Raw genomic sequence first — 81,436 nt, 5'->3', positions numbered from 1 at the left:
CGTATGCCTCCTCATTTCCGGTGCGATCGTCGGCCGCAAGTCCCGCGCGTACGTCGCGCACTCCGACGGCCCCCGGCACGTGCCGGGGGCCTTCGGGGAGCGCGACTTACGCGCGGGACTTGCGGCCGACGATCGCGCCGTAGATGAGGAGGACGACGATCGCACCGACGACGGAGACGATGATGCTCACGATGTTGATGCCGTTGACGGCGTCCTGGATGCCGAACAGCGTGCTGAGGAAGCCGCCGAGCAGCGCGCCCACGATGCCGAGGACGATCGTGATGATCCATCCGCCGCCCTGCTTGCCCGGGAGGATGAGCTTGGCGAGCGCCCCGGCGATGAGGCCGAGGATGATCCAGCTGATGATGCCCATGATGTTTCTCCTTCAGTTCGTGCCCGATCGGCCGTTCCGATGCGAGCGGAGACACCGGCGGGCCGGTGTCCTGTGAGTCGTGGAAGCGGGGGTCAGCGGAGGCGGCGCTGCACCTTGTCGCGGGCCTTGCTCGCGATGGCGGTGAGCTGCTTGGCCTCGCGCTTGGAGGTCTTCTTGAGCTTCTTGCGGGTCTTCTTGGTGGCCGGGTCGTTCCACACGCCGAGTGCGAGGTGGCGCAGCTCTTCGTAGCGGCCACGACCGGCGCGGGAGCCGAACACGTAGGCGGTGAAGGCGACCAGTGCCAGCAGGACGAGGCGGGGGTTCATGCGGTGACCCTTCCATCGGAGAGCACCGGGTCGTGCTCGACACCCATTTGACTCTCCTGTGCGATCCGTGACAAACCGCGGCCCGACCATTGACAGGGACCCCTCGCATCGTGTTCCGCGTGCGCGTGTACCCGATTCAGCCGCAGGCCGGAGACGTCTCGGCCGGGAAGCGGTCGTGGAGGTAGCGGCCGTAGCCGCCCTCGACCCGGTTGTCGCGGCGGCCGGAGGTGACCACCTCGCCGTGGTCCGTCGCTCCGACCCGGGCGCCGCTCGCGCGCAGCCGCTCGACGAGCAGGACGTCCTCGTGCAGCGGCTCCTGCCCGAACCCGCCCGCGGCGAGGTACGCGCTCGCGCGGACGCCGAGGTTCGCGCCGTGGATGCTGCCGATCGACTCCTCCCGCGCGCGGACGTCGCGCCAGCGCGAGTAGGCGCCGGGGGAGAGGTCGGCCGGGTCGGGCCGGACCGTGCCGAGCAGCGCGTCGTGCCGTCGGGCGTGCTCGACGTGGGCGGCCAGCCAGTCGCGGGGGACCACGGTGTCGGCGTCGGTGTTGGCGATCCACACCTGCTCGAGCGGAGCGGTGACGGAGGAGAGGGCGTGCGCGATCCCGGCGGAGCGGGCGGCGCCGACTCCGCAGCGGGCGAGCTCCAGCACCTCGGCGCCGGCGGCACGGGCCCGCCCGACGGTCGCGTCGGAGCAGCCGTCCGCGGCGACCACGAGGCGCATCCCGATGCCGGGCGCCCGGTGGGCGAGGTGGGTCGCGCTCGCCTGAACGGAGGCGATCAGGCTGCCGATCCGCTCCTCCTCGTCGCGCGCGGGAACGACGACCAGCACCTGCGCGAGCCGGCTCACACCAGCCCCGTCCGGCGGGCGACCGAGCGGGAGTCGCGGGCGTGGACCTCGAGCAGGACGTCCTCCTCCTCGTGGCGGGCGAGGCGGTGCAGGCCCAGCTCCGCCACGGCGGACTGCACGGCGTCGCCGTCGAGAGCGAGACCCTCGATCGGGTGCCGCCAGTGCACGGTGACGAGCTCGCCCGCGGGCGCGAGGGCGTCGCGGATGCTGCGCAGCACGCCGGGGAGGGCGTCGCCGAGGTAGTAGCCGACCTCCGAGAGCACGACCAGGTCGAACGGACCTTCCGGCACGCCGCGGGTGATGTCGTGGTGCTCGACCCGCACGTGCTCGAGCGGAGCGAGGCGGCGGGCGGCGCGCTCGACGGCGGCGCTCGAGACGTCGATCGCCAGCAGTCGGTCGGCCCGGTCGGCCAGCGCCTCGGCGAGCACGCCGATCGAGGCGCCGATCTCCAGCACCGAGCCGTAGCGCTGCTCCGGCAGGCTCGCGAGGGTCAGGGCGCGCTTGCGCTGCTCGTACCAGCGGCTCGTGTACCCCCACGGGTCCTCGTGGCGGGCGTACAGCTCGTCGAAGTAGCTCATGCGATCCTCACCAGCCGGTCGTCCCCGGCGAAGGTGCGCAGGAAGAGCGGGTGGAGCACCGGGCCGGTCCCGTCGGGCCCGGGGCGGGTCTGGCTCGGATACCGGGAGCGGGCGCGGCGGGTGCGCTCGAGCAGCTCGTCGTCGAGCGGCAGGCGCATGAGGTCGCCCCACGGCACCTCGGGGTCCTCCGGGTCCGCCCAGTGCCACAGCCAGATCGGCGCGGCGAGCAGCGGCTGCCCGAGCTCGTGCGCGACCTCCGCGCAGACCTCGCCGACCACGCGGTGGTCGCGGTGCCCGTCCCCGGTCCAGGTGGAGAGGAGGAGGACGGTCCCGGAGGCGCCGGCCGCCCGCTCGCGCACCTCGTGCGCGATGCGCTCGCGGTGGTCCGGGGTCGCGGAGTCCGGCACGTCGAGGAAGGCGAGCCCGATCCCGGGGCCCAGCTCCGCCAGGGCGTCCGCGGCCTCCCGCCGGCGCTCGGCGGCCAGGTCCGCGTCCCGCTCGCCGTGGGCCGCGGCTCCGTCGGTCACGACGACGACGTCCACCGCGATCCCGCGCCGGCGCGCGAGTGCGATGGTGCCGCCGCAGCCGAGGGTTTCGTCGTCGGCGTGCGCGACGACGACCAGGACGCGCCGGATCTCCTCGGGCAGGGTCAGCTCCGGGAGGCGGTCGCGGCGGCCGTCCGCGCTCCAGCGCTCGAGAGGAGTGCCCTCGAGGCGCCCGTCGAAGGGCCGACTCACCAGGAGGCCGCCTCGCCCGAGGCGAGCACGGCGCGGCCGAGAGCGGCGTCGTCGCGCTCGGCGTGGTGCTGGCGGACGTAGAGCGCGAGGTCGGCGACCCGCTTGGCGTGCTCGGCGTCGAGGGCGAGCGGAGCCGGGCCGAGCGCGCGTCCGGCGCGGAGCAGGATCTCCTCCACCGCCCCGGCGACGCTCGCCCGCACGCGCTTGGCGAGCAGCGAGCCCCGGGGTCCGTCGGCCTCGCCCGCGTCGATCGCCGCGGCGGCCTCGTCCAGTGCCCGGCGCGACGCGGAGAGCGCCGTGTCGATCGCTCCGAGGTGGGCCAGGAGGTGCGGGTCCTCGCGCCGGGCGGCCGCAGCCGCGACGGCCGCCGCGACTCCGAGGGCTCCGCCGTGCCAGCAGGCGGCGACGCCGATGCCGCCCCAGGCGAAGCCGGGCCGGGAGAGGTACCAGCCGGAGTCGCCCACGGGAACGGCCCGGGCGTCGGAGAAGCGGACCGGTCCGCTGGGGACCTCCGTCAGCCCGCGCGCGTGCCAGGCGTTCTGCTCCGGCGTCGCCGTCCCGTCGCGCAGCGCCACGGCGAAGAGGCGGCGCTCGCCGGAGGCGTCCCCGACGTGCGCGGTGACGAGGGCGGCGTCGAGGCGGTCGGCCAGCGAGCACCAGGGCTTCACTCCGTCGAGCAGCCAGTCGCCGTCGCTCTCGCGGGCGACCAGAGGATCCCCGCCGCCCTCGGCCGCGAAGACCCCCCAGGCGGCGTAGGCGGAGACTCCGAGTCCGGACGGGTCCAGCTCCGCCTCGCCGAGGATCGCGAGAGCGTCGAGGTGCGGCTCCACCGCGCGCGCGACGCCGAGGTCGTGCCGGGCCAGGCGCTCGAGGAGTCCGTGCAGCTCGGCGGTGCGACCGGTGCCGGGCCGAGGCGCGTCGGTGCTCAGAGCGCGCGCGAAGGCGAGTGCGCCGTCGACGTCAGGGGGGAGGAGAGAGGAGGAGTGCTGGTCCATCGCCTCCGAAACTACGCAGTCGAGCGGGCGGCGTCCGGCGATTGTCCCCGAACGGAGGGGGTGCTAAGCGTCAGAGGTCCAGGTCGTTGATCCTGTGCAGGAGAGAGGCGAAGAGCTCGACGTCGGCGAGCGCCCAGCTGCGCAGCTCCTCGTGCATCAGCGCCTGGTTCGAGCTGCGGATCTCGCGCAGCCGCGCGGCGGTCGCTCGAGTCACCGAGAGGATCGTGGCGCGTCCGTCCTGGGGGTCGGGGGTGCGCTCGAGGAAGCCGAGGCGGTCGAGCGCCGTGATCTGGCGGCTGAGCGCCGACTTGTCCATCTCGAGAAGCTCGGCCAGCACGCCGGAGTGCACGGGCCCCCGGCGCTCGAGCGCCGAGATCGTCTTGTAGCCCAGCGGCGTCAGCTCCGGGTGGAGCCGCTCGGCGTAGGAGCGCATCGCCGCCCGCACGCGGTTGAAGAGGGTGCTGAGCTCGCCCTCCACCGAGGCGATCGCGGAGTCGACGTCGCGGGCGGAGTCGGGGGTCGGGCCGGTCATGCCTCCAGCATCCCGCGGGAGGGCCCTCCTCCTCGACTTGCGCCCGCGCGCCGCGATGACGTACGCTTCCCGAAGCCAAAGACCGCCGGTTTCCGGTGTGCGCACGAGCAGGGCCCCGGCCCCGCGGATCGCCACCGGACGAAGGATTCGCGAAGCGAATTGCCCGCGCAGGTGCACGAGTTCAGTTCCGCCTCACCGCGATCCCGAAGCTCCGCGCCCCTGTGCCGGAGCTTTTTTCTTTGCCTGCCTTCGGGCTACCGGCACGAGAATTCACAGGAGTAGCCATGGCGAACAAGGAAGCCTCGGTTGCCGAACTCACGGAGAAGTTCCAGAGCTCGACGGCCGTTCTGCTGACCGAGTACCGCGGTCTCACTGTTGCTCAGCTCAAGACGCTGCGCAAGGACATCAGTGAGCACGCAACCTACGCCGTGGTGAAGAACACGCTGACCAAGATCGCGGCGAACAACGCCGGTATCTCGTCCTTCGACGACGAGCTCGCTGGCCCCTCGGCCATCGCGTTCGTGCACGGCGACCCTGTCGCCGTCGCGAAGTCGCTGCGTGCCTTCGCCAAGGCAAACCCTCTCCTCGTGGTCAAGGGCGGTTACTTCGACGGTAACCCGCTGACCGCAGAAGAGGTGGGCAAGCTCGCCGACCTCGAGTCCCGCGAAGTTCTGCTCGGCAAGCTCGCCGGCGCCTTCAAGGCCTCGCTGTTCGGTGCCGCATATCTGTTCAACGCTCCGCTCTCGAAGGCCGTTCGCACGGTCGAGGCGCTGCGCGAGAAGCAGGAGTCCGCGAGCTGACGTCTTCCCCTCCCGGGAAGCAGTGCGCGCGCGGTTCGTAGACAAAGAAAAACAAGGAGAAAAATCATGGCAAAGCTCACGCAGGACGAGCTCATCGAGGCCTTCAAGGAGCTCACGCTCATCGAGCTCTCGGAGTTCGTCAAGAAGTTCGAAGAGGTCTTCGAGGTCACCGCTGCGGCGCCCGTCGCCGCCGCCGGTGTGGCCGGCCCGGCCGCCCCCGCCGAAGAGGTCGAGGAGCAGACCGAGTTCGACGTCGTGCTCGAGGCCGCCGGCGAGAAGAAGATCCAGGTCATCAAGGAGGTGCGCGCCCTCACCAGCCTCGGCCTCGGTGAGGCGAAGGCGCTCGTCGACGGTGCCCCCAAGGCGGTCCTCGAGGCCGTCAACAAGGAGACCGCCGAGAAGGCCAAGGCTCAGCTCGAGGGCGCCGGCGCGACCGTCACCGTCAAGTAGTCCCCCTCACCCGTCGCGGGTGCCGGCTCCGGCCGGTCGCTCGTCAGGGTGACGCAGGCACGCCTGCAGACGCAGGGCGTCGTCTCCTCGGAGGCGGCGCCCTTCGTCGTTCCCGCCCGACGGAGGCGCGCGCCCCTAGGATCGGAGCGTGACTGCTCACGATCTGCTCGCCGGGCTCCCCGCCCGCGACGTCCCGCCCAGCGAGGTCTCGCTCAGCGAGCTCCTGAGCGACTTCGTCTCGGTGACGCACCGGATCACCCGCCTCGCCGCCCAGGCGACCGGCAACCAGGAGTCGCAGGCCGTGTGGCGCACGCTCTCGGTGCTCCTCTCGATGGGACCGATGCGCCTGGGGGAGCTCGCCTCCCAGAGCCGCGTCTCGCAGCCCACGATGACCAAGATCGTGAAGAACCTCGTCGAGACCGGCTGGCTCGACCGCATCGCCGATCCCCTCGACGCGCGCGCCTGGCAGATCCGCCTCGCTCCTGCCGGCGCGGACGCGCTGCACGCCTGGCGGACGGACCTCGGCGACGCGCTGACGCCGATCTTCGCCGATCTGACCCCGGAGGACCGCCGCGTCCTCGAGCGGGCCGTCGAGATCATGCACGAGCGCCTCGTCGTCGGCCCGCGCGACTGACCCCCCTCCCGCACGGTTCTGCTGCGCGGCACACTGGTCGCGTGCAGATGCGACTCGAGCTCGTCCCCCTCCCCGTCAGCGACGTCGACCGCGCGGTCGCCTTCTACACGGAGGTGATGGGCTTCCACCTCGACCACGACGTGCGGCCCTCCGCGGTGATGCGCGTGGTCCAGCTCACCCCGCCCGGCTCGGCCTGCTCGATCGTGGTCGGCAGCGGGATGGGGCCCGGTCCGGAGGAGGGCGTCGTCCGCTCGCTCCACCTCGTCGTCGACGACATCGCCGCCGCTCGCGCGGAGCTCGTCGACCGCTCGCTCGAGATCAGCGAGGTCCAGGACCTGGGCGGCGTGCAGTACGCGTACTTCGCCGATCCGGACGGCAACACCTGGGCGCTCCAGGAGATCGGGAGCAGGACGCCCCCGGAGTGAGTCAGTCCTCGGGCCAGCGGACCCGGGCGTCGACGTCGGGGTGCTTGCGCAGCCAGGCCGCGACGAAGGGGCAGCGCGGGACGACCGTGCCGCCCGCCTCCGTGATCGCGGTGACCGCGGCCCGCGCGAGGATGCTCCCGAGGCCGTGGCCCTCCCAGCCGTCGTCGACGACGGTGTGGGTGAGCACCACCTCGTCGCCCTGACGGGTGTACGCGGCGAAGCCGGCCGGCGTGCCGCCGACCTCGATCACGAAGCGGGACCGCTCGGGGACGTCGCGGACAGTGGGGGTGTCGGAGTCGCTCATGCTCCGATTCTCGCCCCCCGCGGCGCCGAGGTGCTGGTGCGGATCACCAGCGAGGCGGGGATCAGCGTGTGGCGGGCCGGGGGAGGGGGCTCGCCGCGGCCGAGGGCGGCCAGCGCGTCCAGCACCAGCGCGACCGCGAGCTCGCCCTGCTGGCGCGGGTCCTGGCGGATCGAGCTGAGACCGAAGAGCTCGGCGAGGGGGTGGTCGTCGATCCCGATGACGGAGACGTCCTCGGGCACCGAGAGGCCGAGCTCGCGCGCCGCGAGGATGATCCCGATCGCGATCTCGTCAGAGGCGGCGAAGATGGCCGTCGGCCGGGTCCGCGGATCGCCGAGGACCTGCCGTCCGGCGCTGTGCCCGCCGGGGATGTCGAAGGTCGTGGGCACGATGTCCTGCGCGCCGGGCTCGACGCCGGCGGCCGCGAGCGCCTGACGGAAGCCGTCGCGGCGCTGCGTGTGGACGTGGAAGTCCATCTCCTCCTCCGCGAGCCCGCCGATGTGGACGACCCGCTCGTGGCCGAGGGAGAGGAGGTGCTCCGTGGCGAGGCGGGAGGCGGCGACGTCGTCGATGCTGAAGGTGGGGATGCCGGGGAGCTCGCCGCCGATGCCGACGATCGGCTTGCCCAGGGCGAGGAGCGCCTCCGTCTCGTGCGGCGAGATCTCGAGGGTGACGGCGACGATCGCGTCGACGCGCTTGCGGACGAGGTAGTACTCGAACACGCTCCGGCGGGCGTCGAGGTGCTTGTCGATGTTGTAGAGGAGCAGGTCGTACCCGGCGGCGAGCAGGGCGCGCTCGATGCCCTCGATGATCCCGGCGAAGAACCACTGGTTGATGATCGGGATGATCACGGCGATGTTGTTGCTGCGGCCGGTGACGAGGCTGGACGCGTTGGCGGAGACGACGTAGCCCAGGCTCGTCGCGGCGCGCTCGACGCGCTGCTTCGTCCCCGCCGAGACGTAGCCCCGACCGCTGAGCGCGCGCGAGACCGTCGCCTTCGACACTCCTGCGAGCTCGGCCACCTCTTCGATGCCTGGCACGGCGTTCCTCCCGACCGTCCGGCGTCGATGCTGGAAACGGTTCCAGGAAGTTATACCCCGCCCGGCGGCCGGACGTCGCGCCGAGATCGATCTCCATCCGGCCCCGCCGCCGCGATCGCTGTTCTGACGCCGAATCGTTATCTCAGAGAGCGCTCTATCACCGGCGTTGTGCTTTCATCGTTCTTGTGGAAAGGTTTCCCTCCGTGGGAGCCCACCCACACGAATCCGGTGATCCGCTCGGAGTTCCTCCTGGCATCGCCATCACCAGCATCCGAGTCGTCGCGGCACACGCTTCGAGCCGCCACAGCCTCCCGATCCCCGATCGGCGAGGAGCGGCCTGCTCAGCTGGTTCCACCACTCAATGAGGAGGAAGAATGCGGTCATCCCTGCACCGCCGTATCACCGTCCCGGTCGCCGTTCTGGCAGCGGCCGGCATCGCTCTCGCGGGCTGCTCCAGCAGCAGTGACCCCAACGACCCGAACGTCGGCGGCGGCAGCTCGGCCGGCACGGTCGGCACCGCCGACGGCGTCGTCAACATCTACGGCACCATCAACGGCGACGAGGCCACCCTTCTCGAGCAGTCCTGGGCGGACTGGGAGAAGGAGAACGACATCGAGATCAAGTACACGGGCGACAAGGAGTTCGAGAAGCAGATCGGCATCAAGGTCCAGGGTGGCGACACCCCCGACCTCGCGATCTTCCCGCAGCCGGGTCTGCTCGCCGACACCGTCGCCTCCGGCAAGGTGCAGGAGCTCCCGGAGGGCGCCCTCGCCAACGTCAAGCAGAACTGGTCCGAGGACTGGCAGAAGTACGGCCAGGTCGACGGCACCCAGTACGGCGCGCCGCTGATGGCGTCCGTCAAGGGCTACATCTGGTACTCGCCGGCCAAGTTCAAGGAGTGGGGCGTCTCCGTTCCCACGACGTGGGACGAGATGGAGGCGCTCGGCAAGACGATCGCCGAGAAGACCGGCGGACCGTCCTGGTGCGCGGGCTTCAACTCCGGTGAGGCCTCCGGCTGGCCCGGAACCGACTGGATCGAGGACGCCGTCCTCCGCGAGGCCGGCCCCGACGTCTACGACTCCTGGGTCGCAGGCGACACCCCCTTCACCGACCCGGCCATCAAGTCCGCGTTCGACTCCGTCGGATCGATCCTCCTCGACCCGACCCTCGTCAACGCCGGCTACGGCGACGTGAAGTCGATCAACTCCACCGCCTTCGGCGACGTCGCCCAGAACATGGCGAACGGCACCTGCGCGCTGACCCACCAGGCCTCGTTCTTCGAGGGCTTCCTGACCTCGGCCGGCGCCAACGTGGCCGAGGACGGCGACGTGTGGGCCTTCCTCACCCCGCCGGTCAAGGCCGACGACGCCCAGGCCGTCACGGGTGGTGGCGAGATGGTCGCCGCCTTCTCGAACGACGCCGACACCGCGAAGGTCCAGGAGTACCTGGCCAGCGCCGACTGGGCCAACAGCCGCGTCTCCCTCGGAGGCGTCATCTCCGCCAACACCGGTCTCGACCCGGCCAACGCGGGCAGCGACGTCCTGAAGGACTCCATCGCGATCCTCCAGAACCCGGACACCACGTTCCGCTTCGACGCGTCCGACCTCATGCCGAAGGCAGTGGGCTCGGACAGCTTCTTCAAGGGCATGGTCGACTGGATCGACGGCACGAGCACCGACCAGGCGCTCGAGGAGATCCAGGCCGGCTACACCTCCTAACAGCGGAGCAGAGCCGCCGCTCCCGAGTGGCGGCTCAGCTGTGACGGCCCGGTCCCCGGATCCACGGATCCCGGGGCCGGGCCCCTCCTGAGTCCAGAGTCGCACTCGAAAGGGCGTCCATGTCCCCCATCACCATCTCGGGGTTCTTCCAGTGGCTGGCGGGAATCCCGCCGCTCGCGCAGATCCCGCTCATCCTCCTGGCCTTCGCGGCCGTGGTGGCACTCATCCTCTTCTTCGTCGAGATCGCGCCCCGCCGCGGCACCGGCTACACGATCCTCCGGCTCGCGGTCACGGTCGTCCTGCCGGTCGTCCTCCTGCTGGTCTTCGGCCTCTACAACTCGGTCCTCTGGGTCGCGGTGGTGGCCGCCGTCATCGGCGGTGCGCTGTTCCTGCTCGACTTCCGATCCCGCAAAGGCGCGGGCTACGGACTCCAGCTCATCGCTTTCATGGCACCGGCCGCGTTCTTCATCCTGATCGGCCTGATCTACCCGACGATCACGACCGCCTTCAACGCGTTCATGAAGAACGACGGCTCCGGATTCGCCGGCATCGACAACTTCGTCTGGGTCTTCACCAGCCCCGACGGCATCACCGCCTTCCTCAACACGGTGGTCTGGGTGCTCCTGGCCCCCATCACGGCGACCGCCATCGGCCTCGCCTACGCGGTCTTCATCGACAAGAGCCGCGGCGAGAAGTTCTTCAAGCTGCTGGTCTTCATGCCGATGGCGATCTCGTTCGTCGGCGCGTCGATCATCTTCAAGTTCTTCTACGACGTCCGCCAGGGCGAGCAGATCGGCCTCCTCAACGGGATCCTCACCGCCTTCGGCGCCCCGCCGGTCGACTGGCTGGGACTCGAGCCGTGGAACACGCTGTTCCTCGTCGTCGTCCTCATCTGGACCCAGGCCGGATTCGCCATGACGGTGCTCTCCGCCGCGATCAAGGGCGTCCCCTCCGAGCAGCTCGAAGCGGCCTCGCTCGACGGCACCAGCGCGTGGCAGTCCTTCTGGAACGTCACCGTGCCCGGCATCCGCTCCTCGATCGTGGTCGTCCTCACGACGATCTCGATCGCGTCGCTGAAGGTCTTCGACATCGTCTCGGCGATGACCGGCGGCCGCTCCGACACCACGGTCCTCGCGTTCGAGATGGTCCGCCAGTTCCAGCTCGGCGCCCGCAGCGGCTACAGCGCGGCCCTCGCGGTCATCCTGTTCCTGCTCGTGCTCCCGATCGTCGTCTACAACGCCCGCCAGCTCGCCAAGCAGAGGGAGATCCGATGAGCGTCACGCCCACTCCGATCCAGGTTCCGGTCGACCGCAGCACCGAGCGCGCGCTCGCCCGCGGCGAGTCGAGGATCGAGGCGGCCAGCGGCAAGGTCAAGAAGGCGACGACGTCGCGCGGTGCCACGCTCGCCGCGCTGATCATCGCCGTCATCTGGACCGTCCCGACCCTCGGGCTGTTCATCTCGTCGTTCCGCCCCGCCAACGACATCAAGACGACCGGCTGGTGGACGATCTTCGCCAACCCCGGCTTCACCCTCGACAACTACGCGAACGCGCTCGACTCGGGCGACAGCCTGACGCTGGGCAAGGCGTTCGTGAACTCGCTGGTCATCACGCTGCCCGCGGCGCTGATCCCGATCACGATCGCCAGCCTCGCGGCCTACGCGTTCGCCTGGATCGACTTCAAGGGCCGCAACACGCTCTTCGTCCTCGTGTTCTCGCTCCAGATCGTCCCCATCCAGATGGCGCTCGTGCCGCTGCTGCAGCTGTTCTCGGACGGCCTGCGCATCGGAGGGCTCTACATCCTCCCCGGCCTCGGGGTGAACGGATTGGACGGCTCGTACGCGAAGGTGTGGATCGCGCACACGATCTTCGCGCTCCCACTCGCGATCTTCATGCTGCACAACTTCATCTCGGAGATCCCCGGCGAGGTCATCGAAGCGGCCCGCGTGGACGGAGCCGGCCACGGCCAGATCTTCTTCCGCATCGTCCTCCCGCTCTCGGTCCCGGCGATCGCCTCCTTCGGCATCTTCCAGTTCCTCTGGGTCTGGAACGACCTGCTCGTCGCGACGGTCTTCACCTCCGGACAGGGGCTCCCGATCACGAAGGCACTGCAGGACCTCACCGGCTCCTACGGCCAGTCGTGGGAGCTGCTCACGGCCGGCGCGTTCATCTCGATCATCGTGCCGCTCATCGTGTTCTTCTCCCTCCAGAGGTTCTTCGTCCGCGGCCTCCTCGCCGGCGCCACCAAGGGCTGACGACCCGCGGGGGTGCCGTGGGCGGCGTTGTCGTCGTCGGCGGTAGCTCCGCTACAGCTCTCCTCCTCCGCCTTGCCCACGACACCCCCGCGGGCCGTCAGCACTGCTCGTCGGGGGAAGGGGGGGCACGAACGAAGGCCCGGGTCCTGCTGTGCAGGACCCGGGCCTTCGTCGTGCGGTGGCGCCTGCGGCGGCCACCAAGGGCACAGCGCCTGCGGCGGCCGCCTTGCACGAGGGCCGGACAGTCGCGCGGCGACGCATCGAGATCGGGCGGATTCCGTGGTGGTCGAGTGGCCGCGCAGCGGAGAGGTGACCGGCGCGGTCGATCGGCTGGGGACGGCGCGGGGGACGCGGGGCGGGTTTGCACGACTTCGCCGTGGGCGGAAGGACGAGAGCGGGACGGCGGGCGGGGCTAGGGTCGAGCCGTGAGCAGGATGGGTGATGTCGCGGCAGGCGGCGGGATGCGCGGAGGGGCGCGCGGCGGGAGGATCTCGAGCAGCGATCCGGACAGCCAGCGGGAGATCAACGCGGCGGCTCCGAAGGTCGACGACCTGCTCCGGCGCATCGCGGGGCTCTTCCGCGACCACCGCCCCAAGCTCACGCTCACCGTGATCCTCGTGCTCGTCGGCGCCGCCCTCACGGTGGTGCCCCCGCTCCTCACCCAGCTGGCCTTCGACCGCGGGCTCTTCCCGCCCGGCGGACGCCCGAACCTCCCGGTACTGCTCGAGCTGGTCGGCGTCATGGTGCTGGTCTGGGCGTTCTCGGCGATCCTCGGCGTCTGGCAGACCTACCTCACCGCGACCGTCGGCAACACGGTCATGGGAGAGCTGCGCATCCGCCTCTTCCGCCACCTGCAGGCGATGGAGCTCGGCTTCTTCACCCGCACCCGCACCGGCGTCATCCAGTCCCGCCTCGCCAACGACGTCGGCGGCGTGGCCAACGTGCTCACGAACACCGTCTCGAGCGTGCTCGGCAACACCGTCACCGTGATCGCGGCCGTCGTCGCGATGCTCCTGCTCTCGTGGCAGATGACGATCGTCGCCCTCGTCCTCACACCGGTGCTCGTCGTGGCCCAGCGCCGCGTCGGCCAGGTGAGGGCGCGCATCGCGACGAAGACGCAGGAGTCGCTGTCCGAGATGACCGCGATCACCCAGGAGACCCTCAGCGTCTCGGGCATCCTCCTGGCCAAGAGCTTCGGCCGCCAGGAGTCGGAGGTGACGCGCTACGCCGACGAGAACGGCCGGCAGATCGAGCTCCAGGTGCGGCAGCAGATGTCCGGCCAGTGGTTCTTCGCGATGGTGCAGATCTTCCTCTCCGTCATCCCCGTGATCGTGTACCTCGTGGCCGCCTGGCTGATCCTCGGCGGCACCACCGTGACCGCCGGGACCGTCGTGGCCTTCACCACCGTGCAGGCGCGCCTGATGTGGCCGCTCCTGGGCCTGATGCGCGTCGCGCTCGACCTGCAGACGGCCGGAGCGCTGTTCGCCCGCATCTTCGAGTACCTCGACCTGCGCCCGGCGATCACCGACCGGGCGGATGCACGCGAGGTCTCGGGCGAGCTCGGCCGGGTCGAGCTCGACGACGTGGTGTTCCGCTACCCCGACCAGGCGGAGGACGCGCGCCCGACGCTCGACCACGTCTCGGTCGCGATCGAGCCGGGCCAGTTCGTCGCCTTCGTCGGTCCCTCGGGCGCGGGCAAGACCACCATCTCCTACCTCGTCCCGCGCCTGTACGACGTGGCCGGGGGAGCGGTGCGCTTCGCCGGCACCGACGTGCGCGAGCTGCGGCAGGAGTCGCTCGTCTCGCACATCGGCATCGTCAGTCAGGAGACCTACCTCTTCCACGCCACCATCGGCGACAACCTCCGCTACGCCCGCCCCGACGCGACACAGGAGGAGCTCGAGGCGGCCGCCCGCGCCGCGAACATCCACGCGACGATCACGTCGTTCCCCGACGGCTACGACACCCTGGTCGGCGAGCGAGGCTACCGGCTCTCCGGAGGCGAGAAGCAGCGGCTCGCGATCGCCCGCGTCCTGCTGAAGGACCCGGCGGTGCTCATCCTCGACGAGGCGACCAGCGCCCTCGACACCGTCTCGGAGCGGATCGTGCAGACCGCACTCGACGACGCCGCCCGCGGCCGCACCACCATCGCCATCGCCCACCGGCTCTCGACCATCGTGTCGGCCGACGTCATCCACGTGGTGGAGGGCGGCCGGATCGTCGAGTCGGGCACCCATCGCGAGCTGCTCGGCCTCGGCGGCCTCTACGCCTCGCTCTACGCGCAGCAGACGGAGTCGGCCCTCCAGGGCTGAGTCGCGGCTGCGGCCGCGCGGCCGACCGCAGCCGACACGGAGTCGGCGCAGAACGTCAGCGGAGAGCACCCGCCCTTTCTCGACGGCGGAGGGGCACGGCTCTCAGCTGACCATGTGCGCGGCGCGCGCGCTCAGGCGGCGGGACGGTCCGCGAGCATCTGCTCCATCAGCGAGATCTCGGCCTCCTGGGCCTTCACGACGGAGGAGGCGAAGTCGGTGGCGACCGTCACGCGGCTCCGGGCGAGCAGCGCCTCGGCCATGTCGATCGCACCGCGGTGGTGGGCGATCATCAGCTCGAGGAACATCCGGTCGAAGTCGCGGCCGGACGCGCTGCTGAGGGCGGTGATCTGGTCCGGTGTCGCGAGACCGGGCATGCTCGCGGGCACGACGCCGTCCTCGGTCCCCATCCCCATCGACGAGTGCTCGTCGGCGGCTCCGGCCAGGGTCGGCCGGCCCATCCAGGTCATCGACGGCTCCGGAGCGGCCTGCGGCAGGCCCCACGAGTTCAGCCAGCCGAAGAGCTGCCCGGCCTGCTGCTGCTGGGTCAGCAGGATGTCCTTCGAGACGGTGAGGACCTCGTCGTCGGCACTGCGCTCGCGGGCGATCATCGCCAGCTCGGCGCCCTGCAGGTGGTGCACCTGCATGTCGCGCGCGAAGCCCGCCTCGGCGCTGGCGCTCGAGGGCGTCGCGGCGGAGGCGAACGGGGCGAGCGCGCCGAAGAGGTAGCCGCCGGCCGCCCCGAGGAGGAGCGCGACCACGGCGACCGCGGCGACGAGGATCCGGCCCCTACTGCTTGCCGGGCGCATCGATCCCTCCGGTGCAGGGGGCGCCGGGCTCCGGAGCGCTCGAGGACTGCCAGAAGCGCTCGACGAAGGCGTCGATGCGCGGGTCCTCGGGCGAGTCGATCGCGACCTGGGCGTCCCAGGCGCTCAGCACGATGGGCGACTCGAGACCCTCGTAGGGCGAGACGACGGAGTAGGTGTCGGGCATCGCGGCGATCAGCGCGTCGACCTCGCTCTGCGGGAGCGCGGGGTCGTACGTGGCCCAGACGGCGCCGTGCTCGAGGTCGTGCACCGCGTTCTCGTTCGGGACGGGCTCGTCGTAGACGCCGCAGTTCATCCACACGGCGTTGTGCGGGCCGCCCGCCGGCGGGGTCTGCGGGTAGTCGACGGCGCCGGCGACGTGGGTGGCGTCGTTGTCGAAGGTCTGCAGGCCGTCGATCTGGCGGGCCTCGACGATCTGCTGGTTGCCGAAGACGGTGACCGCGACGATCCCGCCGACCGCGAGCACGGCCAGGGCCGACAGCGACCAGATCCAGATGCGGGAGCCGCGCTTGCGGCGGTCCTGCTCGCGCTTGTAGGTCTCGAGCTTCTCCTGTCGGGCGCGGTTCTTGGCGGACAGCGTGTCTTTGGGCACGGCGGCGTCTCTCGTTCTGAGGGCGGAAGGCGCCTGTAGCGGGCGCAGGCGCCTGAGAGGCGCTCTCAGAGGATAACGAGCGAGGCTTCGGATCGGATCAATGCGCGGTCAGGGGATCTCGATGCGCCCGCGGGGCGGGCTGCTCGATCAGCGGAGGGCGGGGCGGGCTGCTCCTGCGGAGGAGGAAGGCCGCGGAGGAGTGGGATCCCGCGCCGCCGCTCCGACGCTCGGCCGCGCAGCCGCTGCTCAGGGGGCGAAGGTGAGCCAGAGCAGCAGGCCGTTCAGGACGATGAGGAAGACGGCGGCCAGCGCGGCGGCGAGGGTGGTGAACCAGCGGTTCGTCTGGTCGCCCATCAGGCGGCGGTCGCGGGTCAGGATCACGAGCGGCACGAGCGCGAAGGGGATGCCGAACGACAGGACCACCTGGCTGAGCACCAGCGCTCGCGTCGGGTCGAAGCCGATCGCGAGCACCAGGAGGGCCGGGATCAGCGTGACCAGACGACGGGCGACGAGCGGCACCCGCACCTGGAGCAGGCCGTGCATGATCTCGGCCCCCGCGTACGCGCCGACGGAGGTCGAGGCGAGGCCGGAGGCGAGCAGGCCGACGGCGAACAGGGTCGCGACCACCGGCCCGAGCGCCGCCCCGATGGCCGCGTGGGCGCCCTCGAGGCTGTCCGTCCCGGCGACTCCGGCCAGGGAGTGCGCGGCGAGGAGCAGGATCGCGAGGTTCACGGTGCCGGCGATGGCGAGCGCGATCGTCACGTCGATGCGGGTGGCGACCAGGATCCGCCGCCGCGCGCCGACGCCCTCGACGTGGCCGAAGCGGTCGCGCGCGAGCGCGGAGTGGGCGTAGATCGCGTGGGGCATGACGGTCGCGCCGAGGATCGAGGCGGCGAGCAGCACCGACTCCGAGCCCTCGAATCGCGGCACGAGACCGGCGACGGTCGCGCCCGCGTCCGGCGGATCGACGACCACGCCGACCGTGAAGCCGACGGCGATCAGCACCATCAGCGCCGTGATCACCCGCTCGAACGGCTGCGCCCCGCCCCGCGTCTGCACGAGCAGCAGCACCAGCGAGACCGCGCCGGTGACCACGCCGCCGACCAGCAGCGGCAGTCCGAAGAGCAGGTTCAGCGCGATCGCGCCGCCGATCACCTCGGCCAGGTCGGTCGCCATCGCGACCGTCTCGGCCTGCAGCCAGTAGGCCCGGCGGCCCCAACGGCCGCGCAGGCGGTCGCCGAGCAGCTCCGGGAGGCTGCGGCCGGTCATCAGGCCGAGCTTCGCCGAGAGGTACTGGATGAGCCAGGCCATCAGGTTGCCGAGCACCACCACCCAGACCAGGAGGTAGCCGAACCGGGCTCCGGCCGTCATATTGCTGGCGACGTTGCCCGGGTCGAGGTAGGCGACTCCGGCGACCAGCGCCGGGCCGAGCAGGCGGAGGAGGTGGATGTCGGCCGGACGCCGCGGCGGTGCGGCGATCGGTGAGGTCATTCGGGGTCCGTTCCGGGTCGACGGCGGCGCTCGCGGACCCCCACGATAGGGCACCGGCGCGACCGGCGGCACTCCCCTCCCGGGAGAGGTCCCTGTGCCTCCGCTCACCCCCGTCACACGCCCGGAGCCGGTTGCTACGCTGGCGGGATGAGCCTGGATCGCGCACTTCCCGCACGCCCGGAGACCGGGATGGCGTACGCCGATTCGGTCCTCGACCTCATCGGCGACACCCCGCTGGTGAAGCTGGGCCCCGTCGCGGCGGACGTGCAGGCGACCGTGCTGGTGAAGGTCGAGTACCTGAACCCCGGCGGCTCGTCGAAGGACCGCATCGCGACTCGCATCATCGACGCCGCCGAGCGCGACGGGCTGCTGAAGCCCGGCGGCACCATCGTGGAGCCGACCAGCGGCAACACCGGCATCGGCCTCGCCCTCGTCGCGCAGCAGCGCGGCTACCGCTGCGTGTTCGTGCTGCCGGACAAGGTCGGCGAGGACAAGCGCAACGTCCTCACCGCCTACGGGGCCGAGATCGTCGTGACGCCGACGGCCGTCGCTCCGGAGGACCCCGCCTCCTACTACTCCGTCTCGGACCGGCTCGCCCGCGAGATCCCCGGCGCCTTCAAGCCCAACCAGTACGCGAACCTCAACGGCCCGCTCAGCCACTACGAGACCACGGGCCCGGAGATCTGGCGCGACACCGCCGGCCGGCTCACCCACTTCGTCGCGGGAGTCGGCACGGGAGGCACCATCAGCGGAGTCGGCCGCTACCTCAAGGAGGTGTCGGAGGGCCGCGTGCAGATCGTCGGCGCCGACCCCGAGGGCTCCGTCTACTCCGGCGGCGGCGGTCGCCCGTACCTCACCGAGGGCGTCGGCGAGGACTTCTGGCCGAGCGCGTACGACCCGAGCGTGGTCGACCGGATCATCGCCTCCAGCGACGCCGAGTCGTTCGCGATGACCCGCCGCCTCGCCCGCGAGGAGGGACTGCTCGTCGGCGGATCGAGCGGGCTCGCCGTCTCCGTCGCGCTCAAGGCCGCGGCCGGTCTCGGGCCGGACGACGTGGTCGTCGTGCTGCTGCCGGACGGCGGGCGCGGCTACCTCGGCAAGATCTTCAACGACCGCTGGATGCGCTCCTACGGCTTCCTCGAGATGCGCGACGAGGGCACCGTCCGCGACGTGCTCCGCGCCCGGGCGGCGAGCGGGCAGGCGGACCTCCCGGCGCTCGTGCACGCTCACCCGACCGACACGATCCGCGACGCGATCGGCATCATGACCGAGTACGGCGTCTCGCAGCTGCCGGTGCTGACCGCCGAGCCGCCCGTCGTGATGGGCGAGGTCGTCGGAGCCGTCGACGAGCGCGAGCTGCTCGACCGCGTCTTCGCGGGATCCGCCTCGATGAACGACCCGCTCGGCGACTGCGTGGGCGACGCGCTCGCGCTGATCGGGCTCGGCGAGAGCATCACCGCCGCCCGCGCCGCGCTCACCGAGCACAGCGCCCTCCTCGTCACCGACGAGGGCAAGCCCGTCGCGGTGATCACCCGACAGGACCTCCTCACCTACGCCACGGCCTGACGGCCGCCGCCTCCGCACCTCCGACCCAGGGAGCCCGCACCATGCCCAAGAAGCAGCACTTCGACACCCGCGCCATCCACGCCGGCCAGGAGTTCGATCCGACCACCGGCGCGGTCGTGCCGCCCGTCTACATGACCTCCACGTTCGTCCAGGACGGCATCGGCGGGCTCCGGGGCGGCTACGAGTACGCCCGTTCCGCGAACCCGACGCGCGACTCGCTCCAGGAGCTCATCGCGTCGCTCGAGGGTGCCGACGTCGCCTACTCCTTCTCCTCCGGCCTCGCCGCCGAGGACACCCTGCTGCGCGCCGCTCTCGCGCCCGGCGACCACGTCGTCCTGGGCAACGACGCGTACGGCGGCAGCCACCGCCTGATCGACCGGGTGCACAGCGCCTGGGGCGTGCGCAACACGGCCGTCGACATGTCGAACCTCCGCGAGGTGCAGCGGGCGATCGTCCCCGGCGAGACGAAGATGCTCTGGGTCGAGACCCCGTCCAACCCGCTGATGACCATCAGCGACATCGCCGAGCTCGCCGACCTGGCCCACGCGCACGACCTGATCGTCGTCGTCGACAACACCTTCGCCTCCTCCGCCCTGCAGCAGCCGCTGGCCCTCGGTGCCGACGTGGTCGTGCACTCGACCACGAAGTACCTCGGGGGCCACTCGGACGTCGTCGGCGGCGCACTCGCCCTGCGCTCGGGTCCGCTGGCCGAGAAGATCGCGTTCCTGCAGTTCGCGGTCGGTGCGATCTCGGGCCCGATGGACGCGTGGCTCACGGTCCGCGGCATCAAGACCCTCGGGGTGCGGATGGAGCGCCACTCCATCAACGCGCAGGCGGTCGCCGAGTTCCTCGTCGAGCACCCGGCGGTGACGGCGGTGCACTACCCGGGCCTGCCCTCGCACCCCGGCCACGAGCTGGCGAAGCGCCAGATGTCGCGGTTCGGCGGGATGCTCTCGCTCGAGCTCGCGACGCCGCGCGCGGCCCGGAAGTTCGCCGAGTCGACCGAGCTGTTCCAGCTCGCGGAGTCGCTGGGCGGTGTCGAGTCGCTGATCGGCTATCCGAGCGAGATGACGCACGCGTCGGTCAAGGGCACGCCGCTCGAGGTCTCGGAGTCGCTGGTGCGGCTCTCGGTGGGTCTCGAGGACTCGTCCGACCTGATCGCGGACCTGTCGGCGGCGCTGCCGAAGAAGTAGGGCGCGAACGCCGCCCCGCGGGGCGGTATCTCGATGGTGCGCCTGATCCTGCCACTGCGAGGATCGGGCGCATGACCTCTCCGCGCCGCTTCGTCGACCTCAGCCACACCGTCTCCGACGGGCTGGTGACCTACCCGGGCCTGCCCTCGCCGCGCATCCGGCCGCATCTCACCCGGGAGGCGTCCCGCGCGTCCTACGCGCCCGGCACCGAGTTCGCGATGGACGTCATCGAGATGATCGGCAACACGGGCACCTACCTCGACAGCCCGTTCCACCGCTACGAGGGCGGAGCCGACCTCGCCGCGCTCCGCCTCGAGACCCTGGTCGATCTGCCGGCGGTCGTGATCGACGCGTCCGGCGCCTCCGAACGGGGCATCGGGGCGGACGCGGTCGCGGGGCTCGACGTCCGCGGCGCCGCCGTCCTACTCCGCACCGGCTGGGACGTGCACTTCGCCACGCCCGGGTACGGCACCGGCGCCCCCTTCCTCAGCGGCGCGGCGGCGGAGGCGCTCGTCGCCGGCGGCGCGGCGCTGGTCGGCATCGACTCGGTCAACATCGACGACACGGAGTCGGCCGGATCGCGGCCCGCGCACTCGGCCCTCCTCGCCGCGGGAGTGCACGTCGTCGAGCACCTCACCGGCCTGGACGGTCTGCCCGCGACAGGGGCGCGCTTCACCGCCGTGCCGCCGAAGGTGCGGAGCTTCGGGACCTTCCCGGTGCGGGCCTTCGCGGTCGTCGACGAGCCCTGACCGGCGCAGGGCGCCCGGGAGCGTCCGGCTAACCTGGACCGATGCATCCCGCTCTCGCCGCCGTCGGCCGGCGCGTCCGGCCCCGTACGCGCCTCGCGGCGCTGGGCCGCCGCGTCCGCCCCCGCACGCGGCTGCGCTCCGCGGCCCGGGTCGTCCGCACCGCCCCGCAACGCCTCTCGGAGCGCCGCGCCGCCGTGATCGCCGCCCGGCCGATCGACCACCCCTCGCCCGCGCTCCGGCGCGAGCTGCTGCTGCTCGCGCTGGCCAACCGCTTCTCCCGCCGCTCCGCGGTCGATCCGGCGGGCGAGGTCGTGGTGACGATGACCACGCACGGCGAGCGGCTGCAGCGGGTCCACGTGGCGCTCGAGTCGATCGCCCGCGGCGACGCCCGGCCCGCGCGCCTGGTGCTCTGGCTCGACGACCCGGCCCTGCACGCCGACCTGCCCGCGCCGCTGCGCCGCCTCCGCCGCCGCGGCGTCGAGATCCGCCTGGTCGACGGCTACCGCGTGCACACGAAGTACTACCCGCACCTGCTCTCGGGCCGGGCGGGGGAGCGCGACCTCGTCACCTCGGACGACGACATCGTGTACCCGCGCACCTGGCTGAAGGGCCTGCTCGGCGCCCGCTCGCGCTATCCCCGCGAGACCGTGCTCTGCTACCGCGCCCACCGGGTGGGGATCGTCGACGGCGCGGTCGCTCCGTACACGAGCTGGACCCCGGTCGCGGACACGCGCGCATCGTCCGACGTCTTCGGCACCTCCGTCTCCGGGCAGCTGCTGCCCGCCCCGCTCCTCGGCGAGATCGCCGCTCACGGGGACGCGTTCCGCGAGATCGCCCCGGACGCCGACGACATCTGGCTGCACGTGCGAGCCGTCGACGCCGGCTACCGGATCGCGCAGATCGAGCCCCGCGCCCAGCTGTTCCCGTTCGTGCCGCGCACCCAGCAGTCCGGGCTCTACCTCGTCAACTACTGGGACGGCGGCAACGACCGCCAGGCCCGCGCGGCCTACACGCCCGAGGTGACGGCGCGGATCGCGGCCGACGCCTCCGCGCGAGGGGAGATGCCCTGATGCGCCTGCTGTTCGTGAGCAACCTCTACCCGCCGCAGGTGCTCGGCGGGTACGAGATGACCTGTGCACGCGTCGCGGAGGCGATGGCCGCCCGCGGCCACACCGTGCGGGTGCTGACCACGCCGACGTACCTGCCGCCGGAGCCCTCCGGCGTCGAGGTGCACCGCACGCTGAGCCTGCGCACCTACTTCCCGCTGCCGCAGACGGGCGGCGAGATCGCTCAGCTGATGCACTACGAGAGCGCCGTCTCGCGATTCGAGAACACCCGCATCCTGCTCGAGGAGCTGCGGGACTTCGCACCGACCCACGTGGTGGCCTTCAACCTGCTCGGGATCGGCGGCCTCGCGCTGATCGACCTCCTGCGAGCGGTGGAGGCCCCGTGGATGTGGAACCTCGGCGACCGCATCCCGAACGCCCTGGTCGACGGGCTGCCGGAGCGCGTGCTCCGCGTCTACGGCGCCCAGGCCCCCGACCACTTCGACCGCGGCGAGATCGTCGCTGTCAGCCGCTCGCTCGTCGACGCGATCGAGGCCGGCGGGCTGAGCCTGGGCGAGGTCGAGGTGATCGGACGCGGAGTGTCCGTTCCCCCCGACACCGCCGAGCCGCGGCGCTACCGCGAGGGCGGGACGACCCGGTTCACCTTCGCCGCGTCGCTCGGCGAGCACAAGGGCGTCGGGCTGGTACTGGAGGCGGCGGCGTCTCTCGCGGAGGAGACCCGCGACTTCCGCGTGGACCTCTACGGCGACGGAGACGTGGACGGCTGGCGTGCGCGGGCGCACGAGGCGGGCCTGGCCGGCCTCGTCGAGTTCCACGGAGCGACTCCGCACGCCGAGGTGCTCGCGGCGCACGGCCGGGCCGACGCGTTCCTCTTCCCGACCTGGGCCGGAGAGGCGTTCGGCGTCGCGCCGGTCGAGGCCGCCGCGGCGGGCGCCGTGCCGATCGTGACGGCGGCCAGCGGAGTCGCGGAGTTCCTCATCGACGGGGTCGACTGCATCAAGATCACCCGCTCCGCCCCGGCGCTCCTCGAGGCGATGCGGGACGTGGTCAGCGGGGCGGTGGACCTCGAGGCGCTCGGCCGCCGCGGTCGGGAGGCGGCACGCGGCCCGCTCTCCTTCGAGCGCTCTGTCGAGCTGATCGAGGCCTCGCTCGAGCGCCGCTCCCGGCCGGGCCTCGCCGACCGCCTCGCCGACACCACCCTCGAGGCCGACATCATGGACAAGGATCTGCGAGCGATGGACGTGCTCCACCGCCGCTTCTCCGGACGGGACCACGACGATGACCAGTGACCACGACTTCCTCCAGGACCCGGGCTCCGCGCCCACCCGGTTCGGCCGCGGCGGCGCCGTGCTCCGCGACGCGGTGCACCGTCTGGTCGCCCCCTGGTTCGAGCAGGCGCGGCTGCGCACGGAGGAGCTGCGCGCCGAGACGGCGGCCCTGCGCGACGAGGTGGCCGGGCTCCGCGGCGAGCTGAGCGCGGTGCAGGGCGACGTCTCCGTGCTGCGGGACGAGTCGGCGGGCCTCCGGGCGGCGCTGGACGAGCTCAGCGCGTCGGTCGCGGCCGAGCGCGTCTCGTCCGAGGCGGCGGGTGCGGCGGCCGCCGAGCAGGCCGCGGACGCGGCAGCGGCTCTCGACGAACGTGTCCGCGGGACCGAGCTCGAGCTGCGCGCGGTCACCCGGCGCGTCGCGGAGGCGCTCGACCGCTGAGGCGGCGAGGCCCGGTACCGGCGGCGATCAGGCGGGGACCGCCGTCCGCGCGAGCAGCTCGGCGATGCGCCCGGTGCAGCCGCCGCAGCCCGTGCCGGCGCGGGTCGCCCGCCCGACGCAGGCGACCGTCCCGTGCCCCGCGGCAGCCGCATCCGTGATCACCGCCGCCGTCACACCGTTGCACCAGCAGACCGTGGCATCGGGGGCGAACGGATCGCCGGTCGCGGCGGCACCCGCATCGGGGGCGTCCAGACGCAGCAGGCTCGTCCGGTCCGCCGGCAGCTCCGAGCCCCGCTCGAAGAGGAGGCTGAGCTCGGCGCCGACCCGGGGCAGACCCACCGAGACGAACCCGCGCAGCACTCCTCCTGCGGTCACGAGCTTGGCGTAGCCGCCGCGGGCGGGGTCAGCCCACAGGGTCACCTCGAGGTGCTCCTCGCCAGGGCGGTGCGGGTCCCACGGCTCCGGGGCCACGTCGCCTCCTGCCACGAGGTCGACGCCCTCGGCCTTCAGCATCACGACCGCCGGTCGGGCGTCGGAGACGCGCTCCTCGGCGCAGCGGCCCTCCGCCTCCGCCCGGATCCGTGCCGCGAGCCGATCCGCCTGCTCCCATCCCGGACCGATCAGTCCGCTCGGTCCGCCGGGCACGCGGCCGTCGGGCAGGGCCGAGCCGCGGGGGGCGACGTGCGCGCAGTCTCCGATCGCGAAGACGTCCGGGTCGCTCCAGCTGCGCAGCTGCTCATCGACCAGGATCCCCGTCGAGACGGCGAGCTCCGCGCCCGCAGCCAGCTCGACCCGCGCACCGACACCGCACGAGAGCACCAGCAGATCCCCCTCGATCTGCTTGCCGTCAGCGCAGACGAGCGCCTGGAAGTGCGCACGGCCGCGGTCGTCGTGCGCGAGCAGGACGCTCTCGGACCGGGCGTGCGCCACCATCTCGACGCCGGCCGCGCGGGCGGCCGCGGCGAGCATCCGGCCCCCGCCCGTGTCGAGATTGCGGGCCATCGGGATGTCCCCGTGGAAGACGACCACCACCTCCGCGCCCTGCTCCGCGGCGGCGAGGGCGAACTCGATCCCGAGCACTCCCGCCCCGAGCACGACGAGGCGAGCGCCGGAGCGCACGGCCTCGCGGACCACCCGGGCGTCGGCCAGGTCGCGCAGCGCCACCACCTGCTCCGGGAGGGGCCGGGAGCCCGTGTCGAGCGAGCCCGGATCGGCGGCGCGCACCGTCCGTTCGCGTCGGGCCCGTTCCATCCCGGCGAGGGTCGGCACGTTCGCGCGGGCACCGGTCGCCAGGACGAGGCGATCGTAAGGCAGCCGCTCACCGTCGTGCAGCCGCACGACGTTCCGCGCGCGATCGATCCCCACGACGGCCGCTCCCAGGCGCAGGACGACGCCCGCCGCCTCCGCCGCCGTCCGGTCGCCGAGGTCGAGGCGCTCGCGCGTCGCCCGGCCGACGGCGTACTCCGCGAGCAGGACGCGGTTGTAGGGGTCGTCGCTCTCGGCGCCGACGACCGTTAGAGCGACCAGACCGGTCCGCACGGCCGGCAGCAGCTCCTCGACGAAGCGCGAGCCGACGGGTCCGTAGCCGATCAGGACGATCCGCTCGGGAGGTGTCTCAGGCATGTGCCGTCCCTTCCGCGCGGACCCAGACCCGCGTGCGCTTGAACTCGGGCATCGACGACACCGGGTCCACGACGGCCTCGGTGAGGAGGTTCGCGCACTGCTCACCCGCGTAGTGGAAGGGCAGGAACACCGTGTCGTGCCGGATGTCCGCGGTGACGCTCGCGCGGGCGCGGACCACGCCGCGCTCGTTCCCGATCGCCACAGGTGCTCCGTCGCGGACGCCGAGCCGGGAGGCGGTCGCCGGGTGGATCTCGAGCCGCGCCTCGGGGCGGGCCGCATCGAGCTCCGCGACCCGCCGGGTCTGGGTGCCCGACTGGTACTGCTGGAGGTAGCGGCCGGTCACCAGGGTCAGCTCCTCGCCGCGGTCCACGACGACGGGGACGGCGGGGATGACGGCGACCAGGCGCGCCCGGCCGTCGGGGTGCCCGAAGCGCTCCGCGAAGAGGCGCGGCGTCCCCGTGCCGCCCGCGGGGTAAGGCCAGTGGGCGGCGATCCCGGTGTCGAGCAGGGCGTGCGAGAGGCCGGAGTAGTCGGCCACGCCTCCCGCGGACGCGCGGGCCAGCTCGTCGAACACCTCCGAGGGGACCGTCGACCAGCGCGAGGGGGCGTCGAGACGGCGCGCCAGCTCGCTCATGATCCAGAGCTCGCTGCGCACTCCTGCCGGCGGGTCGATCGCCCGGCGGCGGCGGAGCACCCGGCCCTCGAGCGAGGTCATCGTGCCCTCCTCCTCCGCCCACTGCGGCACCGGGAGCACCACATCGGCCAGCGCGGCGGTCTCGGAGAGGAAGAAGTCGCAGACGACCAGCGTGTCCAGGGCCTCGAGCCCGGCGCGGACGGCGTCGGCGTCCGGGGCCGAGACGACCACGTTGGAGCCGTGCACCAGCAGGCAGTGCACGGAGCGTCCGAGTTCGGCGAGCAGGGCGGTGGCGGGCAGCCCCGGGCCCGGGATCGATTCGGGCGTCACGTCCCAGACGGCGGCGACGTGGCGCCGCGCCTCCGGATCGCGGATGGAGCGGTACCCCGGGAGCTGATCGGCCTTCTGGCCGTGCTCGCGTCCGCCCTGGCCGTTGCCCTGACCGGTGAGCGTGCCGTACCCCGACCCCTCGCGGCCCACCAGGCCGAGCACGAGAGCGAGGTTGATCGCGGCGGTCGCGGTGTCGGTGCCGTCGATGTGCTGCTCGACCCCGCGGCCGGTCAGCACGAACGACCGCCCCTCGGCGAGCCGGCGCGCGAGGGAGCGGAGGAGCGAGGTCGGCACGCCCGTGACCGCGGAGGTGCGCTCCGGCCACCACGCCGAGACGCTGCGGCGCACCGCCTCGGCGCCGGTCGTGCGCGCGGCGAGGTAGGCGGTGTCGGCGAGGCCCTCGGCGAAGACCAGGTGGGTCAGCCCGAGCAGGAGCGGCAGATCCGTCCCGGGGGCGGGCTGCAGATGCGTGCCGGCGCCGTCCTCTGTCAGCCGGGCGGTGGCCGAGCGGCGCGGGTCGACGACCACCAGGCCGCCCCGCGAGCGGGCACCGGCGAAGTGGGCGAGCAGCGGCGGCATCGTCGCCGCGACGTTCGAGCCCAGGAGCAGGATCGTGTCGGCGTCGTCGAGGTCGGACACCGGGAACGGCAGTCCGCGATCGACGCCGAAGGCGCGGTTGCCGGCCGCCGCGGCTGAGGACATGCAGAAGCGGCCGTTGTAGTCGATCCGGGAGGTGCCGAGAGCGATCCGAGCGAACTTCCCGAGCTGGTAGGCCTTCTCATTGGTGAGGCCCCCGCCGCCGAAGACGGCCACCGCGTCGGCGCCGTGCCGCGCCCGGACGCCGCGCACCGCTCCGGCGACCGCGTCGAGCGCCTCCTCCCACGACGCCTCCGCGAGGACGCCGTCGGCACCGCGCAGCAGCGGGGAGACCAGGCGCTGTCCGCTCGCCAGCAGCTCGGCGGAGGTCCAGCCCTTCGCGCAGAGCCCGCCCCGGTTCGTCGGGAACTCCCTCCCCTCGACCGCAACGGGTACGGGGCCCGTCGCGGGTGTCAGCGTCATCGCGCACTGCAGGGCGCAGTAGGGGCAGTGGGAATCGATCGGGGCGGGGGCGCTCATCGTCAGATCCGGGTCCCCGTCTTCGCGGCGAGGCGGAGGTAGACGCCGGCGGTGATCGCGAGCATCACCGCGTAGGCGCCGACGAACCAGCCCAGCGCCGTCGTGTAGTCGCCGAACTCGGTCTTGGAGAAGCCGAGCAGCTGGGGGATCACGAAGCCGCCGTAGGCGCCGATCGCCGAGATCAGGCCGAGCGCCGCGGCGGACGTGCGCTGGGCGCCGATGCCGTCGTCACCGCGCTGGCGGGCGCGGAGGGCGAACACCGTGGGGATCATGCGGTAGGTCGCGCCGTTGCCGATGCCGGCCGCCGAGAAGAGCACGAGGAAGCAGGCGAGGAAGAGCCAGAAGCTGCCGAGCGGCAGCGTCGCGATCACGCCGAGGATCCCGGCGCCCATGGCGACGAAGGCGAGGACCGTGACAGGCGCTCCGCCGAAGCGGTCGGCCAGACGGCCGCCGGAGGGGCGGGACAGCGAGCCCACCAGGGAGCCGAGGAACGCGAGGCCGACCGTCGCCGAGCCGACGGCGAAGCCGGAGAACTCGGGGAAGGTGTCGGCGATGAGCTTCGGGAACACGCCGGCGAATCCGATGAAGGACCCGAAGGTGCCGATGTAGAGCACGGCCAGCAGCCAGAGGTGCGGCTCGCGGAGCGCGGCGAGGGAGGCGGCGACGTCGGACTTCGCGGTCGAGAGGTTGTCCATGCGCTTGGCGGCGCCGATCATCGCCACGACGATCAGGGGGACCCAGAGGAAGCCGGCGATCGGCAGGTTCAGCGTGGCCGCGGCGCCGACGGTGATCGCGATCGGCACGACGAGCTGCGCGACGGAGGCGCCCAGGTTGCCGCCCGCGGCGTTGAGCCCCAGAGCCCAGCCCTTCTGCGCATGCGGGTAGAAGAAGGTGATGTTCGCCATCGAACTGGCGAAGTTGCCGCCACCGAAGCCGGCGAGCGCGGCCACCAGGAGCATGACGCCGAACGGGGTCTCCGGATTCGAGACCGCGATGCCGAGTCCGACGCTGGGGATCAGCAGGAGGCCCGCCGACACGATCGTCCAGTTGCGGCCGCCGAAGCGGGGGACCATGAACGTGTACGGGATCCGCAGGGTGGCGCCGACGAGGCTCGGCATCGAGATGAGCCAGAAGATCTGCCCGGTGTCGAAGGCGAATCCGGCCGCCGGCAGCGAGACGACCACGACCGACCAGAGCTGCCAGACGACGAAGCCGAGGAACTCGGCGAAGATCGACCACCTCAGGTTGCGGGCGGCGACGGAGCGTCCCTCCGCCTCCCACTGGGCGGGGTCGTCGGGGTTCCAGCCGTCGATCCAGCGGCCAGGCCGTCGGATGATGCCGGTGGAAGCGGCGGCGGTCGTGGGGGCGGTGGTCGGGGGTGCAGCAGTCATCGTGGTCCTCCGGAGGGTGGGTGGCGCGCGCGAGGGCGCGCTCGGGACGGGGAGGTGGAGCGGTGGTGGTGCGGGGAGGAGGCGTCAGGCGTTGCGCCCGAACAGCTCCGAGACGATGTCGACCAGCTCGCGGGCGGGCGGATCGACGGCGGTGAGGAGGGGGGCGGAGGCGAGGTCGGCCCCCGCGGAGGCGGCCAGGCCGGCGAAGTAGCCGGGCGCGAGCAGGTAGGTGGCTACCACGACGCGCGCGCCGGGGTGGGCGGTGCGCTCGGCGGCGACCGTCTCCGCGACCCGCGGCTCAGCGGCCGAGATGAACGAGGTGCTCACCTCGCGGCCGAGCTCGGCGGCGAGGAGGCGGCCGGTGGTCCAGCAGTCCGCGACGGCGCCGGCGTCGCTCGAGCCGGCGGCGGCGAGCACGACGCGGTCGCCGTCGTCGAGCCCCGCCTCGTGGAGCCGGCGGGCGAGCACGCGCGCCAGGCGGGGATCGGGTCCGAGCGCGCCCGACACCCGCACCGGCCGCTCCGCCTCCGCCGCGGCCTCGGCGAGGTCGACGTGCACGTGGTAGCCGGCCGAGAGCAGCAGCGGCACGACCACCACCGGCCGGCCCGGCTCGAGAGCGCCCAGGGTCGCGGGGACGTCGGGCTGCTGCACGTCGACGAAGGAGTCGAGCACGTCCAGCGCCGGGTTGGCCCGGCGGACCGCATCGACCAGTGCGGCGACGGCACGCCTCCCGTCGTCATCGGAGGTTCCGTGGGACGCGGCGACCAGAGCGGTCCGCTGGGCGACCTCGATCCTCCCCTCCCTCTGGCGCACCTGCCAGGTGGCGAGGTGCAGCTCCGCTCGTGTGAAGCAGGCGCCGGTCTCGAGGTCGAAGACGTCCTTGTGCAGGGGCGAGGCGATCGTGGGCCGCTGCACGCCGTCGACCAGACGCGAGCCGACGATGCCGCGCGAGAGCACGGCCGCGCCGGTCGCGGGGTCGAGGTTCGAGACGGCCCGCACCCGCCCGTCGGGCAGGAGGAACAGGGCGAGCTGCACACCGCCGACCAGGGCGGCCTCGCCCCAGAGCGGCTCGAGGTCGCCGACGGCGCAGACCGGCACCCAGGTGGTGGCGGTCGTGGGGGCGAGCCGATCGAGGAGGGTCATCGCTGCGCCTTCTTCCTGCACGTGGGCCACCGCGTCCGGTCGGTCGCGATGAGGCAACGGTAGGGATCGCGCGTTTCGTGCGAGCACGCCTCCGGTGTCACGGGCGTAACGAAGCCCTCACGGCCGGCGGCGCTCGCCGAGAGGCGCGCGTCACACGCTGTTACACCGGGGCAACGACGGGGAAACGGACCGTCCCTACGGTGGACGTCATGACTCCTGGAGCGAACACCGCCGCCCGGCCCCGACGCGTGCTCGTCGTCGGAGCGGGACCCGCCGCGCACCGCCTGGTCGACGCGCTCGTCACCCGGGCCGGCGACGAGGCGCTGGAGATCACCGTCCTCGGCGAGGAGGTGCACCGTCCCTACGACCGCGTCGCACTCTCGAAGCGCCTCGACGGCGAGCACGACCTGACTCTGGGCGACGGCGCTCTGTGGGAGTCGGCGCGGCTGATCACCTCCTCCCGCGTCGTCGCGATCGATCCCGACCGCCTGCGCGTCGAGCTCGCGGACGGCCGCTCCCTCGAGGGCGACGAGATCGTCCTCGCGACCGGCTCCTCCGCCACGGTCCCGCCGATCGAGGGCGCTGAGCACGGCCGCGTCTACCGCACGCTCGAGGACGTGGACGGGCTCGTCGCCGAGCTCGCCGCGTTCCGCGCCCGGCGCGGCCGCCCCGCGATCGTGGCCGTGGTCGGCGGCGGTCTGCTCGGCCTCGAGGCGGCGGGAGGCGCGCACCGGCTCGGTGCGCGCACCTCCCTCGTCCACTCCGGCCGCTGGCTGATGAGCGCGCAGCTCGACGAGGGCGCCGGGCAGGCCCTCGGCCGCATCATCTCGGCGCAGGGGATCGCGCTGCACCTCCGCAACCGGCCCACCGCGATCCTCACCTCGCCGACCGGGACGGTGCTCGGCGTCGCGCTGACCGACGGCAGCAGCATCAGCGCCGATCTCGTGGTCTTCTCCATCGGGATCACGGCGCGCGACGAGCTCGCCCGAGCGGTCGGGATCGAGGTCGCACCGCGCGGAGGCGTGGTCGTCGACGAGGCGTGCCGCACCAGCAGGGCGGGAGTCTGGGCCATCGGCGAGGTCGCCGCGATCGACGGCCGCACCGTCGGGCTCGTCGCACCCGCCAACGCGATGGCGGAGGTGGTCGCCGACCGGATCCTCGGCGGCGACGCGACCTTCCCGGGCGTCGACGACGCCACCAAGCTCAAGCTCTCGGGCGTGGAGGTCGCCAGCTTCGGCGACGCCCTCGGCACCACGGAGGGAGCGCTCGAGGTCGTCTACGCCGATCCGGCCCGCGGTCTCTACCAGAAGGTCGTCGTCTCGGACGATGCGCGCACGCTGCTCGGCGGGATGTTCGTCGGCGACGCGGGCCCCTACTCCTCCCTCCGCCCGCTGCTGGGGCGCGAGCTGCCGGCCGAGCCCGGCGCCTACCTCGCGGCGGCGGGGGCGGAGGCGCCCTCGGGCGATCTTCCGGACGACGCCCAGGTCTGCTCGTGCAACAACGTCTCGGTCGGCGAGGTCCGCCACGCGATCGGCGAGGGGTGCACCGAGCTCGGGCCGCTCAAGGCCTGCACCCGCGCGGGCACCCAGTGCGGATCGTGCGTGCCCCTGGTGAAGAAGCTGCTCGACACGGAGCTGATCCGTGCGGGCGTCGAGGTCTCCCGCGCCCTCTGCGAGCACGTGGCGCTCAGCCGCAGCGAGCTGTTCGAGTCGGTCCGCATCCTCGGGCTGCACTCGGCCGAGCAGGTGATGGAGCGCTTCGGCTCCGGGCTGGGCTGCGACGTCTGCAAGCCGGTGATCGCCTCCGTCCTCGCCACCCAGACGAACGCCTACATCCTCGACGGCGGCCAGGCGCCGCTGCAGGACACCAACGACCGCGCCCTGGCCAACATGCAGAAGGACGGCACCTACTCCGTCGTCCCGCGGATCCCCGGGGGCGAGATCACGCCGGCGAAGCTCAAGGTGATCGCCGAGGTCGCCGAGCAGTACGGCCTCTACACGAAGATCACCGGCGGGCAGCGGATCGACATGTTCGGCGCCCGCCTCGAGCAGCTGCCCGAGATCTGGCGCCTCCTCGTCGACGCGGGCTTCGAGTCGGGTCAGGCGTACGGCAAGTCGCTGCGCACGGTCAAGTCGTGCGTCGGATCGACCTGGTGCCGCTTCGGAGTCCAGGACGCGGTCGGGATGGCGGTCTTCCTCGAGGAGCGGTACCGGGGTCTTCGCTCGCCGCACAAGTTCAAGCTCGGGGTCAGCGGCTGCGCCCGCGAGTGCGCCGAGGCGCGGGGGAAGGACATCGGCGTCATCGCGAGCGACCTCGGCTGGAACCTCTACGTCGGCGGCAACGGCGGCTACCAGCCGGCGCACGCCCAGCTGCTGGCACAGGATCTCGACGACGAGACCCTGGTGCGCTACATCGACCGCTACGTCATGTACTACGTGCGCACGGCCGAGCGGCTCCAGCGGACCGCCCGCTGGCAGGAGGAGCTCCCCGGCGGACTCGAGCACGTTCGCGAGGTGGTCTGCGAGGACTCGCTCGGCATCGCCGCCGAGCTGGAGGCCGCCATGGCCACGCACGTCGACACCTACGTCGACGAGTGGGCGGCGACGCTCGCCGATCCGGACCGGCTCCGCCGGTTCCGCTCCTTCGTGAACGCCCCGGACACCGCGGATCCGCGCGTCGCGACCGTGCGCGAGCGCGGGCAGGTCCGGCCCGCAGGCCGGGACGAGAGACCGGACGGACCCGTGCTGGTCGCGGGGCCGAGGATCCCCGTCGGTCCGGCCGGGATCGGATCGGACTCGTGATGCAGCTCTCCCTCGACCTCGCCGGACGCCGCGTGCTCGTGATCGGCACCGCCTCCGGGACCCGCCGCGTGGTCGCCCGCTACCGTGCCGCCGGCGCACTCGTCCAGCGGCACGAGGCGGAGGACGCGCTCACCCAGGCGCCCCCGGCCCTGATCGTGTGGGTGGAGGGGCCGGCACCGCTCCGAGCGGCGGCGGCCGACCTCTGCCCCTGGATCGTCGACGAGGCCCCCGCGCCGACCCGGCCGGTCGGGCACGTCAGCATCGTCGGCGGCGGCCCCGGCGATCCGGATCTGATGACCCTCGCCGCCCGCCGCGCCCTCCGCGACGCGGACGTGGTGCTCTACGACCGGCTCGGTCCGCACGAGGGCCTGGCCGAGTGGGCGCCCGGCGCCGAGCTGATCGACGTCGGCAAGACGCCCGGGCATCACGCGGTGCCGCAGCACGAGATCGAGCGGCTGATGATCGTGCGGGCCCTCGCGGGCCTGGACGTCGTGCGCCTGAAGGGCGGCGATCCGTTCGTGTTCGGACGCGGGTCGGAGGAGGTGCGCGCGTGCCGGCTCGCCGGCGTCGGCTCCACGGTCGTCCCCGGAGTGACCAGCGCGATCTCGGTGCCCGCCGCCGCCGGAATCCCGGTCACCCACCGCGAGGTCAGCAGGGCCTTCACCGTGGTCTCGGGCCACGCGCCGTTCAGCGAGGAGGAGCTCGGCCATCTGGCCGGGCTGGGCGGGACGATCGTGGTGCTGATGGGAGTGAACACGCTGCCGCACCTCGTCGCCGGGCTGCAGCGCGCGGGGATGCGCGCCGACATGCCCCTCGCGATCGTCGAGCGGGGCTGGTCGCGCGACCAGCGCACGACGGTCTCCTCGGTCGGCGCAGTGCTCGGCCTGCTCGCCGAGCTGGCACCGCGCTCGCCCGCCGTGATCGTCATCGGCGAGGTGGTCCGGCAGGCCGCGTGCCATGATGCGGGGGACCCCGAGAGCATCGCCCGAGCGGTCGATGCACTGACCGCGTGAGACCCCGAGGGGGCCGAGCATGACCGGCACCGATCCCGACGCCGCCGTGGGGTTCCGACCCGACCAGCTGGACGGCTTCCGCATCGGGGTCACCTCCGACCGCCGCTCCGAGGACCTGATCGCCGCGTTCGAGCGCCGCGGTGCCGCCGTCACACACGCCCCCACCATCCGCATGCGCGGCGTCGACACTGAGGGCGCGCTCGAGGAGGAGACCCGCGCCATCGTCGCCGCCCGCCCCGACGTGCTCCTCGCCACCACCTCCTACGGCCTCCGGCGCTGGCTCGAGGCCGCGGACGCCGCGGGTATCGAGCTGGCCGACGCGCTGTCCTCCGCGCGGATCCTCGTCCGCGGACCCAAGGCGCGCGGAGCGATCCGCGCGGCGGGTCTCGACGACCACGGGATGAGCGAGCGCGAGACGACCACCTCCCTCGTCGACCTGGCCCTGCGCGAGGGCGTCGCCGGCCGCACGATCGCGGTGCAGCTGCACGGATTCACCGATCCGGCTCAGCTGCAGCGTCTCCGCGACGCCGGCGCCCGGGTGCTCACGGCCGCGCCCTACCGCTGGAGCGTGCACGAGGACTCGGCCCGGGTGCTGCGGCTGATCGACGCGGTCTGCGGAGGGGGCATCGACGCCGTCACCTTCACCAGCGCGCCGGCGGTGGAGGCGCTCTTCACGGTCGCGGAGGCCGCGGGCCGCCTCGACGACCTCCAGGCGGCGTTCCGCGAGACGGTGGTCGCCGCCGCCGTCGGCCCCGTGACCGCGGCACCCCTGGTCGAGGCAGGGATCCTCCCGGTCGTGCCGGACCGGTTCCGGATGGGCGCGCTCATCCGCCTGACCTGCGAGCACCTCGAGCAGGCGTCGCCCCGCATCGAGACGGCCTTCGGCACTCTCGAGCTCCGCGGCCGGCACGCCGTCCTGGGCGGGATCCGGGTGGCGCTGACCCCGGTCGCGCTCGCACTGTTCCGGACTCTCGTCGCCGCCGAGGGCGCGACCGTCGCGCGTCACGTCCTCGCGGCCTCCGCGCCGGAGGCTCTGGACGACCACGCGGTCGACGTCGCCGTCAGCCGCCTCCGTCAGGCCCTCCCCGAACCGCGGCTCGTGGCGACGGTGATCAAGCGCGGCTACCGGCTGGCGACTCCGCTCTGAGCGGCGGCGCGGTGCGGCTGCGGCCCTCTCCGCGCCGTCGCGGACGGGCGACCGCTCGAGGCCGCGCCGGGCGCGGTGCCACACTGAGCGCGTGAGCAGGCTGAGGGTCGTCGTCGCGCCCGACTCCTTCAAGGGGTCGGCGAGCGCGGTCGAGGTCGCGCGCGCGATCGCCGAGGGCTGGAGCGCTGCGCGCTCGGGGGACGAGGTCGTCCTCGCACCGATGGCCGACGGGGGAGAGGGCACGGTCGACGCCTTCGCGCTCGCGGTCCCGGGGTCGCTTCGGCTGCCGGTCGTCGTGCCCGGCCCGGACGACCGGCCGGTCCGCGCCTGGTGGCTGCTGCTCCCCGACGGGACCGCCGTCGTCGAGCTCGCCTCCACGAGCGGCATCACGCTGCTCGACCCGCTCCGCCCGCTCACCGCGCACACCCGCGGCTTCGGCCGTGCGATCTCCGCCGCCCTCGACGCGGGGGCGCACGCCCTGCTGCTGGCGATCGGCGGCAGCGCCTCGACCGACGGCGGAGTCGGGGCGCTCCGCGAGCTCGGCGCCCGCTTCACCACCGCCTCCGGCCGCGACCTCGGCGACGGAGGCGGTGCGCTGCCCGCGCTCGCCGCCGCCGACCTCCGCGGGCTCCGTCCTCCGCCGCCCGGAGGCGCGGTCGTGCTCAGCGACGTCACGACCCCGCTGCTCGGCGACTCCGGGGCGGCCCGCGTCTTCGGGCCGCAGAAGGGGGCCGGCCCGGAGGACGTCCTCCTCCTCGAGAGCGGCCTCCGCCGTCTGTCCGCGCATCTGGAGGCGGATCCCGAGGCGCCCGGCTCGGGGGCGGCGGGCGGGACGGGCTTCGGGCTGCTCGCCTGGGGCGCGCGCCCGACCTCCGGCGCCGGCGCCGTCGGACGGGCGATCGGGCTTCCGGCTCTCCTGGCGGGCGCGGACGTCGTGATCACGGGGGAGGGGCGCTTCGACGCGCAGTCCGCCTCGGGCAAGGTCCCTGTGCACGTCCTCGCACTCGCCGAGGCGGTCGGGGCGCGGACGCTCCTCGTCGCCGGGGCGATCGCGGCGCCGACCTCCGGCTTCTCCGCGGCGGCGTCGCTGACCGAGGCGGCGGGCTCCTCGTCCGCGGCCCTCGCGGACCCGCTCCCGCACCTGCGCGCCGTCGCCCGGGAGTGGGCCGCACGGCTGCTCTGACCACTCGCGGTGTCGGTGGTCGGGCGTACCGTCCGGGCATGCCCCGTGATGCGATCCGACCACCACATCGTGTGGTCGGGCCGCCGCGCGGACCCCACCGGTCGGGCATGCCGACACGCCGTGGCGCGTTGTACACAGTGAACGGGATCCTTCTGTCCACACCTGTGGACGGTTCGTCCGGATCCGCGTCCTTCCGCGGTTCCACGGGCTCCGGCCTGTGGATGAACGGGGGAGGAACCGGTGGATAACTACACGGCTGTAACTACTACGTCTAGTGGGCTGACACCGGCCCGCCCCCTATATGTAGTATTGCTGAGCAGGTCGGAGCGAGAGCCCCACCGGCACCCAGAACTCACCCGGACCATCCTCCGACCCCGCCCGCATCGCGAGCCGCCGGTCGGGGAGCGGCACCGGGACACCCCCTCCGAAAGGCGACACCCATGGCTGTGACGGTCTACACCAAGCCCTCCTGCGTCCAGTGCACCGCGACGTACCGCGCCCTCGACAGCAAGGGCATCGACTACGAGGTGTTCGACCTCTCCGTGGACGAGAAGGCCCTCGAGGCCGTCAAGGCCCTCGGCTACCTCCAGGCGCCGGTCGTCATCACGGACGACGATCACTGGTCCGGCTTCCGCCCCGACAAGATCGCGACCCTCTGAGGCGCACGAGCGGCGATCCGCGGCGTTGTCGGCGGGCGCCGTAGCGCCGCTACGGCTTCCTTCTCCGCCTTGCGGCTCACCACCCGTGCACCTCAGAGGCGGGACCGAGACAGCAGCTGACGAGGAGAGGGGCCGGAGGATGAGCGGGCTCGTGTACTTCTCCAGCAGCTCGGGGAACACGCACCGGTTCATCGAGAAGCTCGGACGGCCGGCGCAGCGCATCCCGCTCCACGCCCGCCGCGACGGAGCCGCCCTCGACACGCTCCACGTCCACGAGCCGTACGTGCTCGTCCTCCCCACCTACGGCGGGGGCAACGGCGGAGGGGCGGTCCCCAAGCAGGTCATCCGGTTCCTCAACGATCCGTGCAACCGCTCCCTGATCCGCGGCGTCATCGGCGCCGGCAACACGAACTTCGGCGAGGCGTACTGCCTCGCCGGCGACATCATCGCCCGCAAGTGCGAGGTGCCGCACCTCTATCGATTCGAAGTATTCGGAACACCCGACGACGTCCGCGCCGTCGACGAAGGATTGGACACGTTTTGGACGCAGCAGTGATCGACGCTCCCCGCGACGCCGCACAGATGGACTACCACTCGCTCAACGCGATGCTGAACCTCTACGGCCCGAACGGAGAGATCCAGTTCGACAAGGACCGCGAGGCCGCTCGCGAGTTCTTCCTGCAGCACGTCAACCAGAACACGGTGTTCTTCCACACGCTCAAGGAGCGCCTCGACTACCTGGTCGAGAAGGAGTACTACGAGCAGGCCGTGCTCGACCAGTACTCGTTCGAGTTCATCCAGCAGCTCAACGACCTGGCCTACTCGAAGAAGTTCCGCTTCGCGACCTTCCTCGGCGCGTTCAAGTACTACACCTCGTACACGCTCAAGACGTTCGACGGGAAGCGCTACCTCGAGCGCTTCGAGGACCGCGTCGTGATGACCGCCCTCGGCCTCGCCCAGGGCGACGAGACGCTCGCGACCGCCCTCGTCGAGGAGATCGTCGCCGGCCGCTTCCAGCCCGCGACCCCGACCTTCCTCAACACCGGCAAGGCCCAGCGCGGCGAGCTCGTCTCCTGCTTCCTGCTGCGCATCGAGGACAACATGGAGTCGATCGCCCGCGGCATCAACTCCGCGCTCCAGCTCTCCAAGCGCGGCGGCGGCGTCGCCCTCTCGCTCTCGAACATCCGCGAGGCCGGCGCCCCGATCAAGCAGATCGAGAACCAGTCCTCGGGCATCATCCCCGTGATGAAGCTTCTCGAGGACAGCTTCAGCTACGCCAACCAGCTCGGCGCGCGCCAGGGCGCGGGAGCGGTGTACCTCTCGGCGCACCACCCCGACATCCTCCGCTTCCTCGACACCAAGCGCGAGAACGCCGACGAGAAGATCCGCATCAAGACGCTCTCCCTCGGCGTCGTCGTGCCCGACATCACGTTCGAGCTCGCGAAGAACAACGAGGACATGTACCTCTTCTCGCCCTACGACGTCGAGCGCGTCTACGGCATCCCCTTCGGTGACATCTCCCTCTCGGAGAAGTACCGCGAGATGGTCGACGACCCGCGCATCAAGAAGACCAAGATCTCGGCGCGCGAGTTCTTCCAGACCATCGCCGAGATCCAGTTCGAGTCGGGCTACCCCTACATCGTGTTCGAGGACACGGTGAACCAGGCGAACCCGATCAAGGGCCGCATCAACATGTCCAACCTCTGCTCCGAGATCCTCCAGGTCAACACCCCGACGACCTACAACGAGGACCTCTCCTACGCGCAGATCGGCAAGGACATCTCCTGCAACCTCGGCTCGCTGAACATCGCGCTGACGATGGACTCGCCCGACTTCGGCCGCACCATCGAGACCGCGATCCGCGGCCTCACCTCGGTGTCCGACCAGTCGCACATCACCTCGGTCCGCTCGATCGAGGACGGCAACGACAAGTCGCACGCCATCGGCCTCGGCCAGATGAACCTGCACGGCTACCTCGCCCGCGAGCGGATCCACTACGGATCCGAGGAGGGCATCGACTTCACCAACATCTACTTCTACTCGGTGCTGTTCCACGCCCTGCGCGCCTCCAACAACCTCTCCATCGAGCGCGGCACCACCTTCGAGGGCTTCGCCGACTCGACGTACGCTTCGGGCGCGTTCTTCGACACCTACACGGAGAAGGAGTGGGCGCCGGCCACCGAGCGCGTCGCCCGCCTCTTCGCCGACTCGGGCATCGCGGTCCCCACCCAGGACGACTGGCGCGCGCTCAAGGCCTCGGTCATGGAGCACGGCATCTACAACCAGAACCTGCAGGCCGTCCCGCCGACCGGCTCGATCTCGTACATCAACAACTCGACGTCCTCGATCCACCCGATCGCGTCGAAGATCGAGATCCGCAAGGAGGGCAAGCTCGGCCGCGTCTACTACCCGGCGCCGTTCATGACGAACGACAACCTGGAGTACTACCAGGACGCGTACGAGATCGGCTACGAGAAGATCATCGACACCTACGCCGCGGCCACGCAGCACGTCGACCAGGGCCTCTCGCTCACGCTCTTCTTCAAGGACACCGCGACCACCCGCGACGTGAACCGCGCCCAGATCTACGCCTGGCGCAAGGGCATCAAGACGATCTACTACATCCGCATCCGTCAGCTGGCGCTCGAGGGCACCGAGCTCGACCAGTGCGTCTCGTGCATGCTCTAGAGCACGCCGCCCCACCCCCCTCCGCACGACCCATCCGCAGCAGCGAGAAGGAATCATGACTCCCCCCGAGAAGCTCAAGCTCGTCGACTCCGTCCAGGCGATCAACTGGAACCGGATCCAGGACGACAAGGACGTCGAGGTATGGAACCGCCTCACGAGCAACTTCTGGCTGCCCGAGAAGGTCCCGCTGTCGAACGACATCCAGTCGTGGAACACGCTCACGCACCAGGAGCAGCAGCTCACGATGCGCGTGTTCACCGGCCTCACCCTGCTCGACACCGTGCAGGGCACCGTCGGCGCCGTGTCGCTGATCCCGGACGCGATCACGCCTCACGAGGAGGCCGTCTACACGAACATCGCGTTCATGGAGTCGGTCCACGCCAAGTCGTACTCCTCGGTGTTCTCGACCCTGTCGAACACCCAGGACATCGACGAGGCCTTCCGCTGGTCGATGGAGAACCCGAACCTGCAGAAGAAGGCGTCCATCGTGATGGACTACTACCGCGGCGACGACCCGCTGAAGCGGAAGGTCGCCTCCACGCTGCTGGAGTCGTTCCTCTTCTACTCGGGCTTCTACCTGCCGATGTACTGGTCCTCGCGCGCCAAGCTCACCAACACGGCCGACCTCGTGCGCCTGATCATCCGCGACGAGGCCGTGCACGGCTACTACATCGGCTACAAGTTCCAGAAGGGACTCGAGCGGGTCGACCAGGCCAAGCGCGACGAGATCAAGGACTACACGTTCTCGCTGCTCTACGAGCTCTACGACAACGAGGCGCAGTACACGCAGGACCTCTACGACCAGCTCGGCCTGACCGAGGACGTCAAGAAGTTCCTGCACTACAACGCCAACAAGGCGCTGATGAACCTCGGCTACGAGCCGATGTTCCCCAAGCAGGTCACCGATGTGAACCCCGCGATCCTGTCGGCCCTCTCGCCCAACGCGGACGAGAACCACGACTTCTTCTCGGGCTCCGGCTCCTCCTACGTGATCGGCAAAGCCGTGAACACCGAGGACGAGGACTGGGACTTCTAGGCGTCGACACCACGTCCCGGCCTCCACGGCGAACGGCCCCTCCCCTCGCGGGTGAGGGGCCGTTCCTCGTCTCCGGGCGGCGGTCGGGCGCCGAGACGCCGCACCCGGCGAGACACCGCCCCGTCGGCGAGACGCCGTCCTGCCGGCGGCGCCTCGGGCGGCACGGCAGTGTCTCACCGAAGCTGAACCGGACGCAGGAGCTGGGCCGGAGCGGCTGTCGTGGGCGCTGTCAGAGGGCGAGCCGCATCAGCACGCGCGGGAAGCCGTTCAGCACCGAGGTCGTGTCCGCGGCCTTCTCGAAGCCCGCGCGCTCGAACAGCGAGCGCGTGCCGACGTACGCCATCGTCGGGTCGACCTCCGCGCCGGCGTTGTCGACCGGGTAGCCCTCGATCGCCGGGGCCCCGCGGGCTCGGGCGAACTCGACGGCGCCCTGGAGCAGCGGATGCGAGATGCCGCGCCCGCGGAAGCCGGGCCGCACGCGGAGGCACCACACGCTCCACACGTCGAGGCCGTCCACGTGCGGGATGCGCCGGTTCGTCGCGAAGCTCGTATCGGCCCGGGGGTGCACCGCCGCCCAGCCGACCACCTCGTCGCCGTCGTACGCGACGACGCCCGGAGGCGGATCCTCCGCCACGAGCTCGCGCACCCGGTCCCCGCGCGCCGGCCCCTTCAGCTCGCGGTTCTCCTTCGACGAGAGGAGGCGGTAGCTCAGGCACCAGCACACGTTCGAGTCGGGCTTCTTCGGGCCGACCATCGTCGCGACCTCGTCGAAGACGGTCGCGGGGCGCACCTCGATCGTCATGCCGGAAGCCTTCCACTGCGGGCTCGGGCCGACAAGGTACGCAACCGAGGATGAGAGACGGATCCGGGCGCTCAGCGCACCGCCAGGTCGTCCCGTCCTCGATCGCGCACGCGGACCAGTGACCACTCCGCCGGATGAATGCAACCCCGACCCCCTGTTGGACGGCGCCCAGGCGGGGCGCCTACCGTGGACGAGGTATCCAACGAAGGAGCACTCCCTTGAAGCACGTCCCCCTCGGCACCTCCGGTCTCGACTCCCCGAACGTCGTCCTCGGCCTCATGCGCATCCCCGACATGACCGACGAGGCGATCCGTGGTCTCGTCGGCGCCGCACGCGACTCCGGCATCGACTTCTTCGACCACGCCGACGTCTACGGCAAGATGCTGCACCAGTGCGAGGAGCGCTTCGCCGAGGCGATGGCGCTGACCTCCTCCGAGCGCGAGCAGATCGTGCTGCAGACCAAGGCGGGCATCGTCGGCGACGGCCCGTACTTCGACTTCTCCTACGAGCACCTGATCGCCTCGGTCGAGGGCTCGCTGAAGGCGCTGCGGACCGACTACATCGACGTCCTCCTCCTGCACCGGCCCGACGCGCTCGTCGAGCCCGACGAGGTGGCGCGGGCGTTCGACGAGCTGCACGCGTCCGGCAAGGTGAAGCACTTCGGCGTCTCCAACCAGACGCCGTACCAGATCGAGCTGCTGAAGAAGTCGCTGAACCAGCCGATCGTGGCGAACCAGCTGCAGCTCTCGATCACCCACGCGCCGCTGATCGCGCAGGGCGTCGCCTCGAACATGGTCGGCGAGGACCAGTCCGTCATGCGCGACGCCGGCATCCTCGACTACTGCCGCCTGAACGACATCACCGTGCAGGCGTGGTCGCCCTTCCAGGCCGGGTTCTTCACGGGCGTGTTCCTCGACAACCCGGCGTACCCCGAGCTGAACGCCGCGATCGACCGGCTCGCCGCGAAGTACGACGTCCCGGCGATCGCGGTGGCCACCGCCTGGATCACCCGCCACCCGGCGGGCATGCAGGTCGTGCTCGGCACGACCACCGAGCAGCGCGTGCGCGATGCGGCCCTCGGCTCCGATCTGCCGCTCACGCGGCCGGAGTGGTACGAGCTGTTCCGCGCGGCGGGCTACCTCGTCCCCTAGAGCTCCCACCCCGGAGGAAATGCGCGTCGGCGCAGAGGAGGCACGCACCCGCGAGGGCGCGTGCCTCCTTCTCGCGCGCCCCGCGAGATGCCACCTGTACGGGCGACACGCCGTCCCGGAGCGCCACAGGTGGCATCTCGCGGACGTGAGCCTGGTCCGGGAATAGGAACGGCACCCCTGCGTTGAACTTGAGCGTAACCGACTCAACTTCCTCAGGAGGACAGGTGCCCGACAACTACAGCGAGGCCGGAGCGAGCTCGTTCGACGACTTCCTCGCCCGCTACCTCGACGGTGAGCGCGCCCGCGCGGCGCGGTCGATCGACCTCAGCCGATTCCTCACCGCCCGTACCCGCGACATCCTGCAGTCCGCAGGACGCTTCGCCCTCGAGCGCGGCCAGACCGAGCTCGACGCCCTGCACGTGCTCCGCGTGCTCATCGACGATGAGACCGTCTCGCAGGCCGTGCGCCGCATCGGCGTCGACCCCGCCGCCATCGCCACCGCCGCGGAGGCGCGCCTCCCGCAGGCCGACGAGGCCCACGCCTCGCAGAACGCGGCCACCATCACCCCCAGCGCGCAGCGCGCGCTGTTCCACGCCTACCAGGTCGCCCGCTCCAGCGGCTCGACCTACATCGAGCCCGAGCACCTCTTCTTCGCGCTCGTGCTCGGCCAGGACGCGCCCGCCGGGCAGGTCCTCGCCCGGGCCGGCGTCACCGCCGAGGCCCTCACCCAGGGCATGCGCGAGGCCGAGGCCCCGCAGCAGCAGGAGGCGGGGGAGCCCTCCTCCGACACCCCGATGCTCGACAGGTTCGGCACCGACCTCACTGCTCTCGCCCGCGAGGGCCGGCTCGACCCGGTCATCGGGCGCACCGACGAGATCGAGCAGACCGTCGAGATCCTCAGCCGCCGCACCAAGAACAACCCGGTGCTCGTCGGCGAGGCCGGCGTCGGCAAGACCGCGATCGTCGAGGGCCTGGCCCGCGCGATCGTCTCGGGAGAGGTCCCCGAGCAGCTGCGCGGCAAGCGCGTGATCTCGCTCGACCTCCCCGGCATGCTGGCCGGCACCCGCTACCGCGGCGACTTCGAGGAGCGCCTCACCGGCACCATGGACGAGATCGCGGCGCACGCCGGCGAGCTGATCGTCTTCATCGACGAGGTCCACACCGTCGTCGGTGCGGGCGGAGGCGGCGAGGGCGGCATGGACGCGGGCAACATCCTCAAGCCGCGTCTGGCCCGGGGCGAGCTGCACCTGGTCGGCGCCACCACGCTCAAGGAGTACCGCACCATCGAGAAGGACCCGGCACTGGAGCGGCGCTTCCAGCCGGTCCGCGTCGGGGAGCCCGGCATCGAGGACGCGGTCGCCATCCTGCACGGTCTGCGCCCCGCCTACGAGGAGCACCACCGCGTGCGCTTCACGGACGAGGCCCTGCGCGCCTCGGTCGAGCTCTCGGCCCGGTACCTCACCGACCGCGTGCTGCCGGACAAGGCGATCGACCTGATCGACCAGGCCGGCGCGCGCCTCCGCCTCCGCCTGGGAGCGGGCGTCGACACCGGCGCTCTGCTCGAGCGTCTGGCGACCCTGGAGGCCGACAAGAACGCGGCCGTCTCGGCCGAGCACTACGAGGAGGCGTCCCGCGTCCGCGACGAGATCACCGCCGTGCAGGCGGAGCTCGACGCGGCCACCGGCAGCGCCCCCGCGGAGGCGGTGGTCGGCGAGACCGAGATCGCGGCCGTCATCGCCCGCGCCACCGGCATCCCGGTGTCGCGGCTCACGGAGGGGGAGCGCGAGCGCCTCGCGCACCTCGAGACCGAGCTGCACCAGCGGGTCATCGGCCAGGACGACGCGGTCACCGCGGTCGCCCGGGCCGTCCGCCGCAGCCGCACCGGCCTCGGCGACTCCTCACGTCCCGTCGGCTCGTTCCTGTTCCTCGGCCCGACCGGTGTCGGCAAGACGGAGCTGGCGCGCACCCTCGCGGGCTCGCTCTTCGCCGATGAGCAGTCGGTGATCCGCTTCGACATGAGCGAGTTCGGCGAGCGTCACACGGTCTCGCGGCTGGTCGGCGCCCCTCCCGGGTACGTCGGCTACGACGAGGCCGGTCAGCTGACCGAGCGCGTGCGCCGGAACCCGTACTCGGTGGTCCTCTTCGACGAGATCGAGAAGGCGCACCCCGACGTGTTCAACCTGCTGCTGCAGGTGCTCGATGATGGACGCCTGACCGACGGCCAGGGCCGGACGGTCGATTTCCGCAACACGGTGATCATCATGACCTCGAACCTCGGGTCGGAGTTCCTGGCCTCGCGGTCGGGTGCGCTCGGCTTCGTCGCTCAAAGCGACGCGTCGGCCGAGGGCTTCGCCTCGGAGAAGGACCTGCGCGACCGCGTCATGGGCCGTCTCCGCGAGGCGATGCGGCCCGAGTTCCTCAACCGGATCGACGAGATCGTCCTGTTCCGCCGCCTCGGCCGCGAGCAGCTGCGGGAGATCGTCGGCATCGTCCTCGACACCACGCGCTCCCGCCTCGCCCCCCGCGAGGTGACGCTCGAGGTGACGGAGGCGGCCGTCGACTGGCTCGCCGAGAACGGCTACGAGCCGCAGTACGGTGCCCGGCCCCTGCGCCGGCTCGTGCAGCGCTCCATCGACGACCGGATCGCCGACCTGTTCGTCAGCGGCGAGGTCTCCGACGGAGGCGCGGTCCGCGTCGACGCCGTCGGCGGCGAGCTGCTGGTGACCTCGGCCGCCGCACTCCCGCTGGCCGCGTAGCCGGTCCCGCTCGGACCCCCGTCCCTCCTCCTCCCGCGAGCAGCGCCCGCGGCGGGGGAGGGACGGGGGTCTTCGCATCCCCACGGCTTGCCACAGCGGTCCGGGCGGGATAGACACGAGAGCACGAGAACCGGAGGCACGATGTCGAACCCGCGCTACTACGACCCCGTGGGCAAGGCGGTCCGGGCGCTGCTCGTGCTGAGCCTGGTCTGCTTCGCCCTGGCGGTGGGCATGTTCGCCCTCGACATCGTCATGCCCGGCACGATGACGGACGAGCGGCGGCCCTGGGCCGAGGCCAGCGGGGCGCTCGCCTCGTTCGGCGTGCTGGCCCTCATCGTCTACTTCGCGACCGTCGCGATCGTCGGCGCGATCCGGGGCCGCGGGCAGTAGCCCCCGGCTCCGACGCCGCCGTCCGACGAGAACGCGTCCGGCCCGCGGGATCCGAGGATCCTCGCGGGCCGGACGCGTTCTCGCGAGCCGTCAGGCGCCGGTCAGGGGCACTTCTTCGCGGTGATCGTCACCTTCAGCGTGGCGTCCGGAGCGACGGGGGAGCCGCCGGCCGGCTCCTGCCCGGTGACCTGGCCGGCGTCGGGCGCCTTCGGGTCCTCGGCGCAGGCGAGCGTGATCTTCGTGAAGCCGGCGGCGCCGAAGGCGTTCTTCGCGGCCTCCAGATCCTGGCCCGTCACGTTCGGCACGATCTTCTGGTCGCCGGAGCTGGTGAACACGGTGATCGCGGTGCCCCGGGGGGCCGAGCCCGACGGGTCGGCGCGGGTGACCGTCCCGACCGCTGCGTCGCTCGCCTCCGTGCCGCCCTGGACGACGCCGAAGCCGGCAGCCTCGAGCTTGGCCTCGGCGTCGGCGGAGGAGAGCCCGACGACGTCCGGGATGTCCACCTTCGGGACGACCTGCAGCGAGCCGTCGGCCTCCGGGAAGTCGGTGCCGCCGTACTTCGCGTCGGCGGCGCGCATCACGACCGGCCAGATGCGGTGGCGCGCGGTGGCGGCGGATCCGGAGTCGAAGGAGTAGCGGCCGAGGCGCAGGTTCGCGTCGCCCTTCACGTTGAACACGCCGACGGCGGTCGCGACGCGGGTGCTCGCTCCGGTCATCCAGGTGGCCTTCGCGTCGTCGGTGGTGCCGGTCTTGCCGATCAGCGGCACCCCGTCGCCGGTGCGGGAGGCCACGGCCGTCCCTCCGCCGGTGAAGGTCGCCTGCAGGGCGACGGCCGCGGTGGCGGCCACGTTGCGGTCGATCGACTGGCGGCAGTTCGCCGGGGGCACCGGCTGGTCGGCTCCGGCCGAGTCGGTGATGCGGTCGATCGCGACGGGGTCGCAGGTCGTGCCGCCGGAGGCGATGGTGGCGAAGGCGCCGGCCATCGAGAGGGGCGAGACGTAGTTGGTGCCGAGCACCGACGACGGGTTGTGCTCGAGCTCCTCGCCGCTGCCCTGCTTCACGCCCATGTCGACCGCGGTGTCGCGGATGCCGCACAGGTCGAGCTCACGGGCCATGCCGACGAAGCCGGTGTTGAGGGAGGTCTTGGTGAAGGACACCGGGGTGCCGACCTCGCCCGTGCCGCCCTCGTCGTTCTTGGCGCTCGTCTCGTTGCTCGTGTCGGTGCCGCCGGCGACGCAGGAGTCCGTGAAGGTGCCCCAGGTGGACTTGCGGGTGCCGTCGACCGACTCGTTGATGCTGTGGCCCTCCTTCAGCCACTCCACCAGGGTGAAGAGCTTGTAGGTCGAGCCCGGCTGGATCCCGGAGGATCCGCCGTTGGCCTGATCGGTGCTGTAGTTCACGGCGCTGTAGGACGGGTCGGTCGTGAGGACGTCCGGATCCTGCGAGTACTTCTTGTTCTGGGTCATCGCGAGCACGCGCCCGGATCCGACCTCGACGCTGACCGAGACGGCCCCGACGTCGAAGTTCCAGGTCTGCGGGACCTGCGCGTCGACGGCGGCGACGGCCGCGTCCTGCAGGCCGACGTCGAGCGTCGTGTAGACGTCGAGGCCGCCGCGGCGGAAGTTGGTCCAGCGGGTGTCCTCGTCGGCGCCGAAGATCTCGTTGTTCTTCAGGACGTTGGTGACGTAGTCGCAGAAGAAGCCGGCGTTGCCCGCGGTCGAGCAGCCGGTGCTGGGCTGGGTGATGCGGGGCTCGATCGGAGTGGCCACGGCGGCGTCGTGGTCCTCCTGCGAGATCTTCCCCTCCTCGAGCATCTTGCCGATGATGTAGTCGCGGCGGTCCTTGTTGCGGGCGTAGCCGTTCGCGGCGCCGTTGTCCGGATTGTCGGGCTGGTCGATCCGCAGGACGGCCGGGTTGTTGACGATCGCGATGAGGCTCGCGGCCTGAGCGATCGAGAGATCCGCGGCCGAGGTCGCATAGTAGTAGTTCGCGGCGGTCTCGAGGCCGTAGGTGGTGCCTCCGAAGAACGCGATGTTGAGGTAGCCCTGGAGGATCTGGTCCTTCGTGTACTGCTTCTCGAGGCCGATGGCGAGCTTCATCTCGCGGAGCTTGCGCTCGGGGGAGGTGCGGGTGGCCTCGTCGATCGCGGCCGCGCGCTCGGCGTCGTCCGAGATGTTGCGGACGGCCTTCTCGACGAGCACGTTCTTCACGTACTGCTGGGTGATCGAGGAACCGCCCTGCACGTCGTTGCCGAGCACGTAGGTCTGCGCGACGGCGCGGAGAGTGCCGGGGAGGTCGACTCCGCCGTGGTCGTAGAAGCGGGGGTCCTCGCCCGAGACGGCGGCGTCCTTGGCGGCCTGGGCGATGCGGTCGAGCGGCACCTCGACGCGGTTCTCGACGTAGAAGGAGGCGAGCAGCTGCGGGGATCCGTCGGAGCCGGTCGCGTAGATGTTGCTCTTCTCGGAGAGCTTGTCGACCTCGAGGTAGTCGGGCAGTCCGTCGAAGACGCCGATCGACTGGTTCGCGGCGACGCCGGCGAGCGCCACGGCGGGGGTGACGGTGACGGTCACGAGGACTCCGGCCACGACGCTCATGCCCAGGAAGCCCACGATCGCCTTGACCACACCACCGGTGATCCTTCTGTCGGACGCCAAACCTTCTCCTTCGCGAATCCCCCCGGATGCTGCGACGACCGCGGCCGACGCCCTGCACGCTCCGTGCGGCAGGTCAACCTCGACAGACTAACCCGAGAGCCCCCGAAGACGAAGGCCCGGCCAGAGGCCTGAAAAGACCCTGACCGCCACCCGGGCGACGGCGTTCCCTAGGCTGTCGGCATGGCGAGCCCCTCCTCCGACCCCCGACCGGCCGACGCGACGACCTCGGAGGCCGCTCCGGTCGCGCCCCCGCAGGTCGTCCCCGCACCGCCCACGGGCGCCCTCTCGTACGCTCTCGGCTTCCTCGCGTTCATCGGGATCCCGTTCCTCAGCCTGATCGTGGGCGGCATCGTCATGGCGTCCGTGTACCCCTCCGCCCGGAGGAAGGGCGGGCTCGCCGCGGAGAACGCGCGGAACGCGGCGAACTGGGGGCTGACCGTGATCCTGATCGGAGTCGTGACGCTCGGTGCGCACGTCGTGCTGCTCTTCGCCGCCTCCGACACCCCGCTCGCGAAGGACTTCTACCCGATCGGCATCCCGATCACGCTGTTCGCCGTGCTCTGGCTGGTGCACTTCGTGCTGATCATCTGCGGACTGGTGAAGGCGAACCAGCGCGAGGTGTTCCGGCCGCGCATCGCGATCCCGTTCCTGCGCCCACCCGCGGCCTGAGCTCAGGCGCCGACGGGCCAGAGGTAGTCGAGGCCCGGCGGCGTGCCGGGGAACAGCGGGCCGTAGTGGTCCTCGTCCTTGGTCACGAGTTTGGAGCGGTGCGAGAGGTGCAGCCGCTCGTCGCCGAACCACGGCGGGAGCGGGTGGTCGCCGGTCAGGTAGGCGGCGAGATCCTCCGGGGCGGCGGCGAGGGCCTCCTCGGTCTTCACGAGGCACGTGTCGGCGAAGCCGCGCTCCGTCCACTCCGCGCAGGTCTCGCGCTGGTAGGTCATCAGCGCCGGCCGGTAGCCCCGCCACATCCGCGTGACGGGGTGGTTCTGCCAGCCGTACCCCGGGACGGTCAGCGCCCGCATGACCTGCAGCGTCTCGACGCGCTGCTTGCCGAGCCGCTTGCTGTCGAGGGCGCGGACGCTGCGGTGGAAGTCGGGGTAGGGGAGGAAGGTCTGCACGCCTCCCAGTCAACAGCGGCCCGTCTCCCTCCGGCCACCCTCCCGTCACGCCGATGTCGCCTGGCGTGCGTAGCGTCCGGGGCATGACCGGACTCCCCCTCCTCGCCACCGACGACGTGCAGCTGCGCTGGGCGCGGCCCGAGGTCCTCGACTCCGCCCGCCACCGGATGCTGCGCCTGCTCACCCTCGCCGAGCGCCTCCGGTACGAGGCGACGGGGCGGCGTGAGGTCCGCGACAGCTTCCTCCTGGGCCGGGTGCTCGTGCGCGAGCTGGCCGCCGAGACGCTCGGGATCGACCCGCTCGAGGTCGCGGTGGACGCGCGCTGCGAGCGCTGCTCCGGTCCGCACGGCCGGCCGGCGCTCCGCGGCGAGCATCCGGCGCTGGAGCGGATGCGGATCAGCATCGCGCACTGCGACGGCGCAGTCGTCGCGGCGCTGGCGACCGGCCGCGACATCGGGATCGACGCGGTGCGCGCCCGCAGCGTCCGCGATCGGGTGGCCTCCGGGGTGACGACGGCGGAGCAGGTGCTCGCCGATCTGCGCTCGCAGGCGGTCGCGAAGGCCGACGGGCGCGGGACGTCCAGCGACGAGCCGATCCGCTTCCGCACCCGGGAGGGCGCGACGGAGGCGTGGATCGAGGGCTCGAGCCGGTACTTCGCCGTCTCGGAGCCCACGGTCCACTCGGCGCTCGTGGTGGCGGTCGCGGTCGCTCAGGAGTGACCGCGGAGCGTCGTCCCCGGGCGATGCGCCGGCCGGCGCCTAGGCGAACAGCGACAGCGTGATCGTCGAGTGGTAGGAGCCCGGCTCCACGTCGGGTTCGGCGAGCAGCCGCAGCTCGGCGTCGGCGCTCCAGGTGCCGGCTCCGCCGGCGGCTCCGAGCAGCAGCGCGTCGCGCAGGCCCGTGCCGCCCTCGAGTGCCGAGGCGACCGGCCCGCCGGCGGCGGCGCCGGTGCCGGTGAGGACCCGCGGGGTCCAGCCGAGGTGGTCGGCTCCGATCGACGCGCTCGCACTGGTGAGGGCGCTCGCCGAGGCGAGGACGTACCAGGCCGTCGGGGAGCCGCTCCGCGAGTCGGTGACGGTGACCTGGGGCAGCCCGCCGGTGAATCGGCGCTGCACAGCCGTGGATCCGGCCTCGACGAGGTCGACGGCGTCGGCGGCGACCGAGAGCGAGAGGGAGCCGGGCTGCGCGGGAGGGGTGATGTCGACGTCGACGTCCACGCCGTCGAGGTCGTGCAGCAGGGGTGCGGTGCGAGCCGGGTCCTCGCCGGTGAGCGGATCGGCGGCGTCGGGCGCGGTGGCGGAGGGGGAGTCGGCGGGCCGGTCTGCGGTGGGCCGGTCCGCGGGGGAGGAGCCTGTCGTCGGCTGCGCGGGCTCGACGGGGTCCGCGGAGGAGGGGCTCGAGGAGCGGCGGTCGGAGGCGCCGGATCCCGCGCCGGGAACGGAGGGGTCCGCAGTCGACCCCGTGTCGTCCGCGGGCGAGGTCGCGGTCGGGGTCGACGCCGCTTCCGGAGCGGTCATCGCCTCGGGCGCGAGTGCGGCGGAGGCGAACACCACGGAGAGCACGAGGGCCGTCGTCGGGACGAACGCGGCGAGAGCGCGGGTGGTGCGGGTCACGGACGGTCCAGTTCTGCGGGCTCTGCGATGCGCCCGCATGTGATTCCTACCAGGAGCGCGAAGAGCTCTGCACCCCCGCTTCCGGGTGGAGCGCCGCGGAGCGCGCCAGCGGGCCCGGCCATCCCCGTATGGGCGTAAGATCCGACACATCCTCAGCGCCTCCTGAAAAGAGTTCCATGGCCGTCGTCCGACCGTCATTCCGCGGGGCGGCCATCATCGCCGCGTGCGCGACCGCATTCCTCACCGCCGGGTGTGCTTCTCAGAGTGGACCTCCGCCGGCGCCCGATCTCGACCTCGGCCCCTACGCCGACGTCCACGCGGTCCTCGACCCTGCGACGGAGTCGATCAGGACGCCGATGGACGCGTACTTCCTCGACGAGAAGGCGCTGAACCGGATCGACCAGGCGAACAACCTCCTCTTCGGGGAGTGCCTCCGGGCGAGCGGCCGTTCCTTCCCGCCCGCGGAGGTCGACCTGACGGCGCTCCCACCCCGTCCCGACACGTCCTTCGGCATCTGGAGCCCCGAGCGGGCGGCCAGGCTGGGGTACGGCTTCGACGACTCTGGGGATGCACCGTTGGAAGCGGCGAACCAGGCGTCCATCGCTCGAGGAGACGCCGATCCGGGGTGGGGTGCGGCGACGGATGCCTGCGACGAGTCGATCGAGCGCCTGCCCCATCTCGGACGCTCTTCCGGGAGCGACGCCGCCCGAGCGGTCGCAGGGCCGGCCTACGACGTCCTTCACGACGCAGGAATGCTCTCCTCGGCCGACCCCCGATGGGAGGAGGCCCGCTCCGAATGGATCCGCTGCTCGGAAGAGCACGGACTCCGGTTCGATCCTGCGGAGCCGCACGCCTCGGGGCCCGAGATCCCGGATGATCCGGAGGCCGCGATCCGGACCGCCGTCGTCGACGTGCAATGCAAGGTGGACACGCGCCTCATCGAGAAGCTGACCTCGCTCCGGTCGCAGTACGAGGCCGCTCTGATCGACCGGCACCGGACCGAGCTGGACGAGGTGGCGGAGAAGGAGCGCGAGGTCCTCGAGCGCGCCGACGCCGTCATCGCCCGGCACGGAGCGGCGGCGTGACCGCCGAGCCGCGATCCGGCACCCGGGCTCGCGTCCGCCGTACGGGACTCCGCGCTGCTCCCGTGGCGCTCGCCGTGCTGCTGCCGATGGCCGGGTGCGCTCCCGCTGGGGCACCCGTCGACGAGCGTCTCGACATCAGCGACTACTCGGAGGTGCACGCCGTCCTCGATCGGACGAACGAGCTGATGACCTATCCGATCGACGCGTACTTCATCGACGCAGAGGGCCTCGGCCGGATCGTGCAGGCCAATGCCCTGCTGCGGGACGACTGCATGCGGGAGGGCGGCCGGACGGACCCGTCGGCGGCGTACGACCTCGCCCGGTCCGCCGTCGTCACGGAGACGACCTTCGGCATCTGGAGCCCCGAGCGCGCGGCCCGTTCCGGGTACGGCTTCGACACGCCTCCCGCGGCGGCCGTCGAGGCGGCGAGTGCGGCGGTCCTCGAGGCCGCCGCCGCCGCCGATCCGGGGTGGGAGGACGCGATGAGCGCGTGCGAGGACCGGGTCGAGACCCTGCCCGGCCTGGGACGCGACTACGCGGCCGACGAGGGGATGGAGATCACTCAGCTGCCGCAGGCGATCACGAACGACGCCGGGCGCCTCGCATCGGCGGATCCCCGGTGGGACCAGGCGCGCGCCCGATGGGGCGAGTGCCTGGTCGCGCACGGACTGCAGCTCCGCACCGACAGCGAGCAGCCCTGGTCGCCCCAGGTGCCCGATGACCCCGAGGCGGCGATCCGGACGGCGGTGCAGGACGTGCAGTGCAAAGTAGACACCCGGCTCGTCGAGACGCTGAGCTCGCTGCAGGCGCAGTACCAGGCGGCGCTGATCGACGGGCATCGCGCCGAGCTGGACGAGGTGGCGAAGAAGGAGCGCGCGGTCCTGGAGCGCGCCGACGCCGTCATCGCGCGGCACGGGCGCTGAGCCGTGGCCGACCATCACGGATCGGTGCGCCTGCCCGCCGTCGCCCGGCCGCGAGCGCTCGCGGCCTTCCTCGTGACCGTCCTCCTCGTCGGAGCCGTCGGAGTGGGAGTGGGAGCCTCGCTCCGATCCTCCGACGACCTCGACACCGCGGCCGAGCAGCCGCCGCCCCCGGTCGAGGTCGAGGTGGAGCGGCGCTCCATCGTGCCGCCGCGGACGGTGCAGGGCGTCGTCGACCCGGGTGACACCCGGACCGTCCCGTTCGCGGGCGTCAGCGCGCCCGCGGTGCTGCCCTACGTGACGGAGGTGGGGACCCCTCAGGGCGGAACCCTCGCCAGCGGCGGTCTGCTGCTGGCGGTCGCAGGCCGACCGCTCCTCGGCCTCCGGGTCGCGGCTCCGCTGTACCGCGATCTGCACGTCGGCGACTCGGGGGCGGACGCGGAGGCGTTCGAGGAGGCGCTCAGCACGCTCTCCGACGCGGACTTCGCTGTGGACGGCGCCGTGACCGAGGCGACCGTCGCTGCCGCCGACGAGCTGTGGCGCGAGCGCGGCTACCGGCTCCCGACCGAGAGCGTCGCGTCACCTGAGGGCGGATCGTCGGATCCGCGTGCGACGCCGGCTCCCACTGCCACGGCGCCCCCCGCCGCGCTCACGAGGCCTTTCGTCGACGTGACGCAGATCGTGCAGCTGGAGTCCGACTCGGTCTCCGTGCTCTCGGCGCTCGCCGTGGGAGCGACCGCGACCACTGCGGAACCGCTCGCGGTCCTGCAGACGAGCCCGCGGCGCATCGTCGCCCGGGCGACCGTGCTCGACGCCGAGGCGCTTCAGGCGGGGACGCCGGTCGTGCTCCACGCGGACGGCCGGCCCGAGCGATCGGGGACCGTCGCGCGACAGGGGGACTTCGTCGCCGCGGACGGTACCGCGGGGAGCGCCGCCGGCCGCGACCTGTTCCTCGACCTGCCCGCGGACTGGGCCGATCTGGGCGACAGGGCGTCCGTCGTCGTCGCCGCGGCGACGGCCGGAGACCCCGTCCTCGCCGTGCCCCTGACGGCGGTCCACCAGGCCTCCACCGCTCCGTTCGTCGTGATCGGCCGGTCCTCCCGGTACACGAGGGGCGAGGAGGTTCCGGTGACCGTGCTCGGAGTGGGCGACGGTTGGGCGAGGCTCGACGAGTCGACGGGACCCGCCGCGGGCGACACGCTCGTGGTGACTCCGTGACCGCGCCGCTGCTGTCGCTGCGCGGCGTCGCTCGCCGCTACGCCGGTGGAGGATCGGCGGGCGCGCTCACAGGGCTCGACCTCGATGTCCGCGCAGGCGAGTTCGTGGCGATCGTCGGACGCTCCGGCGCCGGCAAGTCGACGCTGCTGAACGTCCTCGGGCTCCTCGACTCGGCGGACGAGGGGGAGTACCGCGTCGCAGGCGTCGACGTGGCGTCGCTCCCGGAGCGGGAGCGCGACGCTCTGCGCTCCCGGACGTTCGGCTTCGTGTTCCAGGACTCCTTCGTCCTGCCCCAGGAGACGGTCGCCCGGAACACGGCGCTCCCGCTCCGGACGCGAGGCGAGCGGACGGGGGACCAGCGCGAACCGGTCGCGCAGGCGCTGGAGGGTGTCGAGCTCCTCCCGCTCGCGGATCAGCGCGCGGGCACGCTCTCCGGAGGCGAGCGGCAGCGCGTCGCGATCGCGCGCGCCGTCGTCGGCCGACCGGCTGTGATCCTGGCGGACGAGCCGACCGGGAACCTCGACTCCGCGACCGCCGACGCCGTCCTGGGGGTGCTGTCCGCGCTGCACCGCACGGGCGTGACGATCGTGCTCATCACGCACTCTCCGGAGGTGGCGGCGCACGCCCAGCGCCGGCTCCGCCTCGAGGACGGACGAGTGGTCGACGACTCGGGCGCGGCCGGGACCGGGGAGGACTCCTCCGGCGGGGATCCCGCCGACGCGGCTCCGTCGGCAGCGGCGCGCCGCCGACGCGCACCGCACCTCGCCGACGCGGTGTCGTCGCTGCTGCTCTCGCCCGGCCGGACCCTCGGGATCCTCGCCGCGTTCGTCCTCGCTGTCGCCGGGCTGGTGACCTCGGTCGGGATGAGCGCGACCGCGGCGCAGCAGATCTCGGCACGGCTGGACGCCGCGGCCCTCGACCAGATCACGGTGCGTCTGCCGGCCGAGACGACCCTGCCTCAGCTGCGGGAGGCGGCCACGGACATCGGCGGTCTCCGCGGAGTCGAGGCGGCGAGCGCCCGCCTGACCGTTCCGGCGGCGGTCGCGCACCCGGAGCGCTGGGTCGCCTCCTCCGTCGTCACCACCGACGCCGCGGTGATCGCCGTCGACCGGGCGTTCCTCGACGTCGAGCTCGTCACCACCCGTCCCTCGACCTCCTCCGACTGGCTCGACGCGGCCGACGGAAGTCCCGTCGCCCTGCTGGGCGCAGGAGCGGCGGCCGACCTCGGGATCCCCGTCGGCAGGACGGGCGACACCGTCCGGATCGCGGGAGCACCCGTGGTCGTGGCCGGCTTCATCGAGTCCTCGCAGCGCGATCCGGCGCTCTCGGAGTCGATCCTCGTCTCGCTGACCGATCTGGAGGTGCCGGACCGGGCCGAGCCCTCGGTGGTCGCCCGCACCGCACCCGGCCGGCCCGCGGCGATCGCCGAGTCCGTCCCTCTCGCCGTCGACGCCGCCCACCCCGAGCGCTCGGTCGTCCAGACGGTCGCCGACCTGCGGCTGCTCAGCCGGGGCGTGAGCAGCGACCTCGCCGCGAACCTCCTCCTCGTGTCGCTGCTCCTGCTCGTGCTGGTCTGCCTGACGAGTGCGACCTCGATGTTCCTCGCCGTCTCGGCGCGCACCCGCGAGATCGCGCTGCGGCGGGCCGTCGGAGCGACACGGTCCGACATCAGGGCGCTCTTCCTCGCCGAGGGGACGGTGATCGGAGCCGCGGGCGCCGTCTCGGGCCTGGCTCTGGGGGTCCTCGCGACCGCCGTGCTCAGCGCCGCGCAGGGCTGGGCGCCGGTGCTCGACCCGCTCAGCGCCGCGGCGGGAGTCGTGGCGGGGATCGGAGCGGGCGCGGTCTCGGCCGTCGCCCCCGCCCTCCGGGCCGCGCGCATCGAGCCCGCGCTCGCCCTGCGCGCCGGATGATGCGCCGCAGACGCAGAGGAGGGAGCGCCCGCGGGCACTCCCTCCTCCGTCACGACCGGTCGACCGGTCGCCGCGTGCTCAGCAGACGCGGGCCGGGTAGGCCACCGTCTGCGTGAGGGTCTCGGAGCCCGCCGTGGCGGTCATCGTCACCTGGCTGCCCGGCATGCTCGCCAGGCGGGTGGTGAACGCGGCCGATCCGCTCGCGCCCGCAGCCACCGCGGTGACCGTCTTCGAGCCGTAGGCCGAGGTCATCGCGACGTCGATCGGAGCGGTGCCGCCGTTCTTCGCGAGGACGGTCAGCACCGCCTTCCCGGCGACGCAGCGGGACGTCACGGTCACCGGCGCCGTCAGCGCCGGCGCGGCCGCCTCGGGGACGACGATCTCGCCGATCTTGAGGAACGAGCCCGGCGTGGAGAAGGTCAGCTTCAGGCCGGTGGCCGAGACCGCCGCGAACGGGATCGTGGTCAGCGAGCCGTTCGCCGCCGGAGCGATGTTCTGCGCGGTGGTCGGCTTCCACGTGCCGTCCTGGGCGCGGTAGGCGACGCTCACCGACGCCAGGGTGCCCTCGGCGTTGGTGAAGGTGAGCCCGGCGACGCGGTGCGCCTCGGTGTTCGTCAGCGTGAACTCGGCGCTGCCGGCGAAGGTGCCGTCGGTCCAGGTCGACCAGGGGGTGCCCACGTTGCCGTCGCAGGCGTTCTTCGCGGGAAGGGTCGCGTACTTCGTCTGGCTGAACGACGCCGAGACCGCGGCTCCGGGGACGCGGCAGACGTTCGTCGGCGGCGCAGTGCCCCAGATCTGCACCTCCGAGATCGACTGCCACGTGTTCGCCGCGCTGGTGAGGTGGAGGCGGAGGCCGGTGGTGTCGGGCAGGGAGGACAGGTCGAGGATCGCCGTCGGTGCGGATCCGGTCCCGACCTGGCTGAGGGTGGTGGCGACCGAGGAGGTCGTCCACGCGCCGTTCACCTGGTACTCGACCTCGATCCGCGAGGGCCAGGTGGCGGTCGCACCGTCCTTGTAGGTGGTGACCGTCACCGAGTCGAGGTTCTGCGCCGAGCCCCAGGAGAAGGAGAGGCGGCTGTCGCGCGGGTAGCCGGCCGAGGACCAGTCGTCCCAACCCTTGCCCGCCACGTCGCCGTCGATCAGCTCGCCGGCGAGGTCCGTGCGGCTCGAGACCGCGACGGACGCTCCGGGAGCGAGGTTCGCGATGCCCGGCTCGGCCACCTCGATCGTGCGGGTGAAGCGGCGGCCGGAGGAGAATCCGGCGTCGGCGGCGAGCGTGCCCGTCACCTGCACCGTGCCGAGCTCGGCGGGGCCGGGGGCGGCCCAGGTCACAGCGACGTCGCGGGTCGAGCCGTTGCTCGAGACCGAGACCGTCGAGGGGAGCGCGGCGGCGATGTCGGCACCGCGGCGGACCTGCTTCGGCAGTCGAGCGTCCACGACCGACCAGACGCCCTCGCCGACCCCCTTGTCGTCCCAGTAGGAGAGGTCCCAGCCGGATCCCCAGCGCGCCGGGTCCTCCTGAGCCGGGTTCCGCATCTCGAGGCGGCCGTTCTCGCCGACCGTCATCGGGAGCCAGACGTAGGTCGAGTCCGACTTCCCCTCGTTCCAGCGGTCGCCCATGTAGACGTACTTGCCGGGAGCGAGGGTGAGGACGTTCGTCGACTGCGAGCCGAAGGTCGTCTTGCGGGAGTCGCCGATCGAGAGCAGGCCGTCGCCGCCCTCCGGGATCGCGTTGTAGGCGACGTTCTCGTTCGCGTCGCCCTTCTCGACTCCGCGGGTCCACGCGCCGAGGATCGAGTCGGCGGTGTAGTAGGTCTGCGGGTTCGGCGCCCAGCCGGTCGCCCCGGAGGCGATCGTGTAGTACTTGCCGCCGTTGGCGAAGATCGCGGGCGCCTCGAGGTGTCCGCACTCCTTGACGATCTGGAAGTCGGTGCCGCGCACCGGTGCTCCGGCCGCACCGTCGGCGAAGACGTAGGGGTACGTCCCGTCCGCCGAGTACTGGTCCGCGTCGAGGGTGTCGGTCGTGGTGGTCCGCTCGACGTTGGTGTAGTCGGCGTCGAGCTTCGCCACGTAGAGCGAGTAGTTCTCCTCGGAGGAGTAGGAGATGTACGCGGTGCCGTCCTCGTCCTGGAAGACGGTCATGTCCCGCGCCTGCCCGGGCACGGCGGAGGTGGTGCAGGCCTTGTAGTCCGTGCGGTTGTAGAGGCGGTAGACGCCCTGGAGCGTGAAGGGCCCGGTCGGGCTGTCCGAGACGGCGACTCCCGCCATCGAGCGCGCGTAGGTGCTGCCGCCCGGGGTGGTGCGGCCGTCGGAGTGCCACCACATGACCCACTTGCCGGTCTTCTCGTTGAAGAGGACCTTGGGGCGCTCGAAGATGGCGGTGTTCGGCGAGGCCTGCGTCGTGTCGAGGTGGTGGTCGAGCTCCGTGATGCGGTCGGCGCGAGGGGCTCCGGAGTCGTCGACGGTGTCGTAGAGCGCGTCGAAGTAGGGGGCCTCGAGGTCGGCCGGAGCCGAGACACTGCGGAGCGCGGTGCCCTCGTTCTCCCAGTTGTGGCCGTCGGTGGAGCGGTAGACCGCGACTCCGGGGCTGTTCCAGTAGCCCTTCGTGCGGTCCTCGCCGTACCAGTACTGGACCTGCTGCCCGCCCTCCTCGACGGTGACGATCTGGCCGCCGTGCGCCTGGATGTGGCGGCCGTCGGTGTCGTACCAGGAGGGCTGGAAGTAGCCGGCCGCGGTGCTGCCCGGGTCCTGGACCGCCGGGTAGTCGGTGTAGGTCACGGGCGTCGAGGTGCGGGGCACTCCGTCGTTCGGATCCGTCGCCACGGCGGCCGAGGCCGACTGCGCTCCTGTTCCCAGGAGTGCTGCGACGAGCAGCGCGGCCACCGCTGCGGCGGCCGTTCGTGGTCGAGACGTCATGCTGTGCTCCTTTGCACCGGGGACTTCGCGTATGTTCACGCAAACATCAGGCTTCCACGCGCCTGTGTCGACGTCAACATCCCCGTGCTGCCGCCGCAGCGCTCCGTCGATCGGCCTCGACCTCGCCGCCGCCGGGTCCGCGGCCGCTCAGCCCTGCGCTGCGAACGCCCCGCCCTGCCCGAAGACGAGCTCCGCGAACCGGCGGCCGATCAGCTCGTGCGTCTCCGCGTCCGGGTGGAGACCGTCCGGGAGCGGAAGGCGCTCGGCGTCCTCGGCTCCGTAGAGCGCGAGTCCGTCGAGCGGTCGCAGCAGCGGGTCGTCGGAGCGCGCCGCGACGACCTCGGCCAGCACCTCGCGGACCACCCGCAGGGTGAGCCGTCCGGTCGCGGTGTCGCCGGGCTCTCCCGTCGCGGTGAAGCGCGGCGCCCCCGTCGCGAAGGAGGCGGGATCGACGGCACCCGGTCCGGGGGTGTCCTCGTGGATCCCGCAGAACACAGGAGTGATCAGGAGGAGCGGCGTGGCGGGGTGGCCCTCGCGGATCGTGTCGAGGAAGCCGTGCACCGCGGGCCCGAGGGTGCGGCGGCGCATGCCGTCGAGGTTCACGAGGTTGATGCCGAGTGCGACGCTGATCAGGTCGGCCGGGGTGTCCCGCATCAGGCGCGCGGTGAAGGGGTCGGCGAGGGCGCTCCCGCCGAAGCCGAGGTTCACCAGGCGGGCGCCGCTCGCCCGGGCGGCGACGGCCGGCCAGATCCCGGACGGCCGCGCCGCGTTCGAGCCCTGACTGATCGAGCTGCCGTGGTGCAGCCAGACCGGGCCGGTGAGCGGCGCCGGATCGAGCGGTGCGTCCGAGCGCAGAGCGACGAGGTCGACCGCCTCGTTGTGCGGGAGCAGCAGCTCCACGAGGGACGGCCCGTCGGGGAGCTCCAGCGCGACGGTGTCGAGGAGACCGGGGATCAGGTCCCGGCCGCCGGTCGCGAGGTCGAGCTCGATCGCGTCGCCTCCGGTCAGCTCCTGCGAGGCGGCCACCGTGCCGTCGACCAGTGCGTCGATCGCGCCGCGAGGCCGGGGCAGCCCGCGGTAGGCGACGCGCGTGGCGTGCACGTCGAGCTCGACCCGCCGGGCCCGGGTGAGGAAGGAGATCCGGACGCCCGAGGGCTGCGCCTCCATCAGAAGGAGCTGCGCGTCGGCGTCGCGCTCGCGGGCCCGGCGGGGGAGTCGGTGCGGCCGGACCCCTCGCGGCACGGCTTCCAGCTCGATCGCGCCGTGGACGAACCGCTCGGTGAGGGGGGTGCTGATCATGCGGGGGAGTCCTTCCGGCGGGTCCAGTGGCTGAGGAGGAAGTGCAGGGAGTCGAGGAGCTCGCCCCACGACTGCGCGGCGGGCGGGCTGCTGTGGGCGAAGCTCCCCAGGCGCTCGAGGGTGAGGAAGCCGTTCAGCGCGGCGCCCAGGACCCGGACGGCGTGCACCCGGTCCTCGGCGGGGATCGCGTAGCCGAGGAGGACCGCGTCGGTGAGCTGCACGACGCGACGGGCGGCCGGGGCGGCGACCGCGTCCGGGCCCGCAGTGCGCTGCAGCGACTCCCAGAGGCCCGGCCGTTCGCGGGCGAAGGAGCGGTGAGCGGTGGCGAACCCGTCGAGCGCCCCCCGGGCCGAGCGCCCGGCGATCGCAGCGGCGATGCGGTCGGAGAGCTCGCCGAGGGCGAGGACGGTGATGCCGTCGCGGAGGGCTGCGAGATCGCGGACGTGCGTGTAGAGGCTCGGCGTCTGCACGTCCAGTGAGCGGGCGACCGCGGCCAGGGTCACGGCCGTGAGGCCGTCGGCATCGGCGATCGCGGCGGCCCGGGCGATCACGGCGGAGGAGGTGAGGGAGCGGCGGGGCACGAGGTCATCCTACTAGCCGTAGGAAGTGACCTACAGGCCTGAGGTCACCAGCCCTCGAGGAGCTCGGCCAGGACTCCGTCGACGACGTCCAGGGGGGAGTAGCGGGCGATCGCCGCCGCCATCGCCTGAGCGCGCGAGCGGTAGGACGGTTCGCCCAGCACCCGGGCCACCGCCGCTCGCAGCGCCTCGGCGCTCGGACGACCGGTGCGGAGGTCGATGCCGGCGCCGACGTAGGCCACGCGCGCCGCGACCTCGGGCTTGTCCTCCGCAGCGCCCGCCACGACGAGGGGCACACCGTGGCGGAGGGCCAGGAGGGTGCCGCCGAAGCCGCCGTTGGTGACCACGGCCGCCGTGAGCGGCAGCAGCCGGTCGTAGGGGAGGAACTCCGCCGCCCGCGCGTTCGCAGGGAGCGGCCCGAGCCCGGCGACCGGGGAGCGGCCGGTGCTGACGACGACGAGCACGTCCTCCTCCGCGAGCGCGTCGAGCGTCGGCCGGACGAGCTTGCCGAAGTCGTGGTTGTCCAGGGTGCCCTGCGTGACGTGCACGACCGGGCGGGAGCCGTCGAGGTCGCTCCACCAGGAGGGGAGGGCGGCGGCGGACGGAGCCGGCGGGACGGGACCGGCGAAGACGACGTCCGCGCTGAGATCCGACCGCGGGTACTCGAACTCCGCCGGCCCCAGCTGCACGAATCGGTCGAAGGCTGCGGTGAGGTCGAGGACGAAGGTGCGCAGAGTCCCGCCCGAGGCCTCGGCGACCATCGCGGCGGCGAGCCGCTGGGTTCTGGCGAAGAGGACCCGGGCGACGACCAGGTTCAGAGCCGTGTTGCGCAGGCGTCCGAGGGGTGTGGAGGAGGGCGGCAGCGCCGTGTTGAACGGAGCGACGTCGCGGCTGACCTGCACGAGCGGGCCGATCCCGATGCCCACGATCGGAGGTCGCGCGGAGCGCTCGCCCTCGAGGAGCGGGAGCACGCCGGCGAAGAGGGAGTCGACGACGATCACGTCGACGGGCTCGCGATCGAGGATCGCCCGCACCCCGCGGTACTGATCGGGGATCGTCGCGACGAAGGTCTGCTCCACCTGGTAGCGGGAGAGGGCGAGCCCGCGGTAGCGGTGCAGGTCGGGCAGGAGCCCCGCTTCGTCGCGCTCGTCGAAGTCGGCGCGTCCCGGCAGCGGCACGGACTCGAGGCCGGCGGACCGCGCCGCGTCCGCGAAGCCGGAGCCGGTGAGGGCGATCACCCGGTGTCCGGCGTCGGCCAGATGCCGCCCGATGGCCAGGAGCGGTCCGGCGTGTCCGTAGAGGGGGGTGCTGCACAGCAGGACGGTGGCCACGTCGGCTCCTCGCGTCAGGGGGTCGGGTCGGGATCGCTCGGGGGGAGGAGGAGGCGGGTGAGGGCGTCGCCGAGGAACTGCTCGAGCTCCTCCGCCGACCAGCCGCGCTCGAGGGCCAGGATGTTCCAGAGCTGAGGGCTCGCGAGGGCGTAGAGCACGTCGCCGGCCCGCTCGGTGCTCATGCCGTCGCGGAGGGGTCCGTGCAGCAGTCGCGCGAAGGCCTGCTGGTCGGCGAGGCGGCCGGAGCTCTGCCGGGTGAGGTCCTCCGCGAGTGCGGGATCGTCCTGCGCTGCGCCCGCCATGATGCTCCAGAGCGGCGCCGCCCGGTGCGCCAGGGCCACGGACTCGCGTGCGAGCCGCCGCAGCTGCCGCTCGGGGTCGGTCTCCGCGGCGATCTCGGCGACCCATGCCTGGTCGGTCACGGCCGCCTCCGAGTCCCCGCCCGTCGTCCTCGCGGCGGTCAGGGCCCGCAGGACGTCGGCCTTGGCTCCGACGGCGAGGTAGATGGTCTGCACCGAGACCCCGGCCGTGCGCGCGATCTGCGTGATCGTCGTCGCGGCGTAGCCGTGCTCCGAGAAGAGGGCTGCGGCCGCGTCGAGGATGCGTCCTCGAGTCCTGGCCCGGTCCGCCTCGCCCCTCTCCCGGCGCTTGCGGGAGTCGTAGGGGCGCGGGGTACTCGCCTTCTCGTCGCTGCCGTTCATGGCACCAGCGTAGGCGGGCGTCTCGGATCAGCGGTCGGCGGATGCCCGGCGCAGTGCCCGTCGGGGCGGTCGTGCCGGGGTGCGTGACGACGGAGGAGGGGCGCGGAGTCGGCGGCCGGCGCGGAGGCCGAGGTTCCCGCCGCGGGGTGCCGACGGCGAGCGCGGCGGCGAGGGCGAGGGTGAGCAGGTGCTTCGACAGGAGCTCCTCCGGGTCGCGATCCTCTCAGTGGCGGATCGTCTCCTTCAAACTGTAATGCAATTAGAGTGGAATTGCCATCTAGTCGAATGAGCCGGACCCGGAGACGACGACCGCCCCCGAGCCGGAGGGCTCGAGGGCGGTGGGTCGTGCGGTGCGGCCTAGCCGCCGACCGCCTGGCGAGCACTGTCGAGCCCGCTCGAGAAGGCGTCCGCGGAGGAGACGTTGCCCGCCTCCAGCTCGACCAGTGCGCCCGAGAGCGCGGCGCCGATCGCTCCGGTATCGGGGCCGTCGACGAACGAGGGGAAGTCCTCGACCGAGGTCGCGATGACCTCGCCGATCGCCGAGTCGCCGAAGAACGGATCGGTGTAGGCGCGGACGCTGTCGCTCTGGAGGGCGGCGGTGGCGGCGGGGAACGTGCCGGAGGTGGCGAAGTGGTCCTCCTGACCCTCCGCCGACATCATCGTCTGGATGTACTGCCACGCAGGGCGACGGCGGCCGCGGCGGAGACGGCGGTCAGGATTCTTCTTCTCACGGGAGTCCTCTTCATCGGGGAGTCGCCGCGGCGGTCCGCGGCCTGAGATCGATCTCTTCTCGACGCTAACCCGTGCTCTCGGAAGCATGCGAGCGCTCTGCAGTTCTTCCGGATATCGATCTCAGCGACGTGAGGATCTCGCGCGCTCGAGGACGGCCGCGATCACGGCGGACTTCGCCTCGGCGTAGTCGTTCCCGTCCTCCCAGCGCCGGAGGAGGAGAGACGCCTTCGTGCTGCGGTAGAGCTCGCGGTCGGCCGGATCGGCGCGGAGCCGGTCGCGCAGGAGCAGGTACGCGTCGATCGCGGGATGCCCCTCCTCGTAGACGTGCACGTGGGCGTCCCGTTCGGGGGTGCGGACGAGCCGGTGCCCGGGCTCACGGACGCGGAGGACGTAACCGGCCGCCAGCAGCGGTGCGACGTGGTCCTCCTCCGCCGTGATGTCGGGCACGACGACCAGCACGTCGACGATCGGCTTCGCCGGCAGGCCCGGGACGGAGGTCGAGCCGATGTGCTCGACCCGCACGCCCGGGACCGCGTCGAGGATGCGCCGCCGGTGCTCCTCGAACAGGGCGGACCACTCGGGGTCGTACTCGTGCAGGGCGAGCTCGAGCGGCTCCGGTCCTCCGACGAGCTCGACGGAGACGACGTCGGGGCGGCGGGGGGAGCGGTGCGGAGTCACCGGGTCATCCTGCCAGGGGTGCCGCAGGGCGGGTGCGGTTCACTGGAGCGGTGAGCACCCTCCTCGTCACCGCACACCCCGACCGCGACTCCCTCACAGCCGCCCTCGCCCGGCGGCTGTCGGAGGAGCTCGGCCCCGACGGTGTGGCGGCGGCCGACCTCGACGCCGAGGGCTTCGATCCGCGGTTCGGCGCGGCCGACCGGGACCGCTACCGCGGTGTCGGCCCGGTCCCCGACGACGTCCTCCGCGAGCAGCGACGGCTCGACGGCGTCGACCACCTCGTGCTCGTCTTCCCGGTCTACTGGTGGTCGATGCCCGCGCTGCTGAAGGGCTGGATCGACCGGGTGTTCATCGCCGGCTGGGCCTTCGACATCGACCCCGTCCACGGCACGCGGCGGAAGCTCGGCGGGCTCACCGTCCACCTGGTCCTCGTGGCGGGCGACTCCGCCGGCACGTACGAACGGCACGGCTACGAGCAGGCGCTGCTCACGCAGATCCAGCACGGGATCATCGACTACTGCGGCGCCCGTCGCGGCGGGGCGGTCTTCGTCCACGAGTCCGAGCGCGAGGACGAGGCGGGCCGGCGGGCGGCGGTCGAGGACGCGGTCGCACGGACCACGAGGGCCGTCCGCGGCTAGTCCGCCCGCAGCTCCCCGGTGACGAGGGCCCGGCGCCTCCGACCTGCTGACCCTCCACGGCGCGGAGCACTCGCTCGGCGGGATCGTCGGGGACTCGGTGGCGGAGACGACCGACGCGGACCCCGAGCGAGTCGCCGCGGTGTAGCGGCTCAGCACCGCGTACCTCCGCACGGCGCTCGGCGTCGATCCGCGGAGCCGGGGCGCCGCGCGGGACGCGTTCCGCGCGCACGGCATGGGCGTCGGCCGGATCGACGGGAAGGAGCGGCTGCAGTCGACCCCCGGTGATCACCGCCTCACATGCGCGGTCGGCTCCAACGAGTGCGGCCCTTCCGATCCATCACGAACGGCCCGTCGCCGAGGGGCGGACGGGCCGTTCGTGACGGATGAGCGGCGCGGGTCCTGCCGTCAGCGCGGGGCGCGCAGCCCGGCCAGCGGGCCGCCGTGCAGCGGCTCGGTCTCCCAGCGGGCCGTCGCGGTGCGGTCGGGGGCGAGCTCGACGTGCAGTCGGTGCGGGGTCTCGAGGAACACGATGTCGACCAGGACGCCGTCGCCCGAGGGTCCGGCGCTCGCCGCGAACGGCCCGTCGACGGTCCAGGCTCCCGCGCCGGGCGTCACCGCGAAGCGCTCGTCGCCCTCGGTCAGCGTGAGCGTCCAGCCGCCCTCATCGGCCGTCACCTCGACGGCGTCGGGCCACGATCCGGTCGGCGTGAAGCTCCCGGTCGCGGGGGAGGCGCCCTCGAGCGGAGGCAGGGCGAGCGCCGACAGCCGGTCGGCCAGCCGGGCGTCGGCTTCTGCGGAGGATCCGCGGCCGACCGCGGGGAGCAGGTGCTCCCAGGCGAGCGCGAGCAGCGTCTGCGTGTCCGAAGTCTGGCCCGTCAGCGCGATCACGAGCTCGTGCTCGGGCACGATGAGGCTGAACTGCCCGTACGCGCCGTCCGCGCGGTAGCCGTGCAGCGACCGCTAGAACTGGAAGCCGTAGCACTGCTGCCAGTCGGGTCCGCCGTCCTCGTGGGTCGGGACGTGCGCGCGGGTCGCCTCGGCGACCCACTCCGGCGACAGGATCCGCCGGTCGCCCCAGCGCCCCTCCTGCAGGTACAGCAGTCCGAGCGCGGCGGCCGCCTCGGTGGTGGCGTGCAGGCCGCTGTAGCCGAGCTCGCGCCCGGAGTCGTCGCGCTGCCAGGCGACGTCGCCGATGCCGAGCGGATCCAGCAGGCGCGGGCGGAGGTAGTCGGTCAGCGACTGCCCGCTCACACGCTGCACGATCGCGGCGGCGGCGAAGGTGCACGGCTGGTTGTAGGCGAAGACGCTGCCCGGCTCCTGCTCCGGCGGGAGGAGGAGGAAGCCGCGCACCAGGTCGACCGGGTCCAGCGCCTCGGCGCGGTCGATCGTCTCGGCGGAGTGGCCGCTGGCCATCGCGAGGACGTGACGGACGCGGATCGCACGCGAGCGCGGATCCGTCACCTCGGCGTCGAGCTCGGGGAAGTAGGAGAGGACGGTGGCGTCCAGGTCGACCAGGCCCTCGGCGACCGCGAGGCCGACGGCGGTCGAGGTGAAGCTCTTGCTCAGCGAGTAGAAGAGGTGCAGCCGCTCGGCCGAGTACGGCGCCCACCAGCCCTCGGCGACCACGTCGCCGCCCTGCACGATCATCAGCCCGTGCAGCTCGACGCCGGGTGCGGCCTCGACCGCCTCGACGAAGGCCAGCACTCCCTCGGCGTCGACGGAGCGGGCGGACGGGGTGCTTCTCGGCAGTGAGCGCAACATCCTCCGATGCTACGACCGCGGCGGCGCCGCCTCCGCCCGGGGGCAGGAGGCGGCGCGGCCTAGGCGCCCGGGTCGGCGGGGAAGGGCCCGAGGCCGAGCAGGAAGCGGAGGATCGCGTCGGCCGGCACGCGCAGGGCGGGGCCGGAGCCGAGCTCCCACTCCGCGTCGGTCGGAGCGAGGGTGCGGCCGCGGACGGCGGCGCGGATCGCGAGCGGCGCGCGCTGCAGGCGGTCCAGGGCCACGCCGCCGGTGATGCGGGAGGAGAGGGCGAGCGGGTCGGGGGAGAGCGCGAGCTCGACGCGGACGACCTCGACCAGCTCGGCGACCGAGCGGGGACCCTCGCCGGCGCGGCGAGCGGAGGCGAGAGCGGCCAGGGCCGAGGCGATCTCGGCGGGAGGGGGAGGGGAGGAGGCCTCGCGGGCGCCCATCCGCGTCGCGAGGCGCTGGCCGGTGCTGCTCGAGAGCCGCACGACGAGTTCTCCGAGCAGGGCGTCCCGGGAGACGGCACTGGCCGCCTCGCCCTCCTCGGTGGAGGGGGAGGCGGCCAGGACGGCGAGGCGGTCGAGCCTCTCGGCGACGAGGGGGCGCCAGTCGTTGCTGACGCCCGTCTCGTCGACCGAGGGCCCGGTGCTCAGCGGCAGGAACCGCGACCAGTCGGGCACGACCGCAGGGCCTAGCGTCCGCCCGAGCGGCGCTTGTTGTAGACGTCGAAGGCGACCGCGAGAAGGAGCACGAGGCCCTTGACCGCCTGCTGCCACTCGATGCCGATGCCCATGATCGACATGCCGTTGTTCAGGACGCCGATGATGAGGCCACCGATGATCGCGCCGCCGATGGTGCCGACGCCGCCCTGGACCGCCGCGCCGCCGATGAAGGCGGCCGAGATGGCCTCGAGCTCGAAGCCGTCGCCCGCCTTCGGGCCGGCGAGGTTGAGTCGCGCGGTGAAGACGAGGCCGGCCAGCGCCGCGAGGACGCCCATGTTGACGAACAGCCAGAAGGTGACGTTGCGGGTCTTGATGCCGGACAGCTCCGCGGCGTGCAGGTTGCCGCCGATCGCGTAGACGTGACGGCCGAAGACGGAGCGGTTCATGACCACGCCGTAGATCAGGACGAGCACGGCGAGCACGATCAGGGTGACCGGGATGCCCTTGAAGGTGGCCAGCGCGAAGGAGAAGGCCGCGATCACGACGGAGACGAGGACGAGCTTGGTGACGAACCAGGCGCCCGGCTCGACGCTCTGCGCGTACTTCTGGCGGCCGCGGCGGGTGCGCACGGACTGCACGGCGAAGGCGACGATCGCGAGCGCGCCGATGACGAGCGACAGCGGGTCGAGGTCGGTCTCGCCGAACAGGTCGGTGAGGAAGCCGTTGCCCAGCGCGCGGTACTCGGTCGGGAAGGAGCCGATGTTCGCGTTGCCGAGGACGACGAGCGCCAGGCCGCGGAAGATCAGCATGCCCGCCAGGGTCACGATGAACGCCGGGATCCCGACGTACGCGATCCAGAAGCCCTGCCACGCTCCGACGAGTGCGCCGATGAGGAGGGAGAGGACGATCGACAGCCACCACGGGAGGCCCATGTTGACCGCGAAGACGCCCGAGATCGCTCCGACGAACGCCGCGACCGAGCCGACCGAGAGGTCGATGTGCCCGGCCACGATGACCATCACCATGCCGATGGCGAGGATCAGGATGTAGCCGTTCTGGACGATCAGGTTCGAGATGTTCTGGGGGCGGAGGAGGATGCCGCCGGTCATCACCTCGAACAGCAGCACCACCACGATGAGGGCGATGAAGATGCCGTTCTTGCCGAGGTCGCCCAGCACGTGGCTGAGGCGCTTCGTGAAGGCGTTCTCGGTGGGCTTCACCTGCGCACCGGCCGCGGTGGACGGTTCGTTCTGCAGATCGGTCATCGTTGCTTCTCCTGGGTCATGAGGGTGAGGACCGCCTCGGGCGTCGCCTCGGCGATGGGCAGCTCGCCCGTGATCCGGCCCTCCGACAGCGCGTAGACGCGGTCGCAGATGCCGAGCAGCTCCGGCAGCTCGGAGGAGATGACGATGATCCCCTTACCCTGCGCCGCGAGCCGGTTGATGATGGTGTAGATCTCGTACTTCGCACCCACGTCGATGCCGCGGGTGGGCTCGTCGAGGATGAGGACGTCCGGGTCGGAGTAGATCCACTTCGACAGGACGACCTTCTGCTGGTTGCCGCCGGAGAGCTTCCCGGTCTTGGCGAGCACGGTCGGCGACTTGATGTTCATGCTGCCGCGGTACTCGTTGGCGACCTCGAACTCGCGGTTGTCGTCGACGAGTCCGCCGCGGGCGACCTTGTCGAGGGACGCGAGCGAAATGTTCCGCTTGATGTCGTCGATGAGGTTGAGGCCGTAGTGCTTGCGGTCCTCGGTCGCGTAGGCGAGCCCGTGGGCGATCGCCTCCGAGACGTTGCGGATCTTGATCTCCTTGCCGGCCTTGAAGACCTGGCCCGAGATGCGGCTGCCGTAGGAGCGGCCGAAGAGGCTCATCGCGAACTCGGTGCGCCCGGCGCCCATGAGTCCGGCGATGCCGACGATCTCGCCGCGGTGCACCGACAGGTTGACCTTGTCCACCATGACGCGCGTCGGATCCTGGGGGTGGTGGGCCGTCCAGTCGACCACGCGCAGGATCTCCTCGCCGATGTGCGGCGTGTGGTCCGGGTAGCGGTGGTCCAGGTCGCGGCCGACCATGTCCTTGATGATGCGGTCCTCGGTCACGTCGTCGTGCGCGATCGTCTCGATGGTCTTGCCGTCGCGGATGACCGTGACGGTGTCCGCGATCTTCTTGATCTCGTTCAGCTTGTGGCTGATGATGATCGACGTGATGCCCTGCTCCTTGAGGTGCAGGATCAGGTCGAGCAGGTGGTCCGAGTCCTCGTCGTTCAGGGCCGCGGTGGGCTCGTCGAGGATGAGCAGCTTGACCCGCTTGGAGAGCGCCTTCGCGATCTCGACGAGCTGCTGCTTGCCGACTCCGATCTCCATGATCTTGGTGGTCGGGTTCTCGCGCAGACCCACGCGGGCCAGCAGCGCCGCCGCCTCCTGGTTGGTCTTGTTCCAGTCGATCAGGCCGCCGAAGCCGCGCACCTCGTTGCCGAGGAAGATGTTCTCCGCGATGGAGAGGTAGGGGCTGAGGGCCAGCTCCTGGTGGATGATGACGATGCCCTTGGCCTCCGAGTCGCGGATGCTGGAGAACTGCATCACCTCGTCCTCGAAGACGATGTCGCCCTCGTAGGTGCCGTGCGGATAGACGCCCGACAGGACCTTCATCAGCGTCGACTTGCCGGCGCCGTTCTCCCCGCAGATCGCGTGGACTTCGCCGCGCTGTGCGTTGAGCGTGACGTCCTGGAGCGCCTTCACGCCCGGGAACGTCTTGGTGATGCCGCGCATCTCGAGGATGTTCGAGGTCACGCCGCCTCCCTTCCTTCGTAGTGGGGGAGGGCGCCCACTGGGCGCCCTCCCGGGGTGTTCCTTCTCGGGTGAGGAGAGAGGACTAGCCGTTCACTTCCGCATCCGTGTAGTACCCGCCGTCGACGAGGACGGACTGGATCTGGTCCTTGGTGACGATGACCGGCTCGAGCAGGAAGGACGGGACGACCTTCTTGCCGTTGTCGTAGGTGTCGGTGTCGTTGACCTCGGGCTCGGTGCCCTCGAGCACGGCCTGGGCCATCTTCACGGCCTCCTTGGCGAGCTCGCGGGTGTCCTTGTAGATGGTCGCGTACTGCTCGCCGGCGATGATCGCCTTGACGGAGTCGAGCTCGGCGTCCTGACCGGTGATGATCGGGAAGTCGGAGCCGACGGTGTACCCGGCGTCGGTCAGAGCGGAGATGATGCCGCGGCTGAGGCCGTCGTAGGGCGAGAGGACGCCCTGGACCTTGGAGCCGTCGGAGTACGTCTTGGTGAGGATGTCCTCCATGCGGCTCTGGGCGACCTCGCCGTCCCAGCGGAGCGTGGCGACGGTGTTGAAGTCGGTCTCGCCGGACTTCACGACGAGCGTCTTGTCGTCGATGTACGGCTGGAGGGTGTCCATCGCGCCGTTGAAGAAGAACGTGGCGTTGTTGTCGTCGGGGCTTCCGGCGAACAGCTCGACGTTGAAGGGGCCGGCGGGGGCGTCGGCGGCCTTCGCACCGGTGAGGTCGGTGAGACCGAGGCCCGCGAGGAGCGAGGTGGCCTGCTGGACGCCCACCTTGTAGTTGTCGAAGGTGGCGTAGTAGTCCACGTTCTCGGAGTCGCGGATGAGGCGGTCGTAGGCGATGACGGGGATGTCGTTGGCCTTGGCCTCCTCGAGCACGCTCGTGAGGGTGGTGCCGTCGATCGAGGCGACGATCAGGGCCTTGGCGCCCTTGGTGATCATGTTCTCGAGCTGCGAGACCTGGGTGGGGATGTCGTCCTCGGCGTACTGAAGGTCGACCTGGTAGCCGGCCTCCTCGAGCTGCGACTTGACGTTGTTGCCGTCAGCGATCCAGCGCTCGGACGACTTGGTCGGCATCGCGACGCCGACGAGGCCGCCGTCGCCGGATCCCGAGCCCGAGCCGCCACCGGTTCCGGAGGAGCAGGCGGCGAGGGAGAGGATCATCGCTCCGCCGGCGATGCCGGCGATGAGAGCGCGCTTCATTGTGGTCACTGTGATTCCTTCGTCATTGAATGCAGTGGATGCAGGGCCGCCCTCGGGATCGGGGCGGAGATGTGATGCCATGTGAGCGATCACATTGCGTCATGCTAGACCCGTCGGCGCCGTTCGTGTCAACGCGCACGTCTCGACTCGGTAACGGGACATCGACGGCGCGTCGTGCGCTCTCGGAGCGGTGCTGTCAAGGGTCCCCGGCCCCGGAAGGGAGCCGGAGCCGTCTGCGTTGCGTCCAGCACTGTCGAAAGGACGCACACCATGACGAAGACCTGGTTCATCACCGGCGCCTCGAAGGGCTTCGGCCGCGAGTGGGCCGAGGCGGCGCTCGAGCGCGGCGACTCGGTCGCCGGCACCGCCCGCCGGATCGAGACCCTCGACGCCCTCGTCGAGAAGTACCCCGGGACGTTCCTCCCGCTGACCCTCGACGTGACCGACCGCGCGGCGGACTTCGCCGCCGTGCAGGCCGCTGCCGAGCGCTTCGGGCGCCTGGACGTCGTGATCAACAACGCCGGCTACGGGCACTTCGGCATGATCGAGGAGCTCACCGAGGAGGAGGTCCGCGCGCAGCTCGAGACCAACGTCTTCGGCGCCCTCTGGGTCACGCAGGCCGCGCTGCCGATCCTCCGCGAGCAGGGCTCGGGGCACATCGTCCAGGTGTCGAGCATCGGCGGCATCAGCGCGTTCCCGTCGATCGGCGCCTACCACGCGTCGAAGTGGGCGCTCGAGGGCTTCACCCAGTCGCTGGCCGCCGAGGTCGCCGGCTTCGGGATCCACGTGACCCTCGTCGAGCCCGGCGGGTACTCGACCGACTGGTCCGGTCCCTCCGCGTCGCGCAGCGAGCCGATCGCCGCGTACGACGGGGTCCGCGAGGCCGCGAGCCGTCGCCCCTCCGCCGCTCAGCAGGGCGATCCGAGGGCCTCGCGCCTCGGGATCCTCGCGGTCGTGGACGCGGACGAGCCGCCGCTGCGCATCTTCTTCGGACGCGCGCCGCTGGGCATCGCGACGGCGGACTACGAGTCGCGCCTCGAGACCTGGAAGCGCTGGAACGACGTGTCGATCGCCGCTCACGGCGAGTGATCCCGGGCGGTCGCGGCGCGAGGGCGTCGCGGCCGCCGGTCAGCGCGAGGCGGTGACGCTCGCGCTCCGGGGGACGGCCGTGGATCCGCGGACGACCAGCTGCGGAGCGATCGGTGCCGCCTTCTCCGGCCGGTCGCCCTCGATCAGGCTGAGCAGCGTGGCCACGCACCGGCGTCCGAGCTCCACGAAGTCCTGGCGGACGCTGGTCAGCGGCGGCCAGTAGAACGCCGCCTCGGGGATGTCGTCGAAGCCGATGACGCTGACGTCCTCCGGCACGCGGACCCCGCGCTCGTGGAACGCGCTCATCAGTCCGAGCGCCATCTGGTCGTTCCCCGCGAACACCGCCGTGAAGTCGAGGAAACGCGAGAGCTCCAGGCCCACGCGGTGGCCGCGCTCAGCGCTCCAGTCGCCCAGCAGCGGCGGGCGCAGCGGGATCGAGCGGTGGTCGAGCTCGGCGAGATAGCCCCGCATCCGGGCCTCGGCCTCGATCCAGTCCTGCGGGCCGGCGAGGTGCACGATCTCGGTGTGCCCGAGGTCGATCAGATGCCCGGTGGCGATGCGGGCGCCGGCCATCTGGTCGACGTAGAGCGCGTCGTCGCGGTCGTCCTCGCTCGTCTGCAGCGTCACGTGCGGGATCCGCAGCGCGACTCCGGAGAGGATGTCGAAGACTCGGATCTGCGGCGCGACGACCACGAGGCCCTCGACCGCCTGGTTGAGCAGGTGCCGGATCCCGGCCTGGATCGACGCGCCGTCGGTGCCGTCGACGTTGGCCGTGACGACGAGGTAGCCCGCGTCGCGCGCCGCGACCTCGATGGCCTGGATGCTCGAGGCCGGGCCGTACTGGAGGCTCTGCGAGGACAGCACGCCGACGGTGCGGGTGCGGCTGGTGACGAGGGCCCGCGCGGCGAGGTTGGGGCGGTAGTCGAGCTCGGCCATCACCTCGAGCACGCGCTTCTTCGTCTCGGCGCGGAGGCTCGGGTGGTCGTTCAGGACCCGGGAGACGGTCTGGTGCGAGACGCCGGCCGCGCGGGCGACGTCGTAGATGCTCGGCGCCCGCGACGCGGGCTTGTCTTCCGGCATCGGGCACCGCGGCTCTCTGTGATCGGCGCCTCCGACGCAGGACCGGGGCGCCCTCACGGGCGGCTCGCCCGTCCGCGGGCGCGTGTGAGCACACTTTACGTCCCTCGGCGCGGGGGCCTGCACACCGACGGAACCTCGACGGCTCGGACGGGGCGCCGCCCCAGGATCGGCCGGAGGTTCCGGCGCCGCCGGTGCGGGCGTGCTGGATCGACGCGATCCGCATCTCCGCCCCGCGGTCGTCGCGCGGGTGGTCGCCGCGGTCGGGTCAGCCGTCGAAGACCTCGGCCGAGGCGAAGGCCGCGTCGGAGCGGAGCACGGAGACGAGTTCCGCGGGGCAGTCCTCGAAGACGGTCCTCTCCGGCTGGGGAGGCGTCTCCGCCTCGAAGTCGACGACGAGTCCGTAGCAGGTGTAGACCTCGCTGGGGCCGCTGAACCAGCCGCCCTCATCCGCCTCCCCAGGGATCGGACCGGATGCGAGGAAGAGCGAGAAGCGGGCTTCGCCGTCCGTGACGTCCTCGTCGTAGAGCACCACTCCGCCGTCCTCGAAGGTCGAGGGATCGACCGACTCGGCCTCTCCGTTCCAGCGGGGGACGTCGATTCCCGAGAGATAGGCGGACGGGTCCTCGAGAGGCGGTGGATAAGCCTCCGGATTCAAGCCGTGGAGGATGCCTATCGTCTCGTCGAGTGACCCGTAGACACTCGTGCTGAGCGGATCCTCGACCGCGGCCATCCGCCGCCACAGCCTGCCGTCCATCCCGCTGTCGTGGCCGTGGTACTCCGTCGCGCACGCCGAGAGCGCCGTGATCGACGCCACGATCGCCGCTGCTCTCCACGCCCTGCTGATCGACACCCGGCCCATCCTGCCCGACGCGCCTCGTCAGCGGGCGCGGAGGACCTGCGGGGCCCGGAGGAGGGCGACCGCCGAGAGGGGCCGCGCAGGCGAGTGCGGCGCGGGCGATCTCGACAGGATCGCCGAAGGAGCGCGCGAGCTCCGACTCGTCGCCCGCGACGTGCTCCGAGGCGTCCTCGAGCAGTTCGCGTCGCGACCGCCGAGCGAGGGTCCCTTCCGGAGGTTCGTGAGGATCTTCTCCGCGTCCGTCGCCGTGCGGACCACTACGCCGTGCCTCGCAGGGCCTGGCACTACCCAGCGTGCGGGTCGCGCGTCATCCGGAGCGTGACGATCGCACAGCGATCACAGGCGCCGCCCTGCGGTCCGGGATATTCTCCTTCGTGTGGACGACAGTGACGAGAAGTCCGGGAGAGGCTGGCACATCGATCTCGGCGAGCCGCCGGAGAGCGTGTCCAGCGATGTCGTCGACGCTCTCGATAGGGTCTCCGCGGAATTCGCGGCATTCCGGAACGGTGTTTCCTGGAAAGGCGGGGAGCGGGAATCGGCACTCCGTGGAGCCGCCCGACTCGGGGCCGGAGAGCACCGGCTCGCCGTCGCCTCGGGGCTGACCCGAGACGATGTCCGCTCCTTTCTCGCGGGGGAGCGATAAGCAGTCGGAGAGGTGGTTCCTCTGCGCTTCGACAAGCCGGATCCGAAGGTGGAGAAAGACCTCGAGAAGGCGTGAATCCACGAAGATCGGGGACGACGAGGAGTGGGCTCGGCTCGCGCCTCCCTCGGCGGAGGAGTGACGGGCGCCGTGTCCCGGTGGTGGACCGGCGGCGATCCCGGCGTCCCGAGTCGCGCCGCCTAGTCCCGTCCGCGGAAGAAGCGGATGAGCTCGCGCAGGGCCGGGAGCGTCGCGCTGTCGGCCTCGGTGTCGTCGAGGTCGTCGAAGGACGTGCGGAGCCCGGCGGCCTCGGCGTCGGCGGCGGACTCGAACGCCATCGACCACTCCGGGAACAGGCGCTCCTGGATCGGCTCCGCGAGGAGGGTGCGCAGCTGCGCGTGGCGCTCGTCGGCGGCGATGACGGCCATCCGCTCCCGCAGGACCTCGTCCGGCCCCTCGAGCACCTGGAGGAACCGGCCGTCGCGGTGCAGGAGCATGCCGGTCAGGCCGAGGCGCTCGTTGGTCGCGCGGCACTGGGCGAGCAGCGCGGGAAGGTCGGCGTCCGCGAAGCCGGCAGAGGTGCGGCTGGAGTAGACGAGGGAGAGCACGGCGTCCGTTCCTGGTGGGGGGAGGCGGGCGCCTCCGCTCCCAGTGGACCACCGACGGGGCCGCTCGCACGGCCACTTCCCCCGGCGGCGGCGGCCTGCTGGAGCTAGCCGACCGTGATCGGAGCGGCGGACGGACGGGTGCCCTGCCGCATCCAGACGAAGAAGCCGACCAGGGTGAACGCGCCGTAGAAGACGTACATCAGCCCCGACGCGTAGTAGCCGGCCGAGAACAGCAGCGGCACGCCGACCAGGTCGACGGCCACCCAGATGAGCCAGAACTCGGTCCAGCCCTTCGCCATGCCGTAGGTGGCGAGGACGGAGCCGACGAAGATCCACGCGTCGCTCCAGACCGGCTCGTAGGAGCCGAGCGCGCGGAACACGGGGGTCAGCACCGCGGTGCCGCCGACCATCCCGAGCACCAGCAGGCCGCGGGTGCGCCACGACGCCCAGCGCGGCTCGATCAGGGTCGTGGAGTCGTCGGGGCGGTGGGTCCACCGGTACCAGCCGTAGACGCTGACCAGGATGAACATCACCTGCCGCCCGGCCTGCCCGAGCAGGTTGACGGGGTTGGGAGTGCCGAACAGAGCACCCATGAAGACCGTGAACAGCAGCACATTGCCGATGAGGCCGACCGGCCAGGCCCAGACCTTCCGCCGCATCCCGCCGAGGGCGCTGAGGAGCCCGAAGACGTTGCCGATGACCTCCCGCCAGAGGACGGTCTGCTCGCCGATGACGATCTGCGCGTCGAACAGCCAGTGCACGAGGTCCACGAGGCCTTCTTCCTGAATCGGGATGCCGGGTGGTGCAACCCTGCCCCATCCCGGGCCATTCCCGTCGCGGGCGGATGCGCGCCGGCGACCGTAGGCTGGCGGGATGACGTCCCGGGTGCGACTCCTGCTGGCCTCGTCGCACCCCGGGCCGACCGTGACGGTCACCGTGCTGGCGACCGTGATCGCGGCGGCGTCCGGGCATCCGCTCGGGCAGGTCGTGCTGGTGGCGCTCGCCGTGCTCCTCGGGCAGCTCTCGATCGGGCTCGCGAACGACTGGATCGACGCCGACCGCGACCGCGCGGTGGGGCGCACCGACAAGCCGGTCGCGCAGGGGCTGATCGGCGTAGGCGCCGTCCGCGCGGCCGCACTGGGCACGGCCGCGGCCGCCGTGGTGCTCTCGCTGCTGCTCGGACCGGTCGCCGCGGTCGCGCATCTGATGCTGGTCGCCGCGGGCTGGGCCTACGACGCGGGGCTCAAGCGCACGGTCTGGTCGGTCGCTCCGTTCGTGGTCGCCTTCGGGCTGCTGCCGGTGGTGGCGGTGGCGGCGGGCGACGGCCGGCTCCCCGCCTGGTGGGCGATCGCGACCGGGGCCGTGTTCGGCGTCGCCATCCACTGCACGAACGTGCTCCCCGATCTGGTCGACGACGAGGCCACCGGGGTCCGCGGCTTCCCCCACCGCCTCGGCCTGCGGCTCTCCGGAGTCGTCGCCTTCGGATCGCTGGTGGTAGCCGCGCTGCTCGTGCTCGTCGGACAGCTCGTCGGCGACCAGCCGGTGCGCGGGACGGGCGTGGTGCTCGCGGTGATCGGGACCCTCGCGGTGGTCGTGCTCGCCGCCGCGGGCGTCCGCCTGGTGCTGAGCGGCCCGCCGACGCGCACCCTCTTCCGGCTCGTGATCGCGGCGTCGCTCGTGCTGGTGGTCGAGCTCGGGCTGGCGGGCGCGCGGCTGGTCGGCTGACCGGCCGCCCGCGACCTCAGGACCAGCGCATCGCGTAGACGCGGGCGAGCAGGTCCGAGGTCGGCAGGGTGAGGGCGGTGCGCAGGAACGCCTCGCGGCCGCGGTGCGCGAGCGTGCCGAGCGGTCGTCCGAGCGCCATGTTCGCCTCCGCCTGCCGCGCCGCGCGCCGGGCCGCGGTGGTGCGCCGCCGGGCGAAGCCGGGCCAGGGGCCGGCCTCGCCGCGGCGCACGGCACCGGCCAGGAGCGGAGCGAGCTCGGCGGCGTCGAGCCAGCCGAGGTTCATGCCCTGCCCGCCGATCGGACTGATCTCGTGCGCGGCGTCGCCGATGAGGACGACGCGGCCGACCCCCATCCGCTCGGCCTCGCGGCGCCGCACCTGGAAGCCGCTGAGCATCGTGCAGGTCTCCGGGTCGGCGTCGGCGCCCGTCCGATCGCGGACCGCGGCGGCCAGGGCGCGCGCGGCCTCCTGGTCGGGGGCCTCCTCGGGTCGCCAGGCGGGGGCGCCGAGGGAGCGGTCGGGCCCGCTCAGCGCGACGTAGCGGCGCCGTCCGCCCGGCAGCGGGAAGGACTCCACGACTCCCGCCGGGCCGACGTCGACGAGCGCGGTGCCGGTGAGGCCGCCGGGCTCGGGGTCGGCGAAGTCGCCCATCACATAGCGGTCCGGGTAGTCGCGGCCGGTGGTGCGGATCCCGAGCAGGTCGCGGACGGTGCTCCGGGCGCCGTCGGCTCCGACGACGAAGGCGGCGCGGACCGAGACGGGCTCACCGCCCGGTCCGGTGCCGGTCGCCTCGACGCCGGAGCCGCGGCGGAGCAGGCCGGTCAGCGCGATCCCGGGGCGCAGCGCCTCCGGGGCCAGTGCCTCGAGGCGCTGGCGGAGGATCGCCTCGGTGCGGTGCTGATCGAGGGTGACGACGTAGGGGTGCGTCGCGGACGCGCGCGCGAACGAGAGCGTGCCGAGGGTGCGGCCCCGGCTGCGCGCGACGCCCTCGCGGACGCGCGTGGCCTCGGCCAGCACGGGAGCATCGGCGCCGACCGCGGCGAACACGTCGAGCGACGGCGGGTGGATGCCGATCGCCCGCGAGCCGCGCGGCACCGAGGAGCGCCGCTCCCACACCTGCACACCCGCCCCGGCCTGCGCCAGGAGCGCGCCGAGCAGGAGTCCGACCGGACCGCCGCCGACCACGAGCACGTCCGTCTCCGCTGTCACGGGTCGAGCCTAGGGAGAGGCGGCGCGGCGGGCGAGGGGGTGCGCTCGACCGCCGCGCGTGCTCAGGGTGCCAGCGGAGGCGTCAGAGCGCGTCGACGGCGGCGAGCACGTCCTCGGTCTCGGTGCGCGTCGTGTAGTCGACGTGCACGTCGGCCGTGCGGACGATCCGGTCGGCGTCGACGACCAGGACGGTCGGGTACGGGACGGCCGGGGTGTCGTCGGCGTTGCTGTCCTTCACGGCGAAGCCGAGCGCGGTGTGCGCCTCCTGCGCCTCGCCGCTGGGGGCGGTGACGATGCCGAGAGCGCTCGCCAGCGCGTTGCCGGGGTCGGAGACGACGGTGAAGCCCAGGTCGCCGTTCGCGACGGCCGCGCGCGACCCGTCGGGGGTCTGCGGGCTGACCGCGACGAGAGCGACCCCGCGCGAGGCGAGCTCGGGGGCGAGGGTCTCGTTGTAGTGCTTGAGCGTGATGTTGCAGTACGGGCACCAGGCTCCGCGGTAGAAGACGAGGACGGCCGGGCCCGCGCCGAGGACGTCCGCGAGGTCGACGGTGTCGCCGTCGACGGTCACGACGGAGGCGGCGGGGAGCGCGGCGCCGGCGGTGACGGCTCCGCTCGGAGCGCCGGCGGCGACGAGGTCGTCGCGCTCGCCGGAGAAGACGGCGGCGAGCTCGGGGCCGACCGTGTCGTCGAAGCCGACGGTGAACTCGTCGAGCTGCGTGCGGACGGAGGTGCTGGTCATCGGAAGTCCTTCGGTCGTGACGGTCGGTGTCCCCCGTCCGGGAGCCTAGGCTCGCGACGAGCCGGGCGCCGCGTGCGCGTCATGCGGCGTCACACGACGGCCGACGCGTGTCGGCCGGCGCGCGGACAGGGGACCGACCCCGTCACTCCGGGGCGACGACCAGCGCGCCGCCGGCCGAGCGCGAGACGCACGGCATGATCCAGCGCTCGTGCTCCTCCGGGGTCAGCACCAGGTCGCGGTGCTCCGCCGTGCCGCCGACCAGGCGGAGGCGGCAGGTGCCGCAGGTGCCCGACTCGCAGGAGGAGTCGACGTCGATCCCGGAGGAGCGGAGCGCGGTGAGGAGCGAGCGGTCGGCCGCGACCTCGACGGCGGCTCCCGTCGGCTCCCACACGGCGGCGAAGGGGACGGCCCGGTCGCCGACGGCGTCGACGCCCGCGAAGTCCTCGACGTGGATCCGGCTCGGGCGCCAGTGCATCGTGAGGGCGAGGACCTCGTCGATCAGCGCGGACGGACCGCAGCAGTAGATCCGGGCGTCGTCGTCGGGCGCGGCGACGAGCGGCCAGAGGTCGAGCCGGCCGTGGATCGCACTGTGGTGCAGGAGGGAGCCGTCGGCGGAGAACTCGTCGAGCCACGCGGTGTCCTCGGGGGTGCGGCTGAGGTACACGACCTGCACGGCCGATCCCTGCGCCCGGAGCTCGGCGGCCATCGCGCGGATCGGAGTGACCCCGATCCCGCCCGCGATCAGGAGGTACCGGGCGGCGGGCTCGAGGGCGAAGGTGTTCGCGGGAGGCGCGGAGGCGAGGACGTCGCCGACGCGGACGTCGTCGTGGAGGCTCCGCGATCCGCCCCGCCCCTCGGGCTCCCGGCGCACCGCGATCGCGTAGTGCGACGGCTCCGGGGATCCCGGCTCGACGAGGCTGTAGCTGCGGCGCTCGCCGGAGGGGGTGGTGAGCGTGAGGTGCGCGCCGGCCGAGTAGCCGGGCAGCGGGGCGCCGTCCTCGCTCCGCAGCACGAAGCGGGTGACGGCCGGGGTGAGCGCCTCGCGCTCGGCCACCACGAGCAGCAGCTCAGCCACGGAGCACCAGCTCGTCGCCCACGCCGAGCGTGCCGCCGTCGAGGACCTCCGCGTAGACGCCGAGGAGCTCGTGGCCGTAGGTCTCGTGCAGCAGCCGGGGGACCGGCAGGTCGCGCCGACCGGTGCCCGGCTCGACCTCGGTCGCGGCGCACCGCTCGGTGGCCTTCGTGATCCGCAGCCGCAGCCCGCCCGCGGTGAGCTCGCGCCCGAGCAGCTCGAGCTCACTCCACGCGGGCAGCCCCTCGAGGTGGATGTTCCCGCGGAACCGCAGCGGATCGACGCTCCGGCCGCAGCGCTCGGCGAGGTCGCGGACGCTCGCCAGGTTGATCAGGGAGACGTACTCCATCTCGACGTCGGAGTTGTGCGCGGTGTCGGTGTAGCGGCGCCCCTCGTCCTGCGCGATCACCGGCTCGACGCCGGGCGGCAGGTCGAGCACGCGCGCGGCGAAGGAGCGCAGCGCGGCCCGTCCGTCCTCCGTGCCGAGGTCGGCGGAGAGGACCCGGTGGCCGCGGACGTCGACGGTGAGCACTCCGCTGCCGGGGTCGAGGTGCGTGGTCAGCCCGGCGAGGCGGGCCTCGGCGACGAGCACGAAGTACTCGCGCTTGGAGATGCCGTGCCGCAGGCCGGGCCGGTAGGCGCCGCCGGGGCGGGCGAGCGCGATCGTGCGGTCGAAGGGGACGCCGCGGCCGGCGGTGAGCTCGACGCGGGGGATCGGCTGCGGGGTCAGGCCCTTCACCGGGTAGACGAAGAGGCCGTCCACGCGTGTCGTCATGCCCCCATCCTGGCGCATCGCAGGGGGAGCCGCCGCGGCGCGGGAGACCCCGAGGAACGGGCGCGGCGCCGTGCGGATCCTGCGAGGGCGGAGGGACGGATCCGCTTCAGCGAGCCTCGTCAGTACTGGAGCGAGAGGCCGACCAGGGGCGGGACGACGAGCGCGCCCAGCTCGACGATCGCGACGCTCGCTCCGACGCCGAGCGTGACGGCCGAGAGCAGCCGGGCGCGGTCCTTCCGAGCGACGCCGATGACGCCGACGATCGCGGTCGCCGTCGCGAGCACGAGCATCGTGACCCCGAGGGCGGCGAAGAGCGCCCCGATCTGCGTGGTGTCGAATCCGCCCTGGAACGCGAGGACCGGGATGGCCGTGGTGAGCGCGGTCCGCCCGATCTGCGCGAGGACGAGGACGATCGCGAGGACGAGGCCGACGATGCCGACCACGTCGCGGGGGCGGGACTGAGGGGCGGCGCCGTGG

At 72.3% G+C, this 81,436-nt stretch carries 77 protein-coding genes; 35 read left to right on the top strand and 42 right to left on the bottom strand.

What is annotated here, in order from left to right:
- Positions 1–106: 106 nt before the first annotated feature.
- From C5D44_RS12120 to C5D44_RS12090, 7 genes are all read right to left on the bottom strand, one after another.
- Positions 107–373, bottom strand: coding sequence for a GlsB/YeaQ/YmgE family stress response membrane protein (locus tag C5D44_RS12120; protein ID WP_104224330.1), 267 nt, complete (start codon positions 371–373; stop codon positions 107–109).
- 92 nt (positions 374–465) lie between these two features.
- On the bottom strand, positions 466–699 hold the full coding sequence (locus C5D44_RS12115; protein WP_104227476.1) for a hypothetical protein: 234 nt from the start codon (positions 697–699) through the stop codon (positions 466–468).
- 136 nt (positions 700–835) lie between these two features.
- Positions 836–1,549, bottom strand: coding sequence for a glycosyltransferase family 2 protein (locus C5D44_RS12110; protein WP_104281773.1), 714 nt, complete (start codon positions 1,547–1,549; stop codon positions 836–838).
- On the bottom strand, positions 1,546–2,127 hold the full coding sequence (locus C5D44_RS12105) for a class I SAM-dependent methyltransferase (RefSeq protein WP_104276743.1): 582 nt from the start codon (positions 2,125–2,127) through the stop codon (positions 1,546–1,548). The genes C5D44_RS12110 and C5D44_RS12105 overlap by 4 nt, the downstream gene beginning before the upstream one ends.
- Positions 2,124–2,864, bottom strand: coding sequence for a PIG-L deacetylase family protein (locus C5D44_RS12100; protein WP_181118499.1), 741 nt, complete (start codon positions 2,862–2,864; stop codon positions 2,124–2,126). The genes C5D44_RS12105 and C5D44_RS12100 overlap by 4 nt, the downstream gene beginning before the upstream one ends.
- The gene (locus C5D44_RS12095) at positions 2,861–3,859 is read right to left on the bottom strand and encodes an acyl-CoA/acyl-ACP dehydrogenase (protein WP_104281772.1); all 999 of its coding nucleotides are present in this window, start codon (positions 3,857–3,859) and stop codon (positions 2,861–2,863) included. Before C5D44_RS12095 ends, C5D44_RS12100 begins: the two co-directional genes overlap by 4 nt.
- 70 nt (positions 3,860–3,929) lie before the next feature.
- Positions 3,930–4,391 (bottom strand): MarR family winged helix-turn-helix transcriptional regulator, encoded by a 462-nt coding sequence (locus tag C5D44_RS12090; RefSeq protein ID WP_104276741.1) that lies wholly within the window; start codon positions 4,389–4,391, stop codon positions 3,930–3,932.
- Between the two features lie 284 nt (positions 4,392–4,675).
- Between C5D44_RS12090 and rplJ the strand changes: the two genes are divergently transcribed.
- The 4 genes from rplJ (at position 4,676) to C5D44_RS12070 (ending at position 6,700) form a co-directional block, all read left to right on the top strand.
- Positions 4,676–5,191 (top strand): 50S ribosomal protein L10, encoded by a 516-nt coding sequence (gene rplJ, locus C5D44_RS12085; protein ID WP_055791018.1) that lies wholly within the window; start codon positions 4,676–4,678, stop codon positions 5,189–5,191.
- Between the two features lie 66 nt (positions 5,192–5,257).
- Positions 5,258–5,641: a 50S ribosomal protein L7/L12 gene (rplL, locus tag C5D44_RS12080; RefSeq protein ID WP_104224335.1), complete on the top strand. Its 384-nt coding sequence runs from the start codon at positions 5,258–5,260 to the stop codon at positions 5,639–5,641.
- A 148-nt stretch (positions 5,642–5,789) separates the two neighbouring features.
- Positions 5,790–6,275, top strand: a complete 486-nt coding sequence (locus C5D44_RS12075) for a MarR family winged helix-turn-helix transcriptional regulator (protein ID WP_258065065.1) — start codon at positions 5,790–5,792, stop codon at positions 6,273–6,275.
- A gap of 41 nt (positions 6,276–6,316) precedes the next feature.
- Positions 6,317–6,700 (top strand): VOC family protein, encoded by a 384-nt coding sequence (locus C5D44_RS12070; RefSeq protein ID WP_219812841.1) that lies wholly within the window; start codon positions 6,317–6,319, stop codon positions 6,698–6,700.
- A gap of 1 nt (position 6,701) precedes the next feature.
- Here the strand turns inward: C5D44_RS12070 and C5D44_RS12065 are convergent, their stop codons facing one another.
- The gene (locus C5D44_RS12065; RefSeq protein WP_104276740.1) at positions 6,702–7,004 is read right to left on the bottom strand and encodes a GNAT family N-acetyltransferase; all 303 of its coding nucleotides are present in this window, start codon (positions 7,002–7,004) and stop codon (positions 6,702–6,704) included.
- Positions 7,001–8,041 (bottom strand): LacI family DNA-binding transcriptional regulator, encoded by a 1,041-nt coding sequence (locus tag C5D44_RS12060; protein ID WP_104281771.1) that lies wholly within the window; start codon positions 8,039–8,041, stop codon positions 7,001–7,003. Before C5D44_RS12060 ends, C5D44_RS12065 begins: the two co-directional genes overlap by 4 nt.
- A 374-nt stretch (positions 8,042–8,415) precedes the next feature.
- Between C5D44_RS12060 and C5D44_RS12055 the strand changes: the two genes are divergently transcribed.
- The 4 genes from C5D44_RS12055 to C5D44_RS12040 all read left to right on the top strand — a co-directional run bounded on the left by C5D44_RS12055 (position 8,416) and on the right by C5D44_RS12040 (position 14,325).
- Complete coding sequence (locus C5D44_RS12055) at positions 8,416–9,759, top strand: ABC transporter substrate-binding protein (RefSeq protein ID WP_104281770.1); 1,344 nt, start codon at positions 8,416–8,418, stop codon at positions 9,757–9,759.
- A gap of 119 nt (positions 9,760–9,878) precedes the next feature.
- On the top strand, positions 9,879–11,033 hold the full coding sequence (locus C5D44_RS12050) for a carbohydrate ABC transporter permease (protein WP_181110114.1): 1,155 nt from the start codon (positions 9,879–9,881) through the stop codon (positions 11,031–11,033).
- Positions 11,030–12,013, top strand: coding sequence for a carbohydrate ABC transporter permease (locus C5D44_RS12045; protein ID WP_104276738.1), 984 nt, complete (start codon positions 11,030–11,032; stop codon positions 12,011–12,013). Before C5D44_RS12050 ends, C5D44_RS12045 begins: the two co-directional genes overlap by 4 nt.
- A 434-nt stretch (positions 12,014–12,447) precedes the next feature.
- Complete coding sequence (locus C5D44_RS12040; protein ID WP_104247708.1) at positions 12,448–14,325, top strand: ABC transporter ATP-binding protein; 1,878 nt, start codon at positions 12,448–12,450, stop codon at positions 14,323–14,325.
- Between the two features lie 131 nt (positions 14,326–14,456).
- On the opposite strand, the gene C5D44_RS12035 is transcribed toward C5D44_RS12040, so the two are convergent.
- The 3 genes from C5D44_RS12035 to C5D44_RS12025 all read right to left on the bottom strand — a co-directional run bounded on the left by C5D44_RS12035 (position 14,457) and on the right by C5D44_RS12025 (position 17,232).
- Positions 14,457–15,131, bottom strand: a complete 675-nt coding sequence (locus C5D44_RS12035; protein WP_104276737.1) for a DUF305 domain-containing protein — start codon at positions 15,129–15,131, stop codon at positions 14,457–14,459.
- Positions 15,112–15,741 (bottom strand): DUF3105 domain-containing protein, encoded by a 630-nt coding sequence (locus tag C5D44_RS12030; protein WP_258065064.1) that lies wholly within the window; start codon positions 15,739–15,741, stop codon positions 15,112–15,114. The genes C5D44_RS12035 and C5D44_RS12030 overlap by 20 nt, the downstream gene beginning before the upstream one ends.
- A 246-nt stretch (positions 15,742–15,987) precedes the next feature.
- Complete coding sequence (locus tag C5D44_RS12025; RefSeq protein ID WP_104276736.1) at positions 15,988–17,232, bottom strand: Nramp family divalent metal transporter; 1,245 nt, start codon at positions 17,230–17,232, stop codon at positions 15,988–15,990.
- A gap of 189 nt (positions 17,233–17,421) precedes the next feature.
- Between C5D44_RS12025 and C5D44_RS12020 the strand changes: the two genes are divergently transcribed.
- The 6 genes from C5D44_RS12020 (at position 17,422) to C5D44_RS11995 (ending at position 23,514) form a co-directional block, all read left to right on the top strand.
- Positions 17,422–18,798 carry a cystathionine beta-synthase gene (locus C5D44_RS12020; RefSeq protein ID WP_104276735.1) on the top strand — a complete coding sequence of 459 codons (1,377 nt, stop codon included), beginning with the start codon at positions 17,422–17,424 and terminating at the stop codon, positions 18,796–18,798.
- 41 nt (positions 18,799–18,839) lie between these two features.
- Entirely contained in the window at positions 18,840–19,991 is a 1,152-nt protein-coding gene (locus tag C5D44_RS12015; protein ID WP_104276734.1) for a cystathionine gamma-synthase, read from the top strand.
- A gap of 71 nt (positions 19,992–20,062) precedes the next feature.
- Positions 20,063–20,740: a cyclase family protein gene (locus C5D44_RS12010; protein ID WP_104281769.1), complete on the top strand. Its 678-nt coding sequence runs from the start codon at positions 20,063–20,065 to the stop codon at positions 20,738–20,740.
- 41 nt (positions 20,741–20,781) lie between these two features.
- On the top strand, positions 20,782–21,810 hold the full coding sequence (locus C5D44_RS12005; protein WP_104281768.1) for a glycosyltransferase: 1,029 nt from the start codon (positions 20,782–20,784) through the stop codon (positions 21,808–21,810).
- Positions 21,810–23,096 (top strand): glycosyltransferase, encoded by a 1,287-nt coding sequence (locus tag C5D44_RS12000; protein ID WP_104281767.1) that lies wholly within the window; start codon positions 21,810–21,812, stop codon positions 23,094–23,096. Before C5D44_RS12005 ends, C5D44_RS12000 begins: the two co-directional genes overlap by 1 nt.
- Positions 23,086–23,514 (top strand): hypothetical protein, encoded by a 429-nt coding sequence (locus tag C5D44_RS11995; protein ID WP_104281766.1) that lies wholly within the window; start codon positions 23,086–23,088, stop codon positions 23,512–23,514. Before C5D44_RS12000 ends, C5D44_RS11995 begins: the two co-directional genes overlap by 11 nt.
- 27 nt (positions 23,515–23,541) lie before the next feature.
- Here C5D44_RS11995 and C5D44_RS11990 read toward each other — a convergent pair whose 3' ends face one another.
- The 4 genes from C5D44_RS11990 to nirD all read right to left on the bottom strand — a co-directional run bounded on the left by C5D44_RS11990 (position 23,542) and on the right by nirD (position 29,751).
- Positions 23,542–25,137, bottom strand: a complete 1,596-nt coding sequence (locus tag C5D44_RS11990; protein WP_104281765.1) for an NAD(P)/FAD-dependent oxidoreductase — start codon at positions 25,135–25,137, stop codon at positions 23,542–23,544.
- Positions 25,130–27,217 carry a molybdopterin oxidoreductase family protein gene (locus C5D44_RS11985; protein WP_104281764.1) on the bottom strand — a complete coding sequence of 696 codons (2,088 nt, stop codon included), beginning with the start codon at positions 27,215–27,217 and terminating at the stop codon, positions 25,130–25,132. Before C5D44_RS11985 ends, C5D44_RS11990 begins: the two co-directional genes overlap by 8 nt.
- A 2-nt stretch (positions 27,218–27,219) precedes the next feature.
- Positions 27,220–28,608 carry an MFS transporter gene (locus tag C5D44_RS11980; protein ID WP_104281763.1) on the bottom strand — a complete coding sequence of 463 codons (1,389 nt, stop codon included), beginning with the start codon at positions 28,606–28,608 and terminating at the stop codon, positions 27,220–27,222.
- Positions 28,609–28,692: 84 nt separating this feature from the next.
- A complete protein-coding gene (gene nirD / locus C5D44_RS18655) occupies positions 28,693–29,751 on the bottom strand; it encodes a nitrite reductase small subunit NirD (protein ID WP_104281762.1) in 1,059 nt (352 codons plus the stop codon).
- A 209-nt stretch (positions 29,752–29,960) separates the two neighbouring features.
- Here nirD and nirB point away from each other — a divergent pair, with 209 nt between their 5' ends.
- From nirB to nrdF, 8 genes are all read left to right on the top strand, one after another.
- Positions 29,961–32,552 (top strand): nitrite reductase large subunit NirB, encoded by a 2,592-nt coding sequence (gene nirB / locus C5D44_RS11970; RefSeq protein ID WP_104281775.1) that lies wholly within the window; start codon positions 29,961–29,963, stop codon positions 32,550–32,552.
- Complete coding sequence (gene cobA / locus C5D44_RS11965) at positions 32,552–33,565, top strand: uroporphyrinogen-III C-methyltransferase (protein WP_104276753.1); 1,014 nt, start codon at positions 32,552–32,554, stop codon at positions 33,563–33,565. The genes nirB and cobA overlap by 1 nt, the downstream gene beginning before the upstream one ends.
- 19 nt (positions 33,566–33,584) lie before the next feature.
- Positions 33,585–34,712 (top strand): uroporphyrinogen-III synthase, encoded by a 1,128-nt coding sequence (locus C5D44_RS11960; protein ID WP_104276725.1) that lies wholly within the window; start codon positions 33,585–33,587, stop codon positions 34,710–34,712.
- A 100-nt stretch (positions 34,713–34,812) separates the two neighbouring features.
- On the top strand, positions 34,813–35,895 hold the full coding sequence (locus C5D44_RS11955; protein WP_104276752.1) for a glycerate kinase: 1,083 nt from the start codon (positions 34,813–34,815) through the stop codon (positions 35,893–35,895).
- A gap of 440 nt (positions 35,896–36,335) precedes the next feature.
- On the top strand, positions 36,336–36,554 hold the full coding sequence (gene nrdH, locus C5D44_RS11950; protein ID WP_068255139.1) for a glutaredoxin-like protein NrdH: 219 nt from the start codon (positions 36,336–36,338) through the stop codon (positions 36,552–36,554).
- Between the two features lie 139 nt (positions 36,555–36,693).
- Complete coding sequence (gene nrdI, locus C5D44_RS11945) at positions 36,694–37,110, top strand: class Ib ribonucleoside-diphosphate reductase assembly flavoprotein NrdI (protein WP_104224357.1); 417 nt, start codon at positions 36,694–36,696, stop codon at positions 37,108–37,110.
- Between the two features lie 26 nt (positions 37,111–37,136).
- The gene (gene nrdE / locus C5D44_RS11940) at positions 37,137–39,242 is read left to right on the top strand and encodes a class 1b ribonucleoside-diphosphate reductase subunit alpha (protein WP_104281774.1); all 2,106 of its coding nucleotides are present in this window, start codon (positions 37,137–37,139) and stop codon (positions 39,240–39,242) included.
- Positions 39,243–39,297: 55 nt separating this feature from the next.
- Positions 39,298–40,278 carry a class 1b ribonucleoside-diphosphate reductase subunit beta gene (nrdF, locus tag C5D44_RS11935; RefSeq protein ID WP_104224358.1) on the top strand — a complete coding sequence of 327 codons (981 nt, stop codon included), beginning with the start codon at positions 39,298–39,300 and terminating at the stop codon, positions 40,276–40,278.
- A 229-nt stretch (positions 40,279–40,507) separates the two neighbouring features.
- Here nrdF and C5D44_RS11930 read toward each other — a convergent pair whose 3' ends face one another.
- Entirely contained in the window at positions 40,508–41,080 is a 573-nt protein-coding gene (locus C5D44_RS11930; RefSeq protein ID WP_104281761.1) for a GNAT family N-acetyltransferase, read from the bottom strand.
- A 218-nt stretch (positions 41,081–41,298) separates the two neighbouring features.
- Here C5D44_RS11930 and C5D44_RS11925 point away from each other — a divergent pair, with 218 nt between their 5' ends.
- The 3 genes from C5D44_RS11925 (at position 41,299) to C5D44_RS11915 (ending at position 45,377) form a co-directional block, all read left to right on the top strand.
- Positions 41,299–42,231, top strand: coding sequence for an aldo/keto reductase family oxidoreductase (locus C5D44_RS11925; protein ID WP_258065063.1), 933 nt, complete (start codon positions 41,299–41,301; stop codon positions 42,229–42,231).
- Between the two features lie 224 nt (positions 42,232–42,455).
- Positions 42,456–44,987 (top strand): ATP-dependent Clp protease ATP-binding subunit, encoded by a 2,532-nt coding sequence (locus C5D44_RS11920; protein WP_104281759.1) that lies wholly within the window; start codon positions 42,456–42,458, stop codon positions 44,985–44,987.
- A gap of 141 nt (positions 44,988–45,128) precedes the next feature.
- Entirely contained in the window at positions 45,129–45,377 is a 249-nt protein-coding gene (locus tag C5D44_RS11915; protein ID WP_104224361.1) for a hypothetical protein, read from the top strand.
- 101 nt (positions 45,378–45,478) lie between these two features.
- Here C5D44_RS11915 and C5D44_RS11910 read toward each other — a convergent pair whose 3' ends face one another.
- Positions 45,479–48,031: a transglycosylase domain-containing protein gene (locus tag C5D44_RS11910; protein ID WP_258067962.1), complete on the bottom strand. Its 2,553-nt coding sequence runs from the start codon at positions 48,029–48,031 to the stop codon at positions 45,479–45,481.
- 180 nt (positions 48,032–48,211) lie between these two features.
- Here C5D44_RS11910 and C5D44_RS11905 point away from each other — a divergent pair, with 180 nt between their 5' ends.
- Positions 48,212–48,700, top strand: coding sequence for a DUF4870 domain-containing protein (locus C5D44_RS11905; RefSeq protein ID WP_104281758.1), 489 nt, complete (start codon positions 48,212–48,214; stop codon positions 48,698–48,700).
- Between the two features lie 2 nt (positions 48,701–48,702).
- Here C5D44_RS11905 and C5D44_RS11900 read toward each other — a convergent pair whose 3' ends face one another.
- Positions 48,703–49,149: an MSMEG_6728 family protein gene (locus tag C5D44_RS11900; protein WP_104281757.1), complete on the bottom strand. Its 447-nt coding sequence runs from the start codon at positions 49,147–49,149 to the stop codon at positions 48,703–48,705.
- Between the two features lie 83 nt (positions 49,150–49,232).
- Between C5D44_RS11900 and C5D44_RS11895 the strand changes: the two genes are divergently transcribed.
- The gene (locus tag C5D44_RS11895; protein WP_104281756.1) at positions 49,233–49,868 is read left to right on the top strand and encodes a 4'-phosphopantetheinyl transferase superfamily protein; all 636 of its coding nucleotides are present in this window, start codon (positions 49,233–49,235) and stop codon (positions 49,866–49,868) included.
- Between the two features lie 39 nt (positions 49,869–49,907).
- Here the strand turns inward: C5D44_RS11895 and C5D44_RS11890 are convergent, their stop codons facing one another.
- Positions 49,908–50,762, bottom strand: a complete 855-nt coding sequence (locus C5D44_RS11890) for a hypothetical protein (RefSeq protein ID WP_104281755.1) — start codon at positions 50,760–50,762, stop codon at positions 49,908–49,910.
- A 176-nt stretch (positions 50,763–50,938) separates the two neighbouring features.
- Here C5D44_RS11890 and C5D44_RS11885 point away from each other — a divergent pair, with 176 nt between their 5' ends.
- The 4 genes from C5D44_RS11885 to C5D44_RS11870 are packed head-to-tail and all read left to right on the top strand — an operon-like array spanning position 50,939 to position 55,895.
- Positions 50,939–51,847 carry a hypothetical protein gene (locus C5D44_RS11885; protein WP_146088040.1) on the top strand — a complete coding sequence of 303 codons (909 nt, stop codon included), beginning with the start codon at positions 50,939–50,941 and terminating at the stop codon, positions 51,845–51,847.
- Entirely contained in the window at positions 51,844–52,770 is a 927-nt protein-coding gene (locus tag C5D44_RS11880) for a hypothetical protein (protein WP_104281753.1), read from the top strand. The genes C5D44_RS11885 and C5D44_RS11880 overlap by 4 nt, the downstream gene beginning before the upstream one ends.
- 3 nt (positions 52,771–52,773) lie before the next feature.
- The gene (locus C5D44_RS11875) at positions 52,774–53,985 is read left to right on the top strand and encodes a hypothetical protein (RefSeq protein WP_104281752.1); all 1,212 of its coding nucleotides are present in this window, start codon (positions 52,774–52,776) and stop codon (positions 53,983–53,985) included.
- Entirely contained in the window at positions 53,982–55,895 is a 1,914-nt protein-coding gene (locus tag C5D44_RS11870) for an ABC transporter ATP-binding protein/permease (RefSeq protein ID WP_146088039.1), read from the top strand. The genes C5D44_RS11875 and C5D44_RS11870 overlap by 4 nt, the downstream gene beginning before the upstream one ends.
- Positions 55,896–55,973: 78 nt before the next feature.
- On the opposite strand, the gene C5D44_RS11865 is transcribed toward C5D44_RS11870, so the two are convergent.
- The 7 genes from C5D44_RS11865 to C5D44_RS11835 form a co-directional block, all read right to left on the bottom strand.
- Positions 55,974–58,811 carry a discoidin domain-containing protein gene (locus tag C5D44_RS11865; RefSeq protein ID WP_104281750.1) on the bottom strand — a complete coding sequence of 946 codons (2,838 nt, stop codon included), beginning with the start codon at positions 58,809–58,811 and terminating at the stop codon, positions 55,974–55,976.
- A gap of 147 nt (positions 58,812–58,958) precedes the next feature.
- On the bottom strand, positions 58,959–60,110 hold the full coding sequence (locus tag C5D44_RS11860) for a GDSL-type esterase/lipase family protein (RefSeq protein ID WP_104281749.1): 1,152 nt from the start codon (positions 60,108–60,110) through the stop codon (positions 58,959–58,961).
- Positions 60,107–60,691, bottom strand: coding sequence for a TetR-like C-terminal domain-containing protein (locus tag C5D44_RS11855; protein ID WP_104281748.1), 585 nt, complete (start codon positions 60,689–60,691; stop codon positions 60,107–60,109). Before C5D44_RS11855 ends, C5D44_RS11860 begins: the two co-directional genes overlap by 4 nt.
- A gap of 44 nt (positions 60,692–60,735) precedes the next feature.
- The gene (locus C5D44_RS11850) at positions 60,736–62,019 is read right to left on the bottom strand and encodes a glycosyltransferase (RefSeq protein ID WP_104281747.1); all 1,284 of its coding nucleotides are present in this window, start codon (positions 62,017–62,019) and stop codon (positions 60,736–60,738) included.
- 14 nt (positions 62,020–62,033) lie between these two features.
- Complete coding sequence (locus C5D44_RS11845) at positions 62,034–62,720, bottom strand: TetR/AcrR family transcriptional regulator (RefSeq protein ID WP_104276709.1); 687 nt, start codon at positions 62,718–62,720, stop codon at positions 62,034–62,036.
- Between the two features lie 357 nt (positions 62,721–63,077).
- Positions 63,078–63,380 carry a hypothetical protein gene (locus C5D44_RS11840; protein WP_146082536.1) on the bottom strand — a complete coding sequence of 101 codons (303 nt, stop codon included), beginning with the start codon at positions 63,378–63,380 and terminating at the stop codon, positions 63,078–63,080.
- A gap of 192 nt (positions 63,381–63,572) precedes the next feature.
- Positions 63,573–64,130: a GrpB family protein gene (locus C5D44_RS11835; RefSeq protein ID WP_104276707.1), complete on the bottom strand. Its 558-nt coding sequence runs from the start codon at positions 64,128–64,130 to the stop codon at positions 63,573–63,575.
- Between the two features lie 50 nt (positions 64,131–64,180).
- On the opposite strand from C5D44_RS11835, the gene C5D44_RS11830 reads away from it, so the two are divergent.
- Entirely contained in the window at positions 64,181–64,768 is a 588-nt protein-coding gene (locus C5D44_RS11830; protein ID WP_104281746.1) for an NAD(P)H-dependent oxidoreductase, read from the top strand.
- A 405-nt stretch (positions 64,769–65,173) separates the two neighbouring features.
- Here the strand turns inward: C5D44_RS11830 and C5D44_RS18325 are convergent, their stop codons facing one another.
- The 6 genes from C5D44_RS18325 to chvE all read right to left on the bottom strand — a co-directional run bounded on the left by C5D44_RS18325 (position 65,174) and on the right by chvE (position 71,168).
- Positions 65,174–65,674 (bottom strand): hypothetical protein, encoded by a 501-nt coding sequence (locus C5D44_RS18325; RefSeq protein WP_219815344.1) that lies wholly within the window; start codon positions 65,672–65,674, stop codon positions 65,174–65,176.
- Between the two features lie 54 nt (positions 65,675–65,728).
- Complete coding sequence (locus tag C5D44_RS18320) at positions 65,729–66,529, bottom strand: serine hydrolase (protein ID WP_219815343.1); 801 nt, start codon at positions 66,527–66,529, stop codon at positions 65,729–65,731.
- 59 nt (positions 66,530–66,588) lie between these two features.
- The gene (locus C5D44_RS11815) at positions 66,589–67,191 is read right to left on the bottom strand and encodes a hypothetical protein (RefSeq protein WP_104281745.1); all 603 of its coding nucleotides are present in this window, start codon (positions 67,189–67,191) and stop codon (positions 66,589–66,591) included.
- Positions 67,192–67,202: 11 nt separating this feature from the next.
- On the bottom strand, positions 67,203–68,438 hold the full coding sequence (mmsB, locus tag C5D44_RS11810; RefSeq protein WP_104224982.1) for a multiple monosaccharide ABC transporter permease: 1,236 nt from the start codon (positions 68,436–68,438) through the stop codon (positions 67,203–67,205).
- Positions 68,435–69,964: a multiple monosaccharide ABC transporter ATP-binding protein gene (gene mmsA / locus C5D44_RS11805; RefSeq protein ID WP_104256398.1), complete on the bottom strand. Its 1,530-nt coding sequence runs from the start codon at positions 69,962–69,964 to the stop codon at positions 68,435–68,437. Before mmsA ends, mmsB begins: the two co-directional genes overlap by 4 nt.
- An 82-nt stretch (positions 69,965–70,046) precedes the next feature.
- On the bottom strand, positions 70,047–71,168 hold the full coding sequence (chvE, locus tag C5D44_RS11800) for a multiple monosaccharide ABC transporter substrate-binding protein (RefSeq protein WP_104224984.1): 1,122 nt from the start codon (positions 71,166–71,168) through the stop codon (positions 70,047–70,049).
- A 270-nt stretch (positions 71,169–71,438) separates the two neighbouring features.
- On the opposite strand from chvE, the gene C5D44_RS11795 reads away from it, so the two are divergent.
- Positions 71,439–72,257 (top strand): SDR family oxidoreductase, encoded by an 819-nt coding sequence (locus C5D44_RS11795; RefSeq protein ID WP_104276702.1) that lies wholly within the window; start codon positions 71,439–71,441, stop codon positions 72,255–72,257.
- A 39-nt stretch (positions 72,258–72,296) separates the two neighbouring features.
- Here C5D44_RS11795 and C5D44_RS11790 read toward each other — a convergent pair whose 3' ends face one another.
- Both C5D44_RS11790 and C5D44_RS11785 read right to left on the bottom strand, forming a co-directional pair.
- Positions 72,297–73,337: a LacI family DNA-binding transcriptional regulator gene (locus tag C5D44_RS11790; RefSeq protein WP_104276701.1), complete on the bottom strand. Its 1,041-nt coding sequence runs from the start codon at positions 73,335–73,337 to the stop codon at positions 72,297–72,299.
- 265 nt (positions 73,338–73,602) lie between these two features.
- The gene (locus C5D44_RS11785) at positions 73,603–74,187 is read right to left on the bottom strand and encodes a hypothetical protein (RefSeq protein WP_146088038.1); all 585 of its coding nucleotides are present in this window, start codon (positions 74,185–74,187) and stop codon (positions 73,603–73,605) included.
- A gap of 382 nt (positions 74,188–74,569) precedes the next feature.
- Here C5D44_RS11785 and C5D44_RS11775 point away from each other — a divergent pair, with 382 nt between their 5' ends.
- Positions 74,570–74,836: a hypothetical protein gene (locus tag C5D44_RS11775; RefSeq protein ID WP_104281742.1), complete on the top strand. Its 267-nt coding sequence runs from the start codon at positions 74,570–74,572 to the stop codon at positions 74,834–74,836.
- 197 nt (positions 74,837–75,033) lie between these two features.
- Here the strand turns inward: C5D44_RS11775 and C5D44_RS11770 are convergent, their stop codons facing one another.
- Positions 75,034–75,441 (bottom strand): BLUF domain-containing protein, encoded by a 408-nt coding sequence (locus tag C5D44_RS11770; RefSeq protein ID WP_104281741.1) that lies wholly within the window; start codon positions 75,439–75,441, stop codon positions 75,034–75,036.
- 104 nt (positions 75,442–75,545) lie between these two features.
- The gene (gene pnuC, locus C5D44_RS11765) at positions 75,546–76,211 is read right to left on the bottom strand and encodes a nicotinamide riboside transporter PnuC (protein WP_104227403.1); all 666 of its coding nucleotides are present in this window, start codon (positions 76,209–76,211) and stop codon (positions 75,546–75,548) included.
- A gap of 103 nt (positions 76,212–76,314) precedes the next feature.
- On the opposite strand from pnuC, the gene C5D44_RS11760 reads away from it, so the two are divergent.
- Positions 76,315–77,166 (top strand): UbiA family prenyltransferase, encoded by an 852-nt coding sequence (locus tag C5D44_RS11760; RefSeq protein ID WP_104281740.1) that lies wholly within the window; start codon positions 76,315–76,317, stop codon positions 77,164–77,166.
- A 16-nt stretch (positions 77,167–77,182) separates the two neighbouring features.
- Here the strand turns inward: C5D44_RS11760 and C5D44_RS11755 are convergent, their stop codons facing one another.
- The 5 genes from C5D44_RS11755 to C5D44_RS18100 form a co-directional block, all read right to left on the bottom strand.
- A complete protein-coding gene (locus C5D44_RS11755) occupies positions 77,183–78,373 on the bottom strand; it encodes an NAD(P)/FAD-dependent oxidoreductase (protein WP_104281739.1) in 1,191 nt (396 codons plus the stop codon).
- An 82-nt stretch (positions 78,374–78,455) separates the two neighbouring features.
- Positions 78,456–79,112 carry a peroxiredoxin-like family protein gene (locus C5D44_RS11750; RefSeq protein WP_104276694.1) on the bottom strand — a complete coding sequence of 219 codons (657 nt, stop codon included), beginning with the start codon at positions 79,110–79,112 and terminating at the stop codon, positions 78,456–78,458.
- 142 nt (positions 79,113–79,254) lie between these two features.
- On the bottom strand, positions 79,255–80,187 hold the full coding sequence (locus C5D44_RS11745) for a PDR/VanB family oxidoreductase (RefSeq protein ID WP_104281738.1): 933 nt from the start codon (positions 80,185–80,187) through the stop codon (positions 79,255–79,257).
- The gene (locus C5D44_RS11740; protein WP_181110339.1) at positions 80,180–80,959 is read right to left on the bottom strand and encodes an MOSC domain-containing protein; all 780 of its coding nucleotides are present in this window, start codon (positions 80,957–80,959) and stop codon (positions 80,180–80,182) included. Before C5D44_RS11740 ends, C5D44_RS11745 begins: the two co-directional genes overlap by 8 nt.
- A gap of 119 nt (positions 80,960–81,078) precedes the next feature.
- Positions 81,079–81,436 (bottom strand): hypothetical protein (locus C5D44_RS18100; RefSeq protein ID WP_181118498.1); only part of this gene is annotated, 358 nt, incomplete at its 5' end.

The organism is Rathayibacter sp. AY1B5 (genome assembly GCF_002932795.1).
Taxonomy (GTDB): Bacteria; Actinomycetota; Actinomycetes; order Actinomycetales; family Microbacteriaceae; genus Rathayibacter.
This window is presented reverse-complemented; position numbering and strand designations above follow the sequence as displayed.

Bases quoted from the DNA above. Each gene is read 5' to 3' on its own strand.
- nrdI (WP_104224357.1), top strand. From the start codon at position 36,694: ATGAGCGGGCTCGTGTACTTCTCCAGCAGCTCGGGGAACACGCACCGG.
- C5D44_RS11750 (WP_104276694.1), bottom strand. From the start codon at position 79,112: ATGACCAGCACCTCCGTCCGCACGCAGCTCGACGAGTTCACCGTCGGC.
- C5D44_RS11760 (WP_104281740.1), top strand. From the start codon at position 76,315: ATGACGTCCCGGGTGCGACTCCTGCTGGCCTCGTCGCACCCCGGGCCG.
- C5D44_RS12025 (WP_104276736.1), bottom strand. From the start codon at position 17,232: ATGACCTCACCGATCGCCGCACCGCCGCGGCGTCCGGCCGACATCCAC.
- C5D44_RS11795 (WP_104276702.1), top strand. From the start codon at position 71,439: ATGACGAAGACCTGGTTCATCACCGGCGCCTCGAAGGGCTTCGGCCGC.
- nrdE (WP_104281774.1), top strand. From the start codon at position 37,137: ATGGACTACCACTCGCTCAACGCGATGCTGAACCTCTACGGCCCGAAC.
- C5D44_RS11960 (WP_104276725.1), top strand. From the start codon at position 33,585: ATGACCGGCACCGATCCCGACGCCGCCGTGGGGTTCCGACCCGACCAG.
- chvE (WP_104224984.1), bottom strand. From the start codon at position 71,168: ATGAAGCGCGCTCTCATCGCCGGCATCGCCGGCGGAGCGATGATCCTC.
- nirB (WP_104281775.1), top strand. From the start codon at position 29,961: ATGACTCCTGGAGCGAACACCGCCGCCCGGCCCCGACGCGTGCTCGTC.
- C5D44_RS12000 (WP_104281767.1), top strand. From the start codon at position 21,810: ATGCGCCTGCTGTTCGTGAGCAACCTCTACCCGCCGCAGGTGCTCGGC.
- C5D44_RS12020 (WP_104276735.1), top strand. From the start codon at position 17,422: ATGGCGTACGCCGATTCGGTCCTCGACCTCATCGGCGACACCCCGCTG.
- rplL (WP_104224335.1), top strand. From the start codon at position 5,258: ATGGCAAAGCTCACGCAGGACGAGCTCATCGAGGCCTTCAAGGAGCTC.
- mmsB (WP_104224982.1), bottom strand. From the start codon at position 68,438: ATGACCGATCTGCAGAACGAACCGTCCACCGCGGCCGGTGCGCAGGTG.
- C5D44_RS18320 (WP_219815343.1), bottom strand. From the start codon at position 66,529: ATGTTGCGCTCACTGCCGAGAAGCACCCCGTCCGCCCGCTCCGTCGAC.
- C5D44_RS11865 (WP_104281750.1), bottom strand. From the start codon at position 58,811: ATGACGTCTCGACCACGAACGGCCGCCGCAGCGGTGGCCGCGCTGCTC.
- C5D44_RS12010 (WP_104281769.1), top strand. From the start codon at position 20,063: ATGACCTCTCCGCGCCGCTTCGTCGACCTCAGCCACACCGTCTCCGAC.
- C5D44_RS12090 (WP_104276741.1), bottom strand. From the start codon at position 4,391: ATGACCGGCCCGACCCCCGACTCCGCCCGCGACGTCGACTCCGCGATC.
- C5D44_RS11895 (WP_104281756.1), top strand. From the start codon at position 49,233: ATGACCGGACTCCCCCTCCTCGCCACCGACGACGTGCAGCTGCGCTGG.
- C5D44_RS11995 (WP_104281766.1), top strand. From the start codon at position 23,086: ATGACCAGTGACCACGACTTCCTCCAGGACCCGGGCTCCGCGCCCACC.
- C5D44_RS12045 (WP_104276738.1), top strand. From the start codon at position 11,030: ATGAGCGTCACGCCCACTCCGATCCAGGTTCCGGTCGACCGCAGCACC.
- C5D44_RS11860 (WP_104281749.1), bottom strand. From the start codon at position 60,110: ATGATCAGCACCCCCCTCACCGAGCGGTTCGTCCACGGCGCGATCGAG.
- nrdH (WP_068255139.1), top strand. From the start codon at position 36,336: ATGGCTGTGACGGTCTACACCAAGCCCTCCTGCGTCCAGTGCACCGCG.
- rplJ (WP_055791018.1), top strand. From the start codon at position 4,676: ATGGCGAACAAGGAAGCCTCGGTTGCCGAACTCACGGAGAAGTTCCAG.
- C5D44_RS11905 (WP_104281758.1), top strand. From the start codon at position 48,212: ATGGCGAGCCCCTCCTCCGACCCCCGACCGGCCGACGCGACGACCTCG.
- C5D44_RS11980 (WP_104281763.1), bottom strand. From the start codon at position 28,608: ATGACTGCTGCACCCCCGACCACCGCCCCCACGACCGCCGCCGCTTCC.
- C5D44_RS11990 (WP_104281765.1), bottom strand. From the start codon at position 25,137: ATGCCTGAGACACCTCCCGAGCGGATCGTCCTGATCGGCTACGGACCC.
- C5D44_RS11885 (WP_146088040.1), top strand. From the start codon at position 50,939: ATGGCCGTCGTCCGACCGTCATTCCGCGGGGCGGCCATCATCGCCGCG.
- C5D44_RS12040 (WP_104247708.1), top strand. From the start codon at position 12,448: ATGGGTGATGTCGCGGCAGGCGGCGGGATGCGCGGAGGGGCGCGCGGC.
- C5D44_RS11845 (WP_104276709.1), bottom strand. From the start codon at position 62,720: ATGAACGGCAGCGACGAGAAGGCGAGTACCCCGCGCCCCTACGACTCC.
- C5D44_RS12050 (WP_181110114.1), top strand. From the start codon at position 9,879: ATGTCCCCCATCACCATCTCGGGGTTCTTCCAGTGGCTGGCGGGAATC.
- C5D44_RS11790 (WP_104276701.1), bottom strand. From the start codon at position 73,337: ATGCCGGAAGACAAGCCCGCGTCGCGGGCGCCGAGCATCTACGACGTC.
- C5D44_RS11985 (WP_104281764.1), bottom strand. From the start codon at position 27,217: ATGAGCGCCCCCGCCCCGATCGATTCCCACTGCCCCTACTGCGCCCTG.
- nrdF (WP_104224358.1), top strand. From the start codon at position 39,298: ATGACTCCCCCCGAGAAGCTCAAGCTCGTCGACTCCGTCCAGGCGATC.
- C5D44_RS11840 (WP_146082536.1), bottom strand. From the start codon at position 63,380: ATGATGTCGGCGGAGGGTCAGGAGGACCACTTCGCCACCTCCGGCACG.
- C5D44_RS12105 (WP_104276743.1), bottom strand. From the start codon at position 2,127: ATGAGCTACTTCGACGAGCTGTACGCCCGCCACGAGGACCCGTGGGGG.
- C5D44_RS12035 (WP_104276737.1), bottom strand. From the start codon at position 15,131: ATGCGCCCGGCAAGCAGTAGGGGCCGGATCCTCGTCGCCGCGGTCGCC.
- cobA (WP_104276753.1), top strand. From the start codon at position 32,552: ATGCAGCTCTCCCTCGACCTCGCCGGACGCCGCGTGCTCGTGATCGGC.
- C5D44_RS12055 (WP_104281770.1), top strand. From the start codon at position 8,416: ATGCGGTCATCCCTGCACCGCCGTATCACCGTCCCGGTCGCCGTTCTG.
- C5D44_RS11740 (WP_181110339.1), bottom strand. From the start codon at position 80,959: ATGACGACACGCGTGGACGGCCTCTTCGTCTACCCGGTGAAGGGCCTG.
- C5D44_RS11915 (WP_104224361.1), top strand. From the start codon at position 45,129: ATGTCGAACCCGCGCTACTACGACCCCGTGGGCAAGGCGGTCCGGGCG.
- C5D44_RS12005 (WP_104281768.1), top strand. From the start codon at position 20,782: ATGCATCCCGCTCTCGCCGCCGTCGGCCGGCGCGTCCGGCCCCGTACG.
- C5D44_RS12065 (WP_104276740.1), bottom strand. From the start codon at position 7,004: ATGAGCGACTCCGACACCCCCACTGTCCGCGACGTCCCCGAGCGGTCC.
- C5D44_RS12120 (WP_104224330.1), bottom strand. From the start codon at position 373: ATGGGCATCATCAGCTGGATCATCCTCGGCCTCATCGCCGGGGCGCTC.
- C5D44_RS12115 (WP_104227476.1), bottom strand. From the start codon at position 699: ATGAACCCCCGCCTCGTCCTGCTGGCACTGGTCGCCTTCACCGCCTAC.
- nirD (WP_104281762.1), bottom strand. From the start codon at position 29,751: ATGACCCTCCTCGATCGGCTCGCCCCCACGACCGCCACCACCTGGGTG.
- C5D44_RS12015 (WP_104276734.1), top strand. From the start codon at position 18,840: ATGCCCAAGAAGCAGCACTTCGACACCCGCGCCATCCACGCCGGCCAG.
- C5D44_RS11930 (WP_104281761.1), bottom strand. From the start codon at position 41,080: ATGACGATCGAGGTGCGCCCCGCGACCGTCTTCGACGAGGTCGCGACG.
- C5D44_RS12095 (WP_104281772.1), bottom strand. From the start codon at position 3,859: ATGGACCAGCACTCCTCCTCTCTCCTCCCCCCTGACGTCGACGGCGCA.